This window comes from Francisella sp. SYW-9 (genome assembly GCF_008711465.1).
Classification (GTDB): domain Bacteria; phylum Pseudomonadota; class Gammaproteobacteria; order Francisellales; family Francisellaceae; genus Francisella.
The window spans coordinates 1-115343 of the sequence record NZ_VXKQ01000001.1 but is presented as its reverse complement, the minus strand read 5'-3'; the positions used below and the strand labels follow the sequence as shown (position 1 = coordinate 115343).

The following is a 115343-nucleotide window of genomic DNA, read 5'->3' as shown; positions in this document are numbered from 1 at the left end:
TTTTTTCATACATATCCAAATATTTACTAATTCAGTATTATTAATAATAGCAAAAAATATAGAACTGTCGTAGATATTAATTTATGTCTTGAAATAGATAGAATATTTTATAGTAATGTTCTAAGCACTAATATATTTATTAGAACTAAATTCTGAACAATATGAAAGCGTACTTTGCTCTAAGACATTATCTTTAAATTTAGCATAGCATTGTTTTGTAGGTGCTATAACTTGGCGTAAATGTGGCTTCTTATTAGGATGATTATAGTCATTAGCTACAATTGAAGTATCAAACATTTGATTTGGATACCATACTTTTAGGCCAGAATGCTCTCCAAACCAATCTGTCATTTGATCCCCTATAGACATTAGCCAATATACATTTCTTGAGTCACTTAATGCCTCTCTTAACATATCTTTATAGGCTACACTTGTATTTGCTTTATTTGTACAAGCATAATGAGGAACAGAACCAGATAGAAATACATTATTTTTTAATTGATCATCAGTTAAACCAATATGTTTTTTTAACCACTCTTTAGTAGCTTTAGATGTAGCTGCATTACAAGCTCTTGCTGTTATAAAATAACAAGATATACCATCTTTAAAACATACTTGTTTGATGAACTTAGCTGTAGCAGGATCATTTATGCCAGATTTGGTCCAATAGTCATCATCAAATGAAGTAAGCTCTACCGTGTTATCAATATCAAACATTAGAGCAGGTGTTTTTCCTTGTAACTTTATTTCATCAATAAATCCTATTTCCTTAAATTTATTGATAAGAGTAGCTAATGCTTTCATCATATCTGATGTTTGTTTTGAGAATTCAGAATTTTTCTTAAATGAATTATAGTCATCAGATAGCATATATTTTTTAGTGCTAGAATTTTTAAGAATTAAGCTAATAGCTTGTTTCTCATTATATGGTAAATCTGCTTTTTTTCCATACTTTTCATTAAACGCCATAGTTAATGATGTGACTTCACTATATAGTTTGAGAGGATTCGTCTTATAGCTTGTTTCTTTAGTTGCCCCATATATAGACGAAGTATAGAAAGTAAATAACAAAGCAGAAAGTGTGATAATAAATGATTTAGATTTTAACATTTATAAACCTTTTAGTTTTTTAATCTATGTTTAATATTAATGTAATAATTAGAAGATAAATACTTTTATACAGCAAGTTAGTTTTTTAATCTATGTTTAAGAAACTAGATGCTTCTTACTTTTATAGTATGCTCTTTATGAGAGCTTTATATTGACTTATCTATTAGCTTTTCATAAGCTGCTGAATTGATTAAATCTATTAAAGTTACTCTTTTACATAATCTCCTTTTAAGCTTTAAACTTATAATAATTTTAAAATCTATAGTTATACTTATTTCATATTAAAAATTTCTTTTTTTAAAAAATATATTTCTTTAGAGATAGATATCATAGATAATCAAAATAAAGACTAAACACTTAGAAATATGAACAATCAACAAAATAAACTAAAGAAGAGATATTTTGGCTCGCCATATTGGGGTTCTATTCAGGAAGGTACGGAATTTCTGCGACCATAACCGCAAGTATTAGTATATCTAGCTTACAGAGGGGCTACCGATTTTTAAATCGTTAATTAGAGATTCCACAATCCCTTGTAAATTAAGGCTTTCAGCACTATTGGTAATTTCATAAATTTAATCACAGTGATCTTAGTATCTAATGTTAATAATTTATTACTTCATCAATAATATTTTTCTGAAACAAAGCTTCTTGACTATTTTTATCTACAATATTGCAAAGTTCAAATGTCGCTTTCCACAGTACCCAGGCACGTGCTCTAAGCCATGTATCATTATCTAAGCGCATTTCAGCTACAAAGATATCTCGTGCTCTACTGCTTAAGTAAGTCCAAGCAATGACAAGATCACAAGCGGGATCACCCATAGCAGTTCCACCAAAATCAATCACCCCTGATAATTTATTATCTTTGATGAGTATATTGCCAACGGCATAATCACCATGGATCCAAATAGGTGCTTTATTCCATTTAGTAGCGCATGCTCTTTCCCAAAGTTCTAGAGCGCTGTTGCCATCTATAATATCTGCTAATTTAGCAATTTGTTCGCGGGCTCCAGGATCGTAAACACTAATATGATCACCTCGCCACCAATTATGCTGACCAGGATTAGGGCCTTCTACATTAGTAATAGCTTGCAACTCTTTTAAAAAGTTTGCTAGCTCAAAAGCTAGGTTTTCCAATGATTGCCCACCAAGAGTTACATGATTGGCACTACTTCCATCAAGCCATTTGTAAATAGAAAATGGATACGGATAATCATCAGATGGTTTGCCCATTTTTATAGGCGCAGGAATTGCGACACTTAAATGCTTTGCTAACATTGGTAACAACTCTTGCTCCTTAGGCACCTTAAGAGCATAACTTTCAGCTGTTGGTATGCGGATAAGCATATCATTACCAATCCGATAAGTTCTGTTGTCATGTCCTTGTTTTTCTACAGATTTAATATCTAAGTGCGAATATTCAGGAAATTGCTTTTTAATAATCTTATATGCAAGATCAACGTTTATATAATCATCATTCATGACTGCAAACTCTCCTAATATGGTAAATCATTGACATCAACATTAATAAAGTGAGGTTTAATATCTTCTTCCAAATAAATAGCTAGAATTTCTTTATTATTTAGCAATAATGCTTTACACACTCTGTGCATACCATCAATTATTTTGCCTTCTTTGCATAATATAATTGGATATTTTAAGTCGGCATTATTAATTAACCGCATATGATCTACTATATTTTTACATGTAGGTCTTTCTGGGCTTGAATCGTACCAATATTCGGATTCAATTTCTTTTATTTCAGTTAAGTTTATTATTTTTGGTTTAATGTGCTTCGTCAATTCTATTATTTTTTTAACATCCCATATCAATAAATCATTTTTAACTTTTCTAAAATGATATTGAGGTCTAATTTCACTCATTATATTGACTCTCTTATCATGTTCAAACCTATAATCCCTTCATTTAAAAGAGAGGCATCACCTACTTGGTTAGCATACCAGCATATAGTTACACTACTATATATCGCTCTAATCATAAGCCTTAAGTCTTTGCTCTAATTGTGAACCAGTCTGAACACCATTTAAAGTTTCAACCTGCTTACCATTTTTGAAAATAATCATAGTTGGAATGCTTCTAATGCCAAACTGTGCAGCTAAGTTTTGATTATCATCAACATTTACTTTAACAATTAGTGCATTCTTATAGTCTTTTGATAGCTGATCAAGAATAGGTCCTAAGGTTTTACAAGGGCCACACCAGTCTGCATAAAAATCAACTAATACAGGTTTATCTGTACTATTTATAAGCTTTTCAAAATTAGCTTCATCAGTTTTTATAACATTACTTAAAGCCATATTATTTCTCCATAAATGTTACATTTGCTCTAATATTTATATCTTGAGAAACTGCTACTGGATTACTATTAGCACTAGAATCCATCTCATTAGCAGCAGCTTTCATATACATTACTGTGTTTCTTGGTCTATAATTATTTGTAGTATCACTATATCTAATTGATTGAATAGTGTAATTATTATTTGTTTCTTTATTAAAATCTTTTAGATATTCTTGAGTATTTTTAAAGATTTTAATCATAAGCTTCTGCTTAGCTGCTTGAATAGCTTTTGCAGGTGGATTATAGTCAAGAACTTGAACAACTAACTTTTTACCAGAAGCTTTTTGATTTTCTAAAGCTTTTTGTAAGCTGTTAAGATCTTTTTGTGATATTCGAGCTTGTAATTGTAAAGTGATATTTAATGCACCACTATTACTAGTATTTTGCTCAACATTTTTGACTTTCCAATCAGCTTTAACAATATTATTAACTTCATCAGAGATTTGTTTTTGGATATTATTCTGATCTTGTAGAGTTGTAGTTGCATATCCTGTAACCTGCACAAGTATGCTATCACTTTTAACTGTTGTTTCAGCTTGTGTTGTATATTGAATAGTATTATTATCCTTAGCCTTATCACATGCTAATGCAACAGAGCTTGTTGCTAAAAAACTAACTAAAGTAATTGGAATAATTTTTTTCATAGAAAATACCCTCTTTTATCATTATTGATTTACTATTTTCAGTTTAACAGATTACTAAATATAATTAATTAGAAAGATAAAAAAGATTAAAAGATTTTTATATTATGGACTCTAGAACATCATCTAAAGATTCAGCAATTTCTTCTTTGATCTCATTATTAAAAGGAAAATCATCAGATGTTAACTGAGACTTAACAAAACTCTCTAAAAGTAAATGCTGTGCTTCATGTAGCTCTAAACCTCTAGATTGTAGATAAAATAAAGCATCTTTATCTAACTGACCAACCGTAGCACCATGGGTACAAACAACATCATCTGAGAAAATTTCTAACTCAGGTTTTGTATTTATTTCGGCTTTGTTACTTAGTTGAATATTTTTGTTATTTTGAAATGCTTGAATTTGCTCAATGCCTTCATTTACAACAGCCTTAGCATTAAACCAAGCTTTAGCAGAACCATTTGCAACACCACGAAAGTTTACATTGCTATAAGTATTTGAAGCATTATGATTAACTAAAAAGCAAGCATTTGCTATAGCACTATCACTAACTAAATATAAGCCTCTAATATCAAATCTTGAATGCTCTTTATTTAGATTCACGATAAAATCATTTCTTAATAAAGCATCTTTGTTAAGTAAGTTAAAACCATTAAACTCAGCAGCTCTATCTAGATTTATTAAATAATTTGCTGTAGTAAATAATTGTGTATTATTAGCATTATCAGCATTGTTTGTAAAATTAACTTTAGCAGATTCAGCAACTTTTACATCTAAAAATAAATTTATTGCAGACTCTTCTGTTAAATTTACAAAATCAATATCTAAATCAAGATTTGCAAACATATCAACATCTAACTTTAAAGAAACATTTGTAAGCTTATTCTTAGCCATCTCAGTATTTATAAAAATAAGGCTTAGAGTATCTTTAGTATCTTTAGGTACTTTTATGCCAAAATGCTTTGAATTCTCAATAGCTAATCTTGACATATTTCTATCATCTTTATGAAACTCTAAAGCACTGATATGGTTTAGCTTTTTGTTATAATCAATAGCTAAAGATCCGTCTAGGATAATAACTACATTCTCTTGAGTATCAAACTTAAAACCTTCAAGGTAATCTTTTGTTTTTGGAGCTTCTTTTAATATCTCTGTAATATTATTTTTAGAATATATTGAAGCAATATTTGTATACTTCCAGCTTTCTTGCTTAGTAGTAGGTAGAGATTTATTGTCTATTAACATTTTTTAACCTTTAGCTGTTTAACCAAGAGTATCCTTTCTCTTCTAATTCAAGTGCAAGTTCTTTACCACCAGTCTTAACTATTTGACCATCTGCTAAAACATGAACAAAGTCAGGTTCGATATGATCTAAAAGTCTTTGGTAATGTGTAATAACTAAGAAACTTCTATCTTGAGATCTCATAGTATTAGCACCTTGGGAAACAACCTGAAGAGCATCAATATCAAGACCGGAATCAGTTTCATCTAGAATTGCTAATTTAGGTTCTAACATCATTAACTGCAGCATCTCATTACGTTTTTTCTCACCACCAGAGAAGCCTTCATTAACACCACGAGACATATATTTTTGATCGATCTTTAAAACCTGCATATTTTGCTTAAGCTTCTTCATAAACTCAATAGCATTGATTTCTTCTTTGCCATTTTGCTTTCTGATACTATTTAAAGCTGTTTTAAGAAACTGAACATTACTAACACCAGGTATCTCGATAGGATATTGCAAACTTAGAAATATTCCAGCTGCTGCCCTTTCAGAAATGCTTAGATCATCAAGATCTTTGCCATCAAATTTTATAGAACCTTGCGTAATTTCATAACCATCTTTACCAGCCAGAACATTACTTAAAGTACTTTTACCAGCACCATTTGGTCCCATAATTGCATGAACTTCACCTTTATTCATAGTTAGGTTTAGTCCTTTTAATATTTGCTTTTTGTTATCTCCAACACTTACATGTAGATCTTTTATTTCTAATAACATTTTTTAACCTTTTTAGTAATCAATTATGTAAAATTTACAATCTTAACCAACAGCACCTTCTAAACTTACTTCCATAAGTTTTTGTGCTTCAACGGCAAATTCGAGAGGTAGCTTTTTAAATACTTCTTTACAAAAACCATTTACAATCATAGCAATAGCATCTTCCTCTGATAAGCCTCTTTGCTTACAGTAAAATAACTGATCATCAGAAATCTTTGAAGTTGTAGCTTCATGTTCTATTTGCGATGAGTTACTCTTGTTCTCAATATATGGGTATGTATGGGCACCGCACTTATTACCAATTAGTAATGAGTCACATTGTGAGAAGTTTCTCGCATCAGAGGCATTTGGAGATATTCTAACCAAACCTCTATAAGCTTGTGACGCCCTACCTGCTGAAATACCTTTTGAAATAATTGTGCTCTTAGAATTTTTACCAAGATGAATCATCTTAGTACCTGTATCTGCTTGCTGAGCATGTCTTGTCAGAGCTACTGAGTAAAACTCTCCAATAGAGTTATCTCCACGTAAAACTACGGATGGGTACTTCCAGGTGATAGCTGATCCAGTCTCAACCTGTGTCCAAGAAATCTTAGAGTTCTTATGACAAACGCCTCTTTTTGTTACAAAATTGTAAATACCACCCTTGCCATCTTTATCGCCTGGATACCAGTTTTGTACTGTAGAGTATTTGATCTCTGCACCATCTAGAGCAACTAGTTCTACCACTGCTGCATGAAGCTGGTTTTCATCACGCATGGGTGCTGTACAACCTTCTAGGTAGCTAACATAACTACCTTCGTCTGCTACGATAAGAGTTCTTTCAAACTGACCTGTATTCATAGCATTTATCCTAAAGTATGTAGATAGCTCCATTGGGCAAGTTACACCTTTTGGAATATATACAAAAGAACCATCACTAAATACAGCTGAGTTTAATGCCGCAAAGAAGTTATCTCCCTGAGGAACTACTGATCCAAGATATTTTCTTACAAGATCTGGATATTTTTGTACAGCCTCTGATATTGGACAGAATATAACACCTGCTTCAGCTAGTTTTTCTTTAAAAGTTGTAACAACTGAAACTGAATCAAACACTGCATCAACAGCTATATTTTTAACTCCAGCTAGCATTTCTTGCTCATGCAAAGGAATACCTAACTTGTTATATGTGTCAATAATTTCTGGATCAACTTCATCTAGACTTTTAGGATGATCTTTCATTGATTTTGGTGATGAGTAATAGCTAATAGCTTGAAAATCAATTGGTGGATAGTTTAAATCTGCCCAACTAGGAGACTTCATTTCCAGCCATTTTTTATAAGCTTTTAAACGCCATTCCAATAAAAACTCAGGTTCATTTTTTCTTGCAGATATTAGACGAATAACATCTTCATTAAGCCCAGCTGCTATTGTCTCTTCTTCAATATTTGTTACAAAACCATGTTCATAGTCTTGCTCTATAATTTTATCTAAATTTTCACTCATTTTATTTAGCTCTTGCCTTTGTTGTTGACAATATCATAAATTGATGTACTAGAAAGTATTTGCAATAGCTGACTATTTAAGACCTTCCAGTAACTACTAACTGTACAACTTTTTAAGCTGCATTGTTTGTGAATATCACAACACTCTGTAAGATTAACATCTTTTTCAATAGCTTCAACTACATCTAAGACTGTAACATCTCGAGAGTCTCTAACTAATGTATACCCACCTTCAATACCACGTTTTGAAGCTACTATATCTGCGATTGAAAGTTGGTTAAGTAGCTTTCGTACTGTAGGAATATTTAATCCCGTAACCTCTGCAACTTTTGCAGCGCTATAAGGAGAGGAATTGTTTTTTGCTATTGTAACTACAACTAATAATCCGTAGTCGAGTAATTTACTTATTCTAAGCATAATTACATATTATACCGATTTAGTATCATTTTGCTATTATAATAGTCTTAAAACAGTTGAATGTAAATAAAAAATTGATTATTTTAATCCCTTAGATTAGTATGCTAGACTAACAGACTATCAATTTTGGTATTATAACAAGTAATTATGAGAATTGCTATTTTAGGTGCTGGGCAATTAGGAATATATTTAACTCAAAGACTCAGCGTAGATCATCAAGTATCAATTATTGATTTAGATGAAGAAAAACTTGGGTTTATCTCCTCTGCTTTTGATGTACAAACTATTGTTGGTGACGTTACTAAGCCCAACATCATGATGGAAGCAAACTTCAAAGATACAGATATGATTATAGCAGTGACATCTGATGATACTACAAATATTGCTGTATGCGACATGTCATATAAGCTTTATAAAACTCCACACAAAATAGCACGAATTAGAGATACTGAATATAACAGATTTCCTAAGTTATTAAATAATATTGACTTGGTTATAAAGTCATTTTTTGAAGCAACAAAAAGATTAGAGCAACTGATTTTTTTACCTGGTGCTTTCTTTATATCTAGCTTTTTTGATCAAAGAGTTCAAGTAATTGGTGTTGAAGTATCAGATGACTCCCCTTTAGTTGGTTTTTCTATTAAAGATATACATCTGGGTTTAGGTGATATTAAGGTTGATATTATTTCTGTTTATAGAGGTAATCAAAAACTAGATATAGATGACACTGAAACTTTAGTTAAACCTGGTGATAGAGCTATGTATCTATCTGAAAAAGCATATTCATCGCAGATTTTATCAATATTCCAGCCTAAAAAAGCTAATGTTAGAAAGATATTTATCGCAGGGATTAACTACGCAAGTATAACTTTAGCAAAATCTCTAGAGACCAAAGGATATATTATAAAAATGATAGATCCAAGCGCTAAAAAGTGTGAGTTTGCTCTAGATGAGCTTTCAAAGTCAACTATCTTACATTACAACCCTGTAAACAATAACTTATTGATTGCCGAAGGGATTGATGAAGCTGATATGTTTTTTGCTCTAACGAACTCAGATGAAATTAATATAATGTCGTCTATCCTTGCTAAAAAATTAGGTGCTAAAAAAACTATTGCGACTGTTAATAGTGCTGAGTACTATGATATAACTCGTGATTTAAAGCTTATTGATATATCTATATCTCCACATAATTTTTCATATACAACAATTAAGGCATTTCTAACTCAAGTAGATATGCTAAGAATGTATGAAGTTGAAGATAGTGAAGAGATGTTTATTGAAATCAAAGTACATGGTCAAGAAAACATGTCAACTGTGATAGGAAAAAATATTTCTGAGCTAAAACTTCCTAAAGGTATAAGAATACTTTCAATAATGAAAAATGATAATACGCCATTATTCTTTGCTGATGATTTATTAATCGAAGATGGTGATAGACTTATAGTTAAAGTAGACAACCGAAGTGCTCTTGAAACTCTAGAAAAACTTTTTCAAGTAATGCCTTTATATATAGCTTAAACTAATTGCTAATTTATAAGCGCTTAAGTATTATGTTCTAATATGTTTTATTTCATAATAACTAATTGGTAATCTATGGCGGCAAATGTATCTGGAAAAGAAAAAATTGGCTTAATATTATTAATATTATTAATGACAGGAGCTATTGATAATATTCGAAATTTGCCATCAACAGCTACTTCAGGAACATATATCTTCTTTTTCTTTGCTATAGCTGTCATCTTATTTCTAGCGCCTGTTGCATTAGTATCTGCAGAAATGACTGCTACATATACAGAAAAAGGTGAAGAAGGCGTATATGGTTGGGTTAAAAAAGCTTTTGGACCAAATATTGGAATGCTTGCAATATGGTTTCAATGGGTAAATACTTTGATATGGTTTCCAAGTATCTTAACTTTCCTTGCCGGAACTATTGCTTATTTATTTAACCCAGATTTAGCTCAAAATATAAAGTTTACAGTAATTTTTATAACCGTTGTTTTCTGGTCACTAACTATTCTAAATCTCAAAGGCTTAAGGGTCTCGGCTGTTTTTGCTAGTATTTGTACTTTTTTAGGTATGGTTATTCCAATGCTATTAATGGTTGTATTTGCTTTGATATGGTTACTTAATAGTTATCATTTAAACATATATTTTCACTTTAACAATCTTATTCCTGATTTTACTACAACAGATTCTTGGATGGGTTTAACTGCTATTATAGCTTCATTTTTAGGGCTTGAGCTAGCAACTGTACATATTAGAAAAGTTACAAATCCTAAAAAAACATTCCCTCTTGCTTTACTAATTGCTGTTGTATTTATAGTTTTTACAATGGTTTTAGGGGCATTAGCTGTAGCTATTATATTCCCTAAAGATCAAATAGATGTAGTACACGGTACAATTAAGACATTTCAAGTTTATCTTCATAGCTTGGGTATCCCTGTATTTTTCTACTATATATTAGGTTTAATGGTAGTTGTAGGATCTGTAGGTTCAATGATTAACTGGATGATATCTCCAGCTAGAGGTTTATTACAAGCTGCAGATGATAGCTTTTTACCACGCTTCTTAGATAAAACAAACAAGCACGATGTACCCGGAGGAATCCTAATTCTTCAAGCAATTATTATGACAATAATATGTGCCCTTTTAGAGCTAGTTCCATCAGTACAAGCATACTATTGGTTATTAACAGCGCTTAGTACTCAAATTTACTCTTTAATGTATTTGATGATGTTTTTTGCTGCTTTAAAACTTAAACTTACAAATAAGGATACTGTTAAAAACTCTGATGATTTCCATATTCCATTTGGCAAAGTAGGAATGTCTATTGCATGCCTTTTAGGTATACTAGGAACTATTATATGTGTATTTATTGGCTTTATACCACCAGATAATATGTATGACAATCCTATGGAATTTGTAAAAACTCTTTCAGTGTGTTTTGTACTTTCTATTATTCCTGTAGTTCTATTTATGATATACAGAAAAATCAAATTAAAATAATCTATAAATAAAATCAATGTTTGAATCTTTACTACTTTTTGTTACGTTAATTGTTGGCTATTACTTATTTAATTTTCAACCTACTAAAAAAAATATTAAATATATAGATTTATCTTTAAATTTTATTGTTATCTCGATAATTTTTTTACTTGGTTATAACTTTAGTATTTTCACTAATACAAATAGTATTGTTCTAAAAATTCTTGGTATAAGCTTTGGCTATAGTATAATGATTTTGATAGCAAATATCTCTGGTGTTTCTTTATACTGTTATTACAATAAACAAATAAAAGCTAACTTTATAACACTTACTCGAAAGAATATTAAAGGCAATATAGTTTGGAATATTATAAAAGCTAGTAAATATCTAATTTATCTGGTTATAGGATATGTAATTGGTGAAATAATAAGCATTAATATAACTAAGTTTATCGATAATATCGTATTTGTGATGCTGTTAGGGTTAATGCTAATTATTGGAATTTTACTAAAATTAGAGAAGATCTCATTAAAAGATATCTTTAAAAATAAGACCGCTTTAATTATTGTGACTATCATTGTTTTAACATCTATAGCGTCAGCACTAATTATTAGTCTCTTTACAGGTATATCTATTAAGAAAAGTATTATGATCTGCTCTGGATTAGGGTGGTACTCATTATCAGTAGTACTAAATACTAATTTTCTTGGCGAATATTACGGAATGATAACTTTTATGATAGATTTCTTGCGTGAAATATTTGTTATAGCACTTATTCCATTACTTAGAAGAATATTATCTGTAGAGCTAATTGGCTATGCTGCAAATACGGCTATGGATTTTTGTTTACCCGTTATCAAAGATAATTACGGTACAAAAGCAGTACCTCTAGCAATATCAATAGGCTTAATATTTACTATAATAACACCGATTTTATTAATATTAGAAAATATAATACTCTAGATAAAGAGATTTAGATTTATTTACTACGGAACTTAATACGTCCTTTAGTAAGGTCGTATGGAGTGATTTCAACAACTACCTTATCACCTGTTAAAATACGGATATAGTTTTTTCTCATTTTACCTGATATATGAGCAGTCACAACGTGACCATTCTCAAGTTCAACTCTAAACATTGTGTTTGGAAGAGCTTCTAACACAACTCCTTCCATTTCGATACAATCTTCTTTTGCCATATTGGCCTCTTCTCCAGTTTGTTAAATTTTTAGTTAATATACGTTTAGACAAAACAATAAGCCTATATTTTAAAAGAATTTAAATTAAAATACAAATCTTTTAAAAATAAAGGTTATACTAAATTAAAAAGCTTATTAAATAATAGTAGGATGGATCAACAAATATTTTTTGAAATAGCTATTTTTATAGTTGCTATAATAGGCGGAAGTATTGGATCTGTAATTGGTTTAGGTGGTGCTCTTATTATAACTCCCCTACTCTCTACAGTTCTAGGTGTATCTATTCATCATGCAATAGGAGCATCTTTAGTTGCGATAATTTGCACATCAACCGCGACATCTATAGTCTCGCTAAAATCTCATGGATATACTAAAGAAAAATTGGGGTTATTTTTAGCATTAGCAACAGCTATAGGTTCTATCTTTGGCGCTAAAATAGCTATAATGCTTCAATCTAAATCTTTATTTATAATCTTTGGTGGAATACTAATACTTGTAGCTATATTAAGCTTCTTTAAAAAAGAGCCCTCTATATCTGATGGAAATGAAAAAATATCCAAGATGGCAGATAGATTACAACTTAATGATAGTATTAATATAAATGGTGTAGAAGAAGAATATAATGTCCAAAGACCTATTTGGGGGTTTTTAGGTATGTCTGGAGCTGGATTTATTGGTGGTCTACTCGGTATTGGCGCTGGTGCTTTTAAAGTTATCGCTATGGATAATATTATGAGGATTCCATTTAAAGTTAGTGCTTCTACGAGTAATTTTATAATGGGAATTACAGCTTTTGCTGCTACTTCAACTTATTATTTTGCTGGTTATATAGATAGCTTGATAACTTTACCAGTAGCTTTAGGTACATTACTAGGTTCTATGCTTGGTTCAAAACTAATGCCATATATTTCTACGAGAGCTCTTAAAATAACATTCTTTGTTGTAATTATATTAGCTGCAATACAAATGTTAGCTAAAGGCTTATTCTAATTTTATTTAAAACACCCTCTCTTTCATCGCTAAAAATGTTAGAATTTCTAATTAATAAATAATTTTACGTATCTAAGTTTACAATGATTAAAGTAACAAGTTTTAATGCTAATGGTATTCGTGCGGCTACACGCAAAGGTTTTTGGGAGTGGTTTGAGTCGCAAGATATAGATTTTTTATGTATCCAAGAAACAAAAGCTCAATTTCATCAACTTGAAGGAGATGATCAATATTTCCCAGAAGGTTATCATTATGATTTTAAAGATGCTGTTAAGAAAGGCTATAGTGGTACTGCTATTTATGCCAAGGAAAAGCCTCTAAAAGTTATCAAAGAGCTTGGGCTTGATTGGGCAGATGATGAAGGTCGCTATATCCAGTTTGATTATGAAAACTTTAGTATTGCTAGTTTATATCTGCCAAGTGGTTCTAGTGGTGATGTACGTCAAGAATATAAAATGCAATTTCTTGAAAAATATAAAGAGATTTTAAAAGAGCAAGTTGAGTCTGGTAGAGATTTTATAGTTTGTGGTGATTTTAATATCGTGCATAAAGAGATTGATATCAAAAACTGGAAATCAAACTATGGTAAAACATCTGGGGTATTACCAGAAGAGCAAGCTTGGTTAGATCATATATTTGATGATTTAGGCTGGGTTGATACATTTAGAGTTATTAACCAAGAACCTGATTACTATACTTGGTGGTCAAATCGTGGTCAGGCTAGAGCAAAGAATGTGGGCTGGAGAATTGATTATCATATTTCAACACCTGCTCTAAAAGATAAAGTAGTACCAAAATCTGATTATATCTACAAAGAAAATTGGTTCTCAGATCATGCGCCACTGACTATTAGTTATGATTATGAGGTTTAGTTTTAAAAAAGGTATTTAGCATGAATAATAAAGTTGTTTTAATTACAGGCGCAACAAAAGGAATTGGATTAGCTACAAGCTTATATCTAAAAAAACAGGGCTGGAAAGTTATTGGAATAGCAAGGTCTAGTACTGATAATTTTTTAGGTGAACTGTTTCTATGTGATTTAGCCAATGAAGAACAAACAGCATTAACGATTAGTCAAATAGATAAAATTCATGGGTGCCCTGATGCTATTGTTAATAACGTTGGTATTGCAATTTCAGAAGCATTAGGAAAAATTTCTATCTCATCACTTAATGAAGTTTATAATTTAAATGTTAGAAGTGCTGTACAAATAACTCAGTTTTTTATTAACAAAATGAAGTTAAAAGAGCATTGTAAAATAGTTAATATTGCAAGTAGAGCCATTTTTGGAGTTAAAAATCGTACTAGTTACTCTGCTGCAAAATCAGCTTTAGTTCGATGTACTAGAACATGGGCTTTAGAGCTTGCTAAGTATGGAATATGTGTAAATGCCATAGCTCCAGGTCCTGTAGATACAGAACTATTTAGAAAAACAAGACCTATTGGTAGCAAAGAAGAAAAAGAAGTCTTAGAGTCTATTCCTATGAATCGTATCGGTAAACCTAAAGAAATAGCTGCAACAATAGCTTTTCTCCTATCAGAAGAAGCATCTTTTATAACTGGACAAGTTATTTGTGTTGATGGTGGTGGAAGCTTATAGCATTAAATAAAAAGGTTAATATATGTTGCATGCTTATATATTCTCAGGTCTACCAGGAGTAGGCAAAACAACTTTAGCTAAAGCTCTTGCAAAAGCTATACACAATACGGTCTACTTTAGAATAGATACAATCGAATACTATCTAAAAAAAGAATATTCTCAAAAGCTAACTAAACAAGGTTATGAAATTGCTTACTATCAAGCAAAAGAAAATCTTGAGCTTGGCAAAAGTGTAATTATAGATTGTTGCAACCCTGTTTTAGAGTCTCGAGAGTTATGGAATAAACTATCTCAAGTAAATTCTACCAAAGTAATAAATATCGAAGTTATCTGTAGTGATAAACAAATTCATCAAAATAGAGTAGAAACTAGATATAAATCAAATCCAGATAAGTACCCTACTTGGCAAAATATACTAGATAAAGATTATCAAACCTGGAATCAAGACATAATACAAATTAATACGGCAGGTTTTAATATAGAATACTCACTAAAAACCCTCATAGATCAAATAAAGGAGTATTAATATAATGAATAAAAGAATATTTTCTAAACTATTACTAACTATCTCTATAATACTTATAACTTGTAATGTATTTGCAGAAAGTCTTAAGCAATATAATATTTACCTTATCCCCTCTGATAAGGCAACTAAATATGTTAGAAGTTTTGATGACTCTCTAGAGAAAACAAACATTCTTAAAAAGTATAATACAAAACCTTTTATTGAGAATCACCCAGTACATTTAACACTTTATTTAACAAGTTTTGATAAGAAAAATATTCCAGATATTAAAACACAATTAGCCAAAATCGCTAAAAACACATCTTCATTTGAAATTAAAACAGATAAATTTATAGCTGGTAAAAGTGGCTTTGTAATGTTAAATATTCAGAACTCTCCAAAGCTTCAAAAACTATCAAATAAAGTTGTAACTGACTTGTCTAAATATAGAAATAAAGATTACCCTGCTCCTAGTTGGGTAAAATACTATCCTACTAAGTTCGAGTCTTTCAAAAAATATGGTTCACCAAATACATTTAATCAGTTTAACCCTCATTTTAGTATATTAGCTGCTGATTTAGATAGTGATAAAGCTAGAGCCAACTTTGAAAAAAATTTTGATCAAATAATACAAAACACTAAATTAAAACCAGCAAGTTTTAAAGTAAAAGCTATAGGCTTCGGTGAAGTAGATAAATACGGCCAAGTAACTAAACCTCTGTATATTTATAACTTAAAAGGTTAAAATTGCAAAGCTTAAAAGCTATAGTAAAAATTGTATTAGGAAAAATAAATGAAAATAAAATATAAAAGCGTTTTAAAAGGACTAGTTTTAGCATCTTCTTTTAGTATTTTTAGTTTTGCATATTCAAATAGTAAAACTACAGAAAATGCTCAGTGGGGATATGTTGGAGCTGAAGGTCCTGAACATTGGGGTGACTTGTCTAAAAAATATAAAGAGTGCGCTATAGGAGAACAACAGTCTCCTATAAACTTAGTCACTACAAAAGCTGCTAAAGGTAATGAGTCAGATAGAGTAAAGATTGACTATCATCTACATGTCAAATCAATATTAAATAATGGTCACACAATACAAATTTTATTTAAGCCAGGCAGCTATATATTTGTTGGTAAGCAAAAGTATGAATTAAAACAAATGCATTTCCATACTCCAAGTGAAAACTATATAGATGGTAAAGAGTACCCATTTGAAGCTCACTTTGTAAATATTTCAAAAGATGGCAAAATAGCTGTGTTAGCATTGCTTTATCAATATAATGACACAAAAACTAATCCGTTTATAAACAAGATATGGCCACATATTCCTAAAAAAGTTGGTGAAACTAATACATTTAGCTTTACTGTAAATAAAGATGATAGCCCCCTTCCAAATGGACATCATTCTTTTTATGAATATACTGGATCTCTAACAACTCCACCATGTACTGAAGGAGTTAAATGGATTATATTAAAAAGAAAAGCTAATATATCAAAAAAACAGGTCCAAACATTTAGAGATATTTTGACTTTTAATAATGATAGGCCTATCCAAAAAACTGATAATAGAAAAATATTTTTTGAACAAGAGTAATAAAAATATATAGGAAAGAAAATGAAAAATAATCACTTTGATGTAATAAGTTTAGGTGGTGGCTCTGGTGGTATAGCATCTGCCGTACAAGCTGCTAAATTTGGTAAAAAAGTTGCAATTATTGAGAAGCGTGAACTTGGTGGTACATGTGTAAATCGTGGTTGCGTACCTAAAAAAGCGATGTTTTATGGTGCTATGCTCGCAGAGCAGTTAAAGCATGATGTTGCTGGCTATGGCTTTGATGTTGAAGTTAAAGGTTTTAACTGGGCTACTTTAAAAGAAAAAAGAGCTAAGTATATAGGTAATATTCATGGTTTCTATGACAGATTATTAGATAAATGGGATATCACTCACTTTAATAATTGGGGTAAATTCAAAAATAATAAAACTATAGTTTTAGATGATGGTACTGAGATAACTGCAGATCATATCTTTATATCTCCAGGTGCCTACCCTATTGTATTAAATAATATTGAAGGATCTGAGCTAGGTATCACATCAGATGAGTTTTTTGAGTTAGAAGAGACTCCTAAAAAAGCTGTTATCGTTGGTGGTGGCTATATTGGTGTTGAAATCGCTGGTGTGTTAAATGCTCATGGTACTGACACTACTGTAGTAGTGCGTAGAGATAAGCCTTTAATGGATTTTGATAATGATATTAGTGATACTCTAGTTGAATGTATGGAGATGACAAATCTTAAAGTAATGAACCATACAAATATTACTAAAGTAGAAAAAGTTGGTGAAAATTTAAAGATAACTACAGATACTGGTAAAATATTCGAAGATGTTGATACTCTAATATGGGCAACAGGTCGTGCTCCTAACACTCATAATCTTGGTATAGAAAATACTGATATAGAAATAACTAAAAAAGGTGTAATACCTGCTAATGAATGGTGTCAGACAAATGTTGATGGCGTATATTCTTTAGGTGATGCTTCAGGTGTGCCTCAACTGACTCCAGTAGCGATTAAAACAGGTAGGTATCTGGCTCGTAGACTTTTCAATGGTGAAACTAACTTGAAGGCTAACCTTCAAAATGTTCCTACAGTTATATTCTCTCACCCTGCTATTGGTACAATCGGTTTATCTGAAAAAGATGCTAGAGAAAAATATGGCGATGATAATGTAAAAGTTTATAAATCTAGATTTACAGCTCTATACTGTGCTATCTCAGGTCATAGAATGCCAACTGTAATGAAACTAGTTGTAACTGGTGAAAATGAAAAAGTTGTTGGTTGTCATATGATTGGTCTAAATGTTGATGAAATGCTGCAAGGGTTTGCGGTAGCTATCAATATGGGAGCAACTAAACAAGACTTTGATGATACTATAGCTATCCACCCTACTAGTTCTGAAGAACTTGTAACTATGTAGCTATAGGTTATGAACAAACAATATGCTAAAGAAAATGTTTGTGAAACCTACAATAAAATTTCTAATTGGTTTCACAAACATCGTTCATTAGATCTATCTGAAAAACCATATCTTGATCAAATAGTCTCTTTAATTAAAAAAAATAATAGAATTCTTGATTTAGGCTGTGGAACTGGAAAGCCTATTGCAGAATATTTAATTAAAAATGGTTTTGAAGTTACAGGTGTTGACGCGAGTGAAAAACAAATTGCTTTAGCATCTAAAGAATTACCAAATATGAAATGTATCTATCAAGATATGAGAAGTATTTCACTAAATGAAAAATTTAACTGTATAATTGCTTGGCATAGTTTTTTTCATCTAAATAAGTCAGATCAGAGAAGTATGTTTAAAGTATTCGAAGATCATATTACTTCAAATGGTATATTAGTATTTACCTCAGGAACTGCTGAAGGTGAAATCTATAGCGATAATGGTGGTGAGATACTTTATCACGCATCACTGAGCCAAGCAGAATATAAAAAACTTCTTCATAAACATAATTTTGAGCTACTTTCTCTTAATGTTGAAGATCCTAACTGTGGTTATGCTACAATTTGGTTAGCTAAGTATAAAAACTAAGTTTTAAAATCTATAGGAATAGTCATGATACTAACTACAGCAGATAATCTTGGTAAAAGAGAAATTCTTGAGCATAAAGGCCTAGTTACAGGAATCATTGTTCGTACTCCAACTATTACTCAAGGTATTTTAGGAGGCCTAAAAAATATTATTGGAGGCAAAAATACCTCTTATACAAATGTTTGTAAAGAAGCTAGACTACACGCTGAGCAGGAGATGATTGAAGAAGCTAAAAAGCTAGGTGCTAACGCTATTATCGCGATTAGATATGACTCTAGTAGTCTCGGTGGTAATACTAGTGGCACAGAAGTTTTTTGCTATGGTACAGCTGTAGTTGTTAGATAATAAAGTCTACTGTAAAACAATTCAATCTGTTTTAAGTATTGAAAAGTTGAATTGTTAATATTTAAAAAATCTTATTAATAATTTGAAGTAATAGCTTCACAGTAATCTTCTAATATTTCTGAAAATACCTAATGGTAAAGCTTAATCAATGAAAAGCATAAAAGTTAATTTAATATTATACTTCGTATAGCCCCAATATATCTCCTGCCTCATGATGAGTAACTATTGGCTTAAAATGCTGAGCAAATTCTTCTTCAAAATTAGAATAGTAAAACTTCCAAGACTCATACGGATAGATCTCCTTCTTTTTTGCATCTATTTCTATAATAAAAACCTGATCTGCAACTCGTTTTATTTCATTATAAAAACTTACTCTATCCTCATATCGAATATGCTTCACAACGGCACTGATAAAAACTAGATCAAAATACTTATCATCATAAGGTATATTAATCCCATCTATAGTTCTAAAGTTATATTGTGGTAGATTTTTCTTTGCAGAATTAATAGATGCTTCATTAATATCTACTCCAAATCCAGATACAGGGTATTTATTACAAATAAAATCTAGCATTAGACCATTATCACAGCCATAATCTAACATTCTATTTTTCTTCCATTTGACCTTATCTAATATCGACCCTAATAACTTCTTAGGCTCTGTATAACCACACTCTAGATAAAAATCCCAAACTTGATCAAGACTATTTGAAGATGGATACTCTAATTCCCATTTCTTCTTAATATTGTGATAATAATCTGTTGCTTTCATACTCAATTCTACCTTATGATACATCTTTGAATTCTGTAATTTATTTAGCAGCTTCTTCTTTTAGTAAGCTTCACTGCCTATAGAATTTTATCTTGTAGATTATTTAATTGTAATGGCACACTTTTAATGTCTAATATTAATATAACTTTAACTAGCAATAAGAAGAACTTATTCAATTATGCATAATTTTGTTTAGAATTTAGCCTTATTAATGGTGCTAAAAGTACAAGCCAGAATAAAAATACAATAAAACATAATATGATCATTGCAATAGCAAGAGGCATAATAGTCTTATTAGAGAAGTGACTAATAATAAAACTTCCTAATGCAGAACATGAAAAATATAAGAAAAGTGATGCTGAAGATGCAATACTTACTGTTTTTTGATGATTTTTAACTACCCCAACATTAAATACTGTAAGTATAAAACCACTACCTAAGAAAAATGCAATCATGCTTATTATGAAGAAAGCTAAATGAATAGTGCCTGAGAATATTTGTAAAAGAATAATTAAGCCAGAAATTAGTGATAATATAGCGCCAACACCCATAATCTCCTCTAAAGAATATTTTTTAAGTAGCACACCTGCAGCTAAAATACCAACCCAACTAATCAATGACATAAAGCTTACAAAATACCCATAACTAATAGTTGAAAAACCATATGTATTCATCATTAATAATGGTGAAGCTGTATCAAATACAGACTCTCCTGCCACTACAAAAATAGTACATAAAATAAATGCTAAGAAATATCTCTCTCTTATAACTGTTAGATAGTATTTAAATACCGCAGAAATCTCGAATTTTTCTTTATTTTCAGTCTTAGAAGTTTCAGGTAAGAAAAAGTAAGCAAATAATCCAATGACTAATGTATAAGCCATTATTACAAAAAATGCTATTTTATAGCTATCTAACTTAGCTACATATCCACCTAATATCGGTAGTAATGTAATAATAATACATGCTGCGAACATTATTTTACTAAATACGCGAGCAGCCTCTTTGCCTTCATAAATATCATTGATAATTGTACGGCCCATTAGTACTGTAGCACTTACGCCTAAACCTTGAAACATTCTACAAATTAAAAGTACTCTCATATCAGTGATAAATAAGCTCACAAAACTAGCTATACAAATCATAGCTATACCGATTAGCATGACTTTCCTACGACCTATTATTTCCCCAGCAGTACCAAAAATTAGCATTCCACCAGCTTTGCAGATATAAAATATTGAAATAGTGTATTGAACTATCACTGCTGAAGCCATAAAATCATGTTTGATCAATGGTAAAAATGGCATGAAAAAATAAACATTTAGATTCCCTAAAAACCAAGTTAATAAAACAAAGCTTAAAGCTGACTTAGTATGATTAGGCATTTGCTCTCCTAAAATTAAATATATTAATTTACCTACTTAATTATCTATAAACCTATATAAAGATAAGAAATATAGTTATAAATAAGGCATGATAATGATTATTAATTACAGATAATAAAAAAAGCTCAAGCATTTGTCAAAATATTTAAAGGCAAAATTAAAATATTTTTAAGAGAATTCTTAATTATGTACCTGTTTACAGAAAGTTTCTTTACAGAAAAAAATAGCAAAAAGTAAAGATATAACATAAGATATTGGTAATAACATCAAACCATGTACATAAGCAGTATGGCTAATATTATTAGCATTAGTTACTCCATTATCATTTAGTGATATAAAGAAACCAGCAATTGTTGGATACACAGCTGATAGCAATATCACAAATGCAACACCTATTCCTATCGCACTTGCCTTTATATCTGGGCTACTATTCTCTAAGATTGCTGGAAACCCTAAATTCTGACCAGAGCCAGCTACCCCTAAAAGAAAAAACATAATAGCATATGACCAAGTACTATTTAAATTAAAATACAATATAGATAGCGTACTAACTAAACCGAATAAAGAGCTTATTATAAAAAATAGCTTCCGTCTTTTCATTACATCCGATAAGTAGCCCAACAATGGACATCCTATAGCATAACCAATCCATGCTATAGAAATCATATATGCTGCATCATTATGAGATAAGCCACAAGTACGTAGAAAACTTGTGCCTAGTATTGCTCCCATAACGGATAAAGGAGCATATACAATCGCAGCAAATATAGCAACATACCAAACTTGTTTAATCTTACATAAACGTTTAAGTCTTATTGTAATAGGCTCTTTTTCTTTTGTATTAGTTTGTATAGATTGAACTGTATATGATCGAGGTTTATTTCTAAAGAAAATTAAAGATGCGATAGCTATTACTATCCCAAAAGATCCCACATAAGTTAAAGCTACTCTCCAACTAAGATTAGAGCTTAATATAAATGAGATCAAAGGCCCGCCTGCTAGTATAGGACCTAAAGTTCCAACAAACTGAGATAATCCAGAGAAAAAACCAAAGTATTTTTTAGGAAACCAGTTAGCAACAGTAACAAATAGACAAACAAAAGCAAAAGAAGATCCTATGCCAAGCAAAAATCTGCCCCACAAAGCCATCATAAAACTATCTGAGCAGGCAAAGAAGTATGTTGCAATTGCGCAAAAAGCTGATGATACAACTAATATTTTTCTAACACCAAATTTATCTACTAATACGCCAACGGGCATCTGCATAAGTCCATACGATATATAATAGACCGAACCTATAGTTGTAAACTGCTGTATCGTTAAATTTAGATCTTTTATAATATCGTTAGATATTGAACCTAAAAAAGTTCTTAAAAGAAATTCGTACATAAAAAATATTGCTGGTATCAACCATATCAATATACCTACTAAACTAATTTTTTGATGTTCATTTTGTTGCATATTTTAAAAGCCCCTTTTTTATAAAAATTCGTTATTCAAATAATAAGTGTTCTAGATTTCACTACCACTTTTCCATTTAGCTAAACTCATTCTAAATTCAGCTGCTAAATGAGATAGTGGCCCTGGTGGATTAAGAGCTGGCATACCTGTAACTTCTTTTATATAATTAAGTTCTTCTGAGTATGAGCCTACTGCCATATCTGCTAGTAACATTCCTGAAATCGTTCCCCATGCAATACCTACACCGTTATCACATACACTAGCATATGCTCCATCATGGAATTGCCCAAAGAAATTAGTGAAATTACGCGAGATTGCATAAGTCCCTCCCCAGGTATCAGACAACCTTAGATCTGGAACTTCTGGATAACGTTTTTTTATAGCTCCAAGATGGTTAAGATATACTTTCTGAAGAAACTTATGTTTAAGACTAGCCCCATACTTAGGTACATATCTATATGTATTTCTAATAAGTAGCCTATTATCTAAAGTCATTCGTAAAGTAGTACCTGCATGATCTGCTGGAGTTAATCCCCAATTTGCTTGCCCTTTATAAGAAATAAGCTGTTCTTGAGTTAGAGGTGGCGTCCAACTAGCAAAAGTCATAACTGGAAGCATCCTATTTTTTAAATAACCAAATTCTCTTGTAAATATTCCTGTTGTAAGTAGTAAGTTTGAAGTATTTATACTATTGTTCGTAGATGAAAGTAACTCCCACTTATCAGCCTTTTTATTTATATTATATATAGGAGATTCTTCTAATAATGTTACATTCTCTGGAAGTGAATCTGCAAGACCTTTGATTAAAGCTGCAGGCTGTACTAAGTAAGTTCCTGGAGTATAGATAGCTCGACTATAATAATTAGTGCCAATAACTTTAGCTAATGACTCTCTCTCAACAATTTTATATTCTTCTTTTAACTCTTTTAATAACTTCTCAAAATGATTAAGAAAATCTTCTCCTCGAGAACCAACAGCTCCTTGATATTTACCTGCTGCTGACCATTGGCACTTTATATCATATGTTTTTATTAATGAGTCTAAATTTGATATAGCTAGCCTATTTAATTTTAATATCTTTTGCTTAAATTCTAGATCAGGGTTTTCTAATGCAAACTTATGAGGTAAATCTATTACAAAGCCAGAATTTCTTCCCGCTGCAGCCTGCCCAACACGTTGAGCATCTATTAATATAATGTGGGCATTGGGCTTATGTTTTGCCAGCTGTCTAGCAGCTGACACTCCACAAAAACCAGAGCCTATAACCACATAGTCAGCATTATGTTTACCTTCTAACCTTTTTATACTCTTAGTATTAGAAATATTTGCTTCTTTATACCAACCACATTTTTCATCATCATTCGGTAAATTAATCATTTTTTCACCTGTATGTTTAAGAACTTTTTAGACGTATTCCTATATTTTGAGTTTGCACATAACTATATATAGCTTCTTGGCCTTTTTCTCTACCAAAGCCAGATAGACCAACTCCTCCAAAAGGAGTTTCTATACCGCCAGCAAACCATTCATTAATAAATACTTGCCCACCTCTAAGCTCTCTAGCAATATTTAAGGTTTTATTTAAATCCCTACCAAACACACCCGCACATAGTCCAAACTCTGTGCCATTTGCTAACTTGATAGCTTCACTCTCAGAATCAAAAGGAGTAATAACAAGAACCGGACCAAAGACTTCTTCTTGGAATATAGAAATACTCTCATTTGCTTCTATAATAGTTGGTAAGACATAATAACCATCTAATGATAGTTCTTTTCCTCCGGTAAGGATATTAGCCCCTTCATTTTTAGCTTGTTGGATCATTTTTAAGATACCTTGTTTCTGTTCTAATGAAACAACAGGAGTCATATCAGCATTAGCTTCTCCCTGTCCTAATGAAAGACTTTCAGCTAATGACACAACGTCTGTTTTAACCTTTTCATATACAGATCTATGTATTAAGAGGCGTGACATTGCAGAACAAACTTGTCCAGCGTTAAAAAATATTCCATTTCTTACACTTTGTAATAATGCATCATGATCATAATCTTCTAATACTATTCCTGCAGATTTACCTCCCAATTCCATCACAGATGGTACAGCTCGATCGGCGGCATCTTTCAAGATTCTTTGTCCAGTAGGAACTGAGCCTGTAAATACTATTTGATTAGTATAATGATGTTTAACAAGATAACTTCCTATCTCAGAGCCTTTTCCACATAGCAGATTAATAGCGCCTTTAGGAAATCCTGCTTTTTCAACAACACCAATCAATAAAGAAACTGCGATTGGAGATAGTTCTGGCGACTTAATAACAACCGCATTTCCTGCTGCTAAAGCAGGAGCTAAAGATCTGGCACATATAGAAACTGGAAAGTTCCAAGGAACTATTTGGACAGATACTCCAAAAGGGACATAATGTGTAAAATCAAGATAATCTTTACCTAGAGGAACTGAAATGCCCTCTATTTTGTCAGCCATACCAGCATAGTATTCAAAATATCTTGCAGCTTCTAAAAACTCATCTTTTGCATCACAATATCGCTTGCCATTTTCTCTGCATAAAACTAAAATAGCTTCCTTATCTTCAGCAAGTTCTTTAATAAGTTTAGAAGCTTTTAGCATCCATTTAGTGCGTTGCTCAGGTTTTATATCTGTTAGTAACTTCTGTTTAACACAGTTATGTGCTGATAATATTGCTTGCTCAGCATCTTCTTTCGTAGCTCTGGCTATAGTTGCATATGGTTTTTCTGTCGCTGGATTATCTACATTAATAGACTCTTTTGAATCCACCCATTGACCATTAATATAATTTAAGTAATGTTTCATTTATTTTTCTCCAATGATTTTTTAACTTGTAAAGCTAGCCATTTTTGAAAATAATGTGTTGGAACATCCATTTCAGGAGAAAATACCCCTCCTTTAAAACCTGGGGAACGACGTCCTTTTTGCATACCTTCTACGGCTGGAATATCCTCACCAAAAACTATACGCCAAGATTCCACAACTGAGGCTCTACAGTTTGAATACTCATCAGAAGCAGCCTCTTCTCCTATATAGAAGATTGATAAATGTTCAATACTTTTTTCTGCACTAACAGGCTCTATAACTATAGCGAAAGCATGATCTTTTTGTATACCAAGTAAGACATTAGGAAAAATTGCTAAATACTCTGCATATTTGGACTTATTTTCTGGCCAGTTAGAAAATGCTGGTAAATGAGTTCCCGCGACACTTGCTAAATTATAAACAGTAGTTCCTTGACCTGCAAAATCAGAAAACATAATATTATAGTGATCTTCAAGACGAGAATATTTATTTAGACTTGGATGCACCCAAGGTAAATGATATGATTCACAATAGTTTTCTACTGCTAACTTCCAATTACAATTTACGTCAAGTTTTATATCATTTTCATTACCAACTTTAGATAGCTCATTAAGTCCATCTTTTCCTAAAAATTCTTTCCAGCGCTCTTCTAAAGGACTAATATGCTCTTGAAAACTTTTAGCATCACCAGATAGATTAATAAATAACATCCCCATCCAACTACTAGAGCTAATCTCTTTTAAGCCATTTTTTTTACAGTCAAAACGATCATCTCTATGTTTACCAATTCCTCCAATATGAGGCGTACCTTTTAAATTTCCATTTAAATCATAAGTCCAAGAATGGTATGGGCATCTAATCATCCCTTGGACAAAGCTCTCTTCTGATACTAACTTCATACCTCTATGACTACAAACATTATGAAAGACTTTTAACTCATTTTGAGTATTGCGAATCAATACTAGAGGTAGCCCCATAAAATCTATTGGTTTTACATTACTATTGTTTAATAATTCTGAAACAAAACCTATACACACCCATGTATTGGCAAAGATATTATCCCTCTCAAACTCAAAATACTCTTGATCAGTATAAAATTCGTTTGGCATTCCACTAGCACTACTTATAGGGTTAAGGACATTATCTATAGGCTCTGGTGACTTTTGTAGCTTAGCTTGAATATTCATGCTTTCTCCTTTTTGTTGTTTTGTATAAAACTAGATATTTAATGATTATTAAATAATTTAATTAGGTGAAATATACTTTTCTATTCTTATGTTTTTCTTATCAAACCCTATATTTTTAAGCTCTTGCGATGCTTGTTCGATCATATTAGGGTTACCACATAAATAAACGACATCTTTATTAGGGTCCAAATCTAAATTTTTAAATTGATCTTGAACATATCCTGACACCTCATACTCAGATAAATCATCTAACTGACGACTTAAACAAAGTTTAAAATGTATATTCTTATGACTTTTATCCAAGTTGATAAACTCATCCATATATAAGGAGTTTTTCTTATATTGAACCCCAGATAATATATGAATTTCAGTTTGATCAGCTAACTCTAATAGTTTTGGAAACATTGACTTGTAAGGAACTACTCCTGTACCTGTGCCAACCAAGACAATTTTTCTAAAGCTCTCATCTTGCAAAACTAGTCTTCCTGCAGGTCCCATAGCATTAACTCTTTGACCTGACTCTGCACTAAAAAAATACTCTGAAGCAACTCCTCCTCTGACATAAGATATAGCTACAGAGAAAGAATCATTGTTGCTTGGTACAGAACCTAAGCTATAACTTCGACGTTTAATATTTCCTGTTTCAGGTTCTTCAAACAATAATGTAATAAATTGTCCAGGAGTAAAGTTAAGAGGCTTATTATCTACTCTTTTAAAACCTAACTCTTTTACATTTGATGCAACATCTTTAAGATGACTTAACTCTAATTGAAATTTTTCTATAGCCATGAATTAGTTTATCTTTTGTTCCCTTTTAATCTCAGTCTAGAAAACAAAATTTCAATTTTTTACATTTTTTACAGCAAACAGGTTAAAAATTTATTAATCTTCATATGTTATTTTTATTATGAATTTGACTTTTTTTTCAATTTCATTTTCATAAGTTACACGAGAACAATCGATGAGCTACAATATTTTTTTATAAAGAAATATTTTTTTATAAAGAAATATTTTTCAAAAAAGCATAGTTATGCAATATATTTAATAAATTAGGCACTCAACTATTTTTTCATTTCTTATATTTTTTTAAAAAAAATTAAATTTATTTTATTAGTTACCTAATTATTATTAGATAACTATTCAAAAAAAAATTGTGATAGACTAGCAATCATATAAATATAAAGTCAAATATTGCAAACAATGGAAATCTTATGTCAGAAAAAATAATTGTTATTGTTAAATTAGATTCTAAAAATGGCCATAATAAAGAGTTATATGAACTTGCAAAAAAACTTATAGATCCAATAAATGCTGAGTTAGGATGTACTCATTATGAACTAGGATGTAATGATGATGGAACTGTATTTGAAGTTATGGCTTTTACAGATGAAAGCAGTCATAAAATTCATTTAGAATCAAAACATGTTCAAAACTTCTTAGCGGAGATTAAAGACTTAGATGTAGAAATTAAAACTGAGAAATTTAAAGCCTGCACTTAATTTTTCACATTACCATCCATCTTTTACTTTCTAGTACTTTTATTAAAATTAATTTTCAATCACTTTAAATAAAAAGACTGTTTTATGATCAGATCAGCTAAACAAAAGCATAAAGCTAAATATTTTAAATAAACTATAATAACAGCCTAATCAGATGATAGATAAGTATAATAATGATTTTGATCTAACAGAAAGATCTACATTAAATATCTTTAATACATTACAAATCAAAATTGATCATAATCGACATAATACTAAATTAATTACCAATTATGAATAATTATCAGAAGTTAAAGATGGATATGATTTCTTTATTCTTTCAGATACTTTTAAATCGATATTAGCAGTAATTATAGTTTCTGTATCACCCGCTAATATTACCTCTCTACCTTCAGGGTTTATTATGCATGACATCCCACCAAGTTCAGAAAATCGTTTAGATAGTAAGCAGCCTTGATTTAAATTTTCTCCCATATAGTTACAAGCAACCATAAATATATGGTTTTCATATGCTCTTGCTTTGACTAACAAATTCCACATCTGAGATCTAAACTTACGTATAGTTGAAGGAACTATAATCGCATCTACACCCGCTTTAGCATAGTTTCTAAATAATTGCGGAAACTGTATATCATAACATATTGCTAAACCTACTTTACCCCATGGTGTATCTAATATAACAGGAGTATCTCCTTTAACAAAACAATCCGGTTCATCTGTAGTCTCTATCAAGTGAGTTTTAATGTACTCTCCCTGAATATCCCCATTATTATCAAAAGCAAAAAGAGAATTTGATAACTTATTTTTACTTATATTTCTATAAATAATACCTGCACAAATCCATAAATTGTATTTTTTTGCAAGAATACTAAATATTTTGATACTATCTTCTCTATTTTTTACAGAAGATAACCCTTGCTCATTAATAGTTACATTACTATACTCTGGAAAAACTACCATTTGAGCTCCTTGATTTGCAGCATTAATAATATAACTTTCAAGTATGTTGTTAAAATTATGCTGTTCATCATTAAGCATCGGAGCTTTTTGGACAATAGATATCCTTAACATAAGTCCTCCTTATGTTTTATTGTTAAAATAATAAATATAAAGTTGAAGAATTATATATAGAAGTTTTAGGAAGAAATTTACACCATTCCAGAATCCCAAGTTAACTGATGCTCTAGCCCATATTTTATAAAGACATCATCACTAACTTTATCTTCTGTAGTAAATATTCCTAAGCCTAAAGGGTTATCTTGCATACGCTCATTCATTAGTTTTTTCTCAAGATCTAACATTTCCTGTCTATCCATATCAGGCTTTAAGAAATCTATTACTAACGCAATTCTTGGCTCTTCCGTACGATTGTGTGGACAATGAGGTAGAGAATGATCAAGAACAAGCATCTCACCATTATGCCACTTTAGATGTTCTCCACAAATTTTCATTGCAATATCACCTTCTGGAACTTGAAGACCTAAATAACCACGGTACATATGAGGATTCCAATTAACATGCAGCTTAATATCAGTTCCTGGTTTTAGCACAGAAAAAAGTACATTTCTTAAACATCCATCAGAAGCCTCTTCTGCTTGTTTGATAATTTTACGAGTTTTATGGAAATGGTTTTTTTCTAAATACTCTAAGGTTTCTTCAATTTCATCATTACTAATATCTGGCCACTGTAATTTAAACTCTTTGATAAATTCATCCATAGGTAAACCTTGACAATATAATGTAAAGGCACTGTATATAGATCCTTTTTTAGCTTTTAAAGTATTACTTCTAGGAGTCATGAAAAGCTGAGCCCTTTCAAAGTTAAAATTATTATCAGCAATAAACTCATTATATTCTTTTTTAAGAGTTTCCCAATTGCTTGTAAAAACATTCAAAAAAGCATAATCCGCCGGATTTTTATGATATTCATCATATTCACTCATGATAATCTCCTTATATTGGTTTATCTTATTTTTTATAATTGAATGTTATTTACCTCTTATTGCAATGTAACTATAACTTACAGCAATTTAAAAAACATTTAATAACTACAAAGTTAAACAGTATAGAAAATATCTCATACAAATTTAGACTTTCTGTATTTTTTATTAAAACAAATAACATCTAACTTCAAGAGTATGCTTTTATTTTTTTTGTTTCAAATATTTTAGCAATAAATAAATTTACATAAAATGTAAGCTATACTTACATATATAGTGTTATCAATACAATTCAAATTTGATCAAGTAAAATAAATACTGAAAATCATATGATTTTTAAAAGAGAACTAGCTTAATCCCATCCCCCCATCTAATAAAATATCTTGACCTGTTGTATAACTACTATACTGTGACGCTAGATACAAAGCTGTAGTCTTAATTTCTTCTAATTTACCTATTCGTTTCATAGGTATTGAGCTTTCGATTTTTGATAATATTTCAGGATTAGTTAAGATATCTTTATTTATATCTGTTAAAAAACCTCCCGGAGATATACTATTGGCTGTAATATTTTCACCACTTACTTCTATTGCTATAGTTTTCATAAGGGCATTCATAGCTGCTTTACTCATAGAGTACGCAGCTCTTCCTTCTGAAAAATGAGATGCAAAATAGCTTGAAATAAATATTATTCGACCAAAATCTGATTTTTTAAGTAATGGATGAAAAAGTTTTGTGGCTATAAATGCTGAATTTGTATCTATGTTCATAATTTCACTCAATGCACTAAGAGATAAATCATCCATATAAGTACGTTTTACAACTCCAACAGAATGAACAAAAATATTTAAAGATCCTTTAAAATACTTTTCTATTTTTGATTTCAAACTATTAATACTTTCACAGGATGATGCATCAAAATACACTGCTAATATATCAATTCCAAATTTAGCTTTAAAATCTTTTTGAGTTTGTTCTAAAGCAACAGGATCATTCGAAGCTATAGCGATATTAGCTCCATATTCACAAAAAGCTTCTGCTATAATGCGGCCTATTCCAGAACTTCCTCCCATAATTAAAGCAGTTTTACCTTTTAAATCAAATAAATCCATAATTTACTCCTAAATATTATATTTTTAATACCTCTTTTAAAACTTTGAGAGATATAAATTTCGTGAGTTCTATATTAAATGATTACACCGACAACTTAAAGTGAATGTTTTTTACTATAGTGTTAACCCAAAGTTATCAGAAAATAGTATAAAGAAGATAAGATGTTATTAAGATAAGTAAGTATGAATTGTGAAAAGCTTATTAATATCCGCCAGCTTTACCAGTACCTGTAAATACAAAAGAACCATGTATAGTATATGGTCTAAAGAATGGTCCTGTCCCTGTTTGTTTGTCAGTATGACGATAGAATCCTCTCCAATCTGGTGGATCAATCTCACAAGTTTCATCATATTTACCTGGACCATCTAACTGCACATTCCTACCATAATGAGGGCCATCATTAGCAACCATACTCATCATAGAGAAAACTATTCTCCAATCAGAATGTTCTTTACTAATTGTACATGCTACTTCACAATCAGGAATCCATCCACCAGCTCCAAAGCCCATCTTATCACCCTTGATAGCATGCTGATCAATTTCATTATGAATTGTTGGTTTAAAATTTTTCTTCATTGTTGGAGTTGGAGCCATAGTTACAGGCTCAACCCATATTAAAGCTGTTTCAACTTTATTTTGATAAATCTTTGGTAGAGCAATTGGATGATCTGCATATGCAGTTCCTCCTAATGCTGCAATAGCAGCTACAGATAATAACAATTTTTTATTCATTTTATTCTCCTTATTTTATTTATTCTGGAACAACGATATGTTGCCTTATTTTTTCTACATCTGAGATATATGCTTTATTAAATATTGCTGGCCACCAAATAAATGATATGAGCGCTAGATTTATAATCAGTAATCCAGCAATAAAAATAATTTTAATCAAGTTCAGATTTAGTACTTTTTTCATAGCTTTATACAAAAGTAAAATACTCCATATAATGCTTAGCATAAATAAAGTTAACTTGATTAAGTCTGATGTTGATTGCAACATACCAAAATCAGCTTGCATAACTTCAAAAAACTTACCACACAAACCAATAACAATGGTTAACATTGCTAAAGGTGTAAATTGATAAGTAAATAGATAGAAAACTTTCTTGAAGCTTCTTTCAGAAGATGATTTAGCTATAAGTGAAGCTATAGCTATTAATACACTAGATATTAATGCTGTAATAAAACCATAAAGCAACATATATATACTAATAGTAAATATATCTAACCAGTTAAAATTTTGATTCCATGTTTGAGAAGATAATAGCCAAGGTGCTGTATTAAAAGGCCACATTATATTATGATTTATTAGATACGTTGCGACATCATCTCTAAACAATTGATATTGATGTAAAATTAACCACAAAAATCCTCCAGCAGCTAAACCTGGAGCTAACAAAATAAATGCAACTTCACTCCAATTTGGATCTCGATCTAAAACATTTGTTAGCTCAATACCTGGAGATCTAATGTAATTTCCTAATCCCGCTTTTTTTTGAGTTGTGACACATTTTCCACATGTAATACAGTTATTTGTTGAAATTTTATAAGGTAAATTATAATCTGTTGGACATAAACGCCCTTGTATAAAATAATCTTTATTTTTTGGTAAGGCTTTAACGCCTCTATTTGGTGATATTTGAACAAAACTCAATCGTGATATTACACCAAGTATTTTCCCTATAGGACAAAAATAGCGACACCATGGTCTACCACTATTCTGGCTATATACCAGTCCAATGATAATAGCTAATAAAAACACAAGTCCAAACAGCTTAATCATGCCCCAAGGATCATCTCTTACATCCAAAGTTTGCCCCATTACTGTAATAACAGTAAACATAAGCACAAGCCAAAACTCACTTTTCATCCAGTTTGGTATTTTTCTTTTAAGTCCAAATCTACCAGCCCACTGTGTAAAAGCTCCTAAAGGACATAACATTCCACACCATAATCTGCCAAAAGGTATAACAGATATTAAACATGCTCCATACCAAACACCCCAAAAGAGAAATTGACTTAGCAAAATCACATTCGTAAATATAGTATCTGTAGAGTTAGGATTCTTAGAACATACCGGCGCAATTACCAAAAATAAAAAAGCAAGTAACATGAAAAGCTGTACACAAAAGAAATAACGATGAGATTTCTCAAAAAACTTATCAAATATAAGTATCCTTTTATTACTAGAACTATCTAATATTGTAATATCTGACTCTTTAATTCGAACTTCCATACTATCTATTTAAGCTATTGCTTCACATATTTCTTTAATAAAACTAAAGCTCTATAAAATTGCTTTAAAAATAATAACCCTGTAGACATCAAGAATGTAACAATAGCAATCAAATACTCCTGACTTGATTGGATATGAAAATAATCACTATTAAACATCCATCCAACACTATGAAAACCTAGCACCCCTGCTTCTTGGAAAGCATTTATAGCATTACCAATACACATTAAAGCTAGTAGAAATATAAAAAATGGAGTTACATTAAACATAAAACGATTTAGTATTTTCCACTGTGCTGTAGCTACAAAATATACATATATGATCAAAGACAACAACACTATTCCCAAAATTAACCCTGCAAGAGTTCCCAACTGTTGCATTGAAGAGCCAGAAAAAAGAGCAAAATAGAATAAAATAGTTTCTATAATTTCACGGAAAACGCTAATAAAGCTAAGAAATCCTATACTAAATAAGCTTAAAGTTGCTAAAGATTTCAAACCTTGAAATGCAGTAAAATTAACATATAAAAGCATTGCTAATGCTATTAAGCTTGCAATAGCTTCACTCATTTCACGAGCTCTACCTAATACTGCATTATGAAAAAATACACAAACAATCGCTAGAACTATGCCTATAACCAAAGCTGCTATACAGTTTTTGTATACGCATGATATCTCTTTTGTTCTATCAACCTCTCTAAGAGCAGAACAAATCATTGTAATAATTATAAGGGCTTCAGAGCCTTCTCTAGGTATAATCCAAAATGAAGATGATAATGCTGCTAAAAAATCACTCATAATAATTCCTTAAGATTGTTTATTAAGAATCTTTGCTTCTTTGTTTAACTCTTTGCAAATATCTAAACGAGCTTTATTTATCTTTGCAAGTTGATTCTTAGAGACCGGCTGCTTGAGCATATCAGAGTAACCATGGAATGAATTTTCTATACTAAAAATATCTGCTGGAGATGTATATGATCTATATTTAATTTCCATGATATTGTCATAAACATCCCAATACGCACTGTCAGAAACTTTCACAGCTTTAGCACTATTATTATTTTGATAAAGCACCCCTGCCTGCTCTAGCATGGAACAGATTTTTTCAACTTGACGGTCATATAGTGATTTAGATGTACTGCCAACAGTAGAGGAATCTGACTTTTTAGTCGTAGTATTTAGTGATCCAAGGACAATAACTATTATAGCAAGTATTATAATTATACATAAAGGAATAACTATTTTTTTCATATAAATGAGATTCTAATAAACATCCGGAAATTATATGAAAATGATAACTATTATCAAGTATGTTACAGCAATATTTTTTTGTTTTCATTAGCAATTATTAGTATTAAAAAATAATCTTTAAAAATTGAATAAGCAATATACTAGATTGCTTATTTTATACCTACATCTGATAGAATTTTGCCCTTTACCTTTAATAATTCTTTGATATAAAAGTTTTTATTATCATCAAATCTATGTTGAGGTACGAGAATAGATATACCAAAACTTCCTAAAAAAGTATCCAATGCAGTAGCTATACTCACGATACCTTCCATAGTTTTACTGTGATCATACTCAACATCATTAACTCTTATTTTCGCTAGTTTATTAAGTAGTTCCTTATCGCCTAATACTTCTTCACCTAAAAGCTCAATAACCTCATCATCCGTGTATAAAGATAAAAGAGCCCTACCTGGAGCTGTTGCATAAATAGGTTTATCAAGAACACCAATCCTGGGAATAACTTGTAGTTCATTATTTGCTATAATCCTATGCATCACAATTAAATCAGTATTATTTGATTGCGTTAAAACCACTGTTTCTCGAGTTTTCTCACTAAGTTTGCGTAATGAGTTCTGTGTTAATGAAACAATATCTGCATAAGATGAGGAAGCTAACTTAAAGATTCCAGCTCCAAGCAAAATTTGCCCCGCACCTTCACTTCTCGTAAAACCTTCGATCTCAAGCGCAGCAACTATTCTTTGTACTGTCGATCTTGGTAAATCAACTTCTTTTGCAATTTCTCCTAGACTCATACCCCCTGGTGTATTACTTATACTTTGTAAAACTTTAATAGCCCTACTTATAACTTGAATTTTTTTGTTTTCATTCATAACTAAATCTTAATAACACTAATTGTGAATAATTTTATATCTTTTAATGCAAAATATCCAAAACTATATTGCACCGCGAAGCAATACAGTGTATCATTATATTGAATTTAAAAGTAATAACTACACATAAGGAGTCAAAATGATTGTAATTTCTATCAATGGCTTATTATTCTCTCCAATTGTTTTATACATAGGACTTGCTTGTATATTAATAGCTATAACTAATTTAACGATATCTAAAACATTATGCTACTATACTAATCTAAAATTATCCTGGATAAATCTGTTACTATTTATATGCTATTTAGGTTTGATCATATTTTTACTAGAAGGTTAAAACTCGAATGCCAAATAAAAAAATTAAATCTCTATTTAGTGCAATAGTTATAGTACTTACCATACTTTCACTCTATTCAATATGGCAATATTATTTTTACTCACCATGGACTAGAGATGCTAGGATTAGAGCAAAGATTATAACTGTAGCTCCTGATGTATCTGGATTTGTTACAAAAGTTTATGTAAAAGATATCCAGCAAATTAAAAAAGGAGATCCTATATTCTCTATAGATGATGAAAGATATGTCGCAGATTTTAAAGAAAAACAAGCTATTGTAGATCATGCTCAATTAGCTTTAGATCTTGCTAAACAGCAATATGATAGAAGAAAAAAATTAGGTAGAACTGGCTCCATAAGTAGAGAAGAGTTAGATGATTACTTAATGACTGTTAAACTTAAAAAAGCAGCACTTGAAAAAGCAAAAGCTGATTTTCTAACAGCAGATATAAACCTAAAAAGAACTAGAATTTATGCACCTGTTAATGGAACCATAAATAATATTGATTTAAGACAAGGCAACTATGTAAATGCTGGAAAACCAGTTATGTCTATAATAGAAAAAAATTCTTTTTATACTACAGGGTATTTTGAAGAAACTAAGATTCCTAATATAAAAATAGGTGAAAAAGCAAAGATTCAACTAATGAGTGGCGGAAAAGCTTTATATGGATATGTAACAGGAATTGGTAAAGCTATAGCAGATGATAATACTAGTCTAAATAGCCAACTCTTACCTAAAGTACAAGAAACATATGATTGGGTAAGGTTATCAAAAAGAATACCTGTTGATATATCTCTTACAGAAATACCAAAAAATACAAATCTTGTAGCAGGGATGAATGCTTCAGTTAAAATACTATGATAGAAGAAATTTTCACAAAAAAAAATCTCATATATACATTTAAAGCTTTTCTTTCTTTAACTTTAGCTTTTTTTATAGTAATGAGCCTTGGTCTAGATAAGCCTATGTGGGCGATGATTGTCGCACTTTTTTTAGCTTTAAGACCTGAGGCAGGCTTTATTATTGAAAAAGGTATTCTTGCAATATTAGTCAATAGCACTGGAATAGTCGTAGCTTTTATAATTATTAGCTTTTTTTTGCCTTATCCTGTATTAGCAATAACCTCCTTATTTATTTTTATTGCTATCACTATGTATTTTTCTGCTAATATGTCACACCCTAATTTTGTCTATGGATTAACTTTAGCTAACCTTACATGCACAATAATGGTTTTATATGCTATAGCTAATCCCTTAGCAACGACAGAGCAATCAATCTTTCATACAGGATTCTCTAGAATATCAGAAATAATAATTGGTTGCCTAAGTGCATTTTTTGTAAACTACTATATATTCCCTGTGAAAGTAAAAGATACTCTCAAAAACCATGTTGAACGCTCATTTAATCTGACTATTGACTATGCTAAACTAATATTTTCGATAGATCACTTAGATGATGATCCTAAATATAACAAGCAAGTCGAAAATATAATTAATAGCTTAATACTATTAGATAATGACTTAACAGCGAATAAATATGAGAATATTAATAGTAATAACTATTATAACTTCTCCGACAAAGTTATAAAGCTAATCCAGACAGCTCATCTTATTAGAAAACATATTGTAAAAAACAAATCTAATAACTTAATAAAAACAAAACTAGAAAAGATATCTACTGAATTAGAATCCTGTTGTTCTAATAATACTAAAATCAGTTTAACTTCTAATAATATACTAGTAAGAAATTTAGTTAATAAATTTAACTCCATGATTGAAAGCTATAATCAGATAAATAGCACCAAAATACTAGAATCAAGTAATAAAACATATTTCCAATTTAAAAACTATAATAATAATATTGTGGGATCTATTAATATATTTAGAACTATTTTTTTATTATTATTTTTATCATTATTATGGCTAAATACTCAAACTAGCTCTTCAAGCTTAATATTAATGATAGTAGCACCTTCAGCTTTCTCTCAACTACTTTTGCCAACTCTTAATACTGATCAAGTAATAAAAAAAATGATTACAGGAATGATTATATCTGTTCCTATCTCTATTTTTATAGTACTAAATTTACTAGCGCAAGTAGTTGGATACTTTGAACTATTTATGCTAGTTTTAATAGTGACACTATTTTTGCCTGTAATCACACTAACAATCCCAAGGTTCCAACCATATAGTTTAGGATTTATAGTTGGTTGGATATGTATGATACAGCCAAGTAATCACATGAATTTTAATATTCCTCATTTATTGAGCTCTGGTTTAAGTGCTTTCTTTGGATGTTTTATATTATGGTTAGCTTTTAAAGTTTGCCCTCAAGGTCCATATGCTATTACTCGAAAATTAGCTGTTAAATCAATAATCAAAGATAGAAAAAAACTAAGAAATAGAGAAATATCAAAAAACCAATATAACGCATATATTGTAAAAAAAATATTATGTATCTACAAAAATAGAAAAAATGACATATCATCAGAAAGAGATATCGATTTTGCTCTTAAAAGTCTAACAAAATCTATTTAATAATCAGTCACACTTTCTTTATTTATCAAAATATTTTATCAGGTTTATATAGTTAATTTACAAAACAAACTATATTATATTATATAGCAATACAACGTACTATAACAAATCGAGCTAATATTTAAGAGAGCTCGTTAGAATCTTTAGTTAATTAAATTAAGGATATAATGATGATTATAACTTCTATAGATGGCTTATCATTCTCTCCCACTGTAATATTTATAATCATTGCCTGTATTCTTACCGCAATAAGTAATCTAACAATATCTAAAATATTATGTTACTACACTAACTTAAAGTTATCCTGGATAAATTTATTTCTATTTATATGTTATTTAGGCTTAATCATATTTTTACTAGAAGGTTAAAACTCAAATGCCAAATAAAAAAATTAAATCTCTACTTAGTGCAACAATTATAGCAATCACTTTATTATCTTTATATTCAATATGGCAATACTATTTCTATTCACCATGGACTAGAGATGCTAGAATTAGAGCAAAAATTATAACTATAGCTCCTGATGTATCTGGATTTGTAACAAAAGTCTATGTAAAGGATATACAACAAGTAAAAAAAGGAGACCCTATATTCTCTATTGATGATGAAAGATATGTCGCTGATTTTAAAGAAAAAGAAGCACTAGTTGATCATGCAACTCTAGAGCTGAAATTGGCTCAACAACAATATGGTAGAAGAAAAAAACTAGGTAAAACTGGCTCTATAAGTAGAGAAAAACTAGATGACTACTTAATGAATGTTAAGCTTAAAAAAGCTGCTTTAGAAAAAGCAAAAGCAGATTTCTTAACAGCAGATATAAACTTAAAAAGAACTAGAATATATGCTCCTGTTAGTGGAACTATAAATAATATAAGTTTAAGACAAGGTAATTTTGTCAATGCAGGAAAACCTATAATGGCTATAGTTAAAAAGGACTCTTTTTATGTTACTGGATATTTTGTAGAAACTAAAATCCCTAATATCAAGATAGGAGAAAAAGCTAGAGTTGAATTAATGAGTGGAGGAAAACCACTATATGGACATGTGGCAGGTATAGGTAGAGCTGTAGCTGATAATAACACAAGCTTAAATAGTGAGTTATTACCTAAAGTACAGGAAACTTATGATTGGGTAAGACTATCAAAAAGAATACCCGTGGATATATCTCTTGATGTAATACCTAAAGATGTAGATTTAGTAGCAGGTATGAATGCTAATGTAAAAATACTATGATGAATGAAATTTTTACCAAAAATAATTTGATATACGCTTTTAAAGCTTTTATTTCTATAACTTTAGCTCTTTATATATCTATGAGTATGGGGCTAGATAAACCTGTATGGGCGGTGATTACTTCTATTTTTTTAGCGCTTAGACCTGAAGCAGGCTTTATTATTGAAAAAGGTATATTTTTGGTATTTTCAACAGTAATAGGAATAATAATAGGATTTACTATAATTAGCTTGTTCTTGCCGTACCCACCTTTAGCAATATTTTCATTATGCATGCTTATAACTATTACAATGCTCTTTTCTGTAAACGATTCTCACTCGAATCTTGCGTATGGTATAACTTTAACTAATGTAACATGCACAATAGTTGTTCTTTATAGTGTAGCTAATCCATCAATCACTACCGAACAAATGATTTTCCATACTGGCTTTTCTAGAATTTCAGAAATAATGATAGGAGCTCTAAGTTCAGGTTTTGTTAATTACTATATTTTCCCCATAAAAGTAGAAGATTCCATTAAGAAAAAAGTAGAAGATTCATTTGATTTAGTAATTAAATATACTAGAGAAATATTTTCAGCTCAAGATTTTCGCAATAATGAAAAATATAATAAACAAGTAGAGAAAATTCTTGATAGCCTCGTAGCTTTAGATAATGATTTGACAGCAAATAGATTTGAAAATAATAAGACTAGTACTTATTGTAGATTTTTAAATAGCATAATAGAATTAATCCAATCTGCACACTACCTAAGAAAACAAACAACAAATAATGATTCTAAGGAATCTATAAAAAAGCATTTATATGAAATATATAATCAATTAGATATGTTTGATCATAAAAAGAAAATTATTTATAACTCTAGTAACGCTTTAATAGATAAACTAGTAAAAAAGTTTAATACGGTAATCGATAATTATCAAAAAATAAATAGCCAAGAGTTTGACACATTCACAGATAATACATTTCATCATTTCAAAAACTACAGCAACAGTATGGTAAGTTTAATTAATATTTCAAGGAGTATTTGTTTATTCTTATTTTTATCTTTAGTTTGGTTAAATACTCAAAATGATCCTCAAACACTTTTACTTATGATAATAATACCTACGATTTTTTCACAAATATTTGTCCATATGCCAAATACTTCGGAATTTGTAAGGAAAACAATCAGAGGTATGATTATATCTATTCCTTTTTCAATTATTATCACACTAAATCTATTAGCTCAGGTTGTTGGATACTTTGAGCTATTCATGCTAATTACTATAATAATCTTATTTATACCTCTGGTAACATTAACTATTCCTAATTTTCAACCCTATAGTATAGGTTTTATTCTTGGTTGGATATGTATAATACAGCCAAGTAACCACATGACTTTTGAAGTTTCTAGATTACTAAGTTCTGGATTGAGTGCTTTATTTGGGTGTATTGTATTATGGCTTGCATTTGAGTTATGTCCCCAATATCCATATAAAATAAGTCGTAGGTTAGCTATATTATCAATTATTAAAGATAGAAAAAAACTAAGACAAAAAGAAATAGCTAAAAAACAATATAATGCAAAAATTATAAAAAAAATTCTATGCGTCTATAAGAATAGAGAAAATAATAACTCTTCAGAAAAGGATATTAAATTTGCTCTTAGAAGCTTAATACGATCTATTTAAAATTACAAACTCCATAAATATCTAATTTTAAATTTCAAATATATTCTATATTTTTATAAATATCTATTGTATCGAAATATGATGCGGAGTATCATAATGTTCAGACAGTTTTTAACGTCTTACTTCGATTATCGTTTTACCTACTAATCAAAATACCTTTTCAATAAGGAGTTTAATATGATTGTACTTTCTATTAATGGTTTACTATTTTCTCCATTTGTACTCTTAGTGTCCATTGCGTGTGTATTAATAATAGCTACTAACCTAGTTATTCCTAAGGTTTTACGGAACTATACAATTTTAAGGTTATCTTGGTTGAACTTACTACTATTTATTCTTTATTTAGGTATTAGTATACTTCTATTTGGAGAGTAATATGCCTAGTAAAAAACAAGATCTTTTATCAGCATCATAATTATTATTCTGGCTATTTTTTCTCTATATATAATCTGGCAATACTTTTTTTATGCTCCTTGGACTAGAGATGCAAGAGTTAGAGCTAAAATTATTACTATAGCTCCTGATGTCTCAGGTTTTGTTACAAAAATATATGTAACTGATAACCAAAAGGTAGAAAAAGGAGACTTAATTTTTACTATTGATAATGAAAGATATAAAACAGAATTCAATGAAAAAGAAGCGTTATTGGAACATGCCTTAATTGAAGCACAACTTGCCCAAGAAAAATATAGCAGAAGAGAAAAGTTAGGAAAGACTGGAGCTATTAGTCCGGAAGATTTAGATGATTATTTAATGGAGAAAAAACTTAAAGAAGCTGATTTCAAAAATGCTAAAGCAGACTTTGAAACTGCTAAGATCAATCTCAGAAGAACTAAGATATATGCTCCTATAACTGGAACAATCAACAATATAAGTCTAAGACAAGGTAACTATGCAACAGCTTCAGAGCCTGTAATGTCGATAGTAAAAAATAATTCTTTCTATATCACAGGTTACTTTGAAGAAACAAAGTTACCAAATATTCAGATAGGTAAAAAAGTCCAAATTCAGCTAATGAGTAATACAGAGCCTTTACATGGACATGTAATTAGTATTGGTAAAGCTATTGCCGATGATAATACTAATGTAAATAGCCAACTTTTACCTAAAGTACAACAAACTTATGATTGGGTCAGACTTTCAAAAAGAATACCTGTAGATATATCTTTAGAAGATATTCCAGAAAATATTAATTTAGTATCAGGTATAAATGCTACGGTAAAAATTCAATGATACATAATATATTTACCAGTAAGAATTTCATATACACTTTCAAAAGCTGTATAGCAATAACCTTAGCTCTAACTATAGCAATAGGCCTTGATTTAAATAAGCCTATGTGGGCTATGATTGCTGCTCTTTTTTTACAAATTAGACCCGAGACAGCTTTTATTATAGAAAAAGCCATTATCTTAATACTTGTATCTTTTATAGGAGTTATAACTAGTTTTACTATAGTTAAATTCTTTTTACCATACCCTATTTTGGCAATATTTTCCTTATGTATATTTATGACAATCACAATGTATTTTTCTGTTAGCATGTCTCATTCTAATTTCATCTATGGTTTCACTTTAGCCAATATCACATGTATTATAGTTATTTTTTATTCCATAGCTGATCCATCTACGACAACTGAACAAAGTATTTTCAATACAGGATATTCTAGAATTACTGAAATGATGGTGGGAAGTATTTGCTCTTGCTTAGTAAATTACTACATATTCCCTGTAAAAATTAAAAACACACTTAAAAAACATACAACCAACTCTCTTGAAATTACTATTAAATACATTAAACAAATTCTTTCTTTTACTGATATTAATAATAATGAGAAATATAACAAACAAGTAGAAAATATACTCAATAGTCTTGTAACTTTAGATAATGATTTAACCGCTAGTAAATACGAAAACCTCAATAATAACAACTATCGTAAGTTCCTTAATAGAATAGTTGAACTAATTCAAGCAGCTCATTGTTTAAGGAAAAAAACTATAAAACATCGATTAAACTATCCTTCTAAGATTATCTTAAATAAGATATCTGATAATATTGATAATCTTCTAACTAATCAAAAAGAAATTACCATAAACTCAGATAATTTACTACTTAATGATGTAATTTCAAAATTAAATGCTGTAGTTAAAAGTTATAAACAACTGAATACAGAACACTCTATTTTATCAAAAAGTGAATCATATTATTCTCTAAAAAACTATAATAACTTAATAGTAACTTCTATTAAGATATCTCGAACTATATTTTTATTAATATTTTTATCTATTTTTTGGATAATAATCCAAGGTAATTCTAGCTTACTCATGATGCTAGTAATACCTTGTCTTTTATCTCAATTATTTATGCCTGCACCAGACTCTCTTAGACGAATACAAAATGCCATAATAGGTATAACTATATCAATTCCTGTCAGCTTTATTACTTTAACTATACTTTCTCAAGTTACTGGATATTTTGAATTATTAATATTAGTTTTACTAGCAAGTCTTTTTATTGGAATAATTATTTTACCAAATCCAAAATATCAAGCGTTTAGTATAGGGTTCTGTTTAGGTACTATAGCTCTTATACAACCTAGTAATCATATGACTTTTGAAGTTTCTAAATCACTAACTACTGGACTAAGTGCTGTATTTGGATGCGGCCTTTTATGGTTAGTTTCAAAACTATACCCTCATTCACCATATACAATTACAAGAAAATTTACTATTAAATCAATAGTCAAAGACAATAAAAAATTACATCATAAAGAAATATCTAGAAAACAATACCACGCAATTATTATAAAGAAAATACTTTGCATATATAAAAATAGAAAAGACGATGGCTCATCGGAAAGGGATATTCAATTTGCCCTAAATAGATTAAATGATTAAATCTTAAAACTTTACTGCTTATTTATAAATCAAAAAGTCTTATATATTTTTGTTTTACAAAATTAACTTCATAATTAGCCTCTCGAAAGCTAAATGGATATTCTAATTTCAAATCGTGAACATTGTTATAAACTTGTTCTATTAACCTTATTCTCTGCTCTCTTAATGAAGTCTTCTGACCTACAATATCAAGTAAATTAAGATTATATTCCCACTGTTCGTCACCAAGCATATGATAGTACTTTAATGAGCTACTATCAAAACCGGATCTATGAGTCTTACTATCTTGCATTTTGGCAAGAGTTCCAATTAAATCGGCTTTATTTTGTTGCCAAAGATTAGCTAAAAAAATTGCCTGACACTCAGATAAAACAAAAGGCAATGTTTTCCAAGGCAAGCCTATAAATGCAAGATTTAAATACTTCTCATGAAGGAGCTGATTATATAATGGCTCAACGATATTATCCTTTGTCGAGACTATATCCTGAGATAAAAAAGGAAAATCATATTTATAGCCAGTACAAAATATAATCTCATCAATTTCTACTCTATTTTGATTGGCTGTTATTGCTAGACAACCATCTTTTGTTTTCTCAAATTTTTGTACTCCAGAAATAAACTTGATTCCTTTTTTAGAATTTTGCAAATTATGCGATTCTTTTTTACTATCTAATTCTCTTAAGGAAACATAAACCTCTCGATTACTATCTAATAACTCGTGAGATATATCCATACCAGATGATGAATAGCCAATACACAAAACTCTCTTGCTATGATTATCAGGAGATCTATAGACTTTACTATGAGTAATATGATCCTTTACTCTATCGATTCCATCTATATCAAAAGGAATTTTAGGAGTATTATAGTGACCATTACATACTATAGTAAAATCAAATTTTTCTTTAAATCTCTCCTGATTCTTTAAATATGTAAGCTCCCATATAGTTTGATCTGATAATTTCTCTATTGGCTCTAAATTAACAGCTTCACAATTTAACCAAACAAGTTTATTTATTTGCCAAGCTTTTGCATTATCTTCTAAATAAGCTCTAACTTTATCATAGTTTATAAATGACTTATCTGACTTATAAGAAACTTGTGCATTCTCAAAAGTCATTATCTCTTTGGGTAAATTGGTTCTAAGACTTTTATATAAAGCCCCTTCTTGTTCACGATAATTCCAGACTCCTGCAACATTATTAGTTTTTTCAAAAACTGTTACATTAAAGCCCTTATCTAAAAGAGTTTTTGCACTAATTAGTCCACTAGCACCCGCTCCGATAATAGCTACCTTCTTCATACACTACCCTGATATATTACATTTGTATCCACTAAATTTACGTATATTTATTACTCCAGTATCAAATATTAAATACTGCCCCTTTATACCCATAAGCTTAGCATCAATAACAGGATCTTTATCCAAATTAAAAGATTTAATTTTCATAGGGTATTCAAGCACAGGATAGTTTATTTCTTGAATACTTCCCTCTACAGCTTCAACACTATTCTCCCCATGCTTAGCTTTTATTTCTTCTATTTTATCATTAGATTTCTCAATCAATTCATCTCTTAATTTAGCAAAATCCACGCTATTATCTGGATCGCCTTGAAGCATTTTACGCCAGTTAGTCTTATCTGAGATATGCTGTTTGATTGCAACTTCGACTAATCCAGATATTAACCTAGTTTCAACTGCAAAAATCGGAATAGCCTGGCTAGCTCCTTGATCTATCCAGCGTGACGGTACATTTTTCAGTTTAGTAATTCCTACTTTAGTATCACCAGTATTTGCTAAATAGACTATATGGGTTTTCATACAATTTTTCTCACCCCATTCAGAGTCTCTACAAGTACCTTCTGCAAAATGACATAACTCTGGCTTAACAATACAAATATCGCATTCAGGCAGCCTTCTCATACACATAAAACAATGTCCTTGAGAATAACTTTTTTTTGTTTTAGCCCCACAAGAAACACAGTTAATCTCATTTAAAAATTCTATTCTTAGATTCTTACCAATATATTCATTCATACAAATGTCTTCTAACTCATAGCTGGCATTATTTTTATCATCTAAAGATGTATTCATTTTATGTAAATTAACAATTTTATCCATTTTATTATTTTTCTAAGTATTAAACTGCCTTTTAGAATATCAGACTTTAAAACTAGTTAAAATGCTTGATGTTATTAGCTATAATCAAATTATACAAAATAATATGCTTTGAATATGAGTGTTAGACTAGATAAATGGCTATGGGCTGCTAGATTTTTTAAAACTAGAGCTTTAGCAAAAAAAGCTATTGAAGGTGGCAAAGTACATTTCCAGGGGCAAAAAACAAAAGTCAGTAAAACTGTAAATATTGGTGATATCTATCAAATTCAGCAATCACATATCAAAAAAATGATAGTTGTCGAAGCTCTTGATGAAATTAGGAAATCTGCAACAGAGGCTCAAAAGCTCTATACAGAAACAGCTGAAAGCATTGAAAAAAGAGAGAAAGAAGCGCTGATAAGAAAAACAGCAAGCCTACAAAGTCATGAAAAACCAACCAAAAAACAACGCAGGCAAATAATTGGCTTTAAAAGAAATGATTAATTACTAAATTTTTCGATCATTTTTAGCACTACATAAATTATTGCACTGATTATTAGTGAAATGATACAAACTTTTAATGCTATAGGAAATAAGTGAATAAATATTGTAATAATTGTAACAATAATTAAAACACCAACAAATATCGATAAAAACTTATCCATCTTCTACAACCCCTTATTTTATAATAATTTTTGCAAATTTACGCTTCCCTACCTGGAAAACATTCTCAGTACCTTTGCCATAAATAACCTTATTATCAGATACTTTCTCACCATCTATTTTAACAGCTCCCTGCTTCATCATACGATTAGCCTCAGAAGTGCTTGAAACTAAACCAGCCTCTTTCAGCAAGTTAGCAATAGGTAACTCCTGTTCTAATTCTACAACATTTATATCATCAGGTATCTGATTTTTTTGAAATCTTTGTATAAAATCTTGATGAGCCTTTTCAGCACCTTCTTTAGAATGGAATCTTTCTATCAGCTCTTTAGCAAGTTCTATCTTTATATCTCGAGGATTTACTCCATTCTTAACATTCTCTTTTAGTTCTGCTATAACCTCTAAAGACTTAAAGCTTAACAACTCGTAATAGCGCCACATAAGATCATCAGATATAGACATAACTTTACCAAAAATATCATTAGCAGGCTCTTCTATACCAATGTAATTTTGACTAGATTTAGACATTTTCTTAACACCATCTAGACCTTCTAAAAGAGGCATAGTAATGATAATTTGTGGCTCTTGACCTTGTTGTTTTTGTAGCTCTCTACCCATTAGTAAATTAAACTTCTGATCCGTACCACCTAGTTCAATATCAGCATTCATAGCTACAGAGTCATAACCTTGTACCAGAGGGTACAAAAACTCATGAATAGAGATTGATTGGCCTCCCTTATATCTTTTTGAGAAATCATCTCTTTCAAGCATTCTAGCTACTGTAGACTTTGAAGCTAGTTTAATCATGTCACTTGCTGACATTTTATCAAACCAATCTCCATTGCGACGTACAACTGTTTTTTCTTTATCCAAAATCTTAAAAACTTGCTTTGTGTATGTTTCAGCATTTGAAGCAACTTCCTCAGCTGTAAGAGGAGGTCTTGTAGCATTCTTACCCGTTGGATCTCCAATCTGAGCTGTAAAATCACCAATTAAGAAATGGATTTCATGCCCTAAATCTTGAAGCTGTTTTAACTTATTAATAACAACAGTATGACCCAGATGAATATCTGGGGCTGTTGGATCACAACCAAATTTAATAATTAATGGCTTATTTTTTTGTAGCTTTTTTACTAACTCTTCTTCGATAAGGACTTCATCCGCCCCTCTTTTGATAATTTCTAAAGTCTGCTCTATAGTCGACATTATAGTTTTAATATATAAATTTCTTTCAATAAAGCAAAATTATATCACAAAACTCTTTTATACACTTAATAAAACCTTATACTTATCTTAAAGTAAAAATATTTTATAAATAATGAATATCTATATTTCTCAAAGTAACAATATTTACTTTAACCTAGCATTTGAAAATTGGCTTTTTTTAGAAAAACTACAAGATAAAAAGATACTATTCTTATGGCAAAATGCTCCTTGTGTAGTTATTGGTAGAGCCCAAAATCCTTGGCTTGAATGTAATCTTGATGCTATGAAAAAAGATAATATTATAATGGTCAGACGCCAAAGTGGTGGTGGTACTGTTTATCATGATTTTGGAAATTTAAACTACACTATTATTTCTCCTAAAAAAGAACATGATATTAAAGCTAATCTTGATTTAGTTTGTAGTGCTGTAAAAAAGTTGGGGATTGATGTCTATGCTAATCAAAGAAACGATATAGTTGTAGATCATCATGGATTTACTTATAAAGTCTCAGGTAGCGCTTTTAGAGAAAAAAAAGATAGAGCTTTCCATCATGGTACTCTACTAATAAATGCTAATACTAGAAAACTTTATGATTATCTTCATCAGCCAATTGATACATCCTTAGATACAAAAGGCGTCAAGTCACATCGCTCTAAAGTTATAAATTTAGCCGAAATAAACCCTGATATCCATGTTCAAGATGTTACAAAGACTTTTTTAACTAATTTCAATAGTAGTGAACTAAGTTTAATAAATGAAGAAACTCCATTAGAAAACAAACAAATAATAACTGATGAAATAGAAAATCTCAAAGATTGGCAATGGAGGTTTGGTAAAACATTACCTTTTAATAAGGTTTATACAAAAGATAACAATAAGATCAAAATAAAAATTGAATCAGGAATTATAACCGAAGTTAATAGTAGTGATAAGGATATAAATATTTCAGATAAGAAACTTAAATTTAAGCAGTCATATAATTTTGACTTTTTTAAGAAATTACTAAATTAATAAAAAATTATTTAATCATCTAGATATTCTTTAGTCTCATTAACAAAACCTCTAGTTATTAGCTGAGGTCTTGTTATAGCAGAACCAATTACTAAAGCATATGCTCCAGCATCATAAGCATTTTTTGCTTCTTGATGCGTTGATATACCACCTTCAGCAATTACAGGAACTTCTAAATGTTTAACTAACTTATTAATAAGCTCAATATTAGGTAAAGATTGCCCTTTCGTTTCAGATGTATAGCCACTTAGTGTAGTTGCAACTAGATCAAACCCTAATTCTTGAGCATACACTCCTTCTTCAAAAGTCGAACAGTCAGCCATAAGCAATAGTTGTGGAAATTTAGTTTTAATTTCAGCAAATAAATCTTTTAAATTTTGATTATTAGGTCTTATACGAGATGTTGCATCTATAGCTATAATATCGACACCTAAACTAGCTATATCTATTATTTCTTTTATAGTTGGTGTTATAAAAACTTCTGAATTAGGATATTCTTTTTTTAAAATACCTATAATAGGCAAATCGACCTCTTGCTTTATAGCTAAAATATCTTTTTTAGAATTTGCCCGAATTGCTACTGCTCCACCCTGCTTAGCAGCTAATGCCATTTTAGACATTATAAACGAACTATGCAGAGGCTCATCTTCTAATGCCTGACATGAAACAATTATTCCTCGAGGTAAGATATTAGTTACATTTTTTTTCATAACTTAAGTTTTCCTAATAATAATAGTTACGGTTTTTTGTTATATAGTATGCTCCTATTAGCCCTGCTGTATTTTCTAAATTAGCTTTGACTATTTTTAGCTTATTATGCACAGGTAATGCTTTTTTCTGAAAAGCTGTATTTATATCATCAAATAACATCTGGCCTTGTGAAGATATCCCTCCACCAACAACTACAAGCTCTGGATCAAACATATAAACAATGTTTAACAATGCTAAAACAATATTATTAATAAAACTTTCATAAACAATTACAGCTTCTTTTTCTAAGCTTCTTATTTTTTGAAATAGTTCTATACCATTAACATCTTTACCAGTTAATGTATGATAATGATCAAGCATTCCCTGAGTTGATACTATTTTATCAAAACAAGAATTATTAATAGGCATATATCCAGCTATAGCAGCACTATTACTACTACCTTTATATAGCTTTTTATCTAAAACAAAAGCTCCTCCAACACCTGTACCTAGTGTTAAGCAAATAAAGTTTTTACTATTTACTGCAGCACCTTGGCACATCTCCCCTAAAGCCGCACAATATGCATCATTTTCAACGTAGGTTTTTACTCCAATTTGAGAATGTATTTTTTCTGCTAAATTACAATCTGTATAGTTAGGAAGATTATCATTAGCATAAATAATTCTTCCAAGCTTAGCATCAACCTGTCCAGCAGTACTGATGCCTATTTTTTGGATATTGTAGGAGTTTAGAATTTCCTTACTATAGTCAATTAACTTATTAGGAATAGTATCTCTACATGCATTTCTAGGAGTTGGAAATTTACCAGAATCAACTATATTTTCATTGTCATCGATAATTCCATACTTAACATAAGTTCCACCAATATCAAAACATAAAGTATTCATTTATTTCCCTTCATATTATTTTTCAAAAGCTACAGGCTCATTAACAGTTTTATAAGTTAAACCAGAAATAGGTTTAGTATCACGCAATACAAAGCTAAGTAGATAACTTATAACTACACTAGAAACAACTCCTATTAGTCCATAATACATAACATAAATACTAGTTTGTTTAACAAGATACAAAACTACTACACTAGCCAATACACCAATAAAAGCTGCATTGCCTGTTACCCTTTTAGATAAAATACCAATGATAAATGCTCCTGCAATCGGTCCACCAAATAATCCCAGTATTGACTGGAACAACATCTGTAAATGAGCTTGATTAGTTATAGTCATATATAAAGCAATTAGTGTACCAATGATTCCTGCAATAATAATTACAAGCCTAGCTACTAGCACAGATCCTTCCTCACTAACATTTCTAAAAAAACGATCTTTAATATCTGTAACAAAACAAGCTGAGATACTATTTAAACTACTCGATATTGTTGATTGAGCTGCTGCAAAAATCGAAGCTACTATAAATCCTGCTATTCCTGTAGGCAACTGTGTCACAATAAAGTAAGGTACAATTGAATCAATATTTAAACCTTTAGGCAAAATAGCTGAATTTTGCTGATAGAAAATGTAAAGTAAAGTTCCCATTCCAAAGAATATAAATATCACACAAAATGCTAATTTAGCATTAAGGTATACAGCCTTATTTGTCTGATGAATATCTTTAGTTGTATTATACCTTTGAACTACATCTTGGCTTCCAATATACTGATAAAGACTATTAAATACCCCACCAACAAAAATACCAATGATAGTTGCATGAAAAAGACTTAAGCCAAAATCTGCGTGAGTTAGAACCTTTCCTTGATTAGCGACAGCATTATATATTGCATGTTCTGGGTGATTAATTTTAAATAATAAAAAAATTATGATTAAAAGAGCTCCACCAAGAAGTAATATACCTTGGATTACATCGGCCCATATTACCCCTTCTATACCTCCTAAGAATGTATAAATAATACATAACACACCTATAGCTATTGCCAAAAATACAGGATCTATGTTTATTACAGACTCTAAAGCAAGAGTTGGTAAATATATAACAATAGCAACTCTAAAAATATGAAACATCATAAAAACAACACTTCCTAAAAGTCTCATTTTTATATTAAATCGGCATTCTAAATATTCATATGCGCTTGTTACTTTTAGCTTTCTAAAAAAAGGTACTGCAAATATTACAACTAATGGAGATATTGCAACTATTGATAGATTATTAAAGCCCATTGCCCAATTTTGACGATAGGCCAAGGCAGGTATCGACATAAAAGTAATAGCACTTAATGTAGTTGCAAAGATACTTATTCCTACAGCCCAACCAGGGACTCGTCCTCCAGCTTTAAAGAAGTTATCTGTACTTTTACTACTGCGTTTGGAAAAATAAACCCCTATTAATAACATTCCTAGCAAATATAATATTAAGATAATATAGTTTATAAAACCTAGCTCTACTTTCATGTGTCAACCTCCTTTCAGAATTTTTAGATATTAGAAATATTTAGCATTTAGCTGCTTAAGTTGATCAACTCTACTCTCTGATATCACTTTAAATGGTTTTTTACATACCCCAGCGTTGATACCTTGTATATGCAACATAGCCTTTAACGACTGGAAAAAACTTTCTTTTAATAAACCTGATATAATGTCATTACATTGATGCTGAATTTCTCTTGCTTGAGCTACTTGACCTTTATTCACCAAACTAAAGATCTCTTTCGCACGTTTACAATTAATATTGTAAGTACTACCTATAGCTCCATCAACCCCTAAAGAAACCGACGATAAAAGTAACTCATCAAAACCAGCATAAATAATCTTATCTGGAAACTGATATCTAATTCGTTCAAGTAAAAATAAATCTGCTGCTGTAAATTTAACACCTATAACATTCTTAATATCAAAAAGCTCAGAGAATTGCTCAATAGTCATATTAACACCAGTTAGCATTGGGATCGTATAAATTACTAGCTTATTATCAACCTGATTAGCAATTGTTTGGTAATAATCCTTAACCTCCTCAAAATCAAACTTATAGTAAAAAGGAGTAACTGCCGATACTGCATCATACCCTAAAGATGTTGCATATTGACCTAACTCAACCGCCTCTTGTAAATTAGTAGAGCCAATCTGAGCAATTAATGTAACTTGATCTTTTACCTCATCTTTAGTTATCTTAAAAATTTGCTTTTTTTCTTCTGTTGAAAGCATAAAGTTTTCACCCGTACTACCTCCAACATATAACCCATCAACATTTTGTACATCTATATTAAAACGGATAATTTCTCGCAATCCATTTTCATCGATTTTTCCATGCTCATCAAAAGCTACTAATAATGCTGAAAATACACCTTTCATATTTAAATCCTCTTTTATATTTGTTTAGTTATAACTGACCATTTCTTTTTAAAATACAAAAATGTTCACGAGAACATTTTTTTCTCAAAATAAAATTACTTCAAGTTTGATCTAAAAATAATTTTAGCTTCTACAATTTGATGTATGTTTTTTTTATTGTTTATCTCTCCATGTAACATAGAGAATATTTCTTTAGTTGCTAAATACCCTTGTCTAGTATGATTTTCTTTAACCGTAGCCAATATATCTTTATTGGATAAAAAGTCATAAATACGATTATTCATACCATTACAAACTACAGATAACTTAATATCTGGTATATGCTCTTTTATTGCATAAATAATTTCTGGTAAATAACGACTACTATAAATCGAAACGATATCTTTCATTATGTATTTATCAATAATCATATCTACATTATCCAAAATGTTATCAATATAAACCGGTCCAACCATATTAATATTTTGAAATTTTGCTTCTTTATAAAATCCCTCTAAATATTTGCTAGATGATATTTCATCACTCTTTGTGTCTAAAACTAGGACTTTTTCATTATCTCTAATTAAAGGAGCAAGAATATTTGCAGAAATCTCTCCCGATTTACTATAATCGCTACCAATATGAGGAATATCATTATTGATAGCTATGTCTAAAGTTAGAAACTTAATCTTTGGGTTTTCTTTTATTATCTGCTTTATTTGTTTTTTTAATTGGGGGATTATTATAACTCCATCAGGAGACTCTTCTTTAATAACCCTCTTAAGCTGTTCAACCTGCTCTTTAGGAGCATCAATGTTAGTTTCTACAATATTTACTACTGTACTATAGTTTTTAAGTTCTTTAGCTGCATTAAGCAAACCATTTTTAATCTCTAAGCTATAACTCTCATTAAGTGATTTAATAATAAAAGCATATATTTTTTTAGGATTCTTAGTCGCTAAAGAACTACCTATTAAGTTTTTACTATAATCCAGCTCCTTTGCTAAATTTAGAATTTTTTCCTTAGTCTCTGGTTTAATACTACCATTACCCATTAATGCTCTAGACACAGTAGTTCTAGAGATATTAAGTTTCTTAGCAATATCTTTTTGAGTTGCCATGTAGTTAAATTCTATTTTCAATGCTCCCGTATACTTCTACGCTAAAACAACAGGCATGTATTGTCAATAAATTAACCAGCACTTAAATATTAATATTTTCTATTTTAGAATATTAAAGATATATAATTTCCTTGGGAGAGAGATCTTTAAGTTATTGAAAGTAGTTATGGAATTAAAGTTAAATAAATTACTATAAACTAACGTTTATTACTAGTAGAGAAGAAAGCAGCTACGCTAACAGCAAATATAAAAGGTAAAATAAAAGCATCAACTATTGTTACAACAATATTTTGTATACTCATCTCTAATGAATTCATATCTATACTCATATTTTTTAGAAGGTAAATCAATCCAAAAGTAAGTAAAGGCTTTATAATCATAAGAGCTAAAACTGTTACCGCTATTCTAAGCATGTAAAAGAAATTATTTTTGATTGCAACAAAATTACTAGATACAGCCTCAAAAACACCTTTTTGATCTAAAAGTACCGCAGGCATTACTGTTAAAAACAGTAATATTGCTATAAATATACCTACATACTGCAAAAACATTGTCAATATAGACATCACAATCATTGAAAGCAAGAAAACTCCTATAAAAGGAAATACTCTTTTTGGAAATATTTGTAATGCCACTCTTATAGCATCAGTTGCTTTCATTTCATGCTTAACCATAATCCCTTGTAGTATAACTATCATTGCATAAACAAATATAGTTGCTACTATAATTATCAAAATCATTAATGCTAAGATATTTCCTCCAGGAAAATTATCGGGAAGACTCTTACCTCCACTTTCAATATATTCAGCCATGCCATGCTGCATTAAGTACACCAAACAAAACTCAGATATAAAAGAAAGCATAAATGCTAAAGCAAAAGTTATCTTAAATGCCCTTTTATATATAGTCGTAGCTAATGAAATTGTCTCTTTAAAATTTAAACTCATATTTAAAACACTCTATTAATAAAGTAAAACAAGCTAAAATATAACATAATTTTGAATATTTTTAAGTCTAAAAAACAAAGATAAACAATAAACTTAAAAAAATAATGATAAAAAACTTGTAAAATCTCACATCAGTACCACCTTATATTAAATAGATTATTTTAACAACGCCGAATAAAGGAATAATAATATGGAAACAATGAAAGGAACTACTATTCTTTGTGTTAGAAAAGGTGATAAAGTAGTAATCGGTGGTGATGGTCAAGCAACTTTAGGTCATACTGTAGCAAAAGATAATATTGTAAAAGTTAGAAAATTAAATGGTGGTAAAGTACTTACTGGATTTGCAGGATCTACCGCAGATGCTTTCACACTATTTGAAAAATTTGAACAAAAATTAGAATTCTACCAAGGAAACTTAGAGCGTGCAGCTGTTGAAATGGTTCGTGAGTGGCGTCTAGATAGAATGCTAAGTAAGTTAGAAGCTATGATAATAGTTGCTGATGAAAAACTGTCTCTTTTAATTTCTGGGGTTGGTGATGTAATGGCAGCTGATAAAAATGATATTATTTCAATTGGTTCAGGCTCTACTTATGCTCGTTCTGCAGCTACAGCTCTTGTTGAAAATACAGACCTTTCAGCAGAAGAGATTGTCAGAAAAAGTCTAACAGTTGCTGCTGACACTTGTATTTATACAAATCATAATTTTACTATAGAAAGTTTAGAAAACAAAAAAGGATAGTTATACCATGGCAGAAATAATGACTCCAAAAACAATCGTACATGAATTAGAAAGACATATTATTGGTCAAAATGATGCAAAGAAAGCTGTAGCTATCGCATTACGTAATAGATGGCGTAGAATGCAACTTGATAGCGAAATGCGTCAAGAAGTAACTCCTAAAAATATCTTAATGATTGGTCCAACAGGTGTTGGTAAGACAGAAATTGCGCGTAGACTGGCAAAACTAGCAGACGCCCCTTTTATCAAAGTAGAAGCTACTAAATTTACAGAAGTTGGTTATGTTGGTAAAGATGTAGAATCTATTATTCGTGACTTAGTTGAAATGGCTGTTAAGATGAAGCGCGAAGATGCTAAAAAACAAGTTACAAAAAAAGCTGCTAGATTAGCTGAGGATAGAATATTAGATGTTTTAATCCCTCCAGCAAGAGCCGCTGAGTCAAAGGTTGGTTTTGCTAATGAGCCTGCTGAAGAAGCTTCTTCTAAGAAAGAGAAAGAAAATAAGACTCGTGAAATTTTTAGAAATAAAATAAGAAATGGCGAACTTGATGATAAAGAGATTGAGATTGAAGTAGCTGCTGCTCCAAAAAGCATAGGAGTAATGGGTCCTCCAGGAATGGAAGATATGACAAACCAGCTTCAAGATTTATTTTCTAGTCTAAGCAGTGACAAAAAGAAAAATAAAAAGATGAAGATCAAAGATGCTATCAAACTTGTTCAAGATGAAGAAGCTGCAAAACTTATCAATGAAGAAGATATAAAAGCTCGTGCTTTAGAATCAGTTGAGCAAAATGGTATTGTATTTTTAGATGAGATTGATAAGGTTTGTAAAAAATCTAGTAACTCTGGGGCTGATGTATCTCGTGAAGGTGTTCAACGTGATCTACTACCTTTAGTAGAAGGCTCAACTGTCTCTACAAAATATGGCATGATTAAGACAGATCATATACTTTTCATAGCTTCAGGAGCTTTCCATGTTGCTAAACCATCTGACCTTATACCTGAATTACAAGGTAGATTACCTATTCGAGTTGAATTAAGATCCTTAGAGATAAAAGATTTTGTAAGAATATTAAAAGAACCTGATTGTTCTATACTTAAGCAATATATTGCTCTTATGAAAACTGAAGGTGTTGAACTAAGCTTTGATGAAGATGCAATTAAAAAAATTGCCGAAATTTCTTATCAAGTAAATGAAGAAGTTGAAAATATTGGGGCTAGAAGATTACATACTGTTATGGAAAGACTTCTAGAAGAAATCTCATTTGATGCTCCAGAGCTTAATGATAAGACTATAAACATTACTACTGATTATGTTAACGAAAAATTAGGAACGTTAGTTAAAGATAAAGATCTAAGTCAATATATCTTATAAGAAGTCAAAAGACTTATATACTAAATTTTCATTCTCCACTGTTTTTTACAGCTATTTATATAATAAAATCTTATTTACTGTATTACTAGTTCTAGAACAACAATGAATTTTTCATTATTTAAAAATGCCTCAAAACTCTTATTAATAACTCAACTTGTTTCAATAATTAGTTTTGCGGTTCTTTACTCAACACTAGTCTTATTTATGACTCAAGGACTTGGGCTTACTGTTAATAAAGCAAGTGCTATTATGGGAGTCTTTTTCACATTTAACTTTGGACTTCATCTTTTAGGTGGTTATATTGGAGGCCGTCTAATTAGCTATAGATCTCTTTTTCTAATAGGTATGTTACTACAAACAATAGCTTGCTTATTTTTATCATTCCCATCTACTGAAAACTTATATATTGCTTTAGCTTTATTTTTAGTAGGTAGTGGTATGAATCTTCCTTGTATAAATATGATGCTAATCCAGCAGTTTGAAAGTGATGAGAATAATAGTAGAGAAAGTGCTTTTTACTGGAATTATGCTGGAATGAATATAGGATGTTTTATTGGTTTTACAGTTGCTGGAGTATTTCAAGTACATAATAGCTACCATATACTATTTCTTCTAGCGGCTATTACAAATATTATTGCTTTTGTATTATTAACTTTAGGTTGGAAAACAGTTGCAGATAAGACTACTCCTTTAGTTAAGAAAATCAAAAAATCTGGATCTCACATATTAATAAAAAATAATTTTTTTGCAATTATTATAATACTTTTAGTTATCTCTTTATTATTTTTAGCGTTAAAGTACCCATTAAATACCAACTATATTGTTCTTGGTATTGGAATATTACTATTAGCAATGTTTATTCCTATAGCAAACGCTCAAAGAGAAAAAGAACAAAAAGAAAAAGTTTACGCATATTTTATATTAGCTTGTTTTGGTCTTGTTTTCTGGTCGGCTTACTCTCTTGCTCCAATGGCTCTAACAGTATTTACAGAGGCAAATGTAGATAGACATTTCTTAGGTTTTTTAATGCCAACACAATGGTTCCAAAATATAAATACCATAATTATATCTATTGGTGGAATGCTATTCCCAAGTATATTAATAATTATTCGTAAACGATTTATTTTTTCTTTTCCTATGCAATTTTGTTTTAGTATTATCTTTATGGCTATAGGATTTCTAATGCTTATCATAGGCATTCTATGTGCAAATACTGCTGGCTATACTGCAGCCATTTGGCTGATACTAAGCTATGCTTTTCAATCTATTGGAGAACTACTTATTGGTCCAACAGGATATGCTATGATTGGTAAACTTGCTAGTCCGAAACTTCAAGGATTAATGATGGGAGCTTGGATGGTAGTAGTAGGAGGTACATCAGGTGCTATAGCTAGTTTATTATCAGTATTAGTAGCTTCGCCAAATATACATACTACCCCTACAAAAACAAATTCAAGCTACTTAATGTTATTCTCTATTTTAACTTTAGTAGCAGCAGCAGCAGCATTTTTAATGTATTTAATAATTCCAAGAATCAGAAAACTTGCTCACATCTAAGCATATTTGCTATATTTTACTCTAACTATATTTTATAATTGATCAACTAGATTATTGAGCTAATATTTTGTTGATGACTTTTAGAGAAAAATATTCAAAATATATTCCCCTTTTTATTTCTATTACCCTTGCTTTAAACGGTTTTATTACGATACTAGCTGTTGCTATACCAATTATTAATCGGATCTTTTCTATAAACATAGATACACAAATCCCTTCAGACTTGTATGACATCGGAATGAAATACAATACAGGATTAGGAATATTTTTACCTCTTCTTTTAGGGTACTTCATGATAATAATTGCTCGAGGGGTTTACCTTAGAAAAAGATCTTTTTGGTTCTTAGCTGTTATATTTATTTGTCTTTCTATTGTTGGTGACTATATCCAAGATAGACATATATCCTATAATATTGCCTTTTTTACTCATATTACTGAGATTATATTACTTATAATTTTTAGAAAAACTTTCAACAAAAAAAATTCAAAAAAATTTACCTTTTACCAATTTGTATTAGCTATCACATTTTTCTTGGCCATTGGGTATAGTGTTATTGGCTTATATTATTTAAAAGATCAATTTGATGGCATAAAAACTATATCTGATGCTATTTACTTTACTATAGTTACATTTAGTACTGTTGGATATGGTGACATACACCCTCTTACGGAAGAGGCAAAACTTTTTACAGTGTCTATTATGATTATAGGTATTGGACTATTTGCAACAATTATAACCGTATCAGCTGGTAGTATTATTAGTACACTTACTGAGAAATTTAAACAAAAAGATGGAGTTCTTTTTATGAAAGATCATATCGTAATTTGTGGCTACACAGAAATTACTAAATGTTTGATAAAAGATTACTTAGAGTCGCATATTGATAACCTTGTAGTTATTGAAAAAAATTACTTACAAAAATTTGTAAACATAGATTTAGAGCAAAAAAAGCATTTTATAGATGCTGAATCATATGATTATGATGCTCTTAAAAAAGCAAATATTGCTACTGCAAAAAGTATTTTTATCCTAAATGAAAAGGACTCTGATAACATCCTTACATTACTAGCGATAAAAGAAGTATTAAAAGAGCTTCACAAGGATTCACTACCTAAAATATCTATAAAACTAGATAAAAATGAGAGTATTAGTATAGCGAGTAATATCGGAGTAGATCAAATAGTCTCACCTACTAAAAAAATTGCTGAAATGCTTATAAAATATAAATAATTTAATCGAAATATACTTAATATAAGATCATACTATGTTATCATTCTTTTATAAATTCTATATGCAAAATTTGGTGTGGAGTTAAACCATGGAATACAATTACGATATTATTATTATAGGTAGTGGCCCTGGTGGTGAAGGTGCTGCTATGAAAGCAACAAGAAATGGTCAAAAAGTAGCAATCATAGAAGATGATGCTATTGGTGGTGGCTGTAATAACTGGGGTACAATTCCAAGTAAAGCTTTAAGACAACTTTCACGTGAAATCTGGCATAATGATAAACATTATGATTTTCCCGAAATGCTTGATACATCTTTTGAAATTGTTTTAAAACAGAGAGAGATTAAAAAAAATCGCTATGCAGAAAACGAAATTGATGTATTTTATGGTTTTGCAAGCTTTCTAGATAAACATAAAATAAAAATTTCACGTAAGAATGGTTCTACAGAAATAATTACTGCTAAGAAATTTATCTTATCTACAGGATCTCGCCCATATCACCCTAATGATATAGACTTCACACATCAAAGAATCCTAGATAGTGATAAACTTCTAGAGCTAAAAGATCAGCAAATTAAGTCTATAACTATATATGGTGCTGGTGTAATTGGTTGTGAATATGCATCTATTTTAGGGACTCTTAATATCCAAGTAAATCTCATAAATACTCGTGATAAGTTAATGTCATTCCTTGATAATGAGATTATTGAGACTCTTACAAACCACTTTACTGTAAACCAAAAAATACATCTAATCCATAATGAGACATATAAAAGTATAAAAGCCAAAGGAGATAAGGTAATAACTACCCTTAACTCTGGTAGAATTATAGAATCTGATTATGTTTTATTTGCTTTAGGTAGAGCCGGTAATACAGAAGGACTAAACCTGGATAAGATCGGTGTTGAATATAATCCTCAAAGAGGACTTGTTGAAGTTAATGATAATTATCAAACTACACAAGAAAATATCTATGCCGTTGGTGATGTTATTGGTTTTCCATCTCTAGCTTCTTCTGCTTTTAACCAGGGTAGATTCGCAGCTACTCATATTATAGATGGCTCTTGTAATGATAAGTTAGTTGAAGATATTCCAACAGGTATATATACTCGTCCAGAGATTAGTTGTATTGGTAAGACAGAAGAGCAACTAACAGAGGAAAATGTACCATATGAAGTTGGTCGTGCATACTTTAAAGATCTAGCTCGAGCTCAAATATCAGACAGTACAACAGGTATGCTAAAAATACTATTTCATAAGGAAACATTTGAGATCCTTGGTATCCATACTTTTGGCCATAGAGTATCTGAAATTATCCACATTGGACAAGCTATAAAATCTATGCCTGGAAAACATAATACTATCAAGTACTTCTTGAATACTACTTTTAACTACCCTACTATGGCTGAGGCTTATCGTATTGCTGCTATTGATGGTGTTAATAAATTAAGACCTAAAAATGGTGTGATTCCTAAGAAAGAAAATAAGTAAAACTTATGCATTACGATATATACATAATATTTCTTTTTATTTTTCTCTTTGGAGCTGCTATCGGTAGCTTTTTAAATGTTGTAATTTATAGAGTTCCAAACAAACTTTTTTCCGAAGAAAAAGCTATTGCTCGAGAAATATTAGAGTTACCTGCAGAGCCTACTAAAAACTTCAGTCTTTTAACTCCATCAAAATGTCCAAAATGTGACAATAAACTAAAATATCGCCATAACATTCCTATTTTAGGTTGGCTTATTTTAAGAGGTAAATGTTATTTCTGTCATGAGAAAATATCTTTTGAATACCCTCTAATTGAACTTATTACAGCTCTTATATTTATTGGTATATTTTATTACTTTGGATTTACAATACAGAGCTTAGCTCTTATTGTTTTGAGTGTTTTCTTTATACCTTTATTCTTTATAGATGCAAAACACAAAATATTACCAGATTCATTTACTTTAAGTCTCTTATGGATAGGTATCATTCTTAACTATTATGGAATATTTACAACATTAGGATTATCAATTTGGGGAGCAATAATAGGATATCTCTCATTATGGATAGTCTTTTGGGTATATAAAATATTTACTGGTAAAGAAGGCTTTGGTTATGGTGATTTTAAACTTTTAGCTGCTATAGGAGCTTGGTTTGGTTATCCTATGCTTTTATACACGATATTTGCAAGCTGCATATTCGGTATTGTTATTGCAATTTTTGTAAATATCATAGGTCGCCGAACAAATGTAATACCCTTTGGACCCGCTATAATTTTAGCTACATTTTTCTACCTGCTAACTAAAGATAATCTTTATGTATGGTATAATCACATCATGCTAATTAATATTCAGTAGGATTTCCTACATGCAAAAAAAAGATATTTCTATTTTAACTTTGATTGTTATTATTGTTGTGCTCATACTATATATATTTAGTACAACTAACATTAATAGCCCACTATCAGGAAATAAACAAGGTTTATACATTGTTGAACAAGCATTCCCTCAATATAAAGTCATCAAAACATTTGATACAGGTCTACATCTAGAAGCATATATTCTTCAGGATAAAAAAGATCCTAGTAAGCGATCTGTTACTTTTACAAGCCAAGATGGCAGTGTAATCGTTAATGGTCAGCTTTTAGTTTGGGATAGAGGTGAAAATAAGCTAACTAGTCTTAACAATATCTATGCAAACTACTTCACATCAAATCCTAAAGCAAATGAGCTATACTTAAACATAAAGAAATATGCTTCATATATTCAACAAGGTAGTAATGATGCCCCTCATAAGTTCTATGCTGTTATAGATCCAAGTTGCAGTTACTGTAATCGTTTATTTGAAGCGACCCAACCTGCGATCAAATCTGGTCAATTAGCAGTACGTTGGATTCCTCTTGGCGCACTACATAATAGCCCTGCTATAGTTAAAAGCTTATTTAATTCAAAAGATCCTTTGAAAGCTTTAATTAAATATCATGAAACAAAGACTTATGATAAAAATAATACTCAAGCAAATGAAAAAGCTGCTAACAACATGAAGCTTTCTAAATATATAGAGGGCTTCCCTACTATACTATATAAAACTCCTCAAGATGCTCTAAAAATATCTGGAGGAAGTAAGTTGCCTCTTACAGATGCGAAAATTGCCGAAAAAGATAATATTAAAAAAATCAATGAATTCTTACTTTTAACATCGAATCAATTTTAGGTTTCTTTGGTATGAAAAAAATAATTTCTAGTGTGTTACTTCTTTTAGTTGCAAATGTTACATTTGCAGTATCCAAAGACAATATTCGCATATCCAATGATATCCATAAGATTGAAAAACACTATGGTGGTAAAGTTGGTGTGTATACTATAAATCGTAATAACTGGCATAACTTCACTCATAATGAGACTTTTTACTTCCCAATCTGTAGTGTTTATAAATTTCTTGTTGTTGGTGCTATTCTTAAAGAAAGTATGACTGATAAAAATTTACTAAATGAAAAAATTAGAATTTCAAAAAATCAGCTAGTTGGATATACTCCTATAACAAAGAAATATGTTGGCAGAGAAATGACTGTTAGAGAACTATCTAAAGCTTCTATTTTAAGTGATAATACTGCTACAAACCTTCTAATATATAAATTAGGTGGTTTAAAGAAACTAGACTCATTTATATTATCACTTAATGATCATGCGACAAAAATCACAGAACTAGAGCCTAAAGTTAATAATGTTAATATAAGTAATAATTTAAATAAGACTACACCTAAAATAATTACAAGAGATCTAAATAAAATAGCATTTAGTCATGATATCCTTGATAAAAAGCACAGAATTTTATTTAAGAAGTGGTTAAGGGAAAATAACACAGGAAGTAATCGTATAGCAGCAGAACTTCCGAAAGGTTGGAAGATAGGTGATAAAACTGGAACTTGTGATTATGGCTCTACAAATGATGTAGCTATTGTATGGCCTAATAATTCTCGAGCAATAGTAATGTCAATTTTATATACCCAACCTATAAAAAATGCAGAGCCTAAAGATAAGGTAATACAAGAAGTAGCCAAACTACTTTTTGATAACTTCAATATTAAAAATAATAGCAAAAAAAATGCCTAAGATAAAAATGATAGTTGGCCTAGGAAATATAGGCAAAGAATATGAAAATACTCGCCATAATGTTGGTGAATGGCTAATTGCAGAAATAGCTAGAGAACAAAGTGAAAGCTTTAGCTCAAATTCAAAGCTTAACTCAGATATTGCTAAAGTTAACTTAGCTTATAATAATGTTTTACTAGTATTTCCAACCACATATATGAACAATAGTGGTCTTGCTGTTAGTAAAGTAGCTAATTTTTATAAAATTAAAGCTGAGGAAATACTTGTTGCTCATGATGAGCTAGATATAGATTATGGTCAAATTCGTCTTAAAAAAGGTGGTGGCCATGGTGGTCACAATGGTCTTAGAAGTATTCATCAACATTTAGGAACAAATGATTATTTACGCTTAAGGATAGGTATAGGCCACCCTGGGCATAAATCAAAAGTTTCAAACTATGTTCTATCAAATCCATCTATCCAACAGAAAAGCCTAATAGATGAAGCTATTAATAATGCTATATGTGTTTTAGATGATATAATAAACTACAAACTTGAGCCTGCTATGCAAAGGCTTCATACTAAATAAATATTACTTCTTTAAAGTATAGAAATATAAGGAATAAAATATGGGATTTAAATGTGGTATTGTAGGTTTACCAAATGTTGGTAAATCAACTCTTTTTAATGCTTTAACAGAAGCAGGTATTGACGCTGAGAACTACCCTTTTTGTACAATTGATCCAAATGTTGGTATCGTTTCTGTACCTGATCAAAGACTTAATGAATTAGCTAAGATTGTTAATCCTGAAAAAATACTACCAACTACGATGGAGTTTGTTGATATTGCTGGGCTTGTTGCTGGTGCTAGTAAAGGTGAAGGTCTAGGTAACAAATTCTTAGCAAATATTCGTGAAACTGATGCTATAGCTCATGTAGTTAGATGTTTTGAAGATGACAATATTATCCATGTAAGTGGTCAAGTTGACCCTATTGATGATATTAACACTATCAATATGGAGCTAATATTAGCAGATATTGAGTCTTGTGATAAAGCTATCCAAAGATTTGCAAAGATGAAAAAATCAGGAGATAAAGAAGCTCTTGCTAAAGCTGAGTTCTACACAAGATTAAAAGAGCATCTAGAGTCTGAAAAGCCAGCTAGAACTTTTGAGATGAACGAAGATGAAACTAAGTGGTTAAAGCAAACTCCTCTACTGACAAGTAAACCAGTATTATATATTGCCAATGTTAATGATGATGGATTTGAAAACAATCCTCTTCTTGATAAAGTTGTAGAATATGCCAAAGATGAAAACTCAAATGTTGTACCTGTTTGTGCTGCAATGGAGCAAGAAATCTCTCAATTAGAACCTGAAGAGAAACTTGAGTTTCTAGCAGATATGGGACTTACTGAGACTGGTCTTGATAGAGTTATCAAAGCAGGGTATGCTCTTTTAAACCTTCATACTTACCTAACAGCTGGTGTTAAAGAAGTTAGAGCTTGGACTATACCTGTAGGCGCTACAGCTCCACAGGCAGCAGGCGTTATTCATACGGATTTTGAAAGAGGCTTTATCCGTGCTGAAGTAATATCATACGATGATTATATCCAGTATAAAGGTGAAAAAGGTGCTAAAGAAGCGGGAAAAGCTCGCCTTGAAGGTAAAGAATATATAATGAAAGATGGTGATGTTGTAAACTTTAGGTTCAATGTATAAATCAAAATATTTCTTATTCAAAATAATGAAGAAAATAATAAATTCTTACACTATTATTAGCTTACTATTGATTATAATCACTGGTTGTCACGCAACTTTTAATCTTCCAAGCTATCAGCTAACAGGTACATATTACAATCCTGATTACTCTGACTATAGTAAAGACGATCTAATCAATCGCTATTTCCATGAAAATGTTGAGCAAATGGAAACTAGTCCTTATACATACCAAGGACAATACTATGAAGAAACCGGGTATACTCAACCAAGTCCATTTATGCAAAATATTAACTTTGATAATATGTATGAATAATACTTAAGTTGACTATATTATTGACTTATCATTATTAAAAATGTAACTAAGTTTTATAGAGATTATCTTATTATCAACAATATTCGCTATTTCAAGAAGAGTGTTGCCATACTTAATACAACAAGGTCCAGATGGTAAATTCTCAATTTCCTCAATGATAAGACCAGATAGTGTTTTAGCATCCTCACTCTCAAACTCAATACCAATATGGCGATTTATTTCTCTAAGAGTTGCACTACCACCTATCAAATAACTATTCTCATCAATTTTACGAATATTATTATTTACATCAAATCTATCAGAGAATTCTCCAACTATCTCTTCCATTATGTCTTCGATAGTCACCACTCCTGTAACATCTCCATATTCATCAACAACTACAGCGAAACGTTTACTTTTTTTCTGAAAATTTATCAATTGAGTTTGTAAAGAAACAGTCTCTGGAATGAAGTAAGGTTGCTCTGCAATTTTACGTAAGCTTACTTTAGTAATATTTGATCTTTTAGATGCTATTAATAAATTAGTTATATCTTTAAGTTTAATAATTCCTATTATATTATTTACTCCGTTTTCACAAAGAATTATATTTAATGATTTAACTTTTGAAACTCTTGCTAAGATCTTATCTATTGAATTATTCAGATCGATATATTCTATCTTGTTAAAGTGAGTCATCACTTCTTGAACTAGTATTTTATCTAGCTCTAAGACGCCTAGAAGCATATTTTTATTTTTAGCACCTAATTTTGCATTTGACTCATGAACAACAGTATGAATTTCTTCTTTATTTAATGATTCATTATTTACAGGCTCTATTTTAACCCCAAAAATTTTCAAAGTTAACTTTGAAATTGTACTTAAAAAAATTACTACTGGATATAGAGATAGCATTATTACTTTGAGAGGTAATGAAAAAGGAAATGCTAATCTTTGCGGATATACAGCAGCAAAGGATTTTGGAATTATCTCACCAAACACAAGGACTAATATAGTTACAACAATAGTTGAGATTAATAAACCAAAATCTCCAAAATGATCTTCAGAATATGATGAGATTACTGTACCTGCAAAAATATTAGCAAAAGTATTACCAATAAGAATAGCAACTAAAAGTTTCTCAGGATTACGAACCAAAGAAAGGCTTCTCTTTGCTGAGCGATGATTTTTTTTTGCCAAGTGCTTTAATTTATATTTATTCAAAGCCATCATAGCAGTTTCAGAGCTTGAAAAGAAAGCTGATGTACAAATAAGAATAAATAAGATAATAACTACAGAATAAGTACTCATATTTTTAATTATAAACTAATAAGTAAAACTTATTCTAACACAAGATTTTTATCAAAAAAGAATATATATAAGATAAATAGATAAAATTTATACTCTCATAAAGTCAGCGTGAACTAGCTTAACTTTATATGGATGTCTTTGTAAAGCTTTTATAATAACTTTTTCTTCTTTACCATCGATCTCTAAAGTGATCTCACTTGAGAAGAATGCTTTGTCTTCTGTAGAGTGTAATACTTTATCATGATCCATAACTACAGATACAGCTTCTTTGTCACCACCATATACAACAGCTGGGATTTTACCAGCTCTTCTTAGACGGCGGCTCGCACCAGTACCTAAGTCATCTCTTTTTTCTGCTTTTAAAACAAAATTTGCCATTGTTAGATTCCTTTTATGTATTATTATTCATTTAGTAAATAAACCTGCTAATCTATGCGACCCTAGATTAACTGTACTATTGTAGTAGATTACGATTGTTAATTCAAGTAATTAATCAACTAGTCCATGAGTTCTAAATATATCACTCACAGATTCTTCGCCATTTGTCTTCTCAACAATCTGAGCTAGTAATGGCGCTAAAGAAATGACTTTAATCTTATCACATGCTTCTGCATGTGGTTTAAGAGGAATAGAATCTGTAACAATAAGTTCTTCAATAGTTGAATTTTGTATGTTATTAATAGCATCTCCAGAAAGTAAAGGATGAACACAGAATGCTGAAACTTTTGCAGCACCGCCCTTCTCAACTAATGCTTTAGCTGCTTGACACATAGTTCCGCCTGTATCCATAATATCATCTACAAGAATACAATGCTTACCTTCAACTTCACCAATAATATTCATAACTTCTGCAACATTTGGCTTTGGTCTTCTTTTATCAACCACAGCGATCTCAACACCTAAATTTTTAGCAACGGATCTGGCTCTAACAACACCTCCCATATCCGGAGATACTATTTTTATATTTTCATACTTAGCAGGATTGTTACGAACATGCTCTAAAAATATTTTTGTTGCAAAAGCATTATCAAATGGGATATCAAAGAAACCTTGAATTTGTTCTGCATGAATATCCACAGATAAAATTCTATCTAAACCAACAGCTTGAAGTAAATTTGCAACAACTTTAGCAGATATAGGAACCCTAGCTGACTTTGATCTTCTATCTTGTCTTGCATATCCAAAATATGGCAACACTGCAGTTACTCTTTCAGCAGATGATCTTTTAAGTGCGTCAATTAGAAGTACTAACTCCATTAAGTTATCTGATGGTGGACAAGTGGATTGAATAACAAAAACATCCTTACCACGAACATTCTCATTCAATACAACCTGTATTTCACCATCTTTAAATCTATCAACGGTAGCGTTACCTAGCGTTGCACCAAGTTCCTTAGCTACTTCACAAGCAAGCTTCTTAGAAGCATTACCACTAAAAATCATCAAATCTTCAGACATTTTACCCAAACCTTCAAATTACACATATAGACACGTATTATTTTAATGTTTTTTTTAAATATTAGAAAGATACAATTGCTAATTTTCGAAAATATTTATTTAGAATAGATTGTAAGTAAGAATAATAAATGCTCATCAACCATAGCTATTTTGAATTAAAAAAATACTTTGCTATACTACTTGCCTATCTAAAATAAACTTTAAGTCATAAAGTAATTATATAATTTATGAAATTTAAAATCTTTGATAAAGTTTTTCAACCTGGTGAAATGGCTACATTAGCTATGCCATTACCTAGCCAATATTCTTGTGCTCCGATGTACCTTCCAATAAAAATACTAAATGGTGTAAAAGAAGGCCCTTGTATTTTAGTCTTTGGCATGGTTAATGGCGATGAATTTAATAGCATTGAAATCATTAACTCTCTTTTAGAGGAAACTAATCCTAAGAAACTGCATGGAACAATTGTCGCTATTCCAGTGCTTAATATATTTGGCTTAGTACACTCTGTTAAACATGCAACTCCTTTAGAGCAAGCATTTCCTGGTGATGAGTCTGGGTCTTATATGCATCGTTATGCTTATAGAGTTACTCAAGAAATTATTAAAAAAGTAAATTACTCTATCCAAATTAAGACAGGCGGCTTAAATAATGAAATATTGCCGCAAGTTTATTTTAATGCTGACGATGAAGAATCAATAACTATGGCTAGAGCGTTTCAAGCGCCGGTAATTACAGCTGTAAACATGAATAAATCAAGTATTCGTAAAATTCATCAAGATCTACATATTCCTTTTATTTGCTATGAAGCTGGAGAAGCAAATAAATTTAATGAAGAAGACATTAATGTAGGTATCGCAGGAATTCAAAACGTAATGCGTAAACTTGAACTATTAAGTGATGAAGAGTTTACTCAACAAGTTAAGCCTGTTGTTTCTGAAGATACTGAATGGACAGTTTCTGATAAACCGGGTATTTTAAGAACAGAAATTGAGTTAGGTACTAGAGTTAAAGAAGGTGAAAAGATAGGTAAGCTTATTGATCCTTTTGGTAATGATGATAGCATCCACCTAAGGTCACCTATAGATGGTATAGTTCTAGGTATTAACAACTACCCTATGATTAAAGAAGGAGATCAGGTTTTTAAAGTTTCATCATTTCAAGATGATGAAAAAGCAGAAGCTAAAATAGAAGATTGGGAAGAAATAGCAAAAGAAAATTTTAGTGATGAATAATAGATTATCTTTTTTAGCATTAATCATATGGCTTACTTGTGCTGTATTTTTTATGTATGAGTTCTTACTTAGAACAATATTAGGTACATTTGAGCACCAAATTATATCTGACTTAGACCTTAGCATACTTACATTTAGTATTTTAAGCTCAACTGCTTATCAACTTACATATGGAATCATGCAAATACCTGTTGGCATAATAACAGATAAGCTTGGGCTTAAAAAAGCTCTTACTTTAGCTATATTAGTGTGTGCTTTAGGTGTTGGCCTATTTGGTCTATGCAATAGCTTTGCAGCAGCTCTTATATATAGAGTAATGATAGGGTTTGGAGCTTCATTTGGTTTTTTATGTTTGCTTATAGCTGTTTATGACTGGCTACCACACAAACATATCGGTTTATACATAGGTCTATCTCAGTTTATCGGTGTTTTAGGTCCAATGCTAGCCGCAGGACCTTTAAATTCGCTATCTCAATCTGGAGGAGTAGATTGGAGATATGTATTTATTGCATTGTCAATAGTTGGCGTAATTTTGGCTATTATGACTATCTTTATTGTCAAAAATAATGATCAATCTTCAGCAGACTCAAACAATAATAAATTTATCCTCCTAGAAAACCCTAGATCTATTTTCATTGAGATAAAAAATATTCTCTCTAATAAGCAGATTTGGTTAATCGCTGTATTTTCTGCCACAACATACTTAGCAATAGAATACTTATCTGAAAATGCAACACAAAGTTTTTTACAACTTAATGGCTTTAATACTAAGTTTGCCTCTTACCTAATTACTCTAGCTTGGCTTGGTTATGGTATTGGTTGTCCTAGCTTAGGAGCTCTCTCAGATAGAATTAAAAGAAGAAAACCAATAATGATTTTTGCAATTTGTTTGGTTTTTATAGCATTAACAATGATAATATTTTTTCCTATTAATCAAATTGTTTTATATATTGCATTTATTGCTCTAGGATATGGTGCTAGTGGACAAAGTATTGGTTTTGCTATAATTGCAGAGCAAGCTAATGTAAGTTGTAGAGCAGCAGCCCTTGGTGTTAATAACTTTCTAATCTTTTTATCTGTTGGTATTGGCTCACCAATAATTAGTGAAATTTTCGATATGTTCTCAAATAGTGGAAAGAATCCTAGTGTAACTAGTTACCAAATAAGCTTAAGCTTACTTTTAGTGTTTGTAGCTATAGGGATATTTATCTGTACGTTATTTATTAAAGAAACATTCTGTCGCTCAACAAAAGAAGTTATTTTCTTAGACAAATAATTTTTAAATTTTTAATCAAACTTATCTAAGCTAATTGTTCTTGTTCTAAATTTATCTAAAACTAGTATAAAAATTATAATAGTACTAAATAACAAAGGCACGATTAAATAAACAAAAGCTTTATCAAAAACTTTAATATCTACATTGGCTTGTAATGGTCCTCCATTTAAATACACACTAATATAGCTAATAAGGTATTGAAATATCGCTCCGCATAAACCTATAACCATATTAACTATAGCTAAAGCTGTTGCTTTTATTTGTGCAGGAAAAATTTCCTCAACAACTGAAAATGCCAAAAGCATACTAGACACACAAAAGCCTATAATAAAAAATATAATATAGAGAAAATCGGCCGATATAAGTCTTGGAAAAATTATTATTGAAGAAAATGCAAATATAGTAATTATATTGCAAATAAACATCCAAACTCGTTTCTCACCAAAGAAACTAGCTATAAATCCATGAGATGGCCCTCCAACAGCTATTCCTATAAATAACATCACACTAATCTGAGCCGATATGTGATCAGGTAAATGATACGCCTGTTGTAAAAATAATACATCATACAACTCTGAAAAAGAATTAACTACAATACCAACCATTAAACCAGCATATATTGCCAACAACCAAAGCTTTTTATTAAGTAAAAGTTTTAAACTCTCCGAAAAACTTAGATATTTAAATTTATTGTTCGATGGATGGTTAAAGCTATTGGAGTATTTTAAGAAAAATATAATAACGAGACTCCATAATATTCCAAAATAACCTATTGCTGCTAAAGCTAGTTGCCATTTATATAGTTGAACTAAATATATCAACAAAACCTGTCCAAAGATTCCTCCAAGAACACCTATAGTATTTGTAAGCCCTACAGCTATTGGGAAATACCTTTCTGGCAAGACATCTGATGCTACTTTTAATGTACCTATAAAGGCTACTGCTGAACCAATAGCTATAAGAACCCTACCAACAAACATAGTATATAAGCTAGGATTATATACGAATAGCAATATCCCTAAACTCATTATTAAACAAGATATTGATAGCATTAGTCTTGGACCAAATTTATCAAGTAAAATCCCTGCAGGAACTTGAGATATAGCATAAATTGGAAAATATATACTCATTATATAAGCTATATCTTCAATACCAACACCCATATCAGATGCTATAGGTTTTATCAAAACACTTGGCGCTGTATGTTGGAAATAGTCTAATCCATAAAATATTGCAGCTATGGACCAAATGCTCCATCCGATTGCTAAACTAAATTTTGTAACTTTCATCTTTTATATATTCTATAATCTACCTATATAGAGCATATAAGAAATTGACTTTATTTAACAGTTATATACTCAAAAGATTAATCCCAAGAGCTTCTAAATTAGTAAAAAGCTGCTGTTTAAGCTCACTATTTGCTAATTCATTATTTTTAAAATTATCATAAAAACTGGGAATAGGCATTGAAAAACATACCTCCCCATTAAATATTGGTGCTGACTTTTTAGCGATTTCTAAAACATTTTTACCACCCATTCCTCCTGGAGATGTAGAAAGTAAAACAAGTTTTCTACCTTGAAAAATATTAGTCGATATACGTGAACACCAATCAAGTAAGTTCTTATAAAATACATTATAGTTACCATTATGCTCAGCATGAGAAATTAATATCAAATCAAACTCTGCTATCTTATCCAGAAACTTCTGAGCTTGAAGTGGAATACCAAGCTCTGTTTCATGATCTATCGAATAAATAGGCATCTCATAGTCTGTAATATTTATTAACTCAGACTCATTGCTAATATTAGATAATACAAATTTCACTAATTTATTATTTATTGAATTCTTACTATTTGATGCGGCAAAGCCAAGAATTTTCATTCTATCTCCATAATTAATTTTAAAATCATCTTTATGAGTATATTAAATTAGAAAAATTATTAAATCTAATTTATTTAGTTCTAGATAATATTAAAACCAAATAATTGCTATTTTAAGCTATAATATTTTTATAAATGTTACCCGTAGTTTATAGTATGGTTTTATATAATGAAATACTTGTCAATATAGTTACAACGATAACTAATATCATAGTGATAACTATTATAGCTGGTCTTAGTTTTTACCTTCTCAAAAAACGTGCTAAGTCCAACAGACAAATTAAAAAATTAAAATCTAGAACTATATATATTAGCGTTATTATATTCTTCGTAGCTCTTATAAAAATATGGATTGGAGGAATTGGCCATCTACTTACAATGCTAAGTCTAGTAGCTGCTGGTCTTGTAATAGTCAATAAAGAAACTGTTATGAACTTTGTTGGCTGGATTATTATTAATTGGCGTAGTTTATTTTCAGAGGGTGACTATATACAGATTCAGAATTATCATGGCTATATTACTGAAATTAAGCTTTTTTACTTTAGGATGTATGAAACTGTTAGTCATGGTGATAAAAAAACCACTGGAAAACTACTTAAACTCCCTAACGCTCTAGTAATAACAAGTCCTATATCTACTTTTACTAGTGATGATAGTGTTATCCTAAATAAAATACCTTTTCTCATTAGTACTGATAAAAATGTATTAGAAATATCCGAAAAAGCAAGCTCTATAATTAAAGATATTATTATTGATAAATATAACTTTAATAAAGACTTTTCTAAAAGTACTGTCATTAACAAAAGTAAACTTAAGCATTGCGAGATTCGTGATTTCAAACCAGATATAGAAATAAAAACACTTATTGATAAAGAAAATACCATAAATATTCAAGCAAACTTCTACTGCTACATTAATGATAAGAAAGATATAGAACAACTATATATCAAAGAGCTATTAAAACAAATAAAGCCTAACCTCTCTTCTTCTTGATAAAGTTCCTCGTATAAAAATTTATACTACTAATCCATAATGGACTAAACAGTAATGATAAAGATATTAAAGTAATACTATACTGATATATACTAATATCCAAAATACCTGAAACATATCCCATAGATATTAATACAAAACTAAATTCACCAATCTGTGATAACATCGCACCACCTATTAATGCCTCATCTAACCGTTGCTTTAATGCCTTAAAGATTAAAGTATTTATAACTGTGTTAAGTATAAAAATCAATAATAAAAATAAAACAAACATCAAGACATGATCCCAGAATAACTTAAGATCTATTAGCATTCCAATAGAGATAAAAAACAGAGCCATAAATATAGTTTTAACAGTTGATAGACTATGACCAACCCATTCTGTTTCTTCTACTGTTGCAACTATCATTCCACCAACAAATGCTCCTAAAGCTGAAGATAACTCAAGAGATTCTGTTAATGCAGCCATACCAAAACAAATAACTAAAGCCGCAAAAACTCTCATCTCTTCATCTCTTCCCAAAACAGAAATAAAAGGAATCTTGATGTTCTTTTTTACAGCCATAACAGCAGCAATAGCTATAACAAAAATACCACCTAAAATCTGAATTATTATTTGTGTAAGATCTGGTGACTCACCACCTATTATTCTAATAATAATCAACATAGGAACTACAGCAAGATCTTGTATTAACAATACACCTAGCACATTCTGACCTAGACGAGTCTTCATACTACCACTATCATGCAGAAGCTTAAGAACAACAGCTGTACTACTTAAACTTACAACAGCTCCAAAAAGTAGTATCTTTGCAATACTCCAGTTTAATGTTATACCAACAATTGAAACTACCAGACTAGTTACGAGCATTTGCAATATAGTTCCAACTGTAGGAACTTTCCAATTCTCTGCAAATTTTCGCGGAGAAACTTCCATACCAGCAAAAAATAGTAGAAGAATAACACCTATCTCACCTAATCGAGATAGACTTTCCTGATCTTGAATAAGTTTTAGTCCATATGGGCCTAATAATATACCAGTTAAAAGATAAGCTACAACATATGGTTGTTTAAACTTTTTAATAACGATAGTAACAACTAGAATACCTAACATTACAAATACAAATATTGGTATTAGAGGCTCATTATGCATTTTTATTTTTAATAATAAATTACTTATAATAGATAATACGTTATATGAGAAGCAAATTACACACTAATAAACATTTTTAAAGGTTTATAAAACGATAATAAATGGATAAGCTAAAAGAAATATTAAAACTAAATACTATAACAGTTGCTAAGAAGTTACTTGGACATTATTTGGTTAGTAAGCAAGGTGAATATCTATTAATAGGTAAAATAGTAGAAACTGAAGCATATCTAAATGATGATCCAGCTTCTCACTCATTTTCAAAGATGACACAAAGAAATGCTATGATGTTTGAAAAACCTGGGACTTCATATGTCTACTTTACCTATGGAATGCATCACTGTATGAATGTTGTCACTTCAGACATTGGTATTGGAGAGGCTATACTTATTAGAGCTTTAGAGCCGATACAAGGTATAGAACAGATGCAGATTAATAGATCAAAAACTAAGTTTAAAGATCTATGTTCTGGCCCTGCTAAATTAGCTCAAGCATTAGATATAGATCTAGCAGATAATGGTATTAACTTACTTGATATAAATTCTCATTTATACCTTAAGTATAATGATAAAATAGAAGTTTTTGATATAGTTGAAACTCAAAGAATTGGAATATCTAAAGCAAAAGAAAAACTTCTAAGATTTTATATAAAAGATAATAATTATGTTTCTACTAAATAATTAAAATATCACTAACTGCTAGTAATGCCACTATAGTAAAAAGCATATTTAACAATAAGAATATCCAAGAAATTTTATGCCCCACATATATCGAGTAACAAGCATAAATACAAAGAGCTATACCAGAAAAACTCATAAAAATATTTGATAGAGTAAAATTAATAAAACTAAAAACTGTACCTAAACTTAAAAATATAAATCCTAATAAACCAACAAGTATCTGTAACCTAAGCCTAGTATTTTTTAGCGTATGATAACACCCATAAATTGTAATAAATATAGAAAGAACAAATATAATATTATTTGGTAAACTTATGACTATAAAAATCGCTATAGCCATTCCAACACCATTAACCCAAAAGAAAAGTAATTCTTTATCTAAAAATGATGAAATAGTTAAAAACACACCTCCTACTATAAATAAGTAATTTTTAAGCATCACATCACTAACAGGTAGTGCTACTATAGTAATAATTAGCCCTAGAATTGCAAAACCTAGACTATTAACAAATGGTAATTTATTCTCCAATATCCTCATTCCATAGATCTGGGTTATTATCAATAAACTCTTGCATCATATCTATACATTCACGATCATTTAAAACTTGAACATCAATTCCATTTGATTTTAGAAGTTCCTCTTGACCCATAAAATTAATATTTTCACCAACAATCACTTTTTTTATACCATAAAGTAATATAGCTCCTGAACACATTGGACATGGAGATAAGGTCGTATATAAAGTTGCTTTTTTATAATCTTTTGCTTTTAGGCGCCCTGCATTTTCTAAACAATCCATCTCAGCATGCAGTATACAACTACCTTTCTGTACTCGCTGATTATGTCCTGCTCCAACTATTTTATCATCTATAACCAAAACAGACCCTATTGGAATTCCACCTTTTGTAGACCCTTTTTTAGCCTCAACAATAGCTTCTTTAAGATACTTATCCATATATTAAATTTTACTTTAAAAAAAATTAAGAAAGATTCTACTAATTATTTTGCCTAAAATCTAGGTTTACATCTTTGCTTAATGATAAAATAGTACTAAATATGTATTAACATTAAAAACTATATGTCTACAGAAAAAGTTTTTAGAAAGAAGTTAGCAATCTGCCATCATATAATTCATCACTATGGTTGGGATGACTTACTAGCTACACATATATCTGCAAGATTACCTAATGGTAATATAATTATAACTCCACATAACATTTCTTTTGATAAAGTTACAAAGAAAAATTTAGTTACTGTAACACCTAATGGAGAAATCATCTCGGATAATGATCACAAAGTGATGCCTCAAGCAGCTAATATACACTTAGAAACCTACAAAGCAAGACAAGATATAAATGCTATAATTCACACTCATAGTAAATATGCTGTTATCTTATCATCACTAGAATGTGGTATGCAGTTCACTAACCAACAATCACTAAGGTTTTATGATGACATTTCATATCACCATTATGATGGACTTGCGCTAGATAATGAAGGCAAGGCTATTGCAAATAGTCTTGGTCAAAAAAATAACATGATGATACTTGATAACCATGGAATAATTACAACGGCTGAATCAATAGAAAAAGCTATTTATAAGCATTACTATTTTGAGCAATCGATAGAAATAGAGGTTAAAACCTTATCTAGTGGTCAAAAAATTAAACCTATTCCGAAAGGTGTGTGTAAAAAGACTTCTCAACAGTTTGCTAAAATAAATACCTGTCATATTGAGTTTGAAGTATTTAAGAGAATTACTAAAAAATATAGATAATTATTTAACAACCACTTTATTTGTCTTCTTAGAGAGAGCCTTTTCATTTATCTCTATACCAAGGCCCGGAACATCTGGAGCTTCAAAGTAGCCATTTACAGGTTGGGGATCTTGAATACAAAGCTCTCTATTAAAATTTTTAAGAGCATAAGTGTGATGCTCATGAATTATAAAATTTGGAATAGCTGTTTCTAAATGTAAGCTCGCTGCTGTAGCAATAGGTCCTCCACAAACATGAGCTTGAATCTTAACATCATACATATCAACGTAATCACAAACCTTTTTAGCCTCTGTAAGACCTCCACATAAGCCAATATCTGGTTGTAAAATATCTATAGTCTGTTTTTCTATATATTCACGTACTCCATGTCTTAGATATAATCTCTCACCAGCAGCTATTGGAACACGTAGTTTATCTTTTAGCGGCTCATGTAATTTACTATTTAGATAATTAACAGGTTCCTCAAAATATAGACAATTAAAATCTTCCGCTATTTCACCTAATTGTAGTGCTGAAGTTAAACTAGGTAAACTATGACATTCAAAGATAATATCGCCATTTTCTCCAAGCACATCTCGAATAGCTTGCATTCTTTCACGGATCAAATTTAAATGATCTCTACGAAAAGGTAGTGTACAGTCATAAAGAGTATCTCCTTTATGATCAAACATCATTGGATCAACTTTGATTGCATCATAACCTTCTGCTACAGCTTTCTCTGTCGCTTTTGCATAATCTTCTGGTTTGAATAATGCCTTACGCTCATATTCATCCCAGTCAAACTGCAATTGGCTCGCATAAGTTCTAAGCTTTTTATTTGTCTTACCACCAAGTAACTGATACACAGGCACTCCTAGAGCCTTACCTTTAATATCCCATAGGGCAATATCAATAGCACTCATAGCTGCATATACAACAGGGCCTCCACCAAGCCCCCAAAAACTCTCACGTAGCATTCTATCCCATAGTCTCTCACTCTCAAATGGATCTGTACCAATCACCATTTCCTCTGCAAACTCTCTAATCATATTTGCTGCTGCTGAGTGTCCTAAGTCATAAGCCAATCCAGCCTCACCTACTCCTGTGATACCCTCATCTGTAATTACTTTTACAAATACTGGTGACCACGCTGGCCTTTTGTCACAATATACATCAAATATTTCTACTGCTACTATTTTCATGATTTAAACCTTATTATTTTAATTTTTAAAATAAATCTTTTGAGCTACATTTTTAAACACATTTTCTGATATCCTATCATTATTAATGTATTTATGTAAAAAACTCTGCCAAAAACTATAATTATTTTGGTTAGAAACTGGAAAGTTTGACCCATAACATAACTGACTATCATGTATATTTTCAAAAACAAAATCTAATGCTTTATTAACATAATAAGAATCATTATTTAATTCAAATCCTGATAGCTTTAGATTCCATTTTTTATTTTGTTTACATTCCTGTATTAAGCTATACCAACTCTCCAAACTATTTTTATCTTTAAATATTGGTAAACCAAAGTGCTCTATTACCATAGTTACTTGAGAACTATTTATGCTATTTAAAATAGTTAAAAATTGTTCTGGATACATTTGTGCTTCAAATACCAAACTATTTTGTTGTAAAATCTTCAGTTTATCCTCTAAATCACTTGGAATATCTTTAGTAAATGGACCATAGCTTGATTTATCTGTATTTGCCATAATTTGACGAACACCTACTATATCTTTATGCTTTTTTAACTGAATAGCTTTTTTTTCAAACTCAAGAATATCTAGTGTGAAATCAAGAAATGCTACAACCTTAATATTTTTATCTAAAAACTCTGACTTAAGCCATTTATACTCACATAACGGATCAAATATTTCACCATGAGCTTCAATATGTACAAAAGCATCAGCATTCAAATCATTTGGAATAACTAGACTTGGTAGATTAGTATTTTTAACCCAATTGTTATACCCGTTCTTAATATCCCAAAAATGTATATGTGAATCAATAATATCCATCTAATTCCTTATATGTCTAATTTTCTAAATCCTTATCTAGATTATAAACATATTTATATTTTTATAAAAAAAGACTTTACAAATAAAATATTAAGAATTACAATGCATGAAAATTAAAACATATATTATTATTCATATTTAATTAGAGAGGAGAAAAATATGACTAGACAAGATATAGATGATGCACTTGCTAAATGGAAAGATGGCTTATTAGGAATATCTAAGACTTATAGAGAAGGAGGAGACTATAAGCAATTAGCTCACAACCTTATCAAAGATATATATGCTTATGATAATAGCGATGTTCTATTTAAACCTACTTTAGCTTCTAAAAAAATGTTTAGAGGTGATTTAGAAGGTGCAGTATCTTATTTTGTTGCAGGTAATGATAACTATAGTGAAGATAATGGTTTTGCTATAAGCCCTTGGGCAGAACTAGAGTTTGAAAATGCTGGATACATTATCGAAGATAATATTGGTATGGTTATGGGTAACAAGCACCTAACTCAAACTGATGGTACAAAAGTTGTAGCTAACTATACGATGGCATTTAAATCAAATAAAAAAGGTGAACTACAAATCGTACTTCACCATTCATCTTTACCGTATACTCCAGTATAATAACAAAAGATAATTAATTAACTACAAATATCCAATGGCTATAAAAAAAAATCACAATTGGACTTTTTTAACAAACCACTCACATGTGTTATGTCTCATTAATAGTAACCCAAACATTACTATTAGAGATATGGCTATCAAGGTTGGGATCACTGAAAGAGCAGTCCTAAATATACTTAGTGACCTAACCGAGACAGCCTACTTAACTGTTACAAAAGTAGGAAGAAATAATCATTACGAAATAAATAAAGATAAAAGATTACGCCACCCTATCGAAAATCACTGTACTATTGATGATTTTTTAGAACCATTAGTAGCGAAAAAATCGTAGCAATTCTTAAGTAAAAAGCTTAGTATTTATAAAATGAAAACCTTTATTTATAAATAATGCTCGTACAAATCATAGACTCAATATTACCTATATTTATTATTATCTTTGTTGGTTGGCTAACTGGCTATCTAAAAATAGTCGGTGAGAATGCTCATAAAACCTGTGCAAAGATTGTCACAGTATATGTATTCCCTGCATTACTATTTATGCAAACAGCTACAGCAAAACCACAGCAAATATTTGACCTGCGTTGGATGTCTGCTTTTCTAGTTTCTATAGCTATTATCTGGGTAATCTGTTTTAGTGCTAGTATCTTTATTTTTAAAGAATCTAAGAAAAATAGTGTTATGCAAGCTATGATAAACACCTTCACAGATATGGGTGGTATGGGAATTCCATTTTTTATGAGTATCATAGGTTCAGCAGCTCTTATATCTGTTGCTAAGGCTAATTTTGTAATATCTCTAACACTTATTCCTTTGACTATATTTTTATTAGAACTTTATTCAGGATCTAATGAATCTAGAAAAGGCATAATACTATATGCACTATCTCACTCGCTTAGAAAACCTATGTTCTTAGCTGTAGTATTTGGTGCTATTATTAGCCTGTTACATGTATACACAATGATACCAACACCTATTACTGATTCAATAAATAATGCTTCAAAAGCTTGTGTGTTCATGTCTCTATTTACAGTCGGTTTAGCTCTATATGGAATTAGACTACACCTAAGCAAGATGTTTATTTTTAATGTAATAATGAAAAGCTTAGTTAGCGGATTTATCGCTTGGGGAATTGTAATTTTATTTGGTATCACTGGAGATTCTGCTAAAGAACTAGTTTATCTAGTAGCTATGCCAACAGCAACAATAGCAACTATATTTGCTCTACAATGGCGTGCAATTCCAGATGAAGCTACAAGCTTGTATTTAGTTTCAACCGTTTTATCTATAATTACATTACCGATATGGATGTTTTTATTAGGTTAAGAATTTTATTTCAAAAGAATGGCTTCTATCTTCTCTAGTTTTGATAATTTATCTTCAAACCTAGATAAATCATCTTTTAAATCCATAAGGCTACTCAGAATATTCATCGTTGTTTCCTGCATCTTTAATGCCTTATTTCTATCTCTAATAATGTGTAAGTCATTAAATAATTTTCTTGTCTGAATTATTGCATTATCAACTCTGTCTAATTCTTTCAATTTATACCCATTAAGAATGAAAGTTATTATTTTGTTGTTGTAATATATCGAAAATATTTTACTTTTTCAAAAATATTTTGAACTAAAAATTATTTTTTTAATATCAATAATAAGTTGTAGAAAATAGCTTTAAAAATCATAAATAATGTAAGTAAGCTAATACCTTGCATTATTATCATCCTTTATTTATAGAGAATCTTTAAATTTACTAGCCTCTTCACGTGCTTTTTCTTTAGTCATCCCATATTTTTCTTGTAGATAACCCACTAGCTTTTCTGAATCAGCTTCTACCTGTAGAAGCTCATCATCTGTAAAATCAGCATATTTTTCTTTAATTTTAGCCTTTACTTGTTCCCATTTTCCTTGTACTTGATGTTTATTCATAATCACACCTCCTTTTTATTAATGTGCAACTCCACCCTAACATCTATAAAGGCATTGTGTAAACCTTTTGACATTTAGTCTACTTAATCTAAATACTTTATATATAAGCTTAGTTTATATATGAAGTATAATAAAATAGCAGTAATGCTTAGCATATAAGATATATAAATGATTATAAGAGAATATTTATTACATAGTATGCCTAATTCTCTTATTTTAATTTTTTAGAAAGTAGTTAACATCTGATAAATTATTTGTCGCTAATAAATCTTGGAAAATACCTCTGTAAAACATAATGTAAAATACCCATAAATGCATGCGCGTAAATATATATCTCAACAGGGTCAACTAATGTCTTATGTACTTCTTCTAAGTCATGCATATAAGGCGATTGCCAGTTCCAAGCTGTAAACCAAAAAAAACCAGAGACCCATGCTATAGTTAATGCAAGTAAACCAAGACCTTGCACTATTGCAGCAAGACTACCACTTCTAGAGTTTGGTAGTTTAAACTTACACAACTCAGATATATCTACTTTAATAGCTGAGTAGTCATTATATAAATATGGAAAATAATAACGTATTCCTCTTTTATCAAGAGACATGATAACCAAGAGGACACTTAGCGCAGATAATGATAATCCACAAAACATATGTATATATGCCCAAGTATTAAGCCCGAATTTAACATGCATGAAGTTACTATCTATAATCTGAAAAATAACTGCCATACCTACAACTATATGTAGCATACGAAAGTTTTTATCTTGAGATTGGCCTAAATATTCCCAGAATGATTTTATAAAAGAATGTATTTTTTTAAAAAGTTTCATTTTTCTTACTCACTATCACCCATAGCATTTTCAACTAAATTATTATCAAGCTCTTTTTTAGGTTTTATATTTGATATTACTTTTAGTTTTTCAACTTGGCCAATTAAGTTTCCACGACCTGTTTTTAGTTTACTAAAAGCACTTTCATAAGACTTATTAGCATCAGTTATAGATTTACCAATTTTTTCTAAATCATCTACAAAACCGACAAACTTCTTATATAACTCTTCTGCTCTACTATAGATATCGGTGATACTCTGAGCTTGCTTCTCATAACGCCAAGTATTCTCAACTGCTCGTAATGCTACTAATAAAGTTGTAGGACTGACTAGGATTATCTTTTGCTTAAATGCTTCATCATAAAGATTAGTATCATTATCCAAAGCCAATAGTAAGGCACCCTCTACGGGGATAAACATAAATATAAAATCTAATGAATTTATTCCTTTTAAATTCTCATAGCTTTTATTTGCAAGACCTTTGATGTGCTCGCGAATAGATCTAATATGAGCTTTTAGATGAGGTTGCTTTTGCTGTTCATCCGCTGCCATATAATCATTGTATGCAAATAATGAAGTCTTAGCATCTATAATTATATCTCTATTATCAGGCAACTTAACAACCACATCTGGACGATATGCTTTACCTTCATCATCTGTAGTGTGCTTTTCTCTGAAATATTCAAAACCTTCACGAAGACCTGATTTCTCAAGGACATTCTCAAGAACCATCTCGCCCCAGATACCTTGCTGCTTGGTACTACTTCTAAGAGCATTTGTAAGGTTATGAGCCTCAGCAGTCATTTTTTGATTTAACTCTTTGAGAGTTTTTAGCTCATTCTGTAGAGCTCCCCTAGCAGTAGATTCTTTATCATAAACATCTTCTACTTTTTGCTTAAAATCTTTTAGCTGCTCTCGCACTGGATTTAAAACACTATTCAAACTTTCTTGATTACGCTCATTAAGTTTTTTTGAATTATCTTCAAAGATCTTACTAGCTAAATTCTCAAATTCTGTTTTTAATTTAGCCTCACTATTTTGTAACAACTCTAGTTTATCTTGCATAGCAGTATTTTGTTCTTTAAGCTGAGTTTCAAGCATTGATACTTGAGACCTATAGTTTTTTATCTCTTCGATATAATTATAAGATTTTTCTTTTTCTTCTTTAAGTTCTTGCTTAAGTTCATCTATACGCAAAGTATTATCTTGCTTCAACTCAGCATTTTTTTGCTTCTCTTGATCTAAAAGTGTATCAAAAGTGACATTTTTACCACGTAATTGAACTAACTCATTTTGCATAGAATCTTTGTCTTGAAGGATACTTTCAATTTGCTTTGATTTTTTGCTCCACAATAAAGAAAATACCACAACTAAAGCTACGACTAACACTATTAGTGCTACTAGAAAAATCATTTATACCCTTATTTAAAGTTTAAATATATTAACTTTGATATTTTATATCTTACTAACAATTAAATATATAGAACACAATAAAACTTTTAAAATTTAGTAGTGATAAACTTTTCTTTAGGCAGAACTATAAAGACTAATGAAAATATGGCTAATGTTACTGGTATAGCATACATTGCATTTTTCATAACAGGTAAACTAAGCTGATTTGCAATATCTGATGTTTGAAAGCTCATTATTAAACCAATTAATACCTGCATTATTGGCCCTCCGCCCATATTCAACGTATTAGCCGAACCCTGTACAGATGCCTTTGGAAATTTACTGAATTTACGCCCAAGAAATGCAAAAATCATAGTATTTGCATTTGTAATAGCTCCTATTAAAAATAAAATAGCTATAAGAATAATCTCTGAGGTAAATATTCCATTCATTAAAACTATAAATAGCCCAACTGTTAAAAAACCACACAAAACTAATAAGTATTTAATATTTACTAGCTTATCACTTAACCAGCCAAAAAATATTGCACCAAATAAACCACCAACTGTAATTATAGAAACAAGATATGCTGCTTGAGTTGCATCAATATGATAAGCTTTTTGTAAATAACTAGGACCCCATAAGGCTAAAAATGCTGTTTGAGGTGTACTTAAGCACCCCATAAATATTGCTACAATCCAAAATAATGGTGACTTTATCAAACATTTAAGATCTTTTAAAATAGCATATAAAGTTTTTGTCTTAGCTAAACTTCTTACTTTTCGACAAAATACTGTCCAAATAAACATCAATATAATGCCAAACACTGCAGCATATATATATGTTTCTCGCCAATTCCCAAGATAGTTTGTAAACTGTAACCATGGTCCTTGACCAATTAATGCACCTATCATTGCCATTAACATAGTTAGCCCAATGAGAGTGCCTGAATGTTTAACATTTTCAACAGATAAAGCAAATATACCGATTATTGCAAAAGCAGAACCTATCCCCATAAAGATCCTAGCAACTATTAATATCTCTATATTAGGAGATAAAGCAAACATCAACGAACCCATAGCTAAAATACTTATAGCTACTATCCACGTTCTATATAGTCCAAAACGATCAATTAAAATACTTGCTGGAATCATCAAACCAATATATGCAAAATAATAAGCTGATGATAAAGATGCTAAATGATTAGCTGATAAATGATATTGATCCTGTAAGTTAACTAGAATAACACTATCAGATAATCTTAATACATACTCGTAAATGACATATATCCAACCAATCAAAAAATATCTCATTTTAATTTCTCCAGCTGAATATTATTATAAGCTCAAATATTTAACGCTTTGACTTTATAGATCCTTGTAAAGCTTTCCGAATAGCTTCAGCTGCTGTCTTGGCATCACCTATAGAACCACGAATCATTTTTTCAGCATCCTTTTGTTTATACCCTAAAGCTAATAATGCATCTACTGATTCATTAAATATAGAGTTTGATATAGCTGCTGGTGTCGATACTTGTTCAGAGCTTCTTCCTACACTATTTGTATTAGAATCATCCGATTGCCCATAAATTTCATTAGCCATCTTTAATAATTTATCATAGATCTCTACAACTAGACGTTCAGCTGTTTTCTTACCAATTCCTGGTACTGTAGCTAATAAACCATAATCTTTATTTTCAATGCAATGTAAAAGAGTTTTCGAATCCATACCCGACAAAATTGCCAATGCTGTTCTAGCTCCAATACCACTTACCTTGATTAACTCTTGGAAAACTTTTTTATCAACTTTTGATTTAAAACCATATAATTGTTGAGCATCTTCTCTAACTACAAAATGTGTGTATAAGCTTATAGTTGATCCTGTCTCACCTAATGAGTAAAAAGTAGTCATCGGCACAAAAACTTCATAGCCCAAACCATTTACATCAATCAATAAAGCTGTTGGATCTTTTTCAATCAATACACCTTTTATAAAACTTATCATCGATAATATTCCCTAGTTCTTTTGAACTGTTGATAATTTTAAACTTATAAATAATGAAATTAAAAATGCTATTGGAAGAATAATTAACGCCATAGAAATATTTAAATCAAAATTATGTACTAAACTACCAACAATAATTGGCACAACAAACCCTGACAACATTACTACAGTATTATTAATACCAAAAAATATTGATTTAGGCTTTTCTTCCCTATAGTTAGCAATAACTGTAAAAGACAGTGTTTGACCCGCTGCTGCACAACCTATCAAAAATAACAAAATCATGCTTAAAGTTTGATTTAACTTCAAAATAAGCAGTAACGAAACACAAACTAAACCAATAACTGATACTACCGCTAAAATATTTACTCTTTGTCTAAGCTTATCATACATAAGACCAAAAGCAGGACTTCCTATACCAAGACCTAACCATAGAAAAGCAATTGCATAAGAAGCTTGAGTCACATTGAGACCTTTACTTTCTAATAAAGTCACGCCCCAAATAGCTCCCAAAGTAGGTATAGTGCAATATATAAAAAATGCATATAAATATATAGTAACTAATTTTTTATTTAAAAGATTACATTTTATATCACTAGTAATTTCATTTTTACTTAGCACTTGAGTACTTTTTGGACTTTCTTTAACAATTAATATAATCAAGACTGCTAATATTATCCCTACAACAGCTGCGATGAATATAACTAATCTCCAGCTATTTAAATAACTAACAAAAAATAACAGTGGCCCACCTGCTAAAATTGGTCCCATTGTGCCTAATATTTGCGTTGATCCAGATAATATCCCCATATATCTCATTGGAAACCAATGTGTTGATATTATCAATAATCCCAGAAATCCAAAAGCAGCACCAACACCCATTAAGCATCTTGCAAATACAGCAACTTCTAAGCTAGATGTTGCTGAAAAAAGCAAAGCCCCTAAAGAGCATGTTATCGCAGCGAAGAATAGTGATTTTTTTATACCAAATTTATCAAATATAAAACCTACGGGTACCTGCAATAACGAATAACATAAGTAAAAAGCCCCCCCAAATAAAGAGAAGCTAAAAGCTGTAGCATGAAAGCTACTAACAATATCCTCATGTAAAGAGTTTGGCAACACTCTCAAAAAGAATTCATAGAAGAAAAACATAGCTCCAATTAGCCATATTGTACAAGCTCTAAGATAATATTTTGAATTCATATTTGTTATATAGAATATTTGCAATAGAACCTATTATAGGTATCACTTATAATATTGACAAACCTTTTTGAAATTTTATTTGATTCTTTTCTGAGCTACTCTACTTGCTCCTGATATTTTTGCTAAAGATTTACTGCTATGATAGTGACATATTGCTATTGCAAGAGCATCTGCTGCATCCTCTGGAGGCTTTTTACTTAGTCCTAACAATGACTGTACCATATGCTGTACTTGGGATTTAGCAGCACCGCCAGTTCCTACAACTGCTTGCTTAATTTGTTTTGCTGAATACTCACTAACCTCTAGATTATTTATTGCCAAAGTACACATTGCAACACCTCTAGCTTGACCTAATTTGATAGCCCCCATAGGATTTTGAAACATAAAGATCTGTTCTATTGCTGATTCCGTTGGTGCATATATGTTTATAACTTCTGTTATACCATCAGCGATTTGTTTCAAACGTCTTGCAGTAGCTGTTTCTGTAATACGGATACATCCACTAGCAACATAATACATTTTATTAGCTTGGATTTTAATAACTCCAAAACCTGTTATTCTCGAACCTGGATCTATCCCTAAAATGATCATACGTTTTTAAATTTTATATAAAAAATGTAACTAGAAAAATTTTATTACAGATAGCTTCTAATAGATAGGAGCATATATAAAATATAAAGAAATATTTGTAGTAATAATTTGTGACTTGTCATTATATTCAAATAGTAAAAAGAAATTAACCTAACTGCTCCATTAGCTCTTGAGTAAAGTTAGCATTAGAATAAACATTTTGCACATCATCAAGATCTTCTAATTTATCAATTAGATTCATAACTTTCTCAGCAGTTTCAACATCTAGCTCAGCTTTTGTCTCAGCATCAAATGTAACTTCTGCACTTTCAGAGTTAAAGCCTTTTTCAATTAAAGCTTCTTGAACATCTGAGAAATCTTGTGGATCAGTCATAACATCGATACTGCCATCCTCATGTGTAACAACATCTTCAGCACCAACTTCTAATGCAGCTTCCATTAGCTCATCTTCATCGATGCCTGGAGCAAAAGATATAATGCCTTTTTTAGTAAACATATATGCTACTGAACCATCTGTACCAAGATTACCACCACTTTTTGTAAATGCATGGCGAACTTCACCAACTGTACGATTACGATTATCTGTCATACAGTCAACCATAATAGCTACACCATTTGGACCATAACCTTCATAACGTACTTCTTCAACGTTAGCACTATCATCACCACCTGCACCTTTTAGTACAGCTCGCTCAATAGTATCTTTACTCATGTTATTTGCTAAAGCTGTAGCTATTGCTGCCCTAAGTCTTGGATTAGCATCTTTATCACCTCCTCCAAGTCTTGCAGCAACAGTAATCTCTCTGATTAGCTTAGTAAAAACTTTACCTCTTTTTGCATCTTCTTTTGCTTTTTTATGCTTAATATTAGCCCATTTACTATGACCTGCCATTTTTACACCTTTGTTTAATATTTAAATATAACTAACTATTTTCTCTACTAATTTCTCAATACCTTGGGATGCTTCTAATATATTTCTCGCACACATATACGCAGGAGTTGATACTACTTTTGAACTCTCGTCAACACATATATCTGTAGCATCCATAATTACAGCCTCAGCACCTTTTTTTTCCAAAATAGCTGAAGTATTTTGATCTGTACCAACTGTTGCTTTTGTACCTTCTGGATACACTAAAGGTATCATCAAAGGTGCTATACACATATATCCAGCTGGCTTATCTGCTAAATAAAATGCTCTAGCAAAAGTTAAAACCTCTTCATCCATTGTATAACTTTCATCACCTACAAAGGCAAAATCCATAATATTTTTTGCAGCTCCAAAACCACCAGGAAAAATCACAGCATCATAGTCATCACTATCAGCTTCTGTTATATCAATAACATTTCCACGTGTTATACGAGCTGATTCTTCTAAGATATTACGAGCAGATGCTTTATTATCGACAGATTGATGTAAGTGATTGATCACATGCTTTTGGTTTTTATTTAAGGAAATACCCTGCCATTCTAAGCCATTTTTTTCTAAAGCTAATATAGTCAATACAGTTTCGTATATTTCTGAACCATCAAGATATCCGCACCCAGATAATACTACCGCTACTTTTGCCATTTTATTTCACCTTTATTTTTGTTTTGATTTTACAAATCTAGATTATTTCTTTTGAAAACTCTATCAGCTCTATAACTTGATCTAACCATCGGTCCCGATGCAACTTCTAAAAAACCTTTTTCTAAACCTATTTTACGATACTCTTCAAACTGTTTTGGCGTTACAAATCTCTCTACACTTAAGTGATGTCTTGTTGGCTGCATATATTGACCAAGAGTTATAATATCCACCCCAGCTTCTCTAGCATCATCCATTGTTTTATAGATTTCCTCATCAGTTTCACCAAGCCCAACCATGATACTAGTCTTAGTTAAAACTTTAGGAGCCTTCTCTTTAACATACTTTAAAAAATCTAATGTCTGTCTATAACCTGCTCTAGGATCACGTACAGGATGAGTCAAACGCTCGACAGTCTCAATATTTTGAGCTATCACATCAACTCTTGTATTGATAATCTTATCAACATTTTCTTTAACACCTGCAAAATCTGGAGTCAAAGCTTCTACTTTAATATTCTCATCAACATTCTTTATAGCTGTAATAGTCTCTGCATAATGACCAGCTCCACCATCTTCTAGATCATCTCTATCTACTGACGTAAGTACTACATATTCTAAATTCATTAATCTAACACTTTCTGCAGTATTTTTAGGCTCATCTTTATCAAGCCACCCTTTAGGATTACCTGTATCTACAGAACAAAATTTACATGCTCGAGTACATACGGCCCCCATTAGCATAATTGTTGCAGTGCCATGAGACCAACACTCATTTATATTAGGACATTTTGCTTCTTCACAGACTGTAGCTAATTTGTGTTTCTTTGTGATAGATTTTACTTTTTGGTACTCTTTCGAATCTTGTCGCTGTACCTTTAACCACTCTGGCTTACGTATCTGCACAGAGTTTTCTTTTTTATTTCTAATACCATCCTTTACAGCATGGAAACCATGATCAGTTGTATACTTATTACCGCTTTCAACCTTTATTTTTATACTAGATATTTCTTTCATAACATTTACAGAATATTTGATGAGACTATAATTTTTAGTACATTATAAAATATTAAGTACTAATTATAAATATTTAGTTTTATATTATACTGTATAGCAAATATTATTCAGCAATAAATTTGAACATATAATAAAAAATCATTACACTCTTGTATGAGTTTAAAAAAATAAGGAATGAATAAATTATGTTATCAAAAAAATTATTGACTGCGCTAAATGAACAACTAAATTATGAACTTGAATCTGCAAATATTTATTTAGCTATGGCTGGATACACTGAAGATTTAGGGTTAGGTGGATTCTCTAACTGGTTTATGGCTCAATATGAAGAAGAAGTCTTTCATGCAAAGAAAATAATGAGATTCATAAACGATAAAAATGGTCGTATTAAAATAAGAGCTATCGCAGCTCCTCAAAATGAGTTTAAATCTCTTCTTGATGCCTTCGAAAAAACTCTTGAGCATGAAATAGAAGTTACAAAGAAATTTTATGACTTAATGGACCTTGCTTTAGAAGAAAAAGAGCATTCAACTAAAAACTTCTTACAATGGTTTGTTGATGAGCAAGTTGAAGAAGAAGCTACAGTTTGCGATATGATTAATAAAATTAAACTTGTTAAAGACAGTGGCTTATACCTACTTGATCAAGAAGCTGCTAAAAGAACTTTCAAATCTCCTACTGCTATATAAATCTTATACAAAATCTATATTTCTTGCCTTCATATATTTTATCATTGCAAATGTTACAAAACATATAACGATTCCAATTACTAATATTGAAGTTCCCATATCTAAAAAGTAATTTTGATATATTGTGGCGCTTGCAAATGTTGACACACCATCTTTTGGTAAAGCAACAACTTGATTTAATAAACCTGTTATTGAGTTCGATAATGATGCTGCTATATACCAGGCTCCCATAGCAAACCCCATAGTTTTAGGCTCACAATATATTCCAATCATACTTAGACCAACAGCACTTACAAATAACTCTGCTATTGAAGATAAAATAAATGTAAGTCCTATATAGTTACCATTTATAATACCTGTTGAGGTATTTAAAAAAGCATAATACAAAACTAATAGAGACGCTGCTGATAATAATACTCCTACAGCAAATTGATATGGTATATAAAATTTTGGTATACGAGGGTAAATTCGAATCAAAGCCATTCCACCAAAAATTATTATAATTGGGTTTATCAAATTATAACTTGCTGGTTTGACTGTTAAGCCCAAAAGGTTGAGGTCAGAGTTATTTTTAGCTAATAATATTAATGTTGATCCCATCTGGTTATAAACAACAAAGAATACTACTGCTATCACAATTAGAAATAGCCCAATTACTTGTTTAATTCTTACTTCAGCTTTTAAACCTACTATTGTTCTTAATAAGAATGCAAGCAAACAAATAATACTAATCATGCCTAATATAACATTGGCCTGATTTGGTATTTGATAGAATATAAGAGTTAATACATACGCTGCTATTAAATATGAGATGACTATAAGTTTTGATCTAGATGGTAATGGTTCTTTATCAATTTTATCAACAACATTGTCATACATTTCAAAACGATAATAGAAATTCAAAGCTGCTATAGTTTTACCAACAAAAACTATAGCTAAGACTGCTAAAGCTCCATATTTATAACCTATTAATATCGGTGAAACTGCAAATGCTATTACACATCCTAAGTTTATCGCAATATAAAATGAAGTCATAGCTCCTTTTGCTGCTTTAAAATCTGTACTGTATATTTTAGATACCATCCCGGATGATGTACCTAAAAATAAAGATGTACTTGCTGGAATCAAAGCATAAGAAAATATAAAAAATTCATTTGTATATTGAACAAAAAAACCACTTATAAAAATAAGTAAATAGCTAAAAGCCATTAATAAGCTACCTACTAAAATAGCTCTTCTTAATCCTAAATATCTATCAGCGATATACCCACCTATCATTAATATAGCATATCCCATAGCTTGACTAACCCCTTGAAATGAGTAAGCTCGATGCTCCGAAAAGCCTAAACCATAGTGCGCTGTTGATTTAGTTAGATATAAGATTAATATAGATATAAGGCTATAAGTTGCAAACTGTCCCCAAAATGTAATAGCTGCAATTGTAAAGCTTTGCTTAGATTTTAGATCTTTAAACATTGTGTTTCCTAATGACAATAAATTTTATATTAATCTCTTTTTATAAAAAAACAAAATATAAGTTAATAAAATTACTATTTTTTTAACTTCTCATTGTTATGTTTATCTAATCTAAATAAATGATATAATTAGTGCAAAATATAAAAATATACAAATAATTTATTATGAAAATATATTTGTACCATCATTGTCCTTTTTGTATAAAAGTAAGACTAGTTGCAGATTTAAGTAAACTAGACTATGAAATGATATTTTTAGCAAATGATGATGAAAAATCTCACATAGATAGAATTGGATCTAAGCAAGTACCATTTTTAGAAAAAGATGATGGTAGCTTTATTAAAGAAAGTGATGAGATATGTAATTACATCGCTAAGTTACAAGATTTTGAAATAGCTACATCAACTATAGATAGTGTTGCTAAAGAATACATTTCTGAATTAGCTCCACATTATCGCAGAGTTGTATATCCTCGCATACCTCATCATCCAGCTAATGAGTGCGATTTTCCTACCCAAAGTGCTAAAGACTATTTTATAAATAAAAAGTCTCAGTACATTGGTGATATGGATACTTTACTAAAAAACCCTCCTTATGACTCAATAAAAGCTATAAATGAGCTATTAGAGAAGATTGATCCCTATGTAAAAACTCCATTTATTAATGGTGAGAAGTTCTCTTGGGATGATATCAATATATTCCCAATATTCTTCATTTTAACAATGGCTAAAGGACTAATTGAAATACCTAGTAATATAACTAATTACATAAATAATATAGAAAACAAAACAAACGTAGAATTATATTAATATGATTACATCAGTAGATTCGATTGATAAAGTATTGCCTCAAACTCAATGCCAAAAATGCACTTACGAAGATTGCTACAGTTATGCCAAAGCCATAACAAATGGTGAGAAACATAATAAATGCATTACAGGTGGACAAAAAACCTTAAAAGAATTATCAAAATTATTAAATAAACCAGAGATTCCTCTAGATAACTCATTAGGAATAGTAAAACCTCGAGCTGTTGCAAAAATAGATGAATCAATGTGTATAGGCTGTGAAAAATGCTTGCAGGTATGTCCTGTTGATGCGATTTCTGGAACAAAAAAATTAATGCATACGGTAATTGAATCAGAGTGTACAGGGTGTGAGCTTTGCATTGAACCATGTCCTATGGATTGTATTTCTCTAGTAGATATTGCAAAAGAGAGACAACCTATAAACCTAACTGAAGATGAGTATAAAACTCAAAAAGGCTACTATCGTAATAGGTATGATTTTCATAAACAAAGAGTTAAACAAGCAAAATCTAAACAGCGAGATGTTTATAAAAATATTGCTACAGCTCAAGAAATGGATAAAAAAGCATATATAGCCGCTTCATTAGCTAAGTTTAGAAATAAAAAGAAAAAGTCTAGTGTAGATGAATAGACAAAAAAGAATCCAAATTTTTGAAACCTGGAAGCAAAATGATCCTAGCCCAACTACAGAGCTTGAATATACTAGCAACTTTGAACTTTTAATAGCTGTGATCTTATCTGCTCAAGCTACAGATGTTAGCGTTAACAAAGCAACTGAAGTTCTATATAAAATTGCTAATACTCCTGAGCAAATATATGCCCTAGGTGAACAAAAACTAACTGAATATATAAAATCAATAGGACTTTATAAAACTAAAGCTAAAAATGTTATAGCCACATGCAAAGACTTAATTGAAAAATTTGATAGTCAAGTACCGAATAATTTTGATAATTTAATTTCTCTAGCCGGTGTTGGCAGAAAAACTGCTAATGTAGTCTTAAACACGGCTTTTGGTAAACCTACTATGGCTGTGGATACTCATATTTTTAGATTGGCGAACCGTATCCCTCTTGCTAAAGGTAAAAATGTTAATGAAGTTGAGAAAAGACTTCTTCGCGTGATTCCTAAAGAATATCTCCAAGATGCTCATCATTGGATAATATTACATGGTAGATATATATGTACTGCTCAAAAGCCAAAATGTCGAAACTGTATTATATATGAATACTGTGAATTTAAAGATAAGGAAAAATACATATGATTTTTTCTCAAGACAGAATCCAACTACGCAAACTTTTTATTGATAGCTGGGATAAGTTTCAAAATAAGCAGCCCTTAACTGCTATTGAAGAGCAAATTGCTAGAATCATCGAGCTACACCCAGAGTACTATAAGGAAATTGTTTTTGATAATGTCGATAAAGACTATTCTCCAGAGATGGGACAGATAAATCCTTTCTTACATATAAGCTTACACCTAGCGATAATTGAACAGGTTCAGACTAATCGACCATTAGGTATAAACGAGACTTACTATAAACTCGTAAATAAATATAATAATGATGAGCATAAAGTCCATCATCTTATGATAGACTATTTAGCTGAAGAGATGTGGAAATCTCAAAAATATAATACTCTTCCTAATGAAAATGAGTATTTGATAAAACTACAAGAATTATTACTTAAATAAATATGAAAAAAACCATAAATCTTTCAAAAGTAAATATACATTTTAAACAGCCAAGTGGTATACATATTATTACTTTTATGGTTTTTTGTTTATGCTTAGTTATAGCTCCTTCTATAACCGTTCTTAGCCAATACGGTAAAATTGACTTCTTTTACAATCGTGATGATCATCTTTTTGTAATATTCTTTGCTGGAATCTTTGGCTGTATTAGTAACTACTTTTTCGGCTCAACTAAGTCAATAATTCATGGTTTACAATTTACAATAATCGCTGTTGCATTGTCCTTTGTACATAATATGATACTTTTTAGTTGTGCAGCCTTATGGATTGGAATAGCAACAGTTTTAGTAAACTTAATCTTTAATCTGAGTGCTTTTTATTTAAAAACTGATTTACGCCGCATATACGGGTTTATTGGCGTATACTCAGGTGCTTTACTTGGTATTGCTGTTGGTACTGCAGTATATTTTATAATTTTTAATAGTCTTTTTTATTTTAAAATATTCTATTTGATAGTAACTATATTCTTATTAATATTTTTCTTAAAAAATAGTTATCGCTTAAATACATCTTTAACAAACCAGACAGAGAGAGTTAATATTAGCTTTTATGGAGTTCTTACAATATTTTTTATCTTCTCTCTTATTCTATTTTATCTATTCTTACACCTTAAAGTTTTTAGTAGCTTTAACCTAATTATACTACCTGTATCTTTAATATACTTACATATTTTGACTGTATCAAATAATAAAGAAAATGGTATAAATCTTCTAAAATATATCTACTTTAGTTTAGCCTTAATAATTATAAATAAAGTCATTTACCTTAATTTCTTAAAATATGAAAACTCTATAAATTCTATAAACCCAGCATACTTAAACTCTTCCATTAGTACTTTTCTATTTCTAATAGCTGGCTATCTTATGTGCTTGCTAATATATGCTGGTTGGAGATTTAACTTTATAACATTAAAAATAGAATCAATTATTAATACTCGTTTGATTAAAGCTATGCTATATATAGAAATTATTAGAGTATTTATGATTGCTGTAGGTATTTTTGCTGGTGATAGATTAGTTAGCAACCTAATGCTTATATTTGCAACACTTTTAGCTTTAGTTTTAAATGTTCTAATAGTACCTATCTACTTCTCCCTTGGGAAAATATTAGCAGGTGGTAAAAATGAGGCTGTTACAACAACTCTGCTTTATCTGATATTCTCATCATTAATATTTGTGTCATTTTTATACGACCTTTATATTAGCATTTAAAAATAACTACTTGAAAAATTCTTTTTACACTCCATATTTAAGATTATAGATTTATGATATAATCCATGTCGAGTTAATATTTTATTTACACTATATAAGACTAGTTAAAAGGAGAAAAAATGAATAACTTTGAAAATAACACTCGTGTAATAGACTCGCTATCACAAGAGTCTGCTCTGAGAGCTAATAAGGTTCTTAGAAACACATATTTACTACTATCGATGACACTACTTTTTAGTGCTCTTACAGCATTTGTTGCTATGAATACTGGTGCTGCAATTATGAACCCTATACTAATGTTGGTAGTTTATATTGGTTTATTATTTGGTATTAATGCTACAAAAAACTCACCTTGGGGTATTGTTTTAACTTTTGCATTAACAGGACTACTTGGCTACTCTCTAGGTCCAATACTAAATCTATATATCCATCAGTTTAAAAATGGTGCTGAACTAATAATGATGGCATTTGGTACTACAGGACTTATATTTTTAGGCTTATCTGCTATATCTATGAGCCCAGCTAGAAACTTCAACAGAGTTGGTTCATTCTGTGCTATCGTTGCTATTGTTGCTTTAGTACTAAATATATTCTTACAAATACCTGCTTTAGGTTTTGTAATTTCAATAGTGTTTGCTTTTATCTCTGGTGGGTTTATCCTATGGCAAACAAATGCTATTGTTAGAGGTGAAGAAACTAACTATATACTAGCTACAGTAAACATCTATGTTTCATTATTTAATATCTTTATAACTCTATTGCAAATCTTTGGTGCAGTTGCTGGCGATAGAGACTAATTTATATTATCATTTATCTTATAAATTTTTTAATCTAATATTTTCTAATGCTCAACAATCAAATATCTGCAAAAGATACTATTGTATCTAATGCTTATGGATCATCTTTTAGTATCTTATTTAATGAGTATCTAAAACAAAATAGTGAGTTTAATCTAATAATTGCTGAAGATTCTCAACAAGCACATAGAATATATGATGAACTAAAGTATCTAAATAAAGATTCAAAGATTGAAGTTTTATATTTTCCTAATCTAGAAATCCTTCCTTATGATAGATTCTCAGCAGCTATAGATATTATATCTAGGCGCCAAGAGATATTACATAAGCTTACACAAAATCCTAAAAATACAGTCGTTATTACGAGCATCTCAAACACTTTACGCAAGCTAGCCCCAGCTAAATTTATAAAAGAGCATAGTTTAATACTTAAAATAGGTCAAATATTAGATATAACTAAGCAAAAAATGCTCTTAACAGAAGCTGGATATACTCTAGTAAATAATGTATTTGAAAAAGGCGAATTTAGTATTCGCGGTAGTATTATCGATATATTTCCAGTTGGCTCAAAAATAGCCTACCGAATAGATTTATTTGATGATGAAATTGATACTATCAAAGAGCTTGATACAGAGACTCAACGCTCTGGAAAAGAGATAAAATCGATTAATATAATGCCTTCACATGAGTTAATTTATGATAGTCAAAATAGTGATTTAGCATTAGAAAAACTTGAGTCATTTTGTGGTAAAAGCTCTCTAAAATCAACTATTGCAACATATATAGAAAATAATGAATACTTCAATGGTATAGAATATTATCTACCATTGTTTTATAAAGATCTTGTGAGCATTTTTGGCTATTTACCAGAATCTGCTAATGTTCATTTAATAGATAATATTAGTAACTCTATAGAAGCTTTTACAGAAGAGGTCAAGTTTAGGTATGATGAACTTAAATATGATACTGATAGGCCAATCCTACACTATCAAGAACTTTTTTATTCTCAAAAAGAAATAAAAACTATTTATGAAAAATTCTCAACTATCAAATGGTTTCAGCAAACAAAATCTAAATCAAAAACTTTAAAAGTAAATCATTTAGATAAAATATCAGCAAATTATAAGCTTGCAAATCCCTTCAGAGATTTGCAGCAACTCTTAGATAAATCTAACCTCAAAAAAGTTATTTTTTCTACTGATTCAAATGGTCGTGCTGAAGTTCTTTTAGAACATTTAAATAAATTGCAGTTAAATATAAAAATTGTCAAAAGTTTTGATGATGCTCTTAAGCTTGATGATAAGTTTTGCTTAATAGTTTCACCTTTTCAAGAAGGTGTGATTATAAATAATCAAATTGCTTTAATTACAGAAGTAGATTTATTTCCCGAGCACATTCAAAATACTGTTAAAATATCTGAACACGATCATCATCCTACTGTTGATCTAAAAGATCTAACAGATCTAAAACCTGGCATGCATGTTGTGCATATAGATCATGGTATTGGTCGTTATGAAGGTCTTGAAAGTATCGAGCTTAATGGTAAAAAAGATGAGTTTATCTTACTTTTATATGCAAATGATGCCAAAATCTATGTGCCAATAACATCATTAAATTTAATATCTATCTATAACTCATCTCTAACTGAGAAAATAGCTCTAAATAAACTTGGTTCCGATAAATGGAAGAAGCAAAAAGAAAAGACTATCAAGAAAATCATTGATGTTGCAGCAAATCTTTTAGAAATCTATGCCAAAAGAGAAATGCGTCAAGGTTTTAGTAACTCTCTAGATGAAGAAGACTACCTAAGATTTTGTGCAGATTTCCCTTATGAAGAAACAGCTGATCAGCTTTTAGCAATCAATGATGTTTTCAAAGATATGATTTCAGCAAAACCTATGGATAGGCTAATTTGTGGTGATGTTGGCTTTGGTAAAACTGAGATTGCTATGCGAGCAGCTTTTTTAGCTACGCAAAATCAAAAACAAGTAGCAATACTAGTACCTACAACTATTTTAGCTCAACAGCATTATAATAGTTTTAGAGATAGATTTGCTAATACTGCTGTAAATATCGAAGTTATAACTCGTTCAAAAACAGCTAAAGCTCAAGAACAGCTTTTTGAAAACCTTAAAAAAGGTACTGTTGATATAATTATTGGAACCCATAAACTAATTTCCTCAAAGATAGATTTTAAAAATCTAGGCTTACTAATTATAGATGAAGAACATCGTTTCGGTGTTGCTCAAAAAGAAAAACTAAAGTCTCTAAAGGCAGAAATTGATATTTTAACTATGTCAGCCACACCAATACCACGTAGTTTAAATATGGCATTTTCAGCATTAAGAGATTTATCAATTATAGCATCACCACCTGCAAAACGTTTATCTGTTAAGACATTTGTTAAAGAATACGATAATAATATTATTCGTGAAGCTGTAAGTCGTGAAACTATACGTGGTGGACAAATATTTTATTTATATAATAAAGTAGAGACTATTCAGAAGAAAAAAGAGATTCTCCAAGAGTTATTCCCTCGTCTAAGGATAGCTATCGCTCATGGTCAAATGAGTGAAAAAGAAATCCAAAAAATCATGTTTGATTTTAAGCATAATAAATATCACATTCTACTTTGTACTACAATTATTGAAACAGGTATTGATATACCAAATGCAAATACTTTGATTATCGAAGATGCTAATAATCTAGGTCTTGCACAGCTTCATCAACTTAGAGGTAGAGTTGGTAGAGCTCACCATCAAGCTTATGCCTATATGCTTATACCTAGTGAAGCAGGTATTACTAAAGATGCAGTCAAAAGACTAGAAGCTATTAGTAGTACAGAATCCTTAGGTGGTGGTTTTACGTTAGCTAATCACGATTTAGAAATTCGTGGTGCTGGTGAAATATTAGGTAAAGAACAAAGTGGTAATATCGATGGTATTGGTCTAAACCTTTATATGGATCTTTTAGATAAAACAATTGCTAATCTAAAAGCTGGAAAAGAGCTAAATATTGAAGAAGTGATTAACTCAACCATATGTGAAGTTGAGCTTAATATCCCTACTCTAATTCCTGATTACTATATCCACGATGTAAATACTCGATTAAATATTTATAAACGTATATCAAAAGCTGACCATAAAAATCTAGTAAATATTAAAATTGAACTTATAGATCGTTTTGGTAGATTACCCGTAGAAGTTATATATCTTTTAAAAGTTGCTCATATAAAGATAGATGCAGTTGCATTAGGAATTGGTCAGATTAAGATGTTTGCTACTTCTGGGAAAATTAGTTTCTCTGATACAACAAAGTTTGAACCTCAAAAAATAATCAAACTAATACAATCTCAACCTGCAGATTTTAGACTCACAAAAGAGCAAGATTTATTAATTACAAAAACTACTAAAACTGCTGAGCAAAGAATTGAATTTGTTGAGAGCTTTTTAAAGAAAATCAGTTAAATTAAATAGTCTTAAAAGGATATTGATAAAGAAAATTATTTTGAATATTTATTAGATATTTTAAGCAGCTTTTCTATGATTTGCTGTTTTGGCATTTTGAGGAACTTCACTAATAACTGATCCTTGCATTGGCAAACAGTTTGTAATATTTATATCTATTACTTCTATTACATTTGCAAGTTTCTTAACTATCTTCTCAATTTTATCCTGAGTACCATGAACAACAAGATTAAAGTGAGAAATACCTTTATTTGCAGTTTCAAATACTGTTAATTGCTCAATGTTTACACGATTACGTGAAAGAACAGAAGAAATTCTTTGTAGCACGCAAAGGGTATTTTCAGTATTCATTGTTATAAAGTATATATTTTCATTCATAGCGCTACTCCTCTATTCCTAATTTAGTATTACTAATTGATTCACCAGCAGGTACCATAGGGAAAACATTTTCCTGATTTTCCACCATTACCTCTAGTAAGTATGAACTATCTGAGTTAAGAAATCTAGCTATAGCATCTTTAAGATCTTTTCTTTCTTTAACTCTTTCACCTTCAATACCATACGCCTCAGCAACCTTAACAAAATCAGGTGAAGATATATTTGTATAAGAATATCTACTTTCAAAGAATAACTCTTGCCACTGACGTACCATTCCTAAGAACGTATTATTTAATATTAAGATTTTAACATTAATACCTTCTTGGTTTAGAACAGCTAGTTCCTGGATATTCATCTGGAAACCACCATCACCTATTACAGCAACGACAGTTCTATTATCCTTAACACCCATCTTTGCGCCAATAGCTGCAGGTAAGGCAAATCCCATAGTTCCTAAACCTCCAGAACTAATATGAGAATTAGTTTCTAAAAACTGATAATATCTTGCAGCAATCATTTGGTGTTGTCCAACATCAGATACTACAATAGCTCTACCATTAGTAGCTTTAGATATTAAACTTATTACCTCGGCCATTTTTATTTCGCCAGAAGTTGGGTTCGTTTCACCCTCAATAATAGCCTTAACTTCTTTTTGATGCTCAGATGCAAATACATCATGCCATCCTTGATGAGAATTATTTGCTATATATGGTAGTAAACATGTTAATGCTTCTTTAGCATCAGCATTTATACCAATATCTGCTTTGACATTTTTATTAATCTCAGAAGGGTCTATTTCAATATGAATAATCTTAGCATTTGGCAAATAATGACCAAGATCTCCCGTAACCCTATCGTCAAATCTCATCCCAACAGCAATTACCACATCTGCTTCGTTACAAAGGACATTAGCTGCATAATTACCATGCATCCCAAGCATACCTTTATATAGATCATGATTATATGGAAATGCTGATAATCCTAGTAAAGTACTTACTACGGGAATATTCCCTTTTTCTGCAATTTTTAAGACTGCTTCTTCAGCCCCTGATAACATAACACCATGCCCTGTTATCATAATCGGCTTTTTAGCATTATTTATATACTCTGATGCTTTAAGGATATCATCCATATTTATAGTTGGTTTATAAAGCCATTTTCCATGCTTATTGCCAATAGCATCTTCATACTCCATCATACCGACTTGTGCATCTTTAGTAATATCAATTAATACAGCACCAGGTCTTCCATTTGAAGCTATTTCAAAAGCTTTTTTAAAAACTTCTGGAATTTCATTAGGATCTGTAATTTGATAATTCCATTTAGTGGCAGCCACAGACATGCCTATAATATCAGCCTCTTGGAAAGCATCTGTGCCTAATAAAGGACTAAAGACTTGACCCGTAATACAAACTATAGGAACAGAATCTATCTGTGCATCTGCTATACCTGTAATGAGGTTTGTTGCTCCAGGGCCGGATGTTGCAATAGCAACACCAACTTTTTCAGTAGCTCTAGCATAGCCTACAGCTGCATGAACCGCACCTTGCTCGTGCCTAACTAAAACATGATGAATTTTATCTCTTGATTGGTGTAGAGCATCATAAGTGGGCATAATAGCCCCACCAGGATATCCGAATATACAATCAACGCCTTCTGCTTGAAGTGATTTTACTATGGCTTGAGAGCCAGTTATTTTCATACTTTAGCACTCTCCTTTCAATCTATTTTTAATTTTATTCAATTTTAATATTTAGCAAACACATACTAAATATCTAGTATATTATAGTCATAGATTAGCTATATTTAAATAGTAAAGACGATTTTATTGATTTTTTTTATAAAAAATGCTAGAAAAGATATCTTTTAACCTAAATCAGTTACACAACCTGTAGAGGCTGATGATACTGTTTTTATATATTTTTTAAGAGTTCCTCGAGACGCTTTTGGCTGTGGTTGTTGCCATTTCGATTTTCTTTGTGCTATCTCTTGATCTGATAACTCAACATCAATAACATTGTTAATAGCATCAATAGTAATCTTGTCACCATTTTCAATCAAAGCTAACATTCCACCTTCAAAAGCCTCAGGAGCAATATGCCCAACAATAAAACCATGAGATCCACCTGAAAAACGACCATCTGTAATCAAAGCAACATCTTGACCTAATCCAGCACCCATTATTAAAGAAGTTGGTTTAAGCATCTCTGGCATACCAGGACCACCTTTAGGCCCTTCATAACGAATAACGATTACATCACCTTTTTTAACTTTACCTTGCTCAACTGCAGCAACCATTTCTTCTTCTGAATCAAATACATTTGCTACACCTTTAAAGATTTCACCCTCTTTACCAGTAATTTTAGCAACGGATCCTTCAGGAGCTACATTACCTTTTAAGATTTGTAAATGTCCAGTTTTCTTAATAGGATTATCTATGCTTTGAATGATTCTACCATCATCAGAAAGATCCGCTACATTTGCTAGATTTTCAGCTAAAGTTTTACCTGTTACAGTCAAACAATCACCATGAAGCATGCCTTCTTTTAGTAACATTTTCATAACCGCAGGAGTACCGCCAACAGCATGTAAATCAGCCATTACATATTTACCACTTGGTTTAAAGTCTGCTAATACAGGTGTTTTGTTAGCTATTTCTTGGAAATCATCTATATTAAGATCAACTCCTACTGAGCTTGCTATAGCAAGTAAATGAAGTACAGCATTTGTAGACCCACCCATAACAGTAATTAACACCATAGCATTTTCAAAAGCTTTACGAGTCATAATATCTCTAGGTTTGATATCTAGCTCTAAAAGATTTCTGATAGTTTCACCAGCTTTATCACACTCTTGTACTTTTTCTGGTGATGTCGCAGGAGTAGATGAGCTAAATGGTAAACTCATACCTAAAGCCTCAATAGCACATGCCATAGTATTTGCAGTATACATACCACCACAGGCACCAGCACCAGGACATGCTTTTTTAATAGTCTCTTGACGCTCTTGTTCTGTAATCTGACCAGATAAGCATGCGCCATAACTTTGGAAAGCTGTAACTATATCAATTGGTTTACCACGCATAACACCTGCTTGGATAGTACCACCGTAGATAACAAACCCGGGTCTATTAAGTCGACCTAAAGCCATCATACACCCTGGCATATTCTTATCACAACCAGGAATAGAAACTAGCCCATCATACCAATGAGCTGACATTACAGTCTCAATAGAATCAGCAATAAGATCTCTTGATTGTAATGAATAACTCATACCGTCTGTACCCATTGAAATACCATCACTAACACCAATAGTATTAAATCTCATTCCCTTTAAATTTTCTTTTTCAACACTATTTTTGACAAATTGTGCTAATTGATTCAAATGCATATTACATGTATTACCTTCATACCATACACTAGCAATACCAATTTGTGGTTTATGCATATCATTATCATCCATGCCTGTACCATAAAGCATAGCTTGAGAAGCGCCTTGAGATTTATCTTCTGTAAGACGTCTACTATATTTATTTAATATTTTTTTCATAATTTACTCACCTTTAGATATATCTTATGCATAAGCAATATTATATGCGTCAATAAATGCTTCAACCGAAGCCTGTATTATATCTGGTGATACTGCTTTACCAATACTTTTTATACCTTCTTTCTCTAGACTCATTTCAACATAAACAACAGCATCAGCACCCTGTCCACGTATCTTAACTTTATAGTCTGTTAGGTTATAAACAATATTACTTGGACATGCTCTACATAAAGCATTTAAAACAGCATCAACTGGACCAACACCTGAGCAAGAAGCAAAGTATAGTTGATCTGCAATTTTAACGGTAACTTCTGCCACAGATTTTTGATCAAGTTCAACATTAACTTTGAATGATTGAACATCAAGTATATTTTTACTAACAGCATCTGTCATCTCTGTAGCATCTTGAATAATATCTTGAATATCAGAAACACTAATTGTTTTACCTTTAACTAAGAATCTTTCAATTAGCCCTCTAACTTTTGCTAGGAATGACTCATCATAGTTAGCTCCAAACAGCTCACCTAATGTTTTTTTGACTTCTTCTAGAGTTGGTAGACTATCAAATACTACTTCATTTTGCTCAATAAATAGCATTGTCTTATTATCAAAGAAATGACTATTATAAAGTCTATCAAAATCAGTTTCTGACGGATGTATAATTGGTGGTTGAATTGCTGATTTAAGTACAACATTTGGATCTTTAAGTCCATCACCTGACAATACACAAACGACTGTACTACCTTTTTGAAGCTTACCATCTTTGTATTTTTGAAGTAAATGAGCAATAGTTGATGCTGAAGCTAACTCAACAAATAATCCTTCTTTTGTTGATAATAGATATTGAGCCTCAAGCATTTTCATATCAGTAACGGCTGTTGACTCACCACCAGTATTATAAATAGCATCGATAGCTTTATCACCATCTATAGGATATGGCACTGCTATTGCAGTAGCAATTGTATTAGCAGCTTTTAGTGGTTCAACTCTATTTTGATTTTTTTGATATGCTCTAGCTAAAGTATCAGCTCCTGTTGATTGCACTCCTGTAAGTTTTGGTAGAGAGTTAATAAAGCCTAACTCTTTATATTCAGAGAAACCTTTATAATAAGCTGTCATATTAGTACCACAACCAATTGGTACAATAACCTCATCAGGAACTTGGAAAAGTAACTGATCTACCAGTTCAAAAGCAGCTGTTTTTTGCCCTTCAACTCTAAAAGCATAATCTCCAGCAAGGAAGAAATCTTTTGACTTTGCAATATCAAAAGCTAACTTAGCAGCGGCATTATAGCTTCCTTTTACCTGGACAATCTTACCACCATATGACATTACTTGAGCTAGCTTAGATGTTGCAACACCCTCTGGCACAATAATAAAACAAGGCATTTTTGCAGCTGCGGCATAACAAGCACAAGATGCTGCCATATTACCTGTTGATGCTAAAACTATACCTTTTGCACCTAGCTCTTTAGCAACTGTGATATCTACAGCAGATCCTCTATCTTTAAATGACCCTGTAGGATTTTTGCCCTCAACTTTAAAATAAAGATTTATGCCAAGCTCTTTACCTATAATTTTACTTTTTAATAATGGAGTTGGCGCCTCTCTTAAAGATACAAAACTTGATGGATCTTTTATAGGCATAAATGGTATGTATTTAGATAGACAAGGGGATGCTTGAGTAAAGTAGTCTTTATTAATTTTTTTGCTGATTTTGTTGATATCCATCTGGATTTCCCAGGGTTCATCTTCTCCAGCAAAAACAAAACTATCAGTAGAAACTTCTTCTTTTGTATAGAAATTTAGTATTTTGTACATTCTATAGAATTACCTCATAAATTTAATCATAGATTTATAAACTTACTTTATACTAATGCATTTTAATTAATAATTAAATAAAGTGTTTATGGTATTTTTTATTTATATTAAAAATATATTGAAAACGTGAACATATCTTTATAAATTTCTCTTTATAATAAAAAGTTCTTCCATTACATATAATATTAATTGCAATAAACTATCTTCTCTTATTATTTTTGCTTATGTAATATTTTAAATTACAATTATCTCCTTAATGAAGTATTCAAGTATTTTATAATGCTCAAATTTACTCATATTATTCAAGAATCTCCAAAAAAGCGTAAAAGTGTTGATAGAAAAAAGACTTTTATGAAATATATAAAGAATTTGCCTCTAAAAAAGCTCTAGAATAAGCAAGTAGATGCTCTCAATGTGGTATACCATTTTGTCAAGTACACTGTCCCCTAGGAAATAATATTCCTGACTGGCTAAAAACTAGTAGCTGAGGATAGATTAGAAGAAGCATACCAATTATCACAGTCAACAAATAATTTTCCTGAAATCTGTGGTAGAGTTTGCCCTCAAGATAAGCTGTGCGAAGGTAGCTGTGTCATTCAACAATCTGGACATGGAACTGTGACTATAGGTTCCATAGAGAAGTTCATAACTGAAACAGCATGGAAAAATAACTGGATTAAACCAATAAAAGTATCAAAAGAAAATTCCCAAAGTATTGGAATTATTGGAGCAGGTCCTGCTGGCTTAGTTTGCGCTGAGGAGCTTAGAAAATTTGGCTTTCAAGTTACGATATATGATAAACATGATTGTCCTGGTGGATTACTAGTCTATGGAATACCAAGCTTTAAACTAGAAAAAGAAGTAGTTACTAGAAGGACTAATCTTTTAAAAGTCTCAAAAGATAACTATCCTATACCTATGCTACTATGTGTGGGAATGGTTAATAAATTACTAGTAAATTTAAATAAAAGAGGTAGAGTATCTATAAATGTACAAGTAGCTGATGCTCTAGATACTCATTCATTTGCAACACTCATTGGAGTTGGTGCAACTACCATAAACCCTTATTTAGCAATAGATAGTATCCATGACCGTCTAGTGAAAAATTTATTGTGTAACTTAAGTTTTGATGAAGCTGTTAAAAAATATATAAATGCTATAAACTCTGGTCTACTAAAAGTTATGGCCAAAATGGGAATATCTGTAATAGCCTCATATAGAGGTGGTGGTAATTTTGAAACTGTAGGCCTAAGTAGAACTATAGTCAATGATTTTTTTCCTAATGTTGTTTCTAAAATATCTGGTATAGGCTTAACTGGAATTGAAAAGAAAATAACAAAAATTCATAAACAAGCTTTTAATAGTGATTCTGAAAACCTAATGCTACCTATTGAAGGTTTATATAGATATAGGCGAGATGGAGAAATTCATCAATATCAAGCAACACTAATACACTTATTACAAAACTCAGTATCTACCAACTCTTATGAAAAATATAAAAAATATGCTAGAGGTATATATAGTTTACCTCCTATAAATATTAGAGATTTAATTGATTTTAAAAATAAACAAAACTCTATTAGCATTGATGAGGTAGAAAGTGTTGAAAATATATTAAAAAGATTTGGAACAGGCAGTATGTCTCATGGAGCCCTATCTAAAGAAGCTCATGAAACATTAGCCATAGCAATGAATAGAATTAAAGGAGCATCATGTAGTGGTGAAGGTGGTGAAGATCCAAAAAGATTTAAGTTGATGGAAAATGGTGATAGCGCAAATTCACGAGTTAAACAAATAGCATCTGCGAGATTTGGCGTTAATCTAGAGTATCTAAATAATTGTAATGAAATCGAGATAAAAATTGCCCAAGGAGCTAAACCAGGTGAAGGAGGTCAGCTACCAGGATTTAAGGTAACTACGGAAATAGCTAAGTTAAGACATTCAACTCCAGGTGTAACACTAATATCCCCTCCTCCTCATCATGATATATATTCAATCGAAGATCTTGCACAATTGATATATGATCTTAAACAAGCTAATCCAAATGCTAGAGTAAGTATAAAACTAGTTGCCTCTTCAGGTATTGGTACGATAGCAGCAGGTGTAGCTAAAGCTAATGCTGATATTATTCTAATCTCTGGACATAATGGAGGTACTGGAGCCTCACCTCAAACTAGTGTCAAATATGTTGGGATTCCTTGGGAAATGGGCTTAACAGAAGCTAATCAAATTTTGACATTAAATAACTTAAGGCATAAAGTCACATTAAAAACTGATGGCGGTATTAAAACAGGTAGAGACGTCGTTATTGCGGCAATGATGGGTGCCGAAGAATATGGTATCGCAACAACGGCACTAGTTGCAATGGGATGTATTATGGTTAGACAGTGCCACTCTAATACCTGCCCTGTTGGAGTCTGTACTCAAGACAAAGGTTTAAGAAAAAGATTTTCTGGCACACCGGAAAAGGTTGTAAACTTATTTATATTTATAGCTCAAGAAGTCAGAGAAATTTTAGCAGAACTTGGTTTTTGTAAACTAACAGATATTATTGGACGTTCAGACTTACTAAAACAAATTAGCAAAGGCTCTTCTAGTCTAGATGATTTAGATTTAAGCCCGCTATTTATACAAGCTGATTCAGGTGGTAATAAAAGATACTGTGACAATCCTATAATCAACAAAGTCCCGGATACTCTTGATCAAAGAATATGGCCTGAGATAGAGCAATCGCTGAACTCTTCTGAAAAGGTTAGTAAGGTATTTACAATTAATAATACTGATAGAGCTGTTGGAACTAGAATTTCTCATTATTATAAAATTGAAGTTTCTAAAAATCCTTTGGTATTAAACTTTCTAGGCTCTGCAGGACAGTCTTTTGGTGCCTTTGCCATAAATGGACTAAAGCTTATACTAGAAGGTGATGCAAATGATTATGTTGGTAAAGGTCTTTCTGGAGCAACAATAGTTATTAAAAAACCACAAACTAGCAATTTAATTTCTCACAAAAATACAATTATAGGAAATACTGTAATCTATGGCGCTATTTCAGGAAAACTCTTTGCTGAAGGTGTTGCTGGTGAAAGATTTGCAGTAAGAAACTCTGGTGCTATATCTGTTGTAGAGGGTTGCGGATCTAATGGCTGTGAATATATGACGGGGGGCGTTATCGTTATATTAGGTGATACTGGTGATAATTTTGGTGCTGGAATGACTGGAGGAATGGCATTTGTCTACGATGAAAAAAATACATTTATTAATAAAATAAATCCTGAAACAGTAGTCTTTAATAGAATAAAAAATACATATTGGGCTACTATTTTAAAGAATCTAATTATAGAGCACGTTAAAGAAACTCAATCAAAACACTCAAAAAGGATATTAGAAAACTTTGATAATCTATTGGAGAACTTCTATCAGGTCTGCCCTAAAGAAATGGTTAATAAGCTGGAGTTCCCATTAGGGTAAGAACTATATTTAATAAATTCTACTGATACCAAGAATCTAGTCTTTCTTTTAACTTATCTAGACCCATTTTACTTAGTGACGAAAATAACTGATAGGAGATTTTGTCTGTCGAAATAAATGTTTTTAGAAAGCTTTCTATCATTCTATTAGCTTGGGCTCTTTCTTTGTTATTTAGTTTATCAGCTTTTGTAAGAAGTATATGTAAGTTTAGATCAAATGATATTGCCATCTCAATCATCAAAGAGTCAAACTCTTTTAGCGCATGACGTGAATCTACCAGTAGAACTATTCCACCTAAACATTGACGCGATGTTAAATAACTTTCCATCTCGCTTTGCCATTGTTTTTTAATAGCCTCCGAAACTTTGGCATAGCCATAACCTGGTAAATCGACTAGTCTTTTATTATCACCAAGATCAAATAAGTTTATTAACTGCGTTCTACCTGGGGTTTTACTTACTCTAGCAAGACCTTTATGATCTGTAAGAGTATTTAATGCACTAGATTTACCAGCATTTGATCTACCTGCAAAAGCTACTTCTACACCTGTATCTTCTGGAAGTTGAGAAACTTTTGCAGCTCCCATTATATATTTTGCGTTACGATAATTCATAATTTATACTCTAATTTTATTTTTTCAAAAAGTTCCTGACAAGCAGTATGAATCATCATAAAAACTTTTTCAAAGTTATTTTCATAGTATGGATCAGGTACATCTTTTATAGATATTGTTGATGCGTATTCAAGTATTCTTGATATTTTTGAAAAGTCAGCTTTTGGGAACATCTCTTTCATTGTAGTTATATTTTCCTGATCCATAACGACTATATAATCAAATTTATCAAAGTCTGACTCTTCTAGTTGTTGCGATTTTTGATCTGAAAGATCACAGTCATATTTTTTAGCTGTTTCTAATGATCTCATATCAGCACCATCACCCTCATGGCCCCACATACGTGAGCTAGTACCACAAGACTCCACATAAATACTATCTTCAAGATCATTTTCTCTAACAATATCTCTAAAAATACCATGTGCTGTTGGGGATCTACAAATATTACCCTTACATACAAAAAGTACTTTTACCTTATTCATAATTTATTTAGCCTCTTTCATAGCTTCAGCAAGTTGACTATGAGGCTCTAATTTAAAGCCTTGAAAAAACTTACTATTAGGCTTAAGCATAAATACAACTTGATTTTTACCATCAAAGCTCCTCTTATATGAATTCATACTCTTTAAGAACTCATATAAAGGAACTGAGCCTGCATACGTATCTGTAAAGATCTTAGCTGCTTTTGCATCTGCTTGAGCTCTAATAATCTTAGACTGCTTTTCTGCTTCTGCTAGAGTTACTGTTACTTTCGCATCAGCTGCTGCTTTTGTTTTCTCAGCCGCCCTTTCACCTTCAGCTCTTATACGTGAAGCTTCCTTATGTCTTGAAGACTTCATTCTTTGGTATATAGATTCTGTAATTGTATCAGGCAAATCAATCTGATTAACTCTAACATCTACTATAGATATACCAATTTCTTTAGCTTGAGCAGCTACATCTTTTGTTAATGCTATCATTAACTTATCTCGATCATTATTTACTAAGCTTTGAATATCGTTTTTACCAACTTCAGCTCTTAATGATGATTCTAAGAATTGCTTTAATAATGTTTCTGCTCTAAAGGTTTGTCCGCTTGTGCTAATAAAGAATTTAGAAATATCATTTATTCTCCATACAACATAAGCATTTATTAGAACATCTTTTTTCTCTTTTGTAACTACGCGAGATGAGTCTGTAGTTAAAACTCTATTTCTCATATCATAGTTTTTAACTGTATCTAAGAATGGAATCTTAATATGAATACCAGGCTCATATTCAATGACTTTACCATCTTTTTTAACAAGTTCTCCTAATCTTAAAACTACCGATTCTGTACCTTGTTTAACTATAAATTTACTACTTAAAGTTACTATTACTGCAATTACCACAAGTACTAAGATTATTTTTAAAAGCTTACTCATCTTAGTTTCCTCCTTGTGTATTTGATAATAATGCTTGCTTTTGCTTACTTCCTAAACCATAAAAAATATTCTTCGCACCATCTCCATCAATTATAAAGACTTTATTATGCTGCAATACATCTGAGATAGTATTAAAATACATTTGATTCATAACGATATCTGGTGATTTTTTGTATATTGGTAATAGTTGTTCAAACTCAGCTACTTCACCTTGAGCTTGTAATACTATTTGTTGCTTATAAGCATTTGCTTGATCAACAATTCTCTGAGCTTTACCTTCGGCAACTGGAATTACTCTGTTTGCATAAGACTCAGCTTCATTTTGTAATCTAGCCTGATCTTCTCTTGCTTTTATAACATCATCAAAAGCATCTTTAACAGCATCTGGAGCTTGAGCCGGCTGCATAATAACATCACTTATATATATACCAGATTTATATTCTTTTAATAAAGCTTCCATTTCTTGCTTAACTTTACCGGCTATTGATGCTCTTTGTGTTGTTAGAATATCAGATAAGTTACTATGCCCAATAACTTGTCTAACAGCACTTTCTAGTGATTGCTGTAATAGTTGAGATGGATCTGTGTTTGCAAATAAATAATCCTGTAGGTTAGAAATACGATACTGTACCGTAAAAGAAACATGAACAATATTTTCTTCAGACGTTAACATATCTCTTTTTAATGAAATTGTTTTTAACTCTTGGACATTTTCTTTACGAATTGTATCTATTCCTATCGGATACCAGTGCAAACCTGGTTGAACCATTTTTGTAAACTTACCAAACCTAAGTACCGCTGCTTGCTCAGCAGGTTGAACAACATAAAAGCCAAAACCTACCCATACAATAATCAAAACACCTATAACAACAGCTGCTATTTTCTTAATTGGTGGCTTCTCAAATATAGGGTTATTTTTATTGGCATTTTTAGAGTAAATACTTTCATCATCATTATCACTCTTCTTTTTCTTTTTACCAAAGAATTTTTTTATAATTTCCTCTAAATCTGGAGGTCCTTGTTCAGAGTTTTTACTCCAAAACCACTTTTGTTTTAATTTTTTAATCATAAATAAGTATTCCTATATATCTTATAATAGTCTTTTATGCTTATAACTTACCTATTATATATAAAAATTTATATAATTTTTGCACTATCTGCAAATAATTACCAAATGCTTGTATCTATAATATTGAATAACTAAAAATATAGTTCTAAAATTGAAAGTTAGACTAATTTCTAAAGGAAAGGAACATGAGAATTGCGATAAATGGAATTGGTATAGCAGGACCTACTTTAGCATGGTGGCTTAGAGAGTATGGCTTTGAACCTGTTATTTTTGAAAAATCTCCTGAGTTTAAATCCGGTGGCCATCTTGTTGACTTTTGGGGACATGCCTGTGAAATAATGGAAAAAATGGGGCTTCTTGAACAGTTAAAAGAAAAGTCTTATCAAATAAAATATATTCACTGTTTTGATGAAAATGGTAGAAGGTCATCAAAGGTAAATATTTCCTCTCTTATCAAAGAGAATTATGGCGAATTCTTAAGTGTTAAACGAGGAGATATTTCAGAAGTTATCTATAATGCTTGTAAAGGAATCGATATAAGATTTGGTACATCTATAGAAAACCTAGAAGAACAAGAAGATGGCGTAATCGTTCACCTTTCAGATAAAACAACAGAAAAATTTGATCTCGTTATAGGTGCTGATGGTTTACACTCTCATATCCGTTCATTAGTATTTGATAATTCAGAATATGAAGAATATGATTTAGATAAATATATTGCTGCATTTTCGCTAAAAAATTATAACCATTTTGAGAAATTTACCTACGCAGTTAGTGTTGGCAATGATAAGCAAATAGCTAGAGTTTGTTTAGATGAGAATGAAACCTTATTAATGTTCACTATTGATGCAAGTCTAGTTAAAAAATTCCCAACAACTACAGAAGAGAAGAAACAGCTTCTAAAATCAATCTTTAAAGATAACAAATGGGAAACACCTGATATCCTAGATAGACTCGATAATGTTGAATATATTTATTTCGATAACGTAAGCCAAGTAAAAATGAATAACTGGTATAAAGGACGTGTTGCTTTAGTTGGAGATGCTTCTTCTTGCCCTTCTATACTAATGGGCTTAGGAAGTATGTTTGCAATAGTTGAGACTTATATACTAGCTGGTGAATTATATAAAGCTAAAGGTGACTATAAAGTAGCTTTTGAACAATGGCAAGATAAGTTAAAAGATATAATCAACAGAAAACAAAAAGTTGGTTTATCAAACTTATCCTTAGCAGCATCAGATGAGATTGTGAAAAAATATCTTTCTACAATCACAGTCAAAATATCCTCAACACCAGTTGTATCAAAATTTATTGGTGCTGGAATCTTTAATGATCAAATAGAGCTTCCTGACTATAAAAAGGATTAATTTTTCTTTTAAGATTATATTTAGGCTCTGTGCACAAAAA

Annotated in this window: 118 protein-coding genes and 2 pseudogenes (1 of these 120 running past the window's edge); 53 read left to right on the top strand and 67 right to left on the bottom strand. The window is 30.7% G+C overall.

The window, feature by feature from the left end:
• The 10 genes from bglX to F3D62_RS00545 all read right to left on the bottom strand — a co-directional run.
• On the bottom strand, positions 1-9 hold the 5' portion of the coding sequence (gene bglX / locus F3D62_RS00590; RefSeq protein ID WP_150466313.1) for a beta-glucosidase BglX. The gene continues 2322 nt to the left of window position 1, outside the view; 9 of the gene's 2331 nt are visible here — the first part of the coding sequence; the start codon lies at positions 7-9; its stop codon lies off the left edge, out of view.
• 111 nt (positions 10-120) lie between these two features.
• Positions 121-1110, bottom strand: coding sequence for a hypothetical protein (locus tag F3D62_RS00585; protein ID WP_150466312.1), 990 nt, complete (start codon positions 1108-1110; stop codon positions 121-123).
• Positions 1111-1713: 603 nt separating this feature from the next.
• Positions 1714-2595 carry an aminoglycoside phosphotransferase family protein gene (locus F3D62_RS00580; RefSeq protein ID WP_150466311.1) on the bottom strand — a complete coding sequence of 294 codons (882 nt, stop codon included), beginning with the start codon at positions 2593-2595 and terminating at the stop codon, positions 1714-1716.
• Between the two features lie 14 nt (positions 2596-2609).
• Positions 2610-2996, bottom strand: a complete 387-nt coding sequence (locus tag F3D62_RS00575) for a hypothetical protein (RefSeq protein WP_224732607.1) — start codon at positions 2994-2996, stop codon at positions 2610-2612.
• 108 nt (positions 2997-3104) lie between these two features.
• Positions 3105-3431, bottom strand: a complete 327-nt coding sequence (gene trxA, locus F3D62_RS00570; RefSeq protein ID WP_150466310.1) for a thioredoxin — start codon at positions 3429-3431, stop codon at positions 3105-3107.
• 1 nt (position 3432) lies between these two features.
• Positions 3433-4116 (bottom strand): hypothetical protein, encoded by a 684-nt coding sequence (locus F3D62_RS00565; RefSeq protein WP_150466309.1) that lies wholly within the window; start codon positions 4114-4116, stop codon positions 3433-3435.
• 97 nt (positions 4117-4213) lie between these two features.
• Entirely contained in the window at positions 4214-5359 is a 1146-nt protein-coding gene (sufD, locus tag F3D62_RS00560) for a Fe-S cluster assembly protein SufD (RefSeq protein ID WP_150466308.1), read from the bottom strand.
• A gap of 10 nt (positions 5360-5369) precedes the next feature.
• Positions 5370-6119 carry a Fe-S cluster assembly ATPase SufC gene (sufC, locus tag F3D62_RS00555; RefSeq protein ID WP_150466307.1) on the bottom strand — a complete coding sequence of 250 codons (750 nt, stop codon included), beginning with the start codon at positions 6117-6119 and terminating at the stop codon, positions 5370-5372.
• A 42-nt stretch (positions 6120-6161) separates the two neighbouring features.
• Positions 6162-7607 carry a Fe-S cluster assembly protein SufB gene (sufB, locus tag F3D62_RS00550; protein WP_150466306.1) on the bottom strand — a complete coding sequence of 482 codons (1446 nt, stop codon included), beginning with the start codon at positions 7605-7607 and terminating at the stop codon, positions 6162-6164.
• A 5-nt stretch (positions 7608-7612) separates the two neighbouring features.
• Positions 7613-8023, bottom strand: a complete 411-nt coding sequence (locus F3D62_RS00545) for an SUF system Fe-S cluster assembly regulator (RefSeq protein WP_150466305.1) — start codon at positions 8021-8023, stop codon at positions 7613-7615.
• Positions 8024-8170: 147 nt separating this feature from the next.
• Between F3D62_RS00545 and trkA the strand changes: the two genes are divergently transcribed.
• The 3 genes from trkA (at position 8171) to F3D62_RS00530 (ending at position 11975) form a co-directional block, all read left to right on the top strand.
• Positions 8171-9544: a Trk system potassium transporter TrkA gene (gene trkA, locus F3D62_RS00540; RefSeq protein WP_150466304.1), complete on the top strand. Its 1374-nt coding sequence runs from the start codon at positions 8171-8173 to the stop codon at positions 9542-9544.
• 75 nt (positions 9545-9619) lie between these two features.
• Entirely contained in the window at positions 9620-11032 is a 1413-nt protein-coding gene (locus F3D62_RS00535; protein WP_150466303.1) for an APC family permease, read from the top strand.
• 16 nt (positions 11033-11048) lie between these two features.
• The gene (locus F3D62_RS00530) at positions 11049-11975 is read left to right on the top strand and encodes a lysine exporter LysO family protein (RefSeq protein WP_150466302.1); all 927 of its coding nucleotides are present in this window, start codon (positions 11049-11051) and stop codon (positions 11973-11975) included.
• A gap of 16 nt (positions 11976-11991) precedes the next feature.
• On the opposite strand, the gene infA is transcribed toward F3D62_RS00530, so the two are convergent.
• A complete protein-coding gene (gene infA, locus F3D62_RS00525) occupies positions 11992-12210 on the bottom strand; it encodes a translation initiation factor IF-1 (protein ID WP_004287780.1) in 219 nt (72 codons plus the stop codon).
• A gap of 150 nt (positions 12211-12360) precedes the next feature.
• Between infA and F3D62_RS00520 the strand changes: the two genes are divergently transcribed.
• From F3D62_RS00520 to F3D62_RS00480, 9 genes are all read left to right on the top strand, one after another.
• The gene (locus F3D62_RS00520; protein WP_150466301.1) at positions 12361-13200 is read left to right on the top strand and encodes a sulfite exporter TauE/SafE family protein; all 840 of its coding nucleotides are present in this window, start codon (positions 12361-12363) and stop codon (positions 13198-13200) included.
• A gap of 83 nt (positions 13201-13283) precedes the next feature.
• Positions 13284-14072, top strand: coding sequence for an exodeoxyribonuclease III (locus tag F3D62_RS00515; protein WP_150466300.1), 789 nt, complete (start codon positions 13284-13286; stop codon positions 14070-14072).
• Between the two features lie 20 nt (positions 14073-14092).
• A complete protein-coding gene (locus F3D62_RS00510; protein WP_150466299.1) occupies positions 14093-14800 on the top strand; it encodes an SDR family oxidoreductase in 708 nt (235 codons plus the stop codon).
• 22 nt (positions 14801-14822) lie between these two features.
• On the top strand, positions 14823-15326 hold the full coding sequence (locus tag F3D62_RS00505; protein ID WP_150466298.1) for an AAA family ATPase: 504 nt from the start codon (positions 14823-14825) through the stop codon (positions 15324-15326).
• Positions 15327-15330: 4 nt separating this feature from the next.
• Positions 15331-16050 (top strand): 2'-5' RNA ligase family protein, encoded by a 720-nt coding sequence (locus tag F3D62_RS00500; protein ID WP_150466297.1) that lies wholly within the window; start codon positions 15331-15333, stop codon positions 16048-16050.
• 48 nt (positions 16051-16098) lie between these two features.
• A complete protein-coding gene (locus tag F3D62_RS00495; protein WP_150466296.1) occupies positions 16099-16896 on the top strand; it encodes a carbonic anhydrase in 798 nt (265 codons plus the stop codon).
• A gap of 21 nt (positions 16897-16917) precedes the next feature.
• Positions 16918-18276 (top strand): glutathione-disulfide reductase, encoded by a 1359-nt coding sequence (gorA, locus tag F3D62_RS00490; protein WP_150466295.1) that lies wholly within the window; start codon positions 16918-16920, stop codon positions 18274-18276.
• A gap of 9 nt (positions 18277-18285) precedes the next feature.
• Entirely contained in the window at positions 18286-18897 is a 612-nt protein-coding gene (locus F3D62_RS00485) for a class I SAM-dependent DNA methyltransferase (RefSeq protein ID WP_150466294.1), read from the top strand.
• A gap of 24 nt (positions 18898-18921) precedes the next feature.
• Entirely contained in the window at positions 18922-19242 is a 321-nt protein-coding gene (locus F3D62_RS00480; protein WP_150466293.1) for a YbjQ family protein, read from the top strand.
• Positions 19243-19417: 175 nt separating this feature from the next.
• Here F3D62_RS00480 and F3D62_RS00475 read toward each other — a convergent pair whose 3' ends face one another.
• The 7 genes from F3D62_RS00475 to F3D62_RS00445 form a co-directional block, all read right to left on the bottom strand.
• Positions 19418-20014: a class I SAM-dependent methyltransferase gene (locus F3D62_RS00475; RefSeq protein WP_191092496.1), complete on the bottom strand. Its 597-nt coding sequence runs from the start codon at positions 20012-20014 to the stop codon at positions 19418-19420.
• A 176-nt stretch (positions 20015-20190) separates the two neighbouring features.
• Positions 20191-21399: an MFS transporter gene (locus tag F3D62_RS00470; protein WP_150466291.1), complete on the bottom strand. Its 1209-nt coding sequence runs from the start codon at positions 21397-21399 to the stop codon at positions 20191-20193.
• A gap of 180 nt (positions 21400-21579) precedes the next feature.
• On the bottom strand, positions 21580-22860 hold the full coding sequence (locus tag F3D62_RS00465; RefSeq protein ID WP_150466290.1) for an MFS transporter: 1281 nt from the start codon (positions 22858-22860) through the stop codon (positions 21580-21582).
• A gap of 51 nt (positions 22861-22911) precedes the next feature.
• Positions 22912-24237 carry an NAD(P)/FAD-dependent oxidoreductase gene (locus tag F3D62_RS00460; protein ID WP_150466289.1) on the bottom strand — a complete coding sequence of 442 codons (1326 nt, stop codon included), beginning with the start codon at positions 24235-24237 and terminating at the stop codon, positions 22912-22914.
• A gap of 16 nt (positions 24238-24253) precedes the next feature.
• Positions 24254-25687: an aldehyde dehydrogenase family protein gene (locus tag F3D62_RS00455; RefSeq protein WP_150466288.1), complete on the bottom strand. Its 1434-nt coding sequence runs from the start codon at positions 25685-25687 to the stop codon at positions 24254-24256.
• Positions 25684-26874, bottom strand: coding sequence for an aromatic ring-hydroxylating oxygenase subunit alpha (locus F3D62_RS00450; protein ID WP_150466287.1), 1191 nt, complete (start codon positions 26872-26874; stop codon positions 25684-25686). Before F3D62_RS00450 ends, F3D62_RS00455 begins: the two co-directional genes overlap by 4 nt.
• A 57-nt stretch (positions 26875-26931) precedes the next feature.
• A complete protein-coding gene (locus tag F3D62_RS00445; protein ID WP_150466286.1) occupies positions 26932-27663 on the bottom strand; it encodes an FAD-binding oxidoreductase in 732 nt (243 codons plus the stop codon).
• Positions 27664-28085: 422 nt separating this feature from the next.
• Here F3D62_RS00445 and F3D62_RS00440 point away from each other — a divergent pair, with 422 nt between their 5' ends.
• Positions 28086-28373, top strand: coding sequence for a putative quinol monooxygenase (locus tag F3D62_RS00440; protein WP_150466285.1), 288 nt, complete (start codon positions 28086-28088; stop codon positions 28371-28373).
• Between the two features lie 270 nt (positions 28374-28643).
• On the opposite strand, the gene F3D62_RS00435 is transcribed toward F3D62_RS00440, so the two are convergent.
• From F3D62_RS00435 to F3D62_RS00400, 8 genes are all read right to left on the bottom strand, one after another.
• On the bottom strand, positions 28644-29444 hold the full coding sequence (locus tag F3D62_RS00435; protein ID WP_150466284.1) for a carbon-nitrogen hydrolase family protein: 801 nt from the start codon (positions 29442-29444) through the stop codon (positions 28644-28646).
• 77 nt (positions 29445-29521) lie between these two features.
• Complete coding sequence (locus F3D62_RS00430; RefSeq protein WP_150466283.1) at positions 29522-30316, bottom strand: aspartyl/asparaginyl beta-hydroxylase domain-containing protein; 795 nt, start codon at positions 30314-30316, stop codon at positions 29522-29524.
• Positions 30317-30660: 344 nt separating this feature from the next.
• Positions 30661-31425 (bottom strand): SDR family NAD(P)-dependent oxidoreductase, encoded by a 765-nt coding sequence (locus tag F3D62_RS00425; protein WP_150466282.1) that lies wholly within the window; start codon positions 31423-31425, stop codon positions 30661-30663.
• A gap of 202 nt (positions 31426-31627) precedes the next feature.
• The gene (locus F3D62_RS00420; protein WP_150466281.1) at positions 31628-32158 is read right to left on the bottom strand and encodes an iron transporter; all 531 of its coding nucleotides are present in this window, start codon (positions 32156-32158) and stop codon (positions 31628-31630) included.
• A 19-nt stretch (positions 32159-32177) separates the two neighbouring features.
• Entirely contained in the window at positions 32178-33662 is a 1485-nt protein-coding gene (locus F3D62_RS00415; RefSeq protein ID WP_150466280.1) for a 4Fe-4S binding protein, read from the bottom strand.
• A gap of 14 nt (positions 33663-33676) precedes the next feature.
• The gene (locus F3D62_RS00410) at positions 33677-34459 is read right to left on the bottom strand and encodes an FTR1 family protein (protein WP_150466279.1); all 783 of its coding nucleotides are present in this window, start codon (positions 34457-34459) and stop codon (positions 33677-33679) included.
• Positions 34460-34468: 9 nt separating this feature from the next.
• Positions 34469-34912, bottom strand: coding sequence for a hypothetical protein (locus F3D62_RS00405; protein ID WP_150466278.1), 444 nt, complete (start codon positions 34910-34912; stop codon positions 34469-34471).
• Positions 34913-35061: 149 nt separating this feature from the next.
• Positions 35062-35784 (bottom strand): IclR family transcriptional regulator, encoded by a 723-nt coding sequence (locus tag F3D62_RS00400; protein ID WP_150466277.1) that lies wholly within the window; start codon positions 35782-35784, stop codon positions 35062-35064.
• A 139-nt stretch (positions 35785-35923) separates the two neighbouring features.
• Here F3D62_RS00400 and F3D62_RS00395 point away from each other — a divergent pair, with 139 nt between their 5' ends.
• The 7 genes from F3D62_RS00395 to F3D62_RS00355 all read left to right on the top strand — a co-directional run bounded on the left by F3D62_RS00395 (position 35924) and on the right by F3D62_RS00355 (position 44465).
• Positions 35924-36121, top strand: coding sequence for a hypothetical protein (locus F3D62_RS00395; protein ID WP_150466276.1), 198 nt, complete (start codon positions 35924-35926; stop codon positions 36119-36121).
• 7 nt (positions 36122-36128) lie between these two features.
• On the top strand, positions 36129-36986 hold the full coding sequence (locus tag F3D62_RS00390) for an HlyD family secretion protein (protein ID WP_150466275.1): 858 nt from the start codon (positions 36129-36131) through the stop codon (positions 36984-36986).
• A complete protein-coding gene (locus F3D62_RS00385) occupies positions 36983-38662 on the top strand; it encodes an FUSC family protein (protein ID WP_150466274.1) in 1680 nt (559 codons plus the stop codon). The genes F3D62_RS00390 and F3D62_RS00385 overlap by 4 nt, the downstream gene beginning before the upstream one ends.
• Positions 38663-39037: 375 nt before the next feature.
• On the top strand, positions 39038-39895 hold the full coding sequence (locus tag F3D62_RS00375) for an HlyD family secretion protein (protein WP_150466272.1): 858 nt from the start codon (positions 39038-39040) through the stop codon (positions 39893-39895).
• Complete coding sequence (locus F3D62_RS00370) at positions 39892-41568, top strand: FUSC family protein (protein ID WP_150466271.1); 1677 nt, start codon at positions 39892-39894, stop codon at positions 41566-41568. The genes F3D62_RS00375 and F3D62_RS00370 overlap by 4 nt, the downstream gene beginning before the upstream one ends.
• A gap of 402 nt (positions 41569-41970) precedes the next feature.
• Positions 41971-42801 (top strand): HlyD family secretion protein, encoded by an 831-nt coding sequence (locus tag F3D62_RS00360; protein WP_150466269.1) that lies wholly within the window; start codon positions 41971-41973, stop codon positions 42799-42801.
• On the top strand, positions 42798-44465 hold the full coding sequence (locus tag F3D62_RS00355) for an FUSC family protein (RefSeq protein WP_150466268.1): 1668 nt from the start codon (positions 42798-42800) through the stop codon (positions 44463-44465). The genes F3D62_RS00360 and F3D62_RS00355 overlap by 4 nt, the downstream gene beginning before the upstream one ends.
• 22 nt (positions 44466-44487) lie before the next feature.
• Here the strand turns inward: F3D62_RS00355 and F3D62_RS00350 are convergent, their stop codons facing one another.
• Both F3D62_RS00350 and F3D62_RS00345 read right to left on the bottom strand, forming a co-directional pair.
• Positions 44488-45768 carry an NAD(P)-binding domain-containing protein gene (locus F3D62_RS00350; RefSeq protein WP_150466267.1) on the bottom strand — a complete coding sequence of 427 codons (1281 nt, stop codon included), beginning with the start codon at positions 45766-45768 and terminating at the stop codon, positions 44488-44490.
• A gap of 3 nt (positions 45769-45771) precedes the next feature.
• Positions 45772-46587: a DUF2797 domain-containing protein gene (locus F3D62_RS00345; RefSeq protein ID WP_150466266.1), complete on the bottom strand. Its 816-nt coding sequence runs from the start codon at positions 46585-46587 to the stop codon at positions 45772-45774.
• Positions 46588-46701: 114 nt separating this feature from the next.
• Here F3D62_RS00345 and F3D62_RS00340 point away from each other — a divergent pair, with 114 nt between their 5' ends.
• A complete protein-coding gene (locus F3D62_RS00340; protein ID WP_150466265.1) occupies positions 46702-47070 on the top strand; it encodes an RNA-binding S4 domain-containing protein in 369 nt (122 codons plus the stop codon).
• Here the strand turns inward: F3D62_RS00340 and F3D62_RS12660 are convergent.
• Both F3D62_RS12660 and tyrS read right to left on the bottom strand, forming a co-directional pair.
• The gene (locus F3D62_RS12660; RefSeq protein WP_191092495.1) at positions 47067-47231 is read right to left on the bottom strand and encodes a hypothetical protein; all 165 of its coding nucleotides are present in this window, start codon (positions 47229-47231) and stop codon (positions 47067-47069) included. The genes F3D62_RS00340 and F3D62_RS12660 overlap by 4 nt on opposite strands.
• Positions 47232-47244: 13 nt before the next feature.
• Positions 47245-48435, bottom strand: a complete 1191-nt coding sequence (gene tyrS / locus F3D62_RS00335) for a tyrosine--tRNA ligase (RefSeq protein WP_150466264.1) — start codon at positions 48433-48435, stop codon at positions 47245-47247.
• A 112-nt stretch (positions 48436-48547) separates the two neighbouring features.
• Here tyrS and F3D62_RS00330 point away from each other — a divergent pair, with 112 nt between their 5' ends.
• Entirely contained in the window at positions 48548-49447 is a 900-nt protein-coding gene (locus F3D62_RS00330) for a lipoate--protein ligase (RefSeq protein ID WP_150466263.1), read from the top strand.
• Positions 49448-49458: 11 nt separating this feature from the next.
• Here the strand turns inward: F3D62_RS00330 and F3D62_RS00325 are convergent, their stop codons facing one another.
• The 6 genes from F3D62_RS00325 to F3D62_RS00300 form a co-directional block, all read right to left on the bottom strand.
• On the bottom strand, positions 49459-50157 hold the full coding sequence (locus F3D62_RS00325; protein WP_150466262.1) for an N-acetylmannosamine-6-phosphate 2-epimerase: 699 nt from the start codon (positions 50155-50157) through the stop codon (positions 49459-49461).
• A gap of 13 nt (positions 50158-50170) precedes the next feature.
• Positions 50171-51046: an ROK family protein gene (locus F3D62_RS00320; protein WP_150466261.1), complete on the bottom strand. Its 876-nt coding sequence runs from the start codon at positions 51044-51046 to the stop codon at positions 50171-50173.
• A gap of 15 nt (positions 51047-51061) precedes the next feature.
• Positions 51062-52564, bottom strand: a complete 1503-nt coding sequence (locus F3D62_RS00315) for a sodium:solute symporter (RefSeq protein WP_150466260.1) — start codon at positions 52562-52564, stop codon at positions 51062-51064.
• A 30-nt stretch (positions 52565-52594) separates the two neighbouring features.
• Complete coding sequence (locus F3D62_RS00310) at positions 52595-53461, bottom strand: N-acetylneuraminate lyase (RefSeq protein WP_150466259.1); 867 nt, start codon at positions 53459-53461, stop codon at positions 52595-52597.
• A gap of 95 nt (positions 53462-53556) precedes the next feature.
• Positions 53557-54561 carry a LacI family DNA-binding transcriptional regulator gene (locus F3D62_RS00305; protein ID WP_150466258.1) on the bottom strand — a complete coding sequence of 335 codons (1005 nt, stop codon included), beginning with the start codon at positions 54559-54561 and terminating at the stop codon, positions 53557-53559.
• A gap of 197 nt (positions 54562-54758) precedes the next feature.
• Positions 54759-55508, bottom strand: coding sequence for a hypothetical protein (locus F3D62_RS00300; RefSeq protein WP_150466257.1), 750 nt, complete (start codon positions 55506-55508; stop codon positions 54759-54761).
• A gap of 190 nt (positions 55509-55698) precedes the next feature.
• On the opposite strand from F3D62_RS00300, the gene hslV reads away from it, so the two are divergent.
• The 11 genes from hslV (at position 55699) to F3D62_RS00245 (ending at position 66527) form a co-directional block, all read left to right on the top strand.
• Positions 55699-56250 carry an ATP-dependent protease subunit HslV gene (gene hslV / locus F3D62_RS00295; protein ID WP_150466256.1) on the top strand — a complete coding sequence of 184 codons (552 nt, stop codon included), beginning with the start codon at positions 55699-55701 and terminating at the stop codon, positions 56248-56250.
• 7 nt (positions 56251-56257) lie between these two features.
• Positions 56258-57625, top strand: coding sequence for an ATP-dependent protease ATPase subunit HslU (gene hslU / locus F3D62_RS00290; protein ID WP_150466255.1), 1368 nt, complete (start codon positions 56258-56260; stop codon positions 57623-57625).
• 102 nt (positions 57626-57727) lie between these two features.
• Positions 57728-59182, top strand: a complete 1455-nt coding sequence (locus F3D62_RS00285; RefSeq protein WP_150466254.1) for a peptide MFS transporter — start codon at positions 57728-57730, stop codon at positions 59180-59182.
• 73 nt (positions 59183-59255) lie between these two features.
• The gene (locus F3D62_RS00280) at positions 59256-60413 is read left to right on the top strand and encodes an ion channel (RefSeq protein WP_191092494.1); all 1158 of its coding nucleotides are present in this window, start codon (positions 59256-59258) and stop codon (positions 60411-60413) included.
• A gap of 88 nt (positions 60414-60501) precedes the next feature.
• The gene (gene sthA, locus F3D62_RS00275) at positions 60502-61905 is read left to right on the top strand and encodes a Si-specific NAD(P)(+) transhydrogenase (RefSeq protein ID WP_150466253.1); all 1404 of its coding nucleotides are present in this window, start codon (positions 60502-60504) and stop codon (positions 61903-61905) included.
• 5 nt (positions 61906-61910) lie between these two features.
• On the top strand, positions 61911-62759 hold the full coding sequence (locus F3D62_RS00270) for a prepilin peptidase (protein ID WP_150466252.1): 849 nt from the start codon (positions 61911-61913) through the stop codon (positions 62757-62759).
• A gap of 10 nt (positions 62760-62769) precedes the next feature.
• A complete protein-coding gene (locus F3D62_RS00265) occupies positions 62770-63615 on the top strand; it encodes a DsbC family protein (protein WP_150466251.1) in 846 nt (281 codons plus the stop codon).
• An 11-nt stretch (positions 63616-63626) separates the two neighbouring features.
• Complete coding sequence (bla, locus tag F3D62_RS00260) at positions 63627-64514, top strand: class A beta-lactamase (RefSeq protein WP_150466250.1); 888 nt, start codon at positions 63627-63629, stop codon at positions 64512-64514.
• Positions 64507-65082: an aminoacyl-tRNA hydrolase gene (pth, locus tag F3D62_RS00255; RefSeq protein ID WP_150466249.1), complete on the top strand. Its 576-nt coding sequence runs from the start codon at positions 64507-64509 to the stop codon at positions 65080-65082. Before bla ends, pth begins: the two co-directional genes overlap by 8 nt.
• Before the next feature lie 40 nt (positions 65083-65122).
• Positions 65123-66214, top strand: a complete 1092-nt coding sequence (gene ychF, locus F3D62_RS00250) for a redox-regulated ATPase YchF (protein WP_150466248.1) — start codon at positions 65123-65125, stop codon at positions 66212-66214.
• 25 nt (positions 66215-66239) lie between these two features.
• Complete coding sequence (locus F3D62_RS00245; protein WP_150466350.1) at positions 66240-66527, top strand: hypothetical protein; 288 nt, start codon at positions 66240-66242, stop codon at positions 66525-66527.
• A 12-nt stretch (positions 66528-66539) separates the two neighbouring features.
• Here F3D62_RS00245 and F3D62_RS00240 read toward each other — a convergent pair whose 3' ends face one another.
• From F3D62_RS00240 to F3D62_RS00230, 3 genes are all read right to left on the bottom strand, one after another.
• Entirely contained in the window at positions 66540-67814 is a 1275-nt protein-coding gene (locus F3D62_RS00240) for an HlyC/CorC family transporter (protein ID WP_150466247.1), read from the bottom strand.
• Between the two features lie 87 nt (positions 67815-67901).
• Entirely contained in the window at positions 67902-68192 is a 291-nt protein-coding gene (rplY, locus tag F3D62_RS00235; RefSeq protein ID WP_150466246.1) for a 50S ribosomal protein L25, read from the bottom strand.
• A 111-nt stretch (positions 68193-68303) separates the two neighbouring features.
• A complete protein-coding gene (locus F3D62_RS00230; protein ID WP_150466245.1) occupies positions 68304-69272 on the bottom strand; it encodes a ribose-phosphate pyrophosphokinase in 969 nt (322 codons plus the stop codon).
• Between the two features lie 227 nt (positions 69273-69499).
• On the opposite strand from F3D62_RS00230, the gene F3D62_RS00225 reads away from it, so the two are divergent.
• Both F3D62_RS00225 and F3D62_RS00220 read left to right on the top strand, forming a co-directional pair.
• The gene (locus F3D62_RS00225; RefSeq protein ID WP_150466244.1) at positions 69500-70507 is read left to right on the top strand and encodes a succinylglutamate desuccinylase/aspartoacylase family protein; all 1008 of its coding nucleotides are present in this window, start codon (positions 69500-69502) and stop codon (positions 70505-70507) included.
• Positions 70500-71783 carry an MFS transporter gene (locus tag F3D62_RS00220; protein WP_150466243.1) on the top strand — a complete coding sequence of 428 codons (1284 nt, stop codon included), beginning with the start codon at positions 70500-70502 and terminating at the stop codon, positions 71781-71783. Before F3D62_RS00225 ends, F3D62_RS00220 begins: the two co-directional genes overlap by 8 nt.
• A gap of 11 nt (positions 71784-71794) precedes the next feature.
• On the opposite strand, the gene F3D62_RS00215 is transcribed toward F3D62_RS00220, so the two are convergent.
• Together F3D62_RS00215 and F3D62_RS00210 are read right to left on the bottom strand one after the other, a co-directional pair.
• Positions 71795-73072 (bottom strand): MFS transporter, encoded by a 1278-nt coding sequence (locus F3D62_RS00215; protein ID WP_150466242.1) that lies wholly within the window; start codon positions 73070-73072, stop codon positions 71795-71797.
• 61 nt (positions 73073-73133) lie between these two features.
• Complete coding sequence (locus F3D62_RS00210) at positions 73134-73667, bottom strand: NADPH-dependent FMN reductase (RefSeq protein ID WP_150466241.1); 534 nt, start codon at positions 73665-73667, stop codon at positions 73134-73136.
• Positions 73668-73822: 155 nt separating this feature from the next.
• Between F3D62_RS00210 and F3D62_RS00205 the strand changes: the two genes are divergently transcribed.
• Positions 73823-74659 (top strand): mechanosensitive ion channel domain-containing protein, encoded by an 837-nt coding sequence (locus tag F3D62_RS00205; protein WP_150466240.1) that lies wholly within the window; start codon positions 73823-73825, stop codon positions 74657-74659.
• Here F3D62_RS00205 and F3D62_RS00200 read toward each other — a convergent pair.
• On the bottom strand, positions 74640-75812 hold the full coding sequence (locus tag F3D62_RS00200; protein WP_150466239.1) for a cation:proton antiporter: 1173 nt from the start codon (positions 75810-75812) through the stop codon (positions 74640-74642). The genes F3D62_RS00205 and F3D62_RS00200 overlap by 20 nt on opposite strands.
• Before the next feature lie 101 nt (positions 75813-75913).
• Between F3D62_RS00200 and F3D62_RS00195 the strand changes: the two genes are divergently transcribed.
• On the top strand, positions 75914-76492 hold the full coding sequence (locus tag F3D62_RS00195) for a DNA-3-methyladenine glycosylase (RefSeq protein ID WP_150466238.1): 579 nt from the start codon (positions 75914-75916) through the stop codon (positions 76490-76492).
• Here F3D62_RS00195 and F3D62_RS00190 read toward each other — a convergent pair.
• Together F3D62_RS00190 and F3D62_RS00185 are read right to left on the bottom strand one after the other, a co-directional pair.
• A complete protein-coding gene (locus F3D62_RS00190; RefSeq protein ID WP_150466237.1) occupies positions 76485-77021 on the bottom strand; it encodes a hypothetical protein in 537 nt (178 codons plus the stop codon). The two genes, F3D62_RS00195 and F3D62_RS00190, sit on opposite strands and share 8 nt — an antisense overlap.
• Positions 77011-77448 (bottom strand): nucleoside deaminase, encoded by a 438-nt coding sequence (locus F3D62_RS00185; RefSeq protein ID WP_150466236.1) that lies wholly within the window; start codon positions 77446-77448, stop codon positions 77011-77013. Before F3D62_RS00185 ends, F3D62_RS00190 begins: the two co-directional genes overlap by 11 nt.
• 123 nt (positions 77449-77571) lie before the next feature.
• Between F3D62_RS00185 and F3D62_RS00180 the strand changes: the two genes are divergently transcribed.
• Positions 77572-78270 (top strand): class II aldolase/adducin family protein, encoded by a 699-nt coding sequence (locus tag F3D62_RS00180; protein ID WP_150466235.1) that lies wholly within the window; start codon positions 77572-77574, stop codon positions 78268-78270.
• Here F3D62_RS00180 and F3D62_RS00175 read toward each other — a convergent pair whose 3' ends face one another.
• Both F3D62_RS00175 and F3D62_RS00170 read right to left on the bottom strand, forming a co-directional pair.
• The gene (locus F3D62_RS00175; protein WP_150466234.1) at positions 78271-79452 is read right to left on the bottom strand and encodes a mandelate racemase/muconate lactonizing enzyme family protein; all 1182 of its coding nucleotides are present in this window, start codon (positions 79450-79452) and stop codon (positions 78271-78273) included. It lies immediately after the preceding gene.
• Positions 79453-79470: 18 nt separating this feature from the next.
• Positions 79471-80280: an amidohydrolase family protein gene (locus tag F3D62_RS00170; protein WP_150466233.1), complete on the bottom strand. Its 810-nt coding sequence runs from the start codon at positions 80278-80280 to the stop codon at positions 79471-79473.
• A gap of 159 nt (positions 80281-80439) precedes the next feature.
• Between F3D62_RS00170 and F3D62_RS00165 the strand changes: the two genes are divergently transcribed.
• From F3D62_RS00165 to F3D62_RS00155, 3 genes are read left to right on the top strand one after another with little or no spacing between them, the layout of a single operon-like run.
• The gene (locus tag F3D62_RS00165; protein ID WP_150466232.1) at positions 80440-80901 is read left to right on the top strand and encodes a phosphoribosyl-AMP cyclohydrolase; all 462 of its coding nucleotides are present in this window, start codon (positions 80440-80442) and stop codon (positions 80899-80901) included.
• A 34-nt stretch (positions 80902-80935) separates the two neighbouring features.
• Complete coding sequence (locus tag F3D62_RS00160; RefSeq protein ID WP_150466231.1) at positions 80936-81232, top strand: helix-turn-helix transcriptional regulator; 297 nt, start codon at positions 80936-80938, stop codon at positions 81230-81232.
• Between the two features lie 56 nt (positions 81233-81288).
• Positions 81289-82224 carry an AEC family transporter gene (locus F3D62_RS00155; RefSeq protein WP_150466230.1) on the top strand — a complete coding sequence of 312 codons (936 nt, stop codon included), beginning with the start codon at positions 81289-81291 and terminating at the stop codon, positions 82222-82224.
• A 5-nt stretch (positions 82225-82229) separates the two neighbouring features.
• Here F3D62_RS00155 and F3D62_RS00150 read toward each other — a convergent pair whose 3' ends face one another.
• From F3D62_RS00150 to lipA, 11 genes are all read right to left on the bottom strand, one after another.
• Entirely contained in the window at positions 82230-82442 is a 213-nt protein-coding gene (locus F3D62_RS00150) for a hypothetical protein (RefSeq protein WP_150466229.1), read from the bottom strand.
• A gap of 186 nt (positions 82443-82628) precedes the next feature.
• Positions 82629-82826 carry a CsbD family protein gene (locus F3D62_RS00145; RefSeq protein WP_150466228.1) on the bottom strand — a complete coding sequence of 66 codons (198 nt, stop codon included), beginning with the start codon at positions 82824-82826 and terminating at the stop codon, positions 82629-82631.
• 250 nt (positions 82827-83076) lie between these two features.
• Positions 83077-83658, bottom strand: a complete 582-nt coding sequence (locus F3D62_RS00140; RefSeq protein ID WP_150466227.1) for a cytochrome b/b6 domain-containing protein — start codon at positions 83656-83658, stop codon at positions 83077-83079.
• Positions 83659-83663: 5 nt separating this feature from the next.
• Positions 83664-85070: a DNA recombination protein RmuC gene (locus F3D62_RS00135; protein ID WP_150466226.1), complete on the bottom strand. Its 1407-nt coding sequence runs from the start codon at positions 85068-85070 to the stop codon at positions 83664-83666.
• Positions 85071-85156: 86 nt separating this feature from the next.
• A complete protein-coding gene (locus F3D62_RS00130; protein WP_150466225.1) occupies positions 85157-86362 on the bottom strand; it encodes an MFS transporter in 1206 nt (401 codons plus the stop codon).
• A gap of 40 nt (positions 86363-86402) precedes the next feature.
• A complete protein-coding gene (gene ruvA, locus F3D62_RS00125) occupies positions 86403-87053 on the bottom strand; it encodes a Holliday junction branch migration protein RuvA (RefSeq protein WP_150466224.1) in 651 nt (216 codons plus the stop codon).
• 12 nt (positions 87054-87065) lie between these two features.
• Positions 87066-88259, bottom strand: a complete 1194-nt coding sequence (locus tag F3D62_RS00120) for an MFS transporter (RefSeq protein ID WP_150466223.1) — start codon at positions 88257-88259, stop codon at positions 87066-87068.
• Positions 88260-88334: 75 nt separating this feature from the next.
• Entirely contained in the window at positions 88335-88850 is a 516-nt protein-coding gene (gene ruvC, locus F3D62_RS00115; RefSeq protein WP_150466222.1) for a crossover junction endodeoxyribonuclease RuvC, read from the bottom strand.
• A 145-nt stretch (positions 88851-88995) separates the two neighbouring features.
• Positions 88996-89742 carry a YebC/PmpR family DNA-binding transcriptional regulator gene (locus F3D62_RS00110; protein ID WP_150466221.1) on the bottom strand — a complete coding sequence of 249 codons (747 nt, stop codon included), beginning with the start codon at positions 89740-89742 and terminating at the stop codon, positions 88996-88998.
• Between the two features lie 21 nt (positions 89743-89763).
• Positions 89764-90423, bottom strand: coding sequence for an isoprenoid biosynthesis glyoxalase ElbB (gene elbB / locus F3D62_RS00105; RefSeq protein ID WP_150466220.1), 660 nt, complete (start codon positions 90421-90423; stop codon positions 89764-89766).
• 29 nt (positions 90424-90452) lie between these two features.
• The gene (gene lipA, locus F3D62_RS00100; RefSeq protein WP_150466219.1) at positions 90453-91436 is read right to left on the bottom strand and encodes a lipoyl synthase; all 984 of its coding nucleotides are present in this window, start codon (positions 91434-91436) and stop codon (positions 90453-90455) included.
• A 185-nt stretch (positions 91437-91621) separates the two neighbouring features.
• Between lipA and F3D62_RS00095 the strand changes: the two genes are divergently transcribed.
• The gene (locus F3D62_RS00095) at positions 91622-92125 is read left to right on the top strand and encodes a ferritin (protein WP_150466218.1); all 504 of its coding nucleotides are present in this window, start codon (positions 91622-91624) and stop codon (positions 92123-92125) included.
• A 3-nt stretch (positions 92126-92128) separates the two neighbouring features.
• On the opposite strand, the gene F3D62_RS00090 is transcribed toward F3D62_RS00095, so the two are convergent.
• Complete coding sequence (locus tag F3D62_RS00090; RefSeq protein ID WP_150466216.1) at positions 92129-93601, bottom strand: oligopeptide:H+ symporter; 1473 nt, start codon at positions 93599-93601, stop codon at positions 92129-92131.
• 164 nt (positions 93602-93765) lie between these two features.
• On the opposite strand from F3D62_RS00090, the gene grxB reads away from it, so the two are divergent.
• From grxB to mfd, 7 genes are all read left to right on the top strand, one after another.
• Complete coding sequence (gene grxB / locus F3D62_RS00085; protein ID WP_150466215.1) at positions 93766-94410, top strand: glutaredoxin 2; 645 nt, start codon at positions 93766-93768, stop codon at positions 94408-94410.
• 1 nt (position 94411) lies between these two features.
• Entirely contained in the window at positions 94412-95041 is a 630-nt protein-coding gene (locus F3D62_RS00080) for an RnfABCDGE type electron transport complex subunit B (protein WP_150466214.1), read from the top strand.
• Positions 95034-95672 carry an endonuclease III gene (gene nth / locus F3D62_RS00075; RefSeq protein WP_150466212.1) on the top strand — a complete coding sequence of 213 codons (639 nt, stop codon included), beginning with the start codon at positions 95034-95036 and terminating at the stop codon, positions 95670-95672. The genes F3D62_RS00080 and nth overlap by 8 nt, the downstream gene beginning before the upstream one ends.
• A complete protein-coding gene (locus F3D62_RS00070) occupies positions 95669-96100 on the top strand; it encodes a DUF1841 family protein (RefSeq protein ID WP_150466211.1) in 432 nt (143 codons plus the stop codon). Before nth ends, F3D62_RS00070 begins: the two co-directional genes overlap by 4 nt.
• A gap of 2 nt (positions 96101-96102) precedes the next feature.
• A complete protein-coding gene (locus F3D62_RS00065) occupies positions 96103-97371 on the top strand; it encodes a hypothetical protein (RefSeq protein ID WP_150466209.1) in 1269 nt (422 codons plus the stop codon).
• A 119-nt stretch (positions 97372-97490) separates the two neighbouring features.
• Positions 97491-98168 carry a Bax inhibitor-1/YccA family protein gene (locus tag F3D62_RS00060; protein WP_150466208.1) on the top strand — a complete coding sequence of 226 codons (678 nt, stop codon included), beginning with the start codon at positions 97491-97493 and terminating at the stop codon, positions 98166-98168.
• 47 nt (positions 98169-98215) lie between these two features.
• Positions 98216-101635 carry a transcription-repair coupling factor gene (mfd, locus tag F3D62_RS00055; protein WP_150466207.1) on the top strand — a complete coding sequence of 1140 codons (3420 nt, stop codon included), beginning with the start codon at positions 98216-98218 and terminating at the stop codon, positions 101633-101635.
• A 60-nt stretch (positions 101636-101695) separates the two neighbouring features.
• Here the strand turns inward: mfd and F3D62_RS00050 are convergent, their stop codons facing one another.
• The 5 genes and pseudogenes from F3D62_RS00050 to thrC form a co-directional block, all read right to left on the bottom strand.
• Positions 101696-102013 carry an acetolactate synthase small subunit gene (locus tag F3D62_RS00050; RefSeq protein ID WP_150466206.1) on the bottom strand — a complete coding sequence of 106 codons (318 nt, stop codon included), beginning with the start codon at positions 102011-102013 and terminating at the stop codon, positions 101696-101698.
• 4 nt (positions 102014-102017) lie between these two features.
• Positions 102018-103715 carry a biosynthetic-type acetolactate synthase large subunit gene (gene ilvB, locus F3D62_RS00045; RefSeq protein WP_150466205.1) on the bottom strand — a complete coding sequence of 566 codons (1698 nt, stop codon included), beginning with the start codon at positions 103713-103715 and terminating at the stop codon, positions 102018-102020.
• 164 nt (positions 103716-103879) lie between these two features.
• Positions 103880-105562 (bottom strand): dihydroxy-acid dehydratase, encoded by a 1683-nt coding sequence (gene ilvD, locus F3D62_RS00040; protein WP_150466204.1) that lies wholly within the window; start codon positions 105560-105562, stop codon positions 103880-103882.
• A 24-nt stretch (positions 105563-105586) separates the two neighbouring features.
• Positions 105587-106159 carry an alpha-isopropylmalate synthase regulatory domain-containing protein gene (locus F3D62_RS13210; RefSeq protein ID WP_224732610.1) on the bottom strand — a complete coding sequence of 191 codons (573 nt, stop codon included), beginning with the start codon at positions 106157-106159 and terminating at the stop codon, positions 105587-105589.
• 156 nt (positions 106160-106315) lie between these two features.
• Positions 106316-107209, bottom strand: a pseudogene (thrC, locus tag F3D62_RS12880) (threonine synthase); the annotation flags it as partial.
• 593 nt (positions 107210-107802) lie between these two features.
• Between thrC and F3D62_RS13205 the strand changes: the two are divergent.
• The 3 genes and pseudogenes from F3D62_RS13205 to gltB all read left to right on the top strand — a co-directional run bounded on the left by F3D62_RS13205 (position 107803) and on the right by gltB (position 110851).
• Positions 107803-107871 (top strand): hypothetical protein, encoded by a 69-nt coding sequence (locus F3D62_RS13205; RefSeq protein WP_191092498.1) that lies wholly within the window; start codon positions 107803-107805, stop codon positions 107869-107871.
• 4 nt (positions 107872-107875) lie between these two features.
• Positions 107876-108043: pseudogene (locus F3D62_RS12875) on the top strand (NAD(P)-dependent oxidoreductase); the annotation flags it as partial.
• Complete coding sequence (gltB, locus tag F3D62_RS00030; RefSeq protein WP_263478745.1) at positions 108017-110851, top strand: glutamate synthase large subunit; 2835 nt, start codon at positions 108017-108019, stop codon at positions 110849-110851. The pseudogene F3D62_RS12875 and the gene gltB, both read left to right, overlap by 27 nt.
• Before the next feature lie 19 nt (positions 110852-110870).
• Here the strand turns inward: gltB and yihA are convergent, their stop codons facing one another.
• From yihA to hflK, 4 genes are read right to left on the bottom strand one after another with little or no spacing between them, the layout of a single operon-like run.
• Positions 110871-111464, bottom strand: coding sequence for a ribosome biogenesis GTP-binding protein YihA/YsxC (yihA, locus tag F3D62_RS00025; protein WP_150466202.1), 594 nt, complete (start codon positions 111462-111464; stop codon positions 110871-110873).
• The gene (locus tag F3D62_RS00020) at positions 111461-111946 is read right to left on the bottom strand and encodes a low molecular weight protein-tyrosine-phosphatase (RefSeq protein ID WP_150466201.1); all 486 of its coding nucleotides are present in this window, start codon (positions 111944-111946) and stop codon (positions 111461-111463) included. The genes yihA and F3D62_RS00020 overlap by 4 nt, the downstream gene beginning before the upstream one ends.
• 3 nt (positions 111947-111949) lie before the next feature.
• Complete coding sequence (hflC, locus tag F3D62_RS00015) at positions 111950-112867, bottom strand: protease modulator HflC (RefSeq protein ID WP_150466200.1); 918 nt, start codon at positions 112865-112867, stop codon at positions 111950-111952.
• Between the two features lies 1 nt (position 112868).
• Positions 112869-113936, bottom strand: a complete 1068-nt coding sequence (hflK, locus tag F3D62_RS00010; protein WP_150466199.1) for an FtsH protease activity modulator HflK — start codon at positions 113934-113936, stop codon at positions 112869-112871.
• A gap of 185 nt (positions 113937-114121) precedes the next feature.
• Between hflK and F3D62_RS00005 the strand changes: the two genes are divergently transcribed.
• On the top strand, positions 114122-115303 hold the full coding sequence (locus F3D62_RS00005; RefSeq protein WP_150466198.1) for an FAD-binding domain: 1182 nt from the start codon (positions 114122-114124) through the stop codon (positions 115301-115303).
• Positions 115304-115343 lie beyond the last annotated feature (40 nt).

Excerpts from the sequence above, each read along its gene's own strand:
- F3D62_RS00280 (WP_191092494.1), top strand. The coding sequence starts at position 59,256 with ATGACTTTTAGAGAAAAATATTCAAAATATATTCCCCTTTTTATTTCT.
- gorA (WP_150466295.1), top strand. The coding sequence starts at position 16,918 with ATGAAAAATAATCACTTTGATGTAATAAGTTTAGGTGGTGGCTCTGGT.
- sufC (WP_150466307.1), bottom strand. The coding sequence starts at position 6,119 with ATGTTATTAGAAATAAAAGATCTACATGTAAGTGTTGGAGATAACAAA.
- rplY (WP_150466246.1), bottom strand. The coding sequence starts at position 68,192 with ATGGCAAATTTTGTTTTAAAAGCAGAAAAAAGAGATGACTTAGGTACT.
- F3D62_RS00060 (WP_150466208.1), top strand. The coding sequence starts at position 97,491 with ATGAATAACTTTGAAAATAACACTCGTGTAATAGACTCGCTATCACAA.
- F3D62_RS00265 (WP_150466251.1), top strand. The coding sequence starts at position 62,770 with ATGCAAAAAAAAGATATTTCTATTTTAACTTTGATTGTTATTATTGTT.
- F3D62_RS00355 (WP_150466268.1), top strand. The coding sequence starts at position 42,798 with ATGATACATAATATATTTACCAGTAAGAATTTCATATACACTTTCAAA.
- bla (WP_150466250.1), top strand. The coding sequence starts at position 63,627 with ATGAAAAAAATAATTTCTAGTGTGTTACTTCTTTTAGTTGCAAATGTT.
- yihA (WP_150466202.1), bottom strand. The coding sequence starts at position 111,464 with ATGAATTATCGTAACGCAAAATATATAATGGGAGCTGCAAAAGTTTCT.
- F3D62_RS00050 (WP_150466206.1), bottom strand. The coding sequence starts at position 102,013 with ATGAATGAAAATATATACTTTATAACAATGAATACTGAAAATACCCTT.
- F3D62_RS00080 (WP_150466214.1), top strand. The coding sequence starts at position 94,412 with ATGATTACATCAGTAGATTCGATTGATAAAGTATTGCCTCAAACTCAA.
- F3D62_RS00300 (WP_150466257.1), bottom strand. The coding sequence starts at position 55,508 with ATGAGTTTAAATTTTAAAGAGACAATTTCATTAGCTACGACTATATAT.
- F3D62_RS00095 (WP_150466218.1), top strand. The coding sequence starts at position 91,622 with ATGTTATCAAAAAAATTATTGACTGCGCTAAATGAACAACTAAATTAT.
- F3D62_RS00465 (WP_150466290.1), bottom strand. The coding sequence starts at position 22,860 with ATGCAACAAAATGAACATCAAAAAATTAGTTTAGTAGGTATATTGATA.
- sufD (WP_150466308.1), bottom strand. The coding sequence starts at position 5,359 with ATGTTAATAGACAATAAATCTCTACCTACTACTAAGCAAGAAAGCTGG.
- F3D62_RS00330 (WP_150466263.1), top strand. The coding sequence starts at position 48,548 with ATGAATATCTATATTTCTCAAAGTAACAATATTTACTTTAACCTAGCA.
- F3D62_RS00350 (WP_150466267.1), bottom strand. The coding sequence starts at position 45,768 with ATGAAGAAGGTAGCTATTATCGGAGCGGGTGCTAGTGGACTAATTAGT.
- F3D62_RS13210 (WP_224732610.1), bottom strand. The coding sequence starts at position 106,159 with ATGCTATTTATTGAGCAAAATGAAGTAGTATTTGATAGTCTACCAACT.
- F3D62_RS00505 (WP_150466298.1), top strand. The coding sequence starts at position 14,823 with ATGTTGCATGCTTATATATTCTCAGGTCTACCAGGAGTAGGCAAAACA.
- F3D62_RS12660 (WP_191092495.1), bottom strand. The coding sequence starts at position 47,231 with ATGGATAAGTTTTTATCGATATTTGTTGGTGTTTTAATTATTGTTACA.
- F3D62_RS00345 (WP_150466266.1), bottom strand. The coding sequence starts at position 46,587 with ATGGATAAAATTGTTAATTTACATAAAATGAATACATCTTTAGATGAT.
- F3D62_RS00205 (WP_150466240.1), top strand. The coding sequence starts at position 73,823 with ATGGTTTTATATAATGAAATACTTGTCAATATAGTTACAACGATAACT.
- F3D62_RS00285 (WP_150466254.1), top strand. The coding sequence starts at position 57,728 with ATGAATTTTTCATTATTTAAAAATGCCTCAAAACTCTTATTAATAACT.
- F3D62_RS00410 (WP_150466279.1), bottom strand. The coding sequence starts at position 34,459 with ATGAGTGATTTTTTAGCAGCATTATCATCTTCATTTTGGATTATACCT.
- F3D62_RS00230 (WP_150466245.1), bottom strand. The coding sequence starts at position 69,272 with ATGTCTGAAGATTTGATGATTTTTAGTGGTAATGCTTCTAAGAAGCTT.
- trkA (WP_150466304.1), top strand. The coding sequence starts at position 8,171 with ATGAGAATTGCTATTTTAGGTGCTGGGCAATTAGGAATATATTTAACT.
- F3D62_RS00160 (WP_150466231.1), top strand. The coding sequence starts at position 80,936 with ATGGCTATAAAAAAAAATCACAATTGGACTTTTTTAACAAACCACTCA.
- F3D62_RS00220 (WP_150466243.1), top strand. The coding sequence starts at position 70,500 with ATGAATAATAGATTATCTTTTTTAGCATTAATCATATGGCTTACTTGT.
- hflC (WP_150466200.1), bottom strand. The coding sequence starts at position 112,867 with ATGAGTAAGCTTTTAAAAATAATCTTAGTACTTGTGGTAATTGCAGTA.
- F3D62_RS00140 (WP_150466227.1), bottom strand. The coding sequence starts at position 83,658 with ATGAAACTTTTTAAAAAAATACATTCTTTTATAAAATCATTCTGGGAA.
- F3D62_RS00415 (WP_150466280.1), bottom strand. The coding sequence starts at position 33,662 with ATGGAAGTTCGAATTAAAGAGTCAGATATTACAATATTAGATAGTTCT.
- F3D62_RS00195 (WP_150466238.1), top strand. The coding sequence starts at position 75,914 with ATGGATAAGCTAAAAGAAATATTAAAACTAAATACTATAACAGTTGCT.
- F3D62_RS00460 (WP_150466289.1), bottom strand. The coding sequence starts at position 24,237 with ATGATTAATTTACCGAATGATGATGAAAAATGTGGTTGGTATAAAGAA.
- F3D62_RS00310 (WP_150466259.1), bottom strand. The coding sequence starts at position 53,461 with ATGAAAGGTGTATTTTCAGCATTATTAGTAGCTTTTGATGAGCATGGA.
- F3D62_RS00070 (WP_150466211.1), top strand. The coding sequence starts at position 95,669 with ATGATTTTTTCTCAAGACAGAATCCAACTACGCAAACTTTTTATTGAT.
- F3D62_RS00520 (WP_150466301.1), top strand. The coding sequence starts at position 12,361 with ATGGATCAACAAATATTTTTTGAAATAGCTATTTTTATAGTTGCTATA.
- F3D62_RS00405 (WP_150466278.1), bottom strand. The coding sequence starts at position 34,912 with ATGAAAAAAATAGTTATTCCTTTATGTATAATTATAATACTTGCTATA.
- ychF (WP_150466248.1), top strand. The coding sequence starts at position 65,123 with ATGGGATTTAAATGTGGTATTGTAGGTTTACCAAATGTTGGTAAATCA.
- F3D62_RS00445 (WP_150466286.1), bottom strand. The coding sequence starts at position 27,663 with ATGGCTATAGAAAAATTTCAATTAGAGTTAAGTCATCTTAAAGATGTT.
- hslU (WP_150466255.1), top strand. The coding sequence starts at position 56,258 with ATGGCAGAAATAATGACTCCAAAAACAATCGTACATGAATTAGAAAGA.
- F3D62_RS00270 (WP_150466252.1), top strand. The coding sequence starts at position 61,911 with ATGCATTACGATATATACATAATATTTCTTTTTATTTTTCTCTTTGGA.
- F3D62_RS00185 (WP_150466236.1), bottom strand. The coding sequence starts at position 77,448 with ATGGATAAGTATCTTAAAGAAGCTATTGTTGAGGCTAAAAAAGGGTCT.
- ruvA (WP_150466224.1), bottom strand. The coding sequence starts at position 87,053 with ATGATAAGTTTTATAAAAGGTGTATTGATTGAAAAAGATCCAACAGCT.
- F3D62_RS00575 (WP_224732607.1), bottom strand. The coding sequence starts at position 2,996 with ATGAGTGAAATTAGACCTCAATATCATTTTAGAAAAGTTAAAAATGAT.
- F3D62_RS00400 (WP_150466277.1), bottom strand. The coding sequence starts at position 35,784 with ATGAATGAAAACAAAAAAATTCAAGTTATAAGTAGGGCTATTAAAGTT.
- F3D62_RS00175 (WP_150466234.1), bottom strand. The coding sequence starts at position 79,452 with ATGAAAATAGTAGCAGTAGAAATATTTGATGTATATTGTGACAAAAGG.
- F3D62_RS00455 (WP_150466288.1), bottom strand. The coding sequence starts at position 25,687 with ATGAAACATTACTTAAATTATATTAATGGTCAATGGGTGGATTCAAAA.
- F3D62_RS00315 (WP_150466260.1), bottom strand. The coding sequence starts at position 52,564 with ATGAAAGTAGAGCTAGGTTTTATAAACTATATTATCTTAATATTATAT.
- nth (WP_150466212.1), top strand. The coding sequence starts at position 95,034 with ATGAATAGACAAAAAAGAATCCAAATTTTTGAAACCTGGAAGCAAAAT.
- F3D62_RS00450 (WP_150466287.1), bottom strand. The coding sequence starts at position 26,874 with ATGAATATTCAAGCTAAGCTACAAAAGTCACCAGAGCCTATAGATAAT.
- F3D62_RS00130 (WP_150466225.1), bottom strand. The coding sequence starts at position 86,362 with ATGAGATATTTTTTGATTGGTTGGATATATGTCATTTACGAGTATGTA.
- F3D62_RS00320 (WP_150466261.1), bottom strand. The coding sequence starts at position 51,046 with ATGAATACTTTATGTTTTGATATTGGTGGAACTTATGTTAAGTATGGA.
- F3D62_RS00535 (WP_150466303.1), top strand. The coding sequence starts at position 9,620 with ATGGCGGCAAATGTATCTGGAAAAGAAAAAATTGGCTTAATATTATTA.
- hslV (WP_150466256.1), top strand. The coding sequence starts at position 55,699 with ATGGAAACAATGAAAGGAACTACTATTCTTTGTGTTAGAAAAGGTGAT.
- ilvB (WP_150466205.1), bottom strand. The coding sequence starts at position 103,715 with ATGAAAATAACTGGCTCTCAAGCCATAGTAAAATCACTTCAAGCAGAA.
- F3D62_RS00145 (WP_150466228.1), bottom strand. The coding sequence starts at position 82,826 with ATGAATAAACATCAAGTACAAGGAAAATGGGAACAAGTAAAGGCTAAA.
- F3D62_RS00340 (WP_150466265.1), top strand. The coding sequence starts at position 46,702 with ATGAGTGTTAGACTAGATAAATGGCTATGGGCTGCTAGATTTTTTAAA.
- F3D62_RS00245 (WP_150466350.1), top strand. The coding sequence starts at position 66,240 with ATGAAGAAAATAATAAATTCTTACACTATTATTAGCTTACTATTGATT.
- F3D62_RS00515 (WP_150466300.1), top strand. The coding sequence starts at position 13,284 with ATGATTAAAGTAACAAGTTTTAATGCTAATGGTATTCGTGCGGCTACA.
- F3D62_RS00370 (WP_150466271.1), top strand. The coding sequence starts at position 39,892 with ATGATGAATGAAATTTTTACCAAAAATAATTTGATATACGCTTTTAAA.
- sthA (WP_150466253.1), top strand. The coding sequence starts at position 60,502 with ATGGAATACAATTACGATATTATTATTATAGGTAGTGGCCCTGGTGGT.
- F3D62_RS00495 (WP_150466296.1), top strand. The coding sequence starts at position 16,099 with ATGAAAATAAAATATAAAAGCGTTTTAAAAGGACTAGTTTTAGCATCT.
- F3D62_RS00420 (WP_150466281.1), bottom strand. The coding sequence starts at position 32,158 with ATGAATAAAAAATTGTTATTATCTGTAGCTGCTATTGCAGCATTAGGA.
- F3D62_RS00225 (WP_150466244.1), top strand. The coding sequence starts at position 69,500 with ATGAAATTTAAAATCTTTGATAAAGTTTTTCAACCTGGTGAAATGGCT.
- F3D62_RS00120 (WP_150466223.1), bottom strand. The coding sequence starts at position 88,259 with ATGAATTCAAAATATTATCTTAGAGCTTGTACAATATGGCTAATTGGA.
- F3D62_RS00500 (WP_150466297.1), top strand. The coding sequence starts at position 15,331 with ATGAATAAAAGAATATTTTCTAAACTATTACTAACTATCTCTATAATA.
- F3D62_RS00440 (WP_150466285.1), top strand. The coding sequence starts at position 28,086 with ATGTCAGAAAAAATAATTGTTATTGTTAAATTAGATTCTAAAAATGGC.
- F3D62_RS00390 (WP_150466275.1), top strand. The coding sequence starts at position 36,129 with ATGCCAAATAAAAAAATTAAATCTCTATTTAGTGCAATAGTTATAGTA.
- ilvD (WP_150466204.1), bottom strand. The coding sequence starts at position 105,562 with ATGAAAAAAATATTAAATAAATATAGTAGACGTCTTACAGAAGATAAA.
- F3D62_RS00005 (WP_150466198.1), top strand. The coding sequence starts at position 114,122 with ATGAGAATTGCGATAAATGGAATTGGTATAGCAGGACCTACTTTAGCA.
- F3D62_RS00325 (WP_150466262.1), bottom strand. The coding sequence starts at position 50,157 with ATGAAAAAAAATGTAACTAATATCTTACCTCGAGGAATAATTGTTTCA.
- F3D62_RS00385 (WP_150466274.1), top strand. The coding sequence starts at position 36,983 with ATGATAGAAGAAATTTTCACAAAAAAAAATCTCATATATACATTTAAA.
- F3D62_RS00430 (WP_150466283.1), bottom strand. The coding sequence starts at position 30,316 with ATGAGTGAATATGATGAATATCATAAAAATCCGGCGGATTATGCTTTT.
- F3D62_RS00395 (WP_150466276.1), top strand. The coding sequence starts at position 35,924 with ATGATTGTAATTTCTATCAATGGCTTATTATTCTCTCCAATTGTTTTA.
- F3D62_RS00425 (WP_150466282.1), bottom strand. The coding sequence starts at position 31,425 with ATGGATTTATTTGATTTAAAAGGTAAAACTGCTTTAATTATGGGAGGA.
- F3D62_RS00545 (WP_150466305.1), bottom strand. The coding sequence starts at position 8,023 with ATGCTTAGAATAAGTAAATTACTCGACTACGGATTATTAGTTGTAGTT.
- F3D62_RS00155 (WP_150466230.1), top strand. The coding sequence starts at position 81,289 with ATGCTCGTACAAATCATAGACTCAATATTACCTATATTTATTATTATC.
- F3D62_RS00210 (WP_150466241.1), bottom strand. The coding sequence starts at position 73,667 with ATGAAAATTCTTGGCTTTGCCGCATCAAATAGTAAGAATTCAATAAAT.
- F3D62_RS00065 (WP_150466209.1), top strand. The coding sequence starts at position 96,103 with ATGAAAAAAACCATAAATCTTTCAAAAGTAAATATACATTTTAAACAG.
- F3D62_RS00480 (WP_150466293.1), top strand. The coding sequence starts at position 18,922 with ATGATACTAACTACAGCAGATAATCTTGGTAAAAGAGAAATTCTTGAG.
- pth (WP_150466249.1), top strand. The coding sequence starts at position 64,507 with ATGCCTAAGATAAAAATGATAGTTGGCCTAGGAAATATAGGCAAAGAA.
- trxA (WP_150466310.1), bottom strand. The coding sequence starts at position 3,431 with ATGGCTTTAAGTAATGTTATAAAAACTGATGAAGCTAATTTTGAAAAG.
- infA (WP_004287780.1), bottom strand. The coding sequence starts at position 12,210 with ATGGCAAAAGAAGATTGTATCGAAATGGAAGGAGTTGTGTTAGAAGCT.
- F3D62_RS00020 (WP_150466201.1), bottom strand. The coding sequence starts at position 111,946 with ATGAATAAGGTAAAAGTACTTTTTGTATGTAAGGGTAATATTTGTAGA.
- F3D62_RS00580 (WP_150466311.1), bottom strand. The coding sequence starts at position 2,595 with ATGAATGATGATTATATAAACGTTGATCTTGCATATAAGATTATTAAA.
- F3D62_RS00585 (WP_150466312.1), bottom strand. The coding sequence starts at position 1,110 with ATGTTAAAATCTAAATCATTTATTATCACACTTTCTGCTTTGTTATTT.
- F3D62_RS00135 (WP_150466226.1), bottom strand. The coding sequence starts at position 85,070 with ATGATTTTTCTAGTAGCACTAATAGTGTTAGTCGTAGCTTTAGTTGTG.
- F3D62_RS00215 (WP_150466242.1), bottom strand. The coding sequence starts at position 73,072 with ATGAAAGTTACAAAATTTAGTTTAGCAATCGGATGGAGCATTTGGTCC.
- F3D62_RS00565 (WP_150466309.1), bottom strand. The coding sequence starts at position 4,116 with ATGAAAAAAATTATTCCAATTACTTTAGTTAGTTTTTTAGCAACAAGC.
- elbB (WP_150466220.1), bottom strand. The coding sequence starts at position 90,423 with ATGGCAAAAGTAGCGGTAGTATTATCTGGGTGCGGATATCTTGATGGT.
- grxB (WP_150466215.1), top strand. The coding sequence starts at position 93,766 with ATGAAAATATATTTGTACCATCATTGTCCTTTTTGTATAAAAGTAAGA.
- F3D62_RS00530 (WP_150466302.1), top strand. The coding sequence starts at position 11,049 with ATGTTTGAATCTTTACTACTTTTTGTTACGTTAATTGTTGGCTATTAC.
- lipA (WP_150466219.1), bottom strand. The coding sequence starts at position 91,436 with ATGAAAGAAATATCTAGTATAAAAATAAAGGTTGAAAGCGGTAATAAG.
- F3D62_RS00165 (WP_150466232.1), top strand. The coding sequence starts at position 80,440 with ATGACTAGACAAGATATAGATGATGCACTTGCTAAATGGAAAGATGGC.
- F3D62_RS00305 (WP_150466258.1), bottom strand. The coding sequence starts at position 54,561 with ATGGCAACTCAAAAAGATATTGCTAAGAAACTTAATATCTCTAGAACT.
- F3D62_RS00240 (WP_150466247.1), bottom strand. The coding sequence starts at position 67,814 with ATGAGTACTTATTCTGTAGTTATTATCTTATTTATTCTTATTTGTACA.
- F3D62_RS00375 (WP_150466272.1), top strand. The coding sequence starts at position 39,038 with ATGCCAAATAAAAAAATTAAATCTCTACTTAGTGCAACAATTATAGCA.
- F3D62_RS00170 (WP_150466233.1), bottom strand. The coding sequence starts at position 80,280 with ATGGATATTATTGATTCACATATACATTTTTGGGATATTAAGAACGGG.
- F3D62_RS00180 (WP_150466235.1), top strand. The coding sequence starts at position 77,572 with ATGTCTACAGAAAAAGTTTTTAGAAAGAAGTTAGCAATCTGCCATCAT.
- F3D62_RS00470 (WP_150466291.1), bottom strand. The coding sequence starts at position 21,399 with ATGCCTAATCATACTAAGTCAGCTTTAAGCTTTGTTTTATTAACTTGG.
- F3D62_RS00110 (WP_150466221.1), bottom strand. The coding sequence starts at position 89,742 with ATGGCAGGTCATAGTAAATGGGCTAATATTAAGCATAAAAAAGCAAAA.
- F3D62_RS00475 (WP_191092496.1), bottom strand. The coding sequence starts at position 20,014 with ATGAAAGCAACAGATTATTATCACAATATTAAGAAGAAATGGGAATTA.
- F3D62_RS00200 (WP_150466239.1), bottom strand. The coding sequence starts at position 75,812 with ATGCATAATGAGCCTCTAATACCAATATTTGTATTTGTAATGTTAGGT.
- F3D62_RS00090 (WP_150466216.1), bottom strand. The coding sequence starts at position 93,601 with ATGTTTAAAGATCTAAAATCTAAGCAAAGCTTTACAATTGCAGCTATT.
- hflK (WP_150466199.1), bottom strand. The coding sequence starts at position 113,936 with ATGATTAAAAAATTAAAACAAAAGTGGTTTTGGAGTAAAAACTCTGAA.
- tyrS (WP_150466264.1), bottom strand. The coding sequence starts at position 48,435 with ATGTCGACTATAGAGCAGACTTTAGAAATTATCAAAAGAGGGGCGGAT.
- F3D62_RS00485 (WP_150466294.1), top strand. The coding sequence starts at position 18,286 with ATGAACAAACAATATGCTAAAGAAAATGTTTGTGAAACCTACAATAAA.
- sufB (WP_150466306.1), bottom strand. The coding sequence starts at position 7,607 with ATGAGTGAAAATTTAGATAAAATTATAGAGCAAGACTATGAACATGGT.
- ruvC (WP_150466222.1), bottom strand. The coding sequence starts at position 88,850 with ATGATCATTTTAGGGATAGATCCAGGTTCGAGAATAACAGGTTTTGGA.
- mfd (WP_150466207.1), top strand. The coding sequence starts at position 98,216 with ATGCTCAACAATCAAATATCTGCAAAAGATACTATTGTATCTAATGCT.
- F3D62_RS00510 (WP_150466299.1), top strand. The coding sequence starts at position 14,093 with ATGAATAATAAAGTTGTTTTAATTACAGGCGCAACAAAAGGAATTGGA.
- F3D62_RS00435 (WP_150466284.1), bottom strand. The coding sequence starts at position 29,444 with ATGTTAAGGATATCTATTGTCCAAAAAGCTCCGATGCTTAATGATGAA.